At 64.9% G+C, this 114051-nt stretch carries 118 protein-coding genes and 2 pseudogenes (1 of these 120 only partly in view); 53 read left to right on the top strand and 67 right to left on the bottom strand.

Annotation, left to right across the window (positions count from 1 at the left end; translation table 11 throughout):
• Positions 1–1083: the 5' portion of a DUF2252 domain-containing protein gene (locus tag B7438_RS13715; protein ID WP_256922034.1), read on the bottom strand. Its footprint begins 261 nt before the window's first position; the window shows 1083 of its 1344 coding nt (coding positions 1–1083); the start codon lies at positions 1081–1083; the stop codon falls past the left edge of the window.
• Positions 1084–1803: 720 nt separating this feature from the next.
• On the opposite strand from B7438_RS13715, the gene B7438_RS20605 reads away from it, so the two are divergent.
• Positions 1804–1962 (top strand): hypothetical protein, encoded by a 159-nt coding sequence (locus tag B7438_RS20605; protein ID WP_179150813.1) that lies wholly within the window; start codon positions 1804–1806, stop codon positions 1960–1962.
• 61 nt (positions 1963–2023) lie between these two features.
• Here the strand turns inward: B7438_RS20605 and B7438_RS13710 are convergent, their stop codons facing one another.
• The 8 genes from B7438_RS13710 to B7438_RS13675 are packed head-to-tail and all read right to left on the bottom strand — an operon-like array spanning position 2024 to position 10506.
• Complete coding sequence (locus tag B7438_RS13710) at positions 2024–2455, bottom strand: DUF4913 domain-containing protein (RefSeq protein WP_256922033.1); 432 nt, start codon at positions 2453–2455, stop codon at positions 2024–2026.
• A complete protein-coding gene (locus B7438_RS13705) occupies positions 2452–4269 on the bottom strand; it encodes a type IV secretory system conjugative DNA transfer family protein (RefSeq protein WP_085370159.1) in 1818 nt (605 codons plus the stop codon). Before B7438_RS13705 ends, B7438_RS13710 begins: the two co-directional genes overlap by 4 nt.
• Positions 4266–5996 carry an ATP/GTP-binding protein gene (locus B7438_RS20870; protein WP_085370158.1) on the bottom strand — a complete coding sequence of 577 codons (1731 nt, stop codon included), beginning with the start codon at positions 5994–5996 and terminating at the stop codon, positions 4266–4268. The genes B7438_RS13705 and B7438_RS20870 overlap by 4 nt, the downstream gene beginning before the upstream one ends.
• Positions 5996–7498: an SCO6880 family protein gene (locus tag B7438_RS13695; RefSeq protein ID WP_179150825.1), complete on the bottom strand. Its 1503-nt coding sequence runs from the start codon at positions 7496–7498 to the stop codon at positions 5996–5998. The genes B7438_RS20870 and B7438_RS13695 overlap by 1 nt, the downstream gene beginning before the upstream one ends.
• 8 nt (positions 7499–7506) lie before the next feature.
• On the bottom strand, positions 7507–9006 hold the full coding sequence (locus B7438_RS13690) for a hypothetical protein (RefSeq protein ID WP_143465940.1): 1500 nt from the start codon (positions 9004–9006) through the stop codon (positions 7507–7509).
• A 2-nt stretch (positions 9007–9008) separates the two neighbouring features.
• Positions 9009–9740, bottom strand: coding sequence for a hypothetical protein (locus B7438_RS13685; protein ID WP_085370157.1), 732 nt, complete (start codon positions 9738–9740; stop codon positions 9009–9011).
• Between the two features lie 17 nt (positions 9741–9757).
• On the bottom strand, positions 9758–10054 hold the full coding sequence (locus B7438_RS13680; RefSeq protein WP_085370156.1) for a hypothetical protein: 297 nt from the start codon (positions 10052–10054) through the stop codon (positions 9758–9760).
• A gap of 23 nt (positions 10055–10077) precedes the next feature.
• A complete protein-coding gene (locus tag B7438_RS13675) occupies positions 10078–10506 on the bottom strand; it encodes a DUF6668 family protein (RefSeq protein ID WP_143465938.1) in 429 nt (142 codons plus the stop codon).
• A 383-nt stretch (positions 10507–10889) separates the two neighbouring features.
• Here B7438_RS13675 and B7438_RS13670 point away from each other — a divergent pair, with 383 nt between their 5' ends.
• From B7438_RS13670 to B7438_RS13625, 11 genes are all read left to right on the top strand, one after another.
• Positions 10890–11114: a helix-turn-helix domain-containing protein gene (locus B7438_RS13670; RefSeq protein ID WP_085370154.1), complete on the top strand. Its 225-nt coding sequence runs from the start codon at positions 10890–10892 to the stop codon at positions 11112–11114.
• A gap of 75 nt (positions 11115–11189) precedes the next feature.
• Positions 11190–12485 carry an ATPase gene (locus B7438_RS13665; RefSeq protein WP_256922032.1) on the top strand — a complete coding sequence of 432 codons (1296 nt, stop codon included), beginning with the start codon at positions 11190–11192 and terminating at the stop codon, positions 12483–12485.
• Complete coding sequence (locus B7438_RS13660) at positions 12482–12991, top strand: hypothetical protein (RefSeq protein ID WP_085370152.1); 510 nt, start codon at positions 12482–12484, stop codon at positions 12989–12991. The genes B7438_RS13665 and B7438_RS13660 overlap by 4 nt, the downstream gene beginning before the upstream one ends.
• Positions 12992–12995: 4 nt before the next feature.
• Entirely contained in the window at positions 12996–14066 is a 1071-nt protein-coding gene (locus tag B7438_RS13655; protein ID WP_085370151.1) for a M23 family metallopeptidase, read from the top strand.
• Positions 14066–14497 (top strand): hypothetical protein, encoded by a 432-nt coding sequence (locus tag B7438_RS13650; protein WP_085370150.1) that lies wholly within the window; start codon positions 14066–14068, stop codon positions 14495–14497. The genes B7438_RS13655 and B7438_RS13650 overlap by 1 nt, the downstream gene beginning before the upstream one ends.
• A gap of 78 nt (positions 14498–14575) precedes the next feature.
• Positions 14576–14809: a hypothetical protein gene (locus B7438_RS20345; RefSeq protein ID WP_143465936.1), complete on the top strand. Its 234-nt coding sequence runs from the start codon at positions 14576–14578 to the stop codon at positions 14807–14809.
• Between the two features lie 497 nt (positions 14810–15306).
• Entirely contained in the window at positions 15307–17289 is a 1983-nt protein-coding gene (locus tag B7438_RS13645) for a hypothetical protein (RefSeq protein WP_256922031.1), read from the top strand.
• A gap of 44 nt (positions 17290–17333) precedes the next feature.
• On the top strand, positions 17334–17528 hold the full coding sequence (locus B7438_RS13640; protein ID WP_085370148.1) for a hypothetical protein: 195 nt from the start codon (positions 17334–17336) through the stop codon (positions 17526–17528).
• Between the two features lie 254 nt (positions 17529–17782).
• Complete coding sequence (locus tag B7438_RS13635) at positions 17783–19180, top strand: ParB/RepB/Spo0J family partition protein (RefSeq protein WP_179150824.1); 1398 nt, start codon at positions 17783–17785, stop codon at positions 19178–19180.
• Positions 19181–19621: 441 nt separating this feature from the next.
• Positions 19622–20509: an ArdC-like ssDNA-binding domain-containing protein gene (locus B7438_RS13630; RefSeq protein ID WP_306293900.1), complete on the top strand. Its 888-nt coding sequence runs from the start codon at positions 19622–19624 to the stop codon at positions 20507–20509.
• Positions 20510–20565: 56 nt separating this feature from the next.
• Complete coding sequence (locus B7438_RS13625; RefSeq protein ID WP_085370145.1) at positions 20566–21021, top strand: hypothetical protein; 456 nt, start codon at positions 20566–20568, stop codon at positions 21019–21021.
• Between the two features lie 135 nt (positions 21022–21156).
• Here the strand turns inward: B7438_RS13625 and B7438_RS20340 are convergent, their stop codons facing one another.
• Both B7438_RS20340 and B7438_RS13620 read right to left on the bottom strand, forming a co-directional pair.
• Entirely contained in the window at positions 21157–21639 is a 483-nt protein-coding gene (locus B7438_RS20340; RefSeq protein ID WP_143465934.1) for a hypothetical protein, read from the bottom strand.
• The gene (locus tag B7438_RS13620; RefSeq protein ID WP_218775167.1) at positions 21636–22592 is read right to left on the bottom strand and encodes a ParA family protein; all 957 of its coding nucleotides are present in this window, start codon (positions 22590–22592) and stop codon (positions 21636–21638) included. Before B7438_RS13620 ends, B7438_RS20340 begins: the two co-directional genes overlap by 4 nt.
• 557 nt (positions 22593–23149) lie before the next feature.
• Between B7438_RS13620 and B7438_RS13615 the strand changes: the two genes are divergently transcribed.
• Entirely contained in the window at positions 23150–23431 is a 282-nt protein-coding gene (locus B7438_RS13615; protein ID WP_143465932.1) for a hypothetical protein, read from the top strand.
• A gap of 69 nt (positions 23432–23500) precedes the next feature.
• The gene (locus B7438_RS13610) at positions 23501–24031 is read left to right on the top strand and encodes a hypothetical protein (RefSeq protein WP_085370143.1); all 531 of its coding nucleotides are present in this window, start codon (positions 23501–23503) and stop codon (positions 24029–24031) included.
• Positions 24032–24128: 97 nt separating this feature from the next.
• Here B7438_RS13610 and B7438_RS13605 read toward each other — a convergent pair whose 3' ends face one another.
• Together B7438_RS13605 and B7438_RS13600 are read right to left on the bottom strand one after the other, a co-directional pair.
• Positions 24129–24443 carry a hypothetical protein gene (locus tag B7438_RS13605; protein ID WP_085370142.1) on the bottom strand — a complete coding sequence of 105 codons (315 nt, stop codon included), beginning with the start codon at positions 24441–24443 and terminating at the stop codon, positions 24129–24131.
• Between the two features lie 4 nt (positions 24444–24447).
• Positions 24448–24717 carry a hypothetical protein gene (locus B7438_RS13600; protein ID WP_143465930.1) on the bottom strand — a complete coding sequence of 90 codons (270 nt, stop codon included), beginning with the start codon at positions 24715–24717 and terminating at the stop codon, positions 24448–24450.
• A gap of 82 nt (positions 24718–24799) precedes the next feature.
• Here B7438_RS13600 and B7438_RS13595 point away from each other — a divergent pair, with 82 nt between their 5' ends.
• Genes B7438_RS13595 through B7438_RS13585 form a run of 3 tightly spaced genes read left to right on the top strand, consistent with a single transcriptional unit; the run spans position 24800 to position 27932 of the window.
• Positions 24800–25174, top strand: coding sequence for a hypothetical protein (locus B7438_RS13595; RefSeq protein WP_143465928.1), 375 nt, complete (start codon positions 24800–24802; stop codon positions 25172–25174).
• A gap of 57 nt (positions 25175–25231) precedes the next feature.
• Positions 25232–26890, top strand: a complete 1659-nt coding sequence (locus B7438_RS13590) for a class I SAM-dependent DNA methyltransferase (RefSeq protein ID WP_256922030.1) — start codon at positions 25232–25234, stop codon at positions 26888–26890.
• Entirely contained in the window at positions 26880–27932 is a 1053-nt protein-coding gene (locus tag B7438_RS13585) for a hypothetical protein (RefSeq protein WP_085370138.1), read from the top strand. The genes B7438_RS13590 and B7438_RS13585 overlap by 11 nt, the downstream gene beginning before the upstream one ends.
• A gap of 226 nt (positions 27933–28158) precedes the next feature.
• Here the strand turns inward: B7438_RS13585 and B7438_RS13580 are convergent, their stop codons facing one another.
• From B7438_RS13580 to B7438_RS13565, 4 genes are all read right to left on the bottom strand, one after another.
• Positions 28159–28521, bottom strand: a complete 363-nt coding sequence (locus B7438_RS13580) for a DsrE family protein (RefSeq protein WP_179150823.1) — start codon at positions 28519–28521, stop codon at positions 28159–28161.
• The gene (locus tag B7438_RS13575) at positions 28518–28787 is read right to left on the bottom strand and encodes a metal-sensitive transcriptional regulator (protein ID WP_085370136.1); all 270 of its coding nucleotides are present in this window, start codon (positions 28785–28787) and stop codon (positions 28518–28520) included. The genes B7438_RS13580 and B7438_RS13575 overlap by 4 nt, the downstream gene beginning before the upstream one ends.
• A 67-nt stretch (positions 28788–28854) precedes the next feature.
• Positions 28855–29211, bottom strand: a complete 357-nt coding sequence (trxA, locus tag B7438_RS13570; protein ID WP_085370135.1) for a thioredoxin — start codon at positions 29209–29211, stop codon at positions 28855–28857.
• Positions 29212–29213: 2 nt separating this feature from the next.
• Positions 29214–29396 (bottom strand): hypothetical protein, encoded by a 183-nt coding sequence (locus B7438_RS13565; RefSeq protein WP_085370134.1) that lies wholly within the window; start codon positions 29394–29396, stop codon positions 29214–29216.
• 110 nt (positions 29397–29506) lie between these two features.
• Here B7438_RS13565 and B7438_RS13560 point away from each other — a divergent pair, with 110 nt between their 5' ends.
• Together B7438_RS13560 and B7438_RS13555 are read left to right on the top strand one after the other, a co-directional pair.
• Positions 29507–31162 (top strand): FAD-dependent oxidoreductase, encoded by a 1656-nt coding sequence (locus tag B7438_RS13560; protein ID WP_085370133.1) that lies wholly within the window; start codon positions 29507–29509, stop codon positions 31160–31162.
• 83 nt (positions 31163–31245) lie between these two features.
• A complete protein-coding gene (locus B7438_RS13555; RefSeq protein ID WP_085370132.1) occupies positions 31246–32283 on the top strand; it encodes a YeiH family protein in 1038 nt (345 codons plus the stop codon).
• Between the two features lie 6 nt (positions 32284–32289).
• Here B7438_RS13555 and B7438_RS13550 read toward each other — a convergent pair whose 3' ends face one another.
• A complete protein-coding gene (locus tag B7438_RS13550; RefSeq protein ID WP_256922029.1) occupies positions 32290–33180 on the bottom strand; it encodes a LysR family transcriptional regulator in 891 nt (296 codons plus the stop codon).
• 109 nt (positions 33181–33289) lie between these two features.
• Positions 33290–34192, bottom strand: coding sequence for a prolipoprotein diacylglyceryl transferase (gene lgt, locus B7438_RS13545; RefSeq protein ID WP_085370130.1), 903 nt, complete (start codon positions 34190–34192; stop codon positions 33290–33292).
• Between the two features lie 635 nt (positions 34193–34827).
• On the opposite strand from lgt (B7438_RS13545), the gene B7438_RS13540 reads away from it, so the two are divergent.
• The 4 genes from B7438_RS13540 (at position 34828) to B7438_RS13525 (ending at position 38700) form a co-directional block, all read left to right on the top strand.
• Complete coding sequence (locus tag B7438_RS13540; protein ID WP_218775166.1) at positions 34828–35373, top strand: hypothetical protein; 546 nt, start codon at positions 34828–34830, stop codon at positions 35371–35373.
• Between the two features lie 96 nt (positions 35374–35469).
• Positions 35470–36192 carry a thioredoxin domain-containing protein gene (locus B7438_RS13535; RefSeq protein ID WP_085370129.1) on the top strand — a complete coding sequence of 241 codons (723 nt, stop codon included), beginning with the start codon at positions 35470–35472 and terminating at the stop codon, positions 36190–36192.
• Positions 36189–37061: a cytochrome c biogenesis CcdA family protein gene (locus tag B7438_RS13530; RefSeq protein WP_085370128.1), complete on the top strand. Its 873-nt coding sequence runs from the start codon at positions 36189–36191 to the stop codon at positions 37059–37061. The genes B7438_RS13535 and B7438_RS13530 overlap by 4 nt, the downstream gene beginning before the upstream one ends.
• Positions 37054–38700, top strand: coding sequence for a bifunctional UDP-sugar hydrolase/5'-nucleotidase (locus B7438_RS13525; protein WP_179150822.1), 1647 nt, complete (start codon positions 37054–37056; stop codon positions 38698–38700). Before B7438_RS13530 ends, B7438_RS13525 begins: the two co-directional genes overlap by 8 nt.
• On the opposite strand, the gene B7438_RS20600 is transcribed toward B7438_RS13525, so the two are convergent.
• Positions 38690–39046 carry a DsrE family protein gene (locus tag B7438_RS20600; RefSeq protein ID WP_085370126.1) on the bottom strand — a complete coding sequence of 119 codons (357 nt, stop codon included), beginning with the start codon at positions 39044–39046 and terminating at the stop codon, positions 38690–38692. The two genes, B7438_RS13525 and B7438_RS20600, sit on opposite strands and share 11 nt — an antisense overlap.
• 160 nt (positions 39047–39206) lie before the next feature.
• On the opposite strand from B7438_RS20600, the gene B7438_RS21040 reads away from it, so the two are divergent.
• The 3 genes from B7438_RS21040 to B7438_RS13505 all read left to right on the top strand — a co-directional run bounded on the left by B7438_RS21040 (position 39207) and on the right by B7438_RS13505 (position 41846).
• Positions 39207–39542: a rhodanese-like domain-containing protein gene (locus B7438_RS21040; RefSeq protein ID WP_085370125.1), complete on the top strand. Its 336-nt coding sequence runs from the start codon at positions 39207–39209 to the stop codon at positions 39540–39542.
• Positions 39543–39603: 61 nt separating this feature from the next.
• Entirely contained in the window at positions 39604–40977 is a 1374-nt protein-coding gene (locus B7438_RS13510; RefSeq protein WP_085370124.1) for an MBL fold metallo-hydrolase, read from the top strand.
• A gap of 59 nt (positions 40978–41036) precedes the next feature.
• Positions 41037–41846 carry a sulfite exporter TauE/SafE family protein gene (locus B7438_RS13505; RefSeq protein ID WP_256922028.1) on the top strand — a complete coding sequence of 270 codons (810 nt, stop codon included), beginning with the start codon at positions 41037–41039 and terminating at the stop codon, positions 41844–41846.
• A gap of 230 nt (positions 41847–42076) precedes the next feature.
• Here the strand turns inward: B7438_RS13505 and B7438_RS13500 are convergent, their stop codons facing one another.
• The 5 genes from B7438_RS13500 to trxA (B7438_RS13480) all read right to left on the bottom strand — a co-directional run bounded on the left by B7438_RS13500 (position 42077) and on the right by trxA (B7438_RS13480) (position 45502).
• Positions 42077–42478, bottom strand: a complete 402-nt coding sequence (locus B7438_RS13500) for a DUF302 domain-containing protein (protein ID WP_085370123.1) — start codon at positions 42476–42478, stop codon at positions 42077–42079.
• A gap of 15 nt (positions 42479–42493) precedes the next feature.
• A complete protein-coding gene (locus B7438_RS13495) occupies positions 42494–43969 on the bottom strand; it encodes a multicopper oxidase family protein (protein ID WP_085370122.1) in 1476 nt (491 codons plus the stop codon).
• 332 nt (positions 43970–44301) lie between these two features.
• On the bottom strand, positions 44302–44517 hold the full coding sequence (locus B7438_RS13490) for an SHOCT domain-containing protein (RefSeq protein ID WP_256922038.1): 216 nt from the start codon (positions 44515–44517) through the stop codon (positions 44302–44304).
• 14 nt (positions 44518–44531) lie between these two features.
• Complete coding sequence (locus B7438_RS13485; RefSeq protein WP_085370120.1) at positions 44532–45125, bottom strand: hypothetical protein; 594 nt, start codon at positions 45123–45125, stop codon at positions 44532–44534.
• Positions 45122–45502: a thioredoxin gene (gene trxA / locus B7438_RS13480; RefSeq protein WP_085370119.1), complete on the bottom strand. Its 381-nt coding sequence runs from the start codon at positions 45500–45502 to the stop codon at positions 45122–45124. The genes B7438_RS13485 and trxA (B7438_RS13480) overlap by 4 nt, the downstream gene beginning before the upstream one ends.
• 322 nt (positions 45503–45824) lie before the next feature.
• On the opposite strand from trxA (B7438_RS13480), the gene B7438_RS13470 reads away from it, so the two are divergent.
• The 9 genes and pseudogenes from B7438_RS13470 to B7438_RS13430 all read left to right on the top strand — a co-directional run bounded on the left by B7438_RS13470 (position 45825) and on the right by B7438_RS13430 (position 51933).
• Positions 45825–46121 carry a rhodanese-like domain-containing protein gene (locus tag B7438_RS13470; protein WP_085370117.1) on the top strand — a complete coding sequence of 99 codons (297 nt, stop codon included), beginning with the start codon at positions 45825–45827 and terminating at the stop codon, positions 46119–46121.
• A 65-nt stretch (positions 46122–46186) separates the two neighbouring features.
• Complete coding sequence (locus tag B7438_RS13465) at positions 46187–46477, top strand: metal-sensitive transcriptional regulator (RefSeq protein WP_085370116.1); 291 nt, start codon at positions 46187–46189, stop codon at positions 46475–46477.
• A 186-nt stretch (positions 46478–46663) separates the two neighbouring features.
• A pseudogene (locus B7438_RS21035) lies at positions 46664–47173 on the top strand (oxygenase MpaB family protein); the annotation flags it as partial.
• A 241-nt stretch (positions 47174–47414) separates the two neighbouring features.
• A complete protein-coding gene (locus B7438_RS13455; protein ID WP_045245692.1) occupies positions 47415–48011 on the top strand; it encodes a recombinase family protein in 597 nt (198 codons plus the stop codon).
• 7 nt (positions 48012–48018) lie between these two features.
• Positions 48019–49404: a Mu transposase C-terminal domain-containing protein gene (locus B7438_RS13450; protein WP_085370114.1), complete on the top strand. Its 1386-nt coding sequence runs from the start codon at positions 48019–48021 to the stop codon at positions 49402–49404.
• A complete protein-coding gene (locus B7438_RS13445; RefSeq protein WP_045245673.1) occupies positions 49404–50216 on the top strand; it encodes an AAA family ATPase in 813 nt (270 codons plus the stop codon). The genes B7438_RS13450 and B7438_RS13445 overlap by 1 nt, the downstream gene beginning before the upstream one ends.
• Positions 50217–50367: 151 nt before the next feature.
• Positions 50368–50571 carry an antitoxin VbhA family protein gene (locus B7438_RS13440; protein ID WP_085370113.1) on the top strand — a complete coding sequence of 68 codons (204 nt, stop codon included), beginning with the start codon at positions 50368–50370 and terminating at the stop codon, positions 50569–50571.
• Positions 50564–51322, top strand: coding sequence for a Fic family protein (locus tag B7438_RS13435; RefSeq protein WP_085370112.1), 759 nt, complete (start codon positions 50564–50566; stop codon positions 51320–51322). The genes B7438_RS13440 and B7438_RS13435 overlap by 8 nt, the downstream gene beginning before the upstream one ends.
• Positions 51319–51933: a recombinase family protein gene (locus tag B7438_RS13430; RefSeq protein WP_085370111.1), complete on the top strand. Its 615-nt coding sequence runs from the start codon at positions 51319–51321 to the stop codon at positions 51931–51933. Before B7438_RS13435 ends, B7438_RS13430 begins: the two co-directional genes overlap by 4 nt.
• Positions 51934–52662: 729 nt before the next feature.
• Here the strand turns inward: B7438_RS13430 and B7438_RS20595 are convergent.
• The 3 genes from B7438_RS20595 to B7438_RS13415 form a co-directional block, all read right to left on the bottom strand.
• Positions 52663–52938 (bottom strand): AlpA family transcriptional regulator, encoded by a 276-nt coding sequence (locus tag B7438_RS20595; protein WP_179150821.1) that lies wholly within the window; start codon positions 52936–52938, stop codon positions 52663–52665.
• Positions 52938–53234 (bottom strand): NrdH-redoxin, encoded by a 297-nt coding sequence (locus B7438_RS20590; RefSeq protein ID WP_179150820.1) that lies wholly within the window; start codon positions 53232–53234, stop codon positions 52938–52940. Before B7438_RS20590 ends, B7438_RS20595 begins: the two co-directional genes overlap by 1 nt.
• A 253-nt stretch (positions 53235–53487) precedes the next feature.
• The gene (locus tag B7438_RS13415; protein ID WP_085370108.1) at positions 53488–53796 is read right to left on the bottom strand and encodes a hypothetical protein; all 309 of its coding nucleotides are present in this window, start codon (positions 53794–53796) and stop codon (positions 53488–53490) included.
• A gap of 240 nt (positions 53797–54036) precedes the next feature.
• Between B7438_RS13415 and B7438_RS13410 the strand changes: the two genes are divergently transcribed.
• Genes B7438_RS13410 through B7438_RS13400 form a run of 3 tightly spaced genes read left to right on the top strand, consistent with a single transcriptional unit; the run spans position 54037 to position 56966 of the window.
• Entirely contained in the window at positions 54037–54435 is a 399-nt protein-coding gene (locus B7438_RS13410) for a plasmid mobilization relaxosome protein MobC (protein WP_085370107.1), read from the top strand.
• Positions 54432–56075 carry a relaxase/mobilization nuclease domain-containing protein gene (locus B7438_RS13405; RefSeq protein WP_085370106.1) on the top strand — a complete coding sequence of 548 codons (1644 nt, stop codon included), beginning with the start codon at positions 54432–54434 and terminating at the stop codon, positions 56073–56075. The genes B7438_RS13410 and B7438_RS13405 overlap by 4 nt, the downstream gene beginning before the upstream one ends.
• Before the next feature lie 15 nt (positions 56076–56090).
• Positions 56091–56966 (top strand): hypothetical protein, encoded by an 876-nt coding sequence (locus B7438_RS13400; protein WP_085370105.1) that lies wholly within the window; start codon positions 56091–56093, stop codon positions 56964–56966.
• A gap of 182 nt (positions 56967–57148) precedes the next feature.
• On the opposite strand, the gene B7438_RS13395 is transcribed toward B7438_RS13400, so the two are convergent.
• The 5 genes from B7438_RS13395 to B7438_RS13375 form a co-directional block, all read right to left on the bottom strand.
• The gene (locus tag B7438_RS13395) at positions 57149–58330 is read right to left on the bottom strand and encodes a serine hydrolase domain-containing protein (RefSeq protein WP_085370104.1); all 1182 of its coding nucleotides are present in this window, start codon (positions 58328–58330) and stop codon (positions 57149–57151) included.
• The gene (locus B7438_RS13390; RefSeq protein WP_085370103.1) at positions 58327–60429 is read right to left on the bottom strand and encodes a DUF5054 domain-containing protein; all 2103 of its coding nucleotides are present in this window, start codon (positions 60427–60429) and stop codon (positions 58327–58329) included. Before B7438_RS13390 ends, B7438_RS13395 begins: the two co-directional genes overlap by 4 nt.
• A 71-nt stretch (positions 60430–60500) precedes the next feature.
• A complete protein-coding gene (locus B7438_RS13385; RefSeq protein WP_085370102.1) occupies positions 60501–61322 on the bottom strand; it encodes a carbohydrate ABC transporter permease in 822 nt (273 codons plus the stop codon).
• Positions 61312–62196 (bottom strand): carbohydrate ABC transporter permease, encoded by an 885-nt coding sequence (locus B7438_RS13380; RefSeq protein WP_085370101.1) that lies wholly within the window; start codon positions 62194–62196, stop codon positions 61312–61314. Before B7438_RS13380 ends, B7438_RS13385 begins: the two co-directional genes overlap by 11 nt.
• Entirely contained in the window at positions 62193–63476 is a 1284-nt protein-coding gene (locus B7438_RS13375; protein WP_179150819.1) for an ABC transporter substrate-binding protein, read from the bottom strand. The genes B7438_RS13380 and B7438_RS13375 overlap by 4 nt, the downstream gene beginning before the upstream one ends.
• A gap of 237 nt (positions 63477–63713) precedes the next feature.
• Here B7438_RS13375 and B7438_RS13370 point away from each other — a divergent pair, with 237 nt between their 5' ends.
• Together B7438_RS13370 and B7438_RS13365 are read left to right on the top strand one after the other, a co-directional pair.
• Entirely contained in the window at positions 63714–64853 is a 1140-nt protein-coding gene (locus B7438_RS13370) for an ROK family protein (RefSeq protein WP_085370099.1), read from the top strand.
• Positions 64854–65006: 153 nt separating this feature from the next.
• Positions 65007–67490, top strand: a complete 2484-nt coding sequence (locus B7438_RS13365; protein ID WP_085370098.1) for a discoidin domain-containing protein — start codon at positions 65007–65009, stop codon at positions 67488–67490.
• Positions 67491–67568: 78 nt separating this feature from the next.
• Here B7438_RS13365 and B7438_RS13360 read toward each other — a convergent pair whose 3' ends face one another.
• The 5 genes and pseudogenes from B7438_RS13360 to B7438_RS13335 form a co-directional block, all read right to left on the bottom strand.
• A complete protein-coding gene (locus tag B7438_RS13360) occupies positions 67569–68243 on the bottom strand; it encodes an RES domain-containing protein (RefSeq protein ID WP_085370097.1) in 675 nt (224 codons plus the stop codon).
• Positions 68233–68619 carry a hypothetical protein gene (locus B7438_RS13355; RefSeq protein ID WP_143465917.1) on the bottom strand — a complete coding sequence of 129 codons (387 nt, stop codon included), beginning with the start codon at positions 68617–68619 and terminating at the stop codon, positions 68233–68235. The genes B7438_RS13360 and B7438_RS13355 overlap by 11 nt, the downstream gene beginning before the upstream one ends.
• A gap of 1028 nt (positions 68620–69647) precedes the next feature.
• Positions 69648–70400, bottom strand: a pseudogene (locus B7438_RS21030) (cation diffusion facilitator family transporter); the annotation flags it as partial.
• 188 nt (positions 70401–70588) lie between these two features.
• Entirely contained in the window at positions 70589–70963 is a 375-nt protein-coding gene (locus tag B7438_RS13340) for a metalloregulator ArsR/SmtB family transcription factor (RefSeq protein WP_085370094.1), read from the bottom strand.
• Between the two features lie 572 nt (positions 70964–71535).
• Positions 71536–71940, bottom strand: a complete 405-nt coding sequence (locus tag B7438_RS13335; protein WP_085370093.1) for a four-helix bundle copper-binding protein — start codon at positions 71938–71940, stop codon at positions 71536–71538.
• Positions 71941–72043: 103 nt separating this feature from the next.
• Between B7438_RS13335 and B7438_RS13330 the strand changes: the two genes are divergently transcribed.
• Entirely contained in the window at positions 72044–73495 is a 1452-nt protein-coding gene (locus B7438_RS13330; RefSeq protein ID WP_085370092.1) for a hypothetical protein, read from the top strand.
• 312 nt (positions 73496–73807) lie between these two features.
• Here the strand turns inward: B7438_RS13330 and B7438_RS13325 are convergent, their stop codons facing one another.
• The 8 genes from B7438_RS13325 to B7438_RS13290 all read right to left on the bottom strand — a co-directional run bounded on the left by B7438_RS13325 (position 73808) and on the right by B7438_RS13290 (position 82410).
• Positions 73808–74110 (bottom strand): metal-sensitive transcriptional regulator, encoded by a 303-nt coding sequence (locus B7438_RS13325; RefSeq protein ID WP_085370091.1) that lies wholly within the window; start codon positions 74108–74110, stop codon positions 73808–73810.
• A 29-nt stretch (positions 74111–74139) separates the two neighbouring features.
• Positions 74140–76344 (bottom strand): heavy metal translocating P-type ATPase, encoded by a 2205-nt coding sequence (locus tag B7438_RS13320; protein WP_085370090.1) that lies wholly within the window; start codon positions 76342–76344, stop codon positions 74140–74142.
• A gap of 91 nt (positions 76345–76435) precedes the next feature.
• Positions 76436–76717, bottom strand: a complete 282-nt coding sequence (locus B7438_RS20975) for a YHS domain-containing protein (protein ID WP_085370089.1) — start codon at positions 76715–76717, stop codon at positions 76436–76438.
• 36 nt (positions 76718–76753) lie between these two features.
• Positions 76754–79069, bottom strand: a complete 2316-nt coding sequence (locus B7438_RS13310) for a cation-translocating P-type ATPase (RefSeq protein WP_085370088.1) — start codon at positions 79067–79069, stop codon at positions 76754–76756.
• 215 nt (positions 79070–79284) lie between these two features.
• A complete protein-coding gene (locus tag B7438_RS13305) occupies positions 79285–79494 on the bottom strand; it encodes a heavy-metal-associated domain-containing protein (protein WP_085370087.1) in 210 nt (69 codons plus the stop codon).
• 137 nt (positions 79495–79631) lie between these two features.
• Positions 79632–81146 (bottom strand): multicopper oxidase family protein, encoded by a 1515-nt coding sequence (locus B7438_RS13300; RefSeq protein WP_085370086.1) that lies wholly within the window; start codon positions 81144–81146, stop codon positions 79632–79634.
• Positions 81147–81255: 109 nt separating this feature from the next.
• Positions 81256–81873 carry a DUF305 domain-containing protein gene (locus B7438_RS13295; RefSeq protein ID WP_085370085.1) on the bottom strand — a complete coding sequence of 206 codons (618 nt, stop codon included), beginning with the start codon at positions 81871–81873 and terminating at the stop codon, positions 81256–81258.
• An 81-nt stretch (positions 81874–81954) separates the two neighbouring features.
• Entirely contained in the window at positions 81955–82410 is a 456-nt protein-coding gene (locus B7438_RS13290; RefSeq protein WP_143465915.1) for a hypothetical protein, read from the bottom strand.
• A 169-nt stretch (positions 82411–82579) separates the two neighbouring features.
• On the opposite strand from B7438_RS13290, the gene B7438_RS13285 reads away from it, so the two are divergent.
• Entirely contained in the window at positions 82580–84433 is a 1854-nt protein-coding gene (locus B7438_RS13285; protein WP_085370083.1) for a DUF4396 domain-containing protein, read from the top strand.
• A 255-nt stretch (positions 84434–84688) separates the two neighbouring features.
• Here the strand turns inward: B7438_RS13285 and B7438_RS13280 are convergent, their stop codons facing one another.
• The 15 genes from B7438_RS13280 to B7438_RS13210 all read right to left on the bottom strand — a co-directional run bounded on the left by B7438_RS13280 (position 84689) and on the right by B7438_RS13210 (position 100849).
• On the bottom strand, positions 84689–85087 hold the full coding sequence (locus B7438_RS13280; RefSeq protein WP_085370082.1) for a DUF3566 domain-containing protein: 399 nt from the start codon (positions 85085–85087) through the stop codon (positions 84689–84691).
• A gap of 50 nt (positions 85088–85137) precedes the next feature.
• On the bottom strand, positions 85138–85881 hold the full coding sequence (locus B7438_RS13275; protein ID WP_085370081.1) for a cytochrome c biogenesis CcdA family protein: 744 nt from the start codon (positions 85879–85881) through the stop codon (positions 85138–85140).
• Positions 85882–85918: 37 nt separating this feature from the next.
• Positions 85919–86200 (bottom strand): hypothetical protein, encoded by a 282-nt coding sequence (locus tag B7438_RS13270; RefSeq protein WP_085370080.1) that lies wholly within the window; start codon positions 86198–86200, stop codon positions 85919–85921.
• A 46-nt stretch (positions 86201–86246) separates the two neighbouring features.
• Complete coding sequence (ccsB, locus tag B7438_RS13265) at positions 86247–87263, bottom strand: c-type cytochrome biogenesis protein CcsB (protein ID WP_085370079.1); 1017 nt, start codon at positions 87261–87263, stop codon at positions 86247–86249.
• Positions 87260–88954: a cytochrome c biogenesis protein ResB gene (locus B7438_RS13260; RefSeq protein ID WP_085370078.1), complete on the bottom strand. Its 1695-nt coding sequence runs from the start codon at positions 88952–88954 to the stop codon at positions 87260–87262. The genes ccsB (B7438_RS13265) and B7438_RS13260 overlap by 4 nt, the downstream gene beginning before the upstream one ends.
• Positions 88955–88983: 29 nt before the next feature.
• Positions 88984–89919 carry a prolipoprotein diacylglyceryl transferase gene (gene lgt / locus B7438_RS13255; protein ID WP_085370077.1) on the bottom strand — a complete coding sequence of 312 codons (936 nt, stop codon included), beginning with the start codon at positions 89917–89919 and terminating at the stop codon, positions 88984–88986.
• A gap of 66 nt (positions 89920–89985) precedes the next feature.
• Complete coding sequence (locus B7438_RS13250; protein WP_306293898.1) at positions 89986–90615, bottom strand: TlpA disulfide reductase family protein; 630 nt, start codon at positions 90613–90615, stop codon at positions 89986–89988.
• A complete protein-coding gene (locus B7438_RS13245) occupies positions 90608–91885 on the bottom strand; it encodes a M23 family metallopeptidase (RefSeq protein ID WP_143465913.1) in 1278 nt (425 codons plus the stop codon). The genes B7438_RS13250 and B7438_RS13245 overlap by 8 nt, the downstream gene beginning before the upstream one ends.
• Positions 91886–91904: 19 nt before the next feature.
• Positions 91905–92717, bottom strand: a complete 813-nt coding sequence (locus B7438_RS13240; protein ID WP_143465911.1) for a F510_1955 family glycosylhydrolase — start codon at positions 92715–92717, stop codon at positions 91905–91907.
• Between the two features lie 107 nt (positions 92718–92824).
• Positions 92825–93421: a M23 family metallopeptidase gene (locus B7438_RS13235; RefSeq protein WP_256922025.1), complete on the bottom strand. Its 597-nt coding sequence runs from the start codon at positions 93419–93421 to the stop codon at positions 92825–92827.
• A 513-nt stretch (positions 93422–93934) separates the two neighbouring features.
• The gene (locus B7438_RS13230; protein ID WP_085370073.1) at positions 93935–94411 is read right to left on the bottom strand and encodes a hypothetical protein; all 477 of its coding nucleotides are present in this window, start codon (positions 94409–94411) and stop codon (positions 93935–93937) included.
• A gap of 104 nt (positions 94412–94515) precedes the next feature.
• Positions 94516–95223: a hypothetical protein gene (locus B7438_RS13225; protein ID WP_143465909.1), complete on the bottom strand. Its 708-nt coding sequence runs from the start codon at positions 95221–95223 to the stop codon at positions 94516–94518.
• A 559-nt stretch (positions 95224–95782) separates the two neighbouring features.
• Positions 95783–97048: a hypothetical protein gene (locus tag B7438_RS20585; protein WP_179150818.1), complete on the bottom strand. Its 1266-nt coding sequence runs from the start codon at positions 97046–97048 to the stop codon at positions 95783–95785.
• Between the two features lie 748 nt (positions 97049–97796).
• Positions 97797–98966, bottom strand: a complete 1170-nt coding sequence (locus tag B7438_RS13215; RefSeq protein WP_085370070.1) for an ATP-binding protein — start codon at positions 98964–98966, stop codon at positions 97797–97799.
• A gap of 860 nt (positions 98967–99826) precedes the next feature.
• On the bottom strand, positions 99827–100849 hold the full coding sequence (locus B7438_RS13210) for a DedA family protein (protein WP_143465905.1): 1023 nt from the start codon (positions 100847–100849) through the stop codon (positions 99827–99829).
• 343 nt (positions 100850–101192) lie between these two features.
• Here B7438_RS13210 and B7438_RS13205 point away from each other — a divergent pair, with 343 nt between their 5' ends.
• Genes B7438_RS13205 through B7438_RS13195 form a run of 3 tightly spaced genes read left to right on the top strand, consistent with a single transcriptional unit; the run spans position 101193 to position 104246 of the window.
• The gene (locus tag B7438_RS13205) at positions 101193–101402 is read left to right on the top strand and encodes a hypothetical protein (protein WP_306293897.1); all 210 of its coding nucleotides are present in this window, start codon (positions 101193–101195) and stop codon (positions 101400–101402) included.
• Positions 101399–103306, top strand: a complete 1908-nt coding sequence (locus tag B7438_RS13200) for a bifunctional copper resistance protein CopD/cytochrome c oxidase assembly protein (RefSeq protein ID WP_085370067.1) — start codon at positions 101399–101401, stop codon at positions 103304–103306. The genes B7438_RS13205 and B7438_RS13200 overlap by 4 nt, the downstream gene beginning before the upstream one ends.
• 1 nt (position 103307) lies before the next feature.
• The gene (locus B7438_RS13195; RefSeq protein ID WP_085370066.1) at positions 103308–104246 is read left to right on the top strand and encodes a cytochrome c oxidase assembly protein; all 939 of its coding nucleotides are present in this window, start codon (positions 103308–103310) and stop codon (positions 104244–104246) included.
• Between the two features lie 4 nt (positions 104247–104250).
• Here B7438_RS13195 and B7438_RS13190 read toward each other — a convergent pair whose 3' ends face one another.
• Together B7438_RS13190 and B7438_RS13185 are read right to left on the bottom strand one after the other, a co-directional pair.
• On the bottom strand, positions 104251–104886 hold the full coding sequence (locus B7438_RS13190) for a copper resistance CopC family protein (RefSeq protein ID WP_179150817.1): 636 nt from the start codon (positions 104884–104886) through the stop codon (positions 104251–104253).
• A 13-nt stretch (positions 104887–104899) separates the two neighbouring features.
• A complete protein-coding gene (locus B7438_RS13185; RefSeq protein WP_085370064.1) occupies positions 104900–105835 on the bottom strand; it encodes a cation diffusion facilitator family transporter in 936 nt (311 codons plus the stop codon).
• A 121-nt stretch (positions 105836–105956) separates the two neighbouring features.
• Between B7438_RS13185 and B7438_RS13180 the strand changes: the two genes are divergently transcribed.
• On the top strand, positions 105957–106271 hold the full coding sequence (locus B7438_RS13180; RefSeq protein WP_256922024.1) for a helix-turn-helix transcriptional regulator: 315 nt from the start codon (positions 105957–105959) through the stop codon (positions 106269–106271).
• On the opposite strand, the gene B7438_RS13175 is transcribed toward B7438_RS13180, so the two are convergent.
• Positions 106268–106558, bottom strand: coding sequence for a zf-TFIIB domain-containing protein (locus tag B7438_RS13175; RefSeq protein ID WP_085370062.1), 291 nt, complete (start codon positions 106556–106558; stop codon positions 106268–106270). The genes B7438_RS13180 and B7438_RS13175 overlap by 4 nt on opposite strands.
• Positions 106559–106743: 185 nt before the next feature.
• On the opposite strand from B7438_RS13175, the gene B7438_RS13170 reads away from it, so the two are divergent.
• The 7 genes from B7438_RS13170 to ccsB (B7438_RS13140) all read left to right on the top strand — a co-directional run bounded on the left by B7438_RS13170 (position 106744) and on the right by ccsB (B7438_RS13140) (position 110960).
• A complete protein-coding gene (locus B7438_RS13170; RefSeq protein ID WP_143465903.1) occupies positions 106744–107115 on the top strand; it encodes a hypothetical protein in 372 nt (123 codons plus the stop codon).
• A 280-nt stretch (positions 107116–107395) separates the two neighbouring features.
• Positions 107396–108043, top strand: a complete 648-nt coding sequence (locus B7438_RS13165) for a M23 family metallopeptidase (RefSeq protein ID WP_179150816.1) — start codon at positions 107396–107398, stop codon at positions 108041–108043.
• Positions 108040–108738, top strand: a complete 699-nt coding sequence (locus tag B7438_RS13160) for a thioredoxin domain-containing protein (RefSeq protein ID WP_256922023.1) — start codon at positions 108040–108042, stop codon at positions 108736–108738. Before B7438_RS13165 ends, B7438_RS13160 begins: the two co-directional genes overlap by 4 nt.
• Complete coding sequence (locus B7438_RS13155; RefSeq protein WP_085370059.1) at positions 108726–108974, top strand: hypothetical protein; 249 nt, start codon at positions 108726–108728, stop codon at positions 108972–108974. Before B7438_RS13160 ends, B7438_RS13155 begins: the two co-directional genes overlap by 13 nt.
• An 11-nt stretch (positions 108975–108985) precedes the next feature.
• Positions 108986–109411: a hypothetical protein gene (locus tag B7438_RS13150; protein ID WP_085370058.1), complete on the top strand. Its 426-nt coding sequence runs from the start codon at positions 108986–108988 to the stop codon at positions 109409–109411.
• On the top strand, positions 109405–109971 hold the full coding sequence (locus B7438_RS13145; RefSeq protein WP_085370057.1) for a signal peptidase II: 567 nt from the start codon (positions 109405–109407) through the stop codon (positions 109969–109971). Before B7438_RS13150 ends, B7438_RS13145 begins: the two co-directional genes overlap by 7 nt.
• Positions 109968–110960, top strand: coding sequence for a c-type cytochrome biogenesis protein CcsB (ccsB, locus tag B7438_RS13140; protein WP_085370056.1), 993 nt, complete (start codon positions 109968–109970; stop codon positions 110958–110960). Before B7438_RS13145 ends, ccsB (B7438_RS13140) begins: the two co-directional genes overlap by 4 nt.
• Positions 110961–111049: 89 nt before the next feature.
• Here the strand turns inward: ccsB (B7438_RS13140) and B7438_RS13135 are convergent, their stop codons facing one another.
• The 3 genes from B7438_RS13135 to B7438_RS20580 form a co-directional block, all read right to left on the bottom strand.
• On the bottom strand, positions 111050–112777 hold the full coding sequence (locus B7438_RS13135; RefSeq protein WP_085370055.1) for a cytochrome c biogenesis protein ResB: 1728 nt from the start codon (positions 112775–112777) through the stop codon (positions 111050–111052).
• The gene (locus tag B7438_RS13130; protein WP_085370054.1) at positions 112758–113540 is read right to left on the bottom strand and encodes a cytochrome c biogenesis protein CcdA; all 783 of its coding nucleotides are present in this window, start codon (positions 113538–113540) and stop codon (positions 112758–112760) included. The genes B7438_RS13135 and B7438_RS13130 overlap by 20 nt, the downstream gene beginning before the upstream one ends.
• 195 nt (positions 113541–113735) lie before the next feature.
• On the bottom strand, positions 113736–114051 hold a 316-nt coding region (locus B7438_RS20580), incomplete at its 5' end, for a hypothetical protein (RefSeq protein WP_179150814.1).

The following is a 114051-nucleotide window of genomic DNA, read 5'->3' as shown; positions in this document are numbered from 1 at the left end:
GTTGCGGAACTGACGGATGAGGAACGGGTGCCCACCGATCGTGGTCCAGCCAAGCAGGGGGTCAGTCTCCGCCTGCACGAGTCTTGCCCCGTGCACGATCCGCTCACCCTCGTGCGAAGCCGGCGTCCGGCCGAGGGCAACGTTCACTGCGCTCCGCACGGCCTGCTTGGCCTGCAGGATGAGTGCCTCGTCCCCGTTGCCGCGCAACAATATTAGGTAACTGCGCAGTCCGACGCTACCGGTGCCTACCACCCGAAAAGCCACATCGGAGAAACTGTAGCGCGCGAGCAGATGCCCGCGGGACTCGTGCAGGCTTTTCAGATAGCCTGGCAATCCGCCGATCACCGCATCCGCGGCCGCGGAGCTCACCCGGCTGAGCACTGGTGGGTCGGCAACGAAGCGCCATTCCCGCCCGTCCAGGCGGGTCCATTTGGCCGCGACCTTCGCACTGGTGTTCTGCTTGGCCTTCCGTGCGGCCAGGGCGAAGTCGTCCAGCAGTTCGTCGGCCTTGACCCTGTTCAGCACCGACTCATCCCCCAGCGCGGTCCACGATTCCAGGAACCCCAACCTGGCCAGATGTCGGCTGGTGTGACGGTAGGCCCGCACCGCTTCCTGTGCCGCGTCCCGACACCCGCCTTCCGACACACCGCCCACACGGCCGGCCAGGACCAGGCTGACCGCCAGGCGTTTCAGATCCCACTCCCAAGGACCCGACGCCGTCTCGTCGAAATCGTTGATGTCCATGATGATCCGGCCACCATGCGTGCCGTACAACCCGAAGTTCCCCGCATGCGCGTCCCCGCATAGCTGGGCTTCCAGACCAGTGGCCGGACCAGCGGCCAGGTCCCCTGCCATCAGTCCGGCACTTCCCCGGAAAAAAGTGAATGGAGAGGCAAGCATCCGGCGCACCCGAAGCGGAATAAGCCCCGGCAGACGGCCTTCATTGCTTGACTGCACGAAGTCGGCCACGGCAGGCCTGCGGGCGGCCAGGTCAACGGACCGGTGAGTCTGGTGATCGACGCGCCCGCGCAGAGCCCGGCCGCGTTCGTAAACCTCTTCCGGGTCCATCCACTGCCCCAGCACCGCAACTCCTAGCCCTTAGAAATCACTCATGCAGCCTCACATCCGTCACGAACGCGAAAGATCACCCCTCCTTCAGATGCCTGAGTGGAACCCGACCGGGTCAGTGGTGCCGGCGTCGACGAATCAGCCGCATCAGCATCCTGATGAAACCATTCGGGCGATGCTCACCGTATCCGCCGTGCCGTCCGTGCTTGTAGTGATGCCCATGACATGACCGTTTTCCTGATCATAGTGAATCGCCCCGGGTGTAGTGGAGGGCGAGTTTCTCCCATCGCCGGCTGGAGTTGGGGCTTCACCTCACGGTCGTTCTCGTTCTCGATGCGCGTGAGGTATCCGATCGAGGAGTGCAACCGATTTTCGTTGAACCAATGTCACCCGGGATAGGTGGCGAGCTCAAGTTCGTCGGCGCTGCGGAACTGAAGCGCTGAGTTTTGTTGGAGGCTCCACACCATCCGGACCGCGGCCTCCTCCTCCGGCGAATACCGACCGTCGGCTTCTCAGAGCCCAAACTACCCAATAACCCTAATCCTCGTTCCCAAGGCCAGGAGCCTCCAACAAAACTCAGCGTGCTTCGCGCACCCATACTTCTCACACTTGGCTTTGGTCTCCTCGTCGGTGCAAACCGGAGGGCTCGCCTCAATCCGTGCAGCTAAGCCGACCGGCAGACAGCCTACGCGCCTGAGTCGTCAATAGCAGAGGTTCGCCTACAGACTTGTGGCGTTGCTCAAGGCCCTGAGCGGAGAAGCCGAGCCGCGCGGTGCACTGCCATTCGAGATTCCCTCAAGCATGGCCGCTGTTGAAGCCAGCCGTCCAGACGTCCCGTTCGACACGGCAACGCCACGTTATCAGTTCGGCTTCGGCCTGCGTTACATGAGCTAGTAACCGGAGGACACCAGCTGTGGGCGACCCGTCTCATTCACTGACGCAGGCGTAAACCGCGCTATTCGACAGTCCGACGCATCTCTGGGAATAGCCCCATCGGCGGTTGTTCGTACGGCAGAGGCTCGCCGCGCTTGTTTTGATCGTACGAGGCGGCAAACGGACCGTTCGAGCTGAGCAGCGCGGGCATGTGGTGGTCGGCGTGATCGCGCCACCAGACGCTCATCCCAGTAGCGGGGTCGAGTCGTAGGTGTTCCCAGGCGCGCCAGAGCGCGTCGAGCCGGCTGAGGGCTTCGGGGTATTCCCACCACCGGGCGGCCCATTTCATGCCTCCCTGAGCGCCCACAGGACGCCGATAAACCTTGATCAGGTACTCGCGCACGAACTCATCGACGGACCCGTAAAACAGGTCCGCCTCGGGGGTCTCGCCAGCGTCGACGGCCGTGCCCTGCTCGTCGAACTCATCGTCGCGCATGTCGTCTTCGTAGCTCACAGCCGGTCCTCTCGTGACGTGGCCGCGTCGAGCCACGCTTGTGCGACCGACCCATCAGACGGGCTCACAGTGGCGCCAGGAGCCACAGAGGGCGCATTGGCGGGGTCATGGGCGGCGATCGACGCCCGAATGGCGTCGGCCTGGTCGCCGCGCCTCCATGGCACGGTCTCGACGAGAGTGGCGGGGGCGCCGGAAGCGAACACGACTGCGCGGCCGCGCGGAAGCGCGGCCAGGTCGGCAACATCCATCGTGCGCTCACGACGAATCGAGTTCGACGTCGAGCGTCCGCCGCGGCCGACGCTGACCGAGGCGGTGCGCTTGTCGCGGTCACCGATCAGCTGCGACATTTCGGACAGGAACTCGGTCTCGGACACGCCACCGCCGTAGACCTTCACATTCGAGGCCGACCACAGCTTGCGCATACCGTTGCGGCCCCACACTTCCACGCCCTGAGACCAGGACTGCAGGATGGTCATCAGGACGATGCCGCGCGACCCGTAGTGCGAGTACAGATCCGGCAGGGCCTCCCACCGGCAGACGTTCGCGGCCTCATCGAGGACCCCGAGCATTGGGGTCGCCAGGCGGCCGCCCGCTTGCGTGGTGGCCAGCTGCTCCGCGGCCTCGATCGTTGCCGCGGTGAGCGCCGTGACGAGAGGGCCCGCAGTGCCCTTACCCTCCTTGGAGAGACTGTAGAGAGTGTCCGAGCTGCGCACGAACACGTGCGGGTCAAAATGCGGCCGCCGGTCGCCGCCGACGTTGCCACCGGTCGGGGTGACCCAGGCGGCGATCTTCCGACCCTTCAAGCAGGAAGCCATCTGCTGAGCCGTGCCGAACACACCGGAGCGCTGATCGGGCGCGGCGAACACGTAGCCGGCGACCGCATCGGCCACCTGGTCGTACCCGTGGTCGCGGAGAATGTCGATCGCCTTCTCGTCGCTAGGCCGGGTGGTCCAGGTGAACACCTGAGTGATCGGCAGATTGTCCAGCGCGGCCGCCAGCAGCAGCCCGGCGAGGAGATCCTGCCCGGCCGGGTCGAAGTACGCATCCGCGCGCGCGTCACCCGCGCGTGAGCCAGAGGCGAAGTGGTTGGCTAGCTTCGCCGCCTGTTCCTCGTCGGTGACGTAGGACAGCGGGTTCCACCACCACGACGGCGCTTCCAGAGCGATCCCCTGAGGATCGAACGCCCAGACCGTGCCCTTCTGGGCTCGCACGTCGCGGGTCGCGTCGAGCACGTCGCGCTTGTTCGAGGTGACGATGACAGCGCCCGGCGCGCTGAGGATCGCGGGGATCGCCCGCGAGGTCGTCTTACCGGTTCGCGGCCCCCAGACGTCGACGTGCATGTCTTCCGGGGAGCCGTAGAGCCACTGGCGCCCGGCGACGGTGATGCCGATCGGCACGCCGAGCCATCCGGATACACCGAGCCGCTGCGCGGTGCTCTTGGCACCCTTGGTGGAGAGCGCGGCCAGGTCGCGGCCGCGGCCCATGTGACCGGCAGCGTGGTCGACGCGGGACCGGCGCCGACCACGCTTCACGAGTGCGACCACGACCAGGATCGCGAGGGCAACGACAATCGCCGCGGCGACGATCAGGATCCAGGTGGCAGACGGCGGCCACACGTAGGTGCCCTTCAACGTGCCGAAGAACACCGTGAACGGGTTCAACGGCAGGCCCGGGTTCACCCCGTCAAGCTTGGAGCCGAGAGTGACGGCGACCCACAGGCCGCCGACGAGCACAACGACGATGCCGATGAACACCCAAACTAGAGCACCGTCGCCAGCAGCGGACGGTTCCTTGATGCGGTTGGTGGGGCTCATGCCAGAACCTCGGCGCGGCCAACCGTGCCGGTGCGGGACACAGCGTGCCACAGCTTGTTCGTGTCGTTGATGTGCAGCTCGGCGTCCGTGAGCTCCACGGTCAGCGGGATCCCGGGGCGACCGCCGACCTTGATCAGGAACTTGCCGCGGCCGGGAGGGTCGGCCTCCTGACCGGTGATCGGGTCCCACGCGGGCGGGTCCTGCCAGCCCTGCAGCATCTCTTGTTCGGCGCGGGACATGCTGATGGCGCTGTTCAGCAGCGGCATCTCCTTGGAGGGAAGGCCGCCGCAGATGACCATGCCGGAGCGCTCGACGAAGCCAGCCGCTTTCATCCGGTCCTCTTCGGTGGGCAGCGACATGAGGTCGCTCATCGTGTGGGAAATCATCGTCATGCCGACGCCGCGCTGCCGGTTCAGCCGAGTCAGCGCGTCCACCCGGTCGACCATGCCGCGGCCGGCGCGCAGCGCGCGCCACAGCTCGTCGAGGATCACGAAGTAGTGCCGACGCGGTTCGAGGCCGGCATCCGCCAGAGCGTTCGACACGTTGACGGTGCCGAACCCGGCCGACCAGCACGCGAGCAGGACGGCAGCCTGCAGGTCCGTCTCGGAATCGTCGATGGTGGAGACGTCGTAGACCACTGGCCGGTCGCGGCGCATCGGTGTGGTGGTCTGCCGTGAGAACAGCTCGCCCAGTCGGCCTCCGGTGGTGAGGCCGATGAGTGACGCTTCCAGATTTTCGGTGATCGCGTCGTAGCGGGCGCGGTCGCCGCGATCCAGCGCAACGGCGCGCAGCTCGGGCGGCGCCTCACGGATCAGGTCCAGCAGATCCTTCAACACCGGCACGCCGTCGTGCTGGTCGTCGAGCAGCTTCAACGCCCGGTCGACGATGGTCTCCTCCCGGTCGGTCGGAGGCGACTTACGCATGATCGTCAGAAGCGCCGACACCATCGTGAGCCGGCGGCCGTGCGCATCCTGCAGGACCTCCGCGGCCAGCTCGTCGTCGCGCTTCGCCCGCTCGGTGCGAGTGGTGACCGAACCGACGAGCGCAGCGATCCGCTCCCGGATCAGCTGTGCCCGTTCGGGATCCTCCGGTACCTCGAGCGCGTGCAACTGCACAAGCTCCGCTTCCTCCGCAGCAGCGGACTCACGCTCGGCGTGGGCGGCGTCGCGGAGCAGCTGCGCCGCTTCCTTTGCTTCGCCCGGGTCGAGGATGTTTAGGAACCCGCGGCCGCGGCCGAGACGGATCACCTGACCGCCGAGGGCTTCGATCAGATCCACGTAGTCCGGCTTCAAGTCACCCAGCACGAGCGGCTGGACACCGTACCCGGCAAGTCCCGTCGCCATCCGTCGGACGATGGTCGACTTCCCCAAGCCAGGCTTGCCGAGTACGAAGGCGGACGGGTTGGAGATCAGATTCGCCCGCTGGAACCACGAAATCGGGTCGCAGCAGACGGTCCCTCGATTGACCAGGTGCCGCCCAAGCGGCACACCGATCATCGGCGCACCCGTGCCCACACCGAACGGCCACAGGCCGCACACCTGAACGGTGGTGCCGCGCCACTCCGGGGCGGCGGAGAGCACCATCATCTCGCCGCGGCCGCGTCCCGGGTATCCACGCGCCGGGACACGCCTCGGGGTCGCGGTGGTCGTGGCAGGTGCCGCCGCTTGCGCGGCCGCACGCTCGGCCGGGCTGCCCGAACGGGAGAGCTTCTTGAACCAGGTAGCCATCAGAGTGCCCCCCGCAGCTCGGCAGGCAGTTTCAGGTGCTTAGGCACAACGATCCCCAGCGGGAGCGCCGCAGCAAACGCGGAGTCCTGAGCGCCGGTCACGACGCGCAGCCGAAGACGGGCCGTGGCCGACAGGTTCTCGATCGCCGCTTTGGCGTCGGCGGCGCGGGTCGGGTCGGTCACCGTGGCGGTGACGACCATGCCGAAGTTCACCAAGCCAGCGCCGTTCGCCTCTTCTTCCGCGGTTGCCATTGCGGCGCGGGTACCCACGACGTCGCGGGCGGTAGGTCGGTCGCTGGAGGTCATGTTGAAGCTCGCCGCGCGAAGGTCGGACTGGACGATCGCCGCGGCACGCGCAACGTCGATCGGCCGATACAACCAGGTCACGCGCTTGCGCGCGATATCCCGATGCGGGGCCAAGAACCGGGTGAGGATGTTCGCCTGCACGATGCCGCGCGGAGCCTCCGTCATCTGCCAGGTCACCGACACCGCCGAGTCGTGCCGGTAGCTGTCCCAATTCGCCTGAGCGCCAGACGGACCGACGTCCGACCAGCGCAGCTCGAACGGCTCGCCCGACTGGTGCGCGTCGTCGATCAGCTCCGCAATCTCCGGGTCATACGCGATCCGAATCACTTCACACAGCTGCTGCGCGCCCAGCGGACGCGCAGCACCGGCACCGGTAGCAGAAAGCGCCTGAGTCAGACCCGGGAGCCGTGCCGCGAGTTCACGGCCCATCTCATCGGCATCGCGACGTCGACCATTCGCGCGCGTGGCTGCTGCGAACGTAATCGACACGTACGCGCGCACCGTGGCCGACCCCGACGGGTAGCTAGCCACAACCTCGCGGAGCATCGCCTGAGCGAACGCCGGCGCCTCCGGGTCGATATTCAGATTGACCTCACCACGCAGACGCCGCCCGGTGTCGGGCGCGGTCTCGATGGTGAGAGCGGCCGCGACGATGCCGGCCTCATCGCCCAGGTTCGCCAGCCAGTGACCCCAGTCAGCTACCCAGCTGTCGATCTGCTCCTGATCAACCAGAGCGGCACCATCCGGTTCCGTGCCGATCACGACGGTGTAGTCACCGGCCGAGGGAACGTAGACCATCGCGAACGGCCGCCCGTAGGAGTCCGTGTACTCGCTGAGCCGGGACTGTGCCGCCAGCCCCGGCAGCTGGGCGGTGCCCCAGTCGGTCCGGCCGAGAGGGCCAGAGCGGTAGAGGTTCGAGCCCGACGAGCGGGCGCGCATCCAGTTCAGTCGGTTCGTGGTGCGGGTGAGCGCGCTCTGGCCGTGCTTGTCCTTCACCGCGACGGTGAGCAGGAAGCCGGCCATGATCGCGAACACGATCACGCCGTTGATGAGGCCGCCGAACATGACGGTAATGACCGTCGCGACCAGACCCGCCAGAAGCACGATCGTTCCGACCATCCCCAGCCCCAGGAGGCCGGGCGTCGTCGGCCGACGCCAGTTCCCATACGTACGGACCTGCGCTTGCGTGTTCGTCATGCTCGCTCCTAGTTACTTCCCGACGCGCCGTCACCGGCCGCGTCTGCCGCAGCGGTGCGCACAGCACCGACCGCCTTCTGTCCGGCCTCGAGGCCCTTCTGCGCAGCCATAACGCCGACGCCCACGGGACCGGCCGCCGCAGCACCGGCACCAGCCCCAGCGCCAGCGGCCTTACCCGCGGTCGCAGCCGTCCCAGTGGACGCCGTACCGGTCGGTGCGGGCGCGGGCTTTGTGGCAGGCGTATTGGACGCGCCTGTCGCCTTCGGATTCGGGGTAGAACCGCCCCCGCCTCCGGAGCCTCCGCCCGTATTGGCTTTGCGGATCGCCCCGGTGGCCAGCTCAGCGGCTCCTGCTCCCGCTCCTGCGGCGAGGGCCATGCCCGCGCCACCGCCCCCGCCGACCTGCGACACCATCGGCGCAACGAACCGCATCAGCGCCGGAAGGGCAACAAGCGCCATCGCCATCAGCGCGAGGCCAGTGAGGATCTTGATCAGCCCAGAGCCGTCATCCTTGAAAAGGTCCGCTCCGGTCAGCTTGAACGCGGCGGCGTAGACGATCGCCGCAGCGGGCTTGTAGAGAATGAACGCGATCAGCCAGCCGGAGCACTTCTTGAACCAGGACCGACCCGTCTCCGTGTTCGTGAACGCGGCGGAAATGGGGAAGATCCCGGCCAGGAGCACCAGCATTCCCCCGCGGATCACCATCAAGATCACCTGGATATACGCGAAGAAGGTCGCGATGATCCCAACGATGAGCAGGGCAATGAGGCCGATCCCGCTCGTCGAAGCGATGCCGATCATGGCGGTGATGTTCTGCCCGAAGTCCTTGCCGGTTGCTCCGTCCAGAATCCAGGTCGAGAAGCCATCAGCGGCCGCGACGGCGAGACCGATGCCGGTCAGACCGGCAGCCGAGACCACGACCAGAGTAAAGAGCGACTGCAGCAGGTCCTTACCGGCCTGAGCCCGCTGCGTCCAAGCCATCCGAGCGCCGGCGATGATCACCGAGAGCACCGCAAGGCCGCCCGTGTACCACCACAGGGAGTCTTGGATGTAGCCGACCGCATCCGAGGCGTTCGAGGATCCCATGCCGGGGAGCAGTGCCCCGACGATCGCGGAGGCTCCCGAAATGAGAATGACCGCGCCGATGATGACACCTAGACGGCCGAGATGCCGCTCACCGTCGCCGCGGCGACGGTTGACCGCCAGTAGTGCGCCCCCTGCGATCAGCGAAAGAACACAGATCGCGAGCGAGATCCACACCGACCACTGCAGGATCGTCAAGAACCCCGACGCACCTGCAGCGCCCTCCGCAGAGTGATTCGCCGCGGTCGATCTTCCCCCGGTGAGGTTCGGCGTCGGCACGAGAACCCAAATCGATCCGAGAGCAGCGAAGGCCTTCCCAACGCCTTCCACGACGTTGTTGACCAGCTGCTGCAGGCTGTCGTTCGTCGCTTTCGAGACGATCGCCCCTCCGGCACAGACCAGATCAAGCGGTGCACATCCGGCCATCGTTACGCTCCAGACCAGGGCGTGTAGCCGCCGAGACTCTGCAAGGCCGCGGGCGGGATCGGCAGATTCCCGCTGTTGTCAGTGACTAGCTTCCAGTCGCCCTCAACCCACGTCAGCTTCAGTACGAGGCTCACCATTTGACCCGTCGAATAATTGAGCGCCAGGTCGACCGTTGCGTTCTTTCCGTCGTACGAGTCGACCTTGAATCCGGCAACTTGTGCGCGGTATCCCGCCGAGTCTGAGCTCTGGGTGCTCTGAGCCTTTGCAGCCTCGCGACCGGGGCCGGGCGCGATAAGGCTCGGTAGCTTTGTTCGAGTCGTGGCGTCACTGCCCAGGGCAATGAAGTTCGCCGCAGAATAAAGCGCTCCGGTAGCCGTGTGGGCATAGCAGCTGCGGAAGCCGTCTGACTCGATTTTTCCGGGACCCGCGCCCTTTGGATCGGTCGGAGCGGCGATGGTTCCGACAAGCTCCCAGTTCGACTTGGGAGCGTCGTCCAGCGACGACTTGGCCTCAAATCCCTTCAGCCCGCAAACGCTTGGGTCGGCATCCGCGGCCGCGGAATGAGTGGGTGTGCTCGAGGACGTCGGTCCGGCGGTCGGCTTCGCCTGGCCACCAAGCACAGAGCTGACCACCAGGACGACTGCGCACAGCAGCACAACCGCGACAATGACCGCTGCGAGGATGAATCGGCGGCTGGTGAACGGGTTCGCGTCGTTGGGCTGGTTGTCGGACATGCGTCTGTTCCCTTCGTTCAGCTGACGAGGAAGCCGACGAGGCTTGCGGCCCCGGCGATGACGATCACGCCGGCCATGGCCATGCCGAGCGCTCCGAGGTGCGCTCCGCCCTCACCGCGGCGGCTCTCGATCGCGAGCTTCGCGCCGATGATCATCAGACCGATGATCACGACGCCGAGGGCGAGCCACTTCACCCAGCCCATGACGGCGATGAACTTCTCCGATCCAGGAGGGGCCGAGCCGTTCCCGGGGTCGGGAACGTCCAGCGGAACAAAGGAATTCACGGTGTCGAGAACGGTGTGCAGATGGTGCATGGTGCTTCCTTTCGGTCAGGCCGTTAGGCGCTGGTCGTGTTGGCCAGGTCGCTCACCGAGGCGATGAGCGTCCGAACGTCTTTTGGTGCGTGCTCGAGGTCGGGCGTCTCCCCGAGCCTCCAAGCCTCGATCCAGGGCACGTGCCAGGCGTGGGGCACTCCCCCGGAGACCAGGTGCGCCAATTCGCGCAGAGGCTTCGGGAGCTTGCCGGGCGCGTCGGCCACGATCACCAGCCCCAAGAGGTTGACGGAGGGGAGCGCGCCGGAGGCCCACTCGATCGCTGCCCGCTGCGCCGCGGCTAGGCCCGCTGCGTTCGACCGGGCAACGAGGACGACGTTCGTTGTCGCTCCGTCGTGCCCGATAGGCCAGGCATGCCCGGTAGTACGGGATCCGGCGACCAGGTTCGCCAGTGTGGTCTCCCCCGCACCACCGTGAACACCCAGCCACCACAACGGCGCGGGACGATTGACGTCCCTCCGTGGAAGCCGGTCGGCGTGGTCGGGCGCGGGAACGCCCGGCTGAGGAGCGGCCGGGCGTGGGAGCTCGCGGCGAGCCCGGAGGGGTGGCGGTGCCTGCTGCGGTACGGCCGGTCCTGCTAGCCACGGGTGTTGAGAGTCCGTCACCGAAATCCCCCTTCTCGGAGTCGACTATCTTGTCTACCGCCAAGTATCACCCGAACGGGGGGCGACTATCGACATACTGTCAACATGGTTACTTCAGCCCCCGGAAGGAAGCTTACTCCGAATGAATGCAAATAGAGCTAAACAATGGCAAACAGTGGCATCTAACTTAAACAATGGCATCATTACACAGCATGGAATGGTTTGCGGTTGACATGGGCGCACTCGACGATCTCTTCGAGGGTCTCCCGACGACCCTCAGCGTGAGCGAGGCCGCGAAGGTGTTCAACGTGAGTGAGCACATCATTCGCGCAGCGATCGGCTCTGCCGACCCCGACGAAAAGCTCCCAGCCCTAAATCTTGGTCGCGGGTACACGATCCTTACCGCCGACTTCAAGAAATGGGCGTTGCGGCGCTACACCGGCCACAGCGACAACTAGGAAGGCAGCGACATGGCTCAGCAGGAAACCTCTCACCCCACCATCCGGGCGATCGTGAACCCGGATGCAACCGGGGTGCTGGTGATCGAGGGGACTCACCACGAGGTCGCCGGCCACAACGACACCCACGTCCGCGAACAGATCCTCACCCAAGTCACCGGCCGAGCGCGCATGTACGGCCGTCCGGTGATGCTCATCACGCAAGACGCGATGGGGCAAGGGCAGCTGATCGTGTCCCCGGACGGCAGCGTCGAGGCGGTCGGAGAATTCATCCCTGCTGAGCCAGCACCGATCGCAGAAGAAGCCGTGCAGCGGGTGGAGGTGTCGTCGGCCTACGACGTCGAGCGTGTACCTCCGCCCCCTGCCGTGAACCCGACGCCGCCGACTGCAGCGGAGCCGGCCACGGTGCCACAGCAGGCGGCCCCGCCGCAGGCGACGATCAGCGAACGGCGCGCAGCGCGCGCCTCCTTCCTCGAGAAGGAAGCACCGGAGCAGCCCGCCACGCAAGGATGGCGCGGCGTGCTCGCTCGCGTCGGCGTCCAGGTCGCGCCTTCCGAGTCGGTGCTGGCCGAACGCCGCGACGTCCACGCAGTGAGCCAGCACTGGCCCGGCCCGCGGACGATCGCGATTGTGAACGGCAAGGGCGGGGCGAACAAGACCCCGACGACGGCACTCCTGTCGGCCGTGTTCGCCCGCTACGGCGGTTCAGGCGTGCTCGCCTGGGACAACAACGAGACTCGCGGCACGCTGGGATGGCGCACCGAGCAAGGCCCGCACGAGGCCACCGTGCACAACCTCCTGCCCGAGACCGAGCGGCTGCTCTCCCCCGCCGCCCAGTCCTCCGACCTGGCACACTTCGTGCACCACCAGACCGGCGACAAGTACGACGTGCTGCGCTCGAACCCGCAGGCTCTCTCCGCTGACCAGCGGATCAGCCGCGTCGAGTTCGACGCGCTGCACCAGGTCGCCAGCAAATACTTCCGGCTGATCTTCATCGATTCTGGCAACGACGAGTCCGCCGAGCGGTGGCAGCAGATGATCGATCGCAGTGACCAGCTCGTGATCGCCACCACGGCGCTCGGAGAGCACGCGGAGGCCGGCGCTCTCCTGCTCGATGGCCTCGCCCAGCGCGATGAACGCTCCGCAGCTCTGGCCGATAACGCCGTGGTGATCGTTTCCCAGTCGGAAAAGAGCGCCGACAAGGGCGACGCGCAGCAGATCGCCAACGGATTCGCGTCGATCGCGCGCCGCGTGGTCACCATCCCGTTCGACGAGGCGCTGCACAGCGGGAAGATCCGCTATGACGCGCTGAACCCCATCACGCGGCGCGCGTGGCTCGCCGCGGCCGCCGCGGTGGCGGAGGGCCTGTGAAGCGCACCATCGGAGTTGCCGGTGTCGCCCTCGCCGCGCTCGTGCTGACCGGCTGCGCCCCGCAAATGTCGCCGGTCTCAACACCCGTCGCGACCTTCCCGGACGGGACCACCAAAACCCCGCGCTCCACCCCGACTGACGGACTCGACGATGGGCCGAGCGCTCCGACGCCGCCCGCAGCTGACTCGACCAGCCAGGCGGCGGCCGTGAAGCTCGCGGAGAAGTTCATGACGGCCTTCGCGCGCCCGCAGCTGGACGCCACGTCGTGGATGAACGCCCTGTACCCGATGCTCACGCAGCAGGGCGCGGCCGCCTACGAGGGCACCGACCCATCGAACGTCCCGGTCCACCGCGTCACCGGCAGCGGGACCGTCGTAGACGGGGCAACCGACTACGCCCTGGTCGTGACCGTGCCGACCGATATCGGCACTTACGCCGTCTCGCTCACCCGGAAGGCTCCGTCCGACCCTTGGCTCGTCGACCGAATCACGCCACCGGGGAGGTAGACACATGCAGCAAGGCGGCAAGGGGGTGCTCGCGTTACTGCTCGTCCCCGTCCTCTTCGTCGGACTCCTGTTCGGCTTCATCCTGCTCCTCGGCGGCAGCAACGCCGCCGCAGCCGCGTGCGGCCCGGCCGGCGCCGGCGTCAAGGTCGACGAGAACACCGTGCCCACCGCAGCCGTGGCCGGCTACGGGCACGACCAGCTCGTGAACGCCGCCTACATCATGAACGCCGCCGAAGCGCTCGGACTCAGCGCCCAAGCACAGCAGATCGGTGTCATGACCGCGATGGGCGAATCCGGCCTCCGAGTGCTCAACTACGGCGACCAGGCCGGCCCCGACTCCCGCGGCCTGTTCCAGCAGCGCGACAGCTGGGGCAGCCTCGCAGACCGGATGGACCCCTTCAAGTCCGCGACCCTCTTCTTCGAGCGATTGAAGAACGTCCCCAACTGGGAGACACTCGAGCCCACGCTCGCCGCCCACAAGGTGCAGGTCAACGCCGACCCGTACTACTACGCCAAATACTGGGACGCGGCCGGGCAGGTCACCGCCGCCCTCAGCGGCGTCACCGCCTCCCCGTCTACCGGATGCGGCAGCGGTGCCCTAGGAATGCCGCTCGATACGCCGTTCAACATGACCGACAAGTTCGGCCCGCGCAGCTCGCCCACCGAAGGAGCAAGCAGCTACCACCCGGCCGACGACCTCCAGAACTGGCCGAACCCGTGCGGCAAGCCCATCTACGCCATCCAGCCCGGCACCGTCGTTCTCTCCGACCGGCTCTACCTCTCGATCAAGAGCCCCGACGGCTACACGATCTCCTACCTGCACAGCCACCAATCCGACCGACTCGTGAAGGTCGGAGACACGGTGCAGACCGGCGAGAAGATCTCCCTCGTTGGCGACGAGGCACCGGCCACCGGATGCCACCTCGACCTCCGCATCAACGTCGTCGGCAACATCAACCCGCAAGTAGCGACGCTCCCCCTCGACCCCGCCGTGCCCGGCTGGGTCGACCCCGAGAAGTTCTACGAACTCTTCGGCATGACCCTCTGCAACGACACCTGCCACAGGAACTACTGATGCCGACCTTCATTCCCGCCCAACCCCGTCTGAGCGCCATCGTGCGCGCCGACGCATCCGGCGAACTCACCATCAGCGGAACCTCCCGTCCGCTGATCGCAGCCGACCCTGCACGGCTACGCGCCGGCATCATCGCCCGCTGCGCAGCGATCGGGCGCCAGGTCGGCCGCCCAGTAAGGCTGACCGTCGTCGACGTCGACGGCACCTACCAGCTCGGCATCCACCCCGACGCCTTCGTGCAGATCCTCAACCCGGACGGCACCGTCGACGACGCTCCCGAGAGCGCACAGCGCATCATCGGAGACTCTCCCTGCCGGCACTGCAGCAAGCCGCAGTCCCTCCGCAACAACTACTGCACCTTCTGCGGCGTCAAGTCTCCACACGACGTCGAAGCAGGCCCTGCATCGCTGCGGGAGCGCAACTACCAATGACCCGACATGTCAACTTCGGATCGCGCCATACCGGCGCGCCTCACTGTTTCAGTTACAGAAACTGGATTGAATCGGCACATGAACAAGCGCACTGCTACCGGCGGTCGTCCAAGCAAGGGACAGCGCAAGGCTCTTATGTCCCGAGTTGCAGTCCCCGTCGGCGAAAAGATCGAAGAGCAGGCCGCCGCGGCCGGCTATCAGTACGTCGGAGATTACATCGCGTCGATCCTTGCCCGCGAAGCGGGCATGCCGGAGCTGGCGCCTGTTCAAGCCGATCGAACGCGACTGGAGCTGCCTATCCCAGCCGCTTAAATCAAATGGCCCGCCACCTAGGTGACGGGCCGAAGCTTGATGCCGCTCATCTGACTAGTTTGGCGACCGGGACGATGAGGGGCTGTTTGAAAGATCCGGGACAAGCCCGGGGCTTTGTTTTACCTAGAACCGGGAAGAACTAGGAGTGACGACATGGTAACCCCTCATGCCTCGACGGCGACACATTGTGGTGTCACTTCGGCGTGTCGGCACCTGTCGCTCGCGCCCCTTTCCGGGCTCTCCTCCACGGTCGCCCCCAGACTCCCTCTGTCATCCCGCAGAGGTTCACGGCCGCGCAACCAGCGCGCCTATCTCCTCAGGAGCCGCCCCATAGCAACCGGTTAAACAAAGGTGGCCCGCCATCGAGATGGCGGGCCAAAGCCGATGCCTTTGCGTCTGAGAACTTTGGCCAGGGACCAGACGCAAGGTGATGTTCAGAAGACCCGGAAGGACCGGGGGATTTGTTACGCCCAGATCCAGGACCTGGAGGTGAGACCATGATAGGCACAAATAGTCCCAAATACGACGATTTGGCCGGCTTCAACGTGCGCCAGTCTGCTGGCGATGTTGATGCAGCTTGGGAGCTGACCCGCCGAATCAGCCCGCGCGATCGCGTGCGCGTGATGAAGCGAGACGCCTACGGCCGCCTCGACGAGAACAGCTATCCCAGCTTCTACCGCGTCGGACCGAGCGCACCCGCAACGCCGTGGTGCATCCGCCTGGCCGACGATGCTGGCCTGTTCCGGCTGCTCTGTTTCGACTTCGACGGCAAGGACAAGCACGGCGTCGACGCCGAGCTCATGGAGCGCGCCGTGGACGAAGCCGACGCCCTCGCCGTTATCCTCGACGAACTCTCCATCGCCTATGTGCTGTGTCAGTCCTCCGGCACCGGGGGCCGCCACATCTGGATCGCCGTACCGGGCGGCGCTCCGGCCGGCGTCGTGGCGTCACTCGCCCGCGCCGCCCGCGCGAACTATCGCACCCTCGACCACGGCATGCTCCTGAACGTGCGCGAGGGCGCCGCCCGGCCGCCGCTTTCACCCCACCGCGACGGCTCCTCGTCGACCATCATCCGAGGCAGCCTCGACGCGCTCACGGCCAGCAGGATCGTTCCTGACGAACTGGTCGGCCTCGCAGCGGTCCTCGACGAGCGGAAACCCGCTCTGAGAGCCGCTGAGAGCGCACCATCCGGCCCCGTCGACCGCTCACACCGCGCGCACCGACAGCTCACCGCCGCCGGCGCCGCCCACATGGCCACGATCGACGGCGGCAGCAACCCGTCCTGGACCGGGTTCATGTGCCTCCTGGCAGCCGCTAACGCCGGGTGGTCCCTGGCCGACGTCGAACACGCCGCCAAGACCGCCCCCGGGATGGAGCACTACCGCACCAAGAACACCGGCCGCGGCACGCGCCGGCGCCGCTCCCCCGGTGAGGCACGCGAACGGCTCGAACGGCAATGGGCCAAGGCGCAGCAGTACGCGGCCGTACAACGGCCGCTCCCGGCCGCACGCGAGCCCCGCGACCTGACAGAGCTCGACGCCATCGTGCGCGACGTCGACGACCTCCTGACGCGATTCCGCGTCGCCCCCGGACGCTGGGGACGGACAGAAGCCGCGCTCTCCGAGCGCTCCATCCTGACCGCCCTGGCCTACCTCACCCTGCAGACCGGAAAACGGGTTGTAGCGGCCTCCATCCGTGACCTCGCCCTGATGGTCGGGCTCGGCCGCACCACGGCCGCAGACGCCCTCCAGCGGCTCGCACGCGACGGATACGTGCAGAAGGTCACCACCACCGACGGCGGCAACGCCGCCGAATGGCGCTTGACCCTCACACTTTCCACAACCTCCGGCACAGTCCGGTCACAACCTCTAGATAACCCCCGCCCCCCGGCTGATCTCTTCAACGCTCGCGCTGTGCAAGTAGCCCAGCTCGAGGACGAACTAACAGACAGCCGACACGACCTCTTCACCCGCGCCGGCCTCGGTCATCTCGCCGGAAAGCTCTACGCCGCCCTCCGTCAACACCCGGCACTCACCATTGAGACCGCATCACGCATCCTCGGTACTGGCACCCGCCACACCACGAGGATCCTCAGCCGTCTCCGCCGTCATCGCCTCATCGTCAAACACCGGGAAGGATGGGCGAGAGCCAAGCGAGATCTCCGAGACCAGGCAGCTCGCATGCTTGGTCTCGACGGAACGCTTCTCGATCGAGCCGAACGATATCGAGCCGAACGCGAAGTATGGGCATGGTGGCAAGCCGAGCTGACCACCATGAATGCCTCCCCCAGGATGCGTCCAAAACGCCGAAATGCATCGAGCCGGCCACTGTTCGAGGCCGACGCGCCAGGCGAGAGGATCTGGCCTCGCTACCCGCGATCCGCTGACCGTCGAGCTGACCACCGAAGCGCCCGAGAACTCGTCACAGTCGGCGCCCTCAGCCCCGAAAGCCGCTGGCAATACCTCGGAGACGCCGCCTAGCGCCGATCGCGAATTGCCCGAGCCGGCGTGGCTATGGTGGACGCGTGGATACAAAGGCTTTCGGTGCTCTCGGGGCGTGTGTTGCCGTTCTCGCTGTCGTCCTCTGCAGCTTGGCGGTCGCCATGAAATTGCCGACGCCCGTCGAGGTCGGCATGATCGCAGGAGCCTTACTGCTGTTGGTGTCTGCCGGTGGGCTGATCGGTGCCGGTATCGCCGCGCAGAAGAAGTCTGCGCGCTAGATCCATTCGTCCGGCATGCCCGGCCGGCGGGAGCGTGACGAGCTCAATTCGAGCCGCTGCGCGGCACTGTTCTTGCTGCGCTTTTTCGTCTGTCTGGCCGTTCATCGTAGTTCGCTCCGCGCCTACGTTCCGGGCTTTCGCGGCATATCCTCGCTGCGCTCCGGTATTCCACGACCCGGTACTGCGGCGCTCCCGCTCTCTATCGATTTCTCTCGCCAGACAGGCAAAAAAATCAGTTGATCGGGAGAGAGACCGTGAACACCACTACCGCAAGCCAGGGAACCATCGAGCACATCGACCCCAACGCGATCATCATCGAAGCCAACGTGCGCCCCAGCGCCCCGCTGACCAAGGAGTTCGTGGCCAGCATCCGCGAGAACGGCGTTCTGACGCCGGTTCTTGCCAGGCGCGACGCCCAGGGCAACATCCTGGTCCGGGCAGGCCAGCGCCGCACTGTGGCCGCGCGTGAGGCCGGACTGGACAGCATCCCCGCCTACATCGTTGAGGCGGACGAGGCCACCGTGGAGCGCATCGTGCAGCAGATGGTCGAGAACGACCAGCGCGAAGCCCTCACAGACGGCGACCGGGCTGCAGCGTTCCAGCAGCTCGCCTTCGAAGGACTCAGCGCGACGGCGATCGCCAAGCGCACCGGGACCAAGCAGGCCGTGGTCAAGAACGGGCTGGCCGTCGCAGAGAACGCCGTCGCCGCATCCGCGATCCAGGAACACCAGCTCACCCTCGACCAGGCCGCAACCCTGATCGAGTTTGAGGACGACGAGGCCACTCGCGCCGAGCTGATCAAGATCGCAATCGACGACCCCGGCCAGTTCGCCCACGCGGCCCAGCGTGCTCGCGACGACCGCGCCCGGGGACAGGTCAAGGCGCAGGCCGAGGACGAACTGCGCGGCCGCGGCTACGAAATCCTCGACCACGACCGCGGGTACTACGACACCGACTACATCAACATCCGCGAGCTGACCACCGCCGAAGGCGAGCGGGTCACCCCGGATCACATCGAGAACGCCGAAGGCCGTGCTGTCTTCGTCCGCGTCTACTTCGATGGCGAACCGAACGTCAGCTACTTCCTCAGCGACCCGAAGGCCGCAGGCTTCAATAGGGCCAGCAGCCAGGGATCCACCAGCGGCCCAATGTCCGACGAGCAGAAAGCCGAACGGCGCACGCTGATCGCCAACAACAAGGCGTGGGCATCCGTGGAAACTGTGCGCCGCGAATGGCTCACGGAGCTCCTGACCCGCAAGTCGCTGCCGAAGGACGCCGCGAAGGTGATCGCCCAGGGCCTCACAACCCACCGCCGCGACGTGGGGGCCGCTGCCGCATCGGGAAACGAGCTGGCCCACCTGCTGCTCGGCATCGAGCGCGGAGGCTACTACGACGACAAGCTCGCCGCTCACGTCGAGCAGTCCCCCACCAAGGCGCAGCATGTCAGCCTCGCCGTGGTGCTCGGCGGCATCGAATCCGCAACCAGCAAGAACACATGGCGATACCCCGAAGCGACCAAAGCCGCGTACCTTTCCCAGCTCGCCGCCTGGGGATACGCTCTCTCAGAAGTCGAGCAGATCGTCATCGACCACGCAGGGACGAATAACGCGCCCCTCGCTGACAGCGAGGACGACCCTGACCTCGACGGCTAGTGAGTGAACGAGCGGCGGGTGTCCCCCACACCCGCCGCTCACACGGCCCGGGTCGCTCCCCCGGCTGCTGCCCGGGGCCGCTCCCTCCCGGCCCGGCACGGAGGCCGGCCCTGCACCTGAAGTGATATCACTCTGGTATCGGACTGAAAGTGATGTGGGGCAGCGCCCGAGGGGCACAAAATTGCGCGGCGACGCAGCCGCCGCCCTGACTGGTCGCAGCGGAGCCGCTACGCGGCACTCCTCTATTTGGACGTCTTTTGTGACCTTTCCGGCTGGTCATCGTAGTTCGCTCCGCGCCTGCGCCCCGGGCTTTCGCGGCATATCCTCGCTCGCTGCGCTCGCCTGCGGTATTCCACGACCCGGGGCTCCGGCACTCCCGCTCTCTATCGATTTCTCTCGCCGGAAGGCACAAAAAACAGTTGTCCACGCAGGGAGAGAATCGTGACCAAGACCCGTCGACCCGGCAAGACCAGTGAAGAGAAGAAGGCTCAGGCAGAAGCCCTACACAACTCGATCAGCGACCAGGTGAAGCAGCTGCGCGACTCCGACCAGTGGCGGGCGTTCCTCGACTTCGCGAAAGCGTTCCATGCCTATTCGCTGAACAACCTCCTGCTGATCCTCTCCCAGATGCCCGAGGCATCCCAGGTCGCAGGCTTCCGGAAATGGCAGTCGCTCGGCCGCCAGGTGCGCAAGGGCGAGAAGGCTATCCGGATCTTCGGCTACAGCACGAAGAAGATCACCGCGGAGGACGAGAACGGCGACGAGGTAGAAATGCGGGTCGCCCGCTTCCCCATCCTCTCCGTGTTCGATATCGGACAGACCGACCTGGTGGACGGCGCCCAGGACGCGGGAACCCTCACGGCACAGCTCACCGGAGGGGATGATTTCGGCATCGTCGACGCCCTTTCCGCCTACCTCGTCGAGGAAGGTTGGACCGTCGAGCTCCGACCGATCCAGGGCCCCAGGAACGGCTACACCGACCCTGAGGAAATGGTCGTCGTTGTCCACGCCGACCTCAGCCCCGAGCACATGGCTAAGACCCTGATTCACGAGACCGCGCACGTCATCCTGGGCCACACCGAGGACTTGGCCGAGTACGTCGAGCACCGCGGACTGATGGAGACCGAGGCCGAGAGCGTCGCCTACGTCGTCGCCGGCCTGATCGGATTCGACACCAGCGCCTACAGCGTCGGTTACATCGCCGGATGGTCGGGCGCGGATACCGACCTGATCAAGTCCACCGCTGCCCGCGTCCTCCGCGCCGCTCACCAAATCGCCGGAATCCTCGACCCCGCCGATGAGGGCGACGACACCGAAGACGCCGCCTGACACCTGGGAGGGCCGCTCTCGAGCGGCCCTCCCCCACCAACCCAGAAGGAAACCCCATGATCATCACGTACGAGCGGCCCGCCGCTCTCAACTCACAGCAGCTCGACCCCGCCGCGCCCGACGCGGGCCTCAGCCCCACCGGCCAGCAATGCGGAAACACCACCTACGACGTCGGCGGCCTCGAATGGCACTGCACGCGCGCTCCGCACCCGGGAGACGACGAGCACCGCGCCGCATTCGAGCGCAACGGTGAGGGCCCCGAGGGTGCAGTCGGATTCGCGTGGACCTACCAATACGCCGACGACGAGCCGAGCGACGGAATCGACCACGCCGCGCCGACACATTCCCTCACCGTCACACTGCGCTATCCCGAGCGAGCGGGACGGGGCATCGATACCGAAAGTGTCGCGGCCAGCATGATCCGCGCCGCCCTGGATCACTTCTGGGAAGGCGACCACGACGACGTGACAGCCACCACAACCTCCAGCCGAATGGTGCGCCGCCGGTCGTGAGGGAGCCGGCGCCCCTCACACTCCCCCGCACCCGCACCCGCACCCGCAGTCGGCGCGGAGGCTAACCCGACAGGATCCTCTTCGCCGGTCTTTTCGAGCGAGCCGCCGGCTGAACTTCGTCGCTGCCTGAAGGTGCTACGCCAACGGCCGGCCGGCAGGCAGGTTTTTGCCTGAATCCTCGAAACGCTCACCCGCGTTGTACTCCGACTCACGGCGATTCACTTCAGACTCCAGCGCTCGCACGAGGAATGCTGACCATGTGCGATCGCCTGCCTGGAATGCGGTCGCGCGGAAGGCGGCTTTAGCTCGTCGACTCAACTCATCAGGAACATAGAACGAGATCCGGGCCGTATCCTTCGAGCTCGCCTGAGCAGCCGCCTCTAAGGATGTTGACGTGCGGCCTTGAGCGCTATGACGGGTGGCACGAGGACGGGATTTCGAGCTGCTCACTCCCGAATCCGAGCTCCCCTCCTGCCCTTTGGTCGTTTGCTTCGACACCTCGACCGCGGGCTCGTCCACCGCGGGCTGTTCGCGATTCTTCCGCTGGAGCAGGCTGAGATCCAACTGACGTCGAGGAGTAAGGCCCTCAATTCGGCGTGGGCTGTCAACGTCGCTCATGCGGACTGCGCCTCCTCCTGTTCGGCCGCGGTGATCCGCGAAACGATCTCTTGGCTCAAGTTGAAGTAGTCGTCAGCGACTGAGCCTGCTGTGCGCGGTGCGAGCTGCGACGCTGTCGCTTCGCCGCGAAGCACCTGGTACCACTTCGGTGCCCGCTTGACACTCTCATCGAGTTCATAGACCAGAAGTCCGCGCTCGCGCGTTGCCTGGGCGACGGCCTCAGAATGACGAATCGTGCTGCTGAAAAGAACGTCAGGATCGCTGTTGAAGAGGTTGCTCACATGGGTGCGGGCCTCAGCCTGAATCGCTGTGGCGCCCTTACCCGTGGCAACAAGCACAACCCCAAGGAGATCAATGCTGGGGTTCAACGTCAGAACGCCCTCAAGGCGAGCGGCGACACCAGCCATACCCTTCCGGCTAGACGCATCCGACTTGATCGGCACCAGCGCGTACCGCGCGGCCGCAACGGCAGCGGACTGGAGCGTCTCATCCCCTGGCGGACAGTCCAACAAGATGATGTCGTAGTTCGGCGCGATAGGAGCCAAGAGGCGAGCCAGTGAGAGCTTTGCACCATCGGGGTCTTTGCTCGCTTTTACCCCGAGAACCGCGACTGCCTCGTCCAGGCGAGGTCCCCCGACAAGCACATCAAGGTTCTGCCTGACGGCGGTCACGGGACCAACCTGCTCGCCAAGCATGAGCGCTCGAGCGAACGACTCCCCCTCATCGTCGGTTTCCTGGCCCGTGTATCCCAGGTCTTCGGCCAAGTTCCCCTGAGGGTCAAGATCGACAAGAAGCACACGGAAGCCGCTGGAAGCCAGATAGCCGGCGACGTTCGCAGAGATCGACGTTTTCAATACGCCACCTTTGCTGTTGATTACTGCGATGGTGCGGTTAAGCGCAGCGCGCTCGTTGGCGCTTAGAGGTCCTGCAGGCATCTTCACTCTCCCGTTCACATGACAAGTCTCGGGCAAAATAGCTCCATTGGCGGCAATGACACGCCTGGAGCCAATAGAACGATTGGCTCCAATAGCACTAATAGAGCGGATGGCCCTAATGGTGCGATTGCCACTATTAGAAGCATTGGCGCTAATGGCGGCAATAGTGCTATTTATGCACTGTATGCGATCCGTGCCTTGGCGGGGCGGCCCCATGCCGAAGACGTCACCCGGGCACTGCGGTGTAGGCCGCGTCGCGGATCCGTTTTGCATATAGTGACCGTTCGGGGGACTGTATGCACGGGGGAGCGGTCTACAGCGGGGCGCGACGGCACGGAGGCCGCCCGCCGACGGAGCCGCTGCGCGGCGCTGAAAGTGCTCTGTTTTCTTTGACCTTTCCGGCCGATCATCGTAGCTCGCTCCGCGCCTGCCGTTCCGGGCTTTCGCGGCATATCCTCACTCGCTGCGCTCCCTCCGGTATTCCACGACCCGGCACTCTCGGTGCTCCCGCTCACTATCGATTTCTCTCGCCGGAAGGCAAAGAAAAACGGTTGGTTGAGAGAGAGAAGAGGACGATGAGCACACTCATCACGGACACCGATGACGTCACCCGGTTCTGTGGGGTCTTTTCCGACGTGACCCTCGCACACGACGTCGCCACGATGCTGGGATGCCGAGAGGCCGAAGCGCTGGCCGGGATCCTCCGGGCGTTGGGAGAGCCTGCAGCAGCCGATATGTGGCTGGACGCACACGCACACGGTGACGAGCCGGGGGACCAGCACTACCAGGCTGCACCCGAGCCCTGCATCGTCCCGATCGACCCGATGGAGGACCTTCAATGCGACTCCTGCCAGTGACGGCAGACAAGACGCAGGGACGCACGCGTTGCGTGCGCCCCCTTCGATGTGCCTGAGCGGGGCATCCCCATGACCGCGTTCACGCCGGCAGAAATCATCGCCGGAGGTATCCAGGACACACGCGAGAGCTTCGCGAACCTGTACGTCGAGCTGCACGAGCTCCGCCAAGAAGCGGCGTACTACTACCACCGCGCCTTCGTCGACGACGGGCCCGAACCACAGCAGGAGGGTGTGATGGACTTCCATCCCGCACCACCGGAGTTCGGTGGCAAGGATCTCGAACGGCCAGCACGGCGAGTCCGAATGGACCGCCTCACCCAGAAGGGCCTTGCGCTGTACGTGCACGGCGTTCGCGCTGCACTGCGGGAACGAGACGAGCTCCTGCGCCAGATTGAAGACGCCGAGCACGACATGGAGCGCATGCTGATCGCGATGGACGGCACAATCGTCCACATTGTCGACCGCCACCTGCACTACATGGCCGTGCTCGAGCACCGCACGAAGAACGAACACCAGCCGGCGTCGCTCGCCCCATGGGACGTGCCGATCCGGCAACCCGGCACCGGCGACTACCTGCCGCCGCTGCAGGACCGCGAATAGGGGCAATCGACGCCGACTCTCCCGACGCCACGTCCCACAAGAACCAAGCCCCGGCCGCTCTCTCTCCCGGCCGGGGCTTTCTTGTCTCCCAGGTGGGTCACTTCCGGTGAACGAAGTTCCCCGCTACCCAGACATAGACGGGAGTGCGAGCGCCTTCGGGGACGTAACGGATCAGCACCAGCCCGCCAGTGGTCCAGGCGATCGCTTCCGCGTCGACGAGCTGCACATCGGTGTAGGCAACTTGGACCGGCACGTGAGCCTTGACCGGGACCGGCTGGGGTTCGTCTCGCCGGCGGCCGCTCGCGCGCACCATCTCGTCTGGAAGGCTGATTGGCCGCGGCTGCCGCTCCGCGGCCTTGGCAATCTCCGCCAGCGGCGCCGAATAGACGTCGTGGCGTTTGTTCGTGCCCACGAGTTCAGGCCGGGTCGACGTCAACCAGGATCCAGCCGGCGCCCTGGCGCTGCAGCTGGAACAGGCGCACGTCCGCGGGATCCCGCTCGCTCCGACCGATCACGGACCAGCCGACCAGGCGCTCCGCGGGGTGAGTGAGCGCGTCGTGGTCAACCCTCGAGCGGATAGTTTCAGCGCTGACAGCTCGGTACCGGTGGCCGGCCCACACCAGGCGGACCGGGGCTCCCTGCTCCATCCAGAGGTGAACAATGTCTGCCGCGGGCGCGATGCTCATGACCAGAACCTCCAGATGCTCGGTGTCACCCCATTGCATCATAATTCGAAGATATGTTCGAATGTTGTGGGAGGTTGGAAACGTGAAAACGCTGCACGCGGGGGAGAAGGTCTGGCTTGTCCTCGACGACGCTGTGAACCGTATCGAGTTCCAGATCGAGTACGCGCCGGCAACCCGCTCCGCCACCCACGAGACGCTGATGATGTACCGCGTCGACCACTGGGTTCTCAAGCGCAGCGACCGGTGGCCGCTGGGCTACTACGACGAGCTGCGTAAGGCGCTCGATGCGTGTGCGCTGGCGCTTGGCATGCCTAACTTCCTCGCGCCTGCGACGGCCCCGGATGGCACGATCATCACTCCTGAAGAGCAGCGCGAACGATGGCGGGCCGGTCTCGACCCGCGAACCGGCCGCAGCCGTAGTGCAATGGTCGCCGATACCGCCCGCGGGGCGGGTTAACCAGTTGACTTGGGAGAGTCGTCGGCGGTTGTCATTGGGATGCTAAAGAATGGCAGGGTGAGTTCCGTGTCCCTGCTTGATGCCTCTGACACGTCGGAGCTGCGCAAAGCGCGGGGCGCATTCTTCACCCCGCAGCCGTTAACCCGGTTCATCGCCGAGTGGGCGATCCGCACGCCTGCCGATCAGGTGATGGAGCCCTCGGCGGGTGATGCTGCATTCCTCGTCGAGGCGGTACGTCGGCTGGTCGAACTGGGTGTGGCGGGTCCCACCGTTGCCGGTGTCGAGATCCATGAGCACAGCGCTCGCGTCGCGCGCGAACGCATCACCGACGCTGGCGGTGCTCCCAACATCACCCACAGCGACTTTTTCTTGGTCGATCCTGCTCCTCGGTACGACGCGGTAATCGGGAACCCTCCCTATATCCGGTACCAAGACTTCACCGGTGAAGCCCGCAGCCGTTCACGCGCAGCAGCGCTCAAAGCCGGGGTGGCTCTGAGCGGGCTCGCGTCGAGCTGGGCCGCATTCACCATTCAGTCGGCCCTGTTTCTGCGCCCCGGGGGCCGCATGGGGTTGGTGCTACCTGCAGAGCTATTGAGCGTGAACTACGCAGCCCCAGTCCGGCAGTTCCTCTTCGACCGGTTCAGAAGTGTCGAGTTGGTGCTGTTCACTGAGCGCGTCTTTCCCGAAGCTGAGGCGGACGTCGTCCTCCTTCTCGCGGACGGCTTCGATGAGGGCCCCACGGATCACGCCACCATCCACGAAGCCCGCGACGCTGAAGCCCTCGAAACGCTTGGTGTGCCCCTCACCTGGTCGCCTAAGACACCGGCGGACAAATGGACTGGCCTCCTGATCGGTGCGGAAGCACTTCGACCTCTGCGGGAGCTGCGTGAGTCGGGGGCATTCAATGTGCTCGAAGAATGGGGCGACACGACCTTGGGGATGGTGACGGGTAACAACGGATACTTCGCCCTGTCACCTGCCCGCGTGAAAGAACTCGGCCTGAGCCGAGCAGATCTTTTGCGGTTGTCTCCTCCGGGCAGCTCACATCTTCGTGGGCTTTCCCTCACTCGGCACAACATGACCGACCTGGGCAACGCAGGCAAGGCGACCTGGCTGTTCCGCCCCGGGGATACCCCCTCTGCGGCTGCTGAGGAGTACATCAAGGCTGGCCACACCGCTGGCGTCGACCAGGCGTACAAGTGCCGCGTCCGACGCACTTGGTACCAAGTGCCACTCCTTCCGCCGGCTGACTTGCTCCTGACGTGCATGAACGCCGACACGCCTCGACTGACGACCAATGAGGCGGGCGCGCTGCACCTCAATTCAGTACACGGTGTCTACCTCTCGGCCGAGCACAGGGAGCTCGGCCGAGAGTTACTGCCGCTCGCCAGCCTGAACTCGGTGACTCTGCTGAACGCGGAAATGGTGGGCCGCTCCTACGGCGGCGGCATTCTGAAGATCGAGCCCCGGGAAGCAGACGCCTGGGCCATGCCCTCGCCCAGCCTTGTGACAGCACGCGCGGACGCGCTTCGCGCCATCAAGCCGCGTGTGGCCCGACTTCTACGCACGGGTGAACTGCTCGAAGCCGTCCAAGTTGTCGACCAGGCCCTCCTATTGGACTCCGCAGAGCTGACGGATCATGACGTCGACGTCGTGCGCCGGGCACACCAGACGATGACCTCACGACGAGTAGCAAGGGCAGAAAGTGGCCGCTGAACAATCCGCCCGGTCCAAGGCATGGGCGGTCTTTGACCGGATCTGCTCCGACGCGGCTCCTGGCGGCATCCACACCAATCCTTGGGCTCAAGGGGCCGACGGTGAAGTCCGCTACGACCCCGACTATGACGTCCTTGAAAAGCTTCTCGGGGTCCCTCTGTACTTGGAGGCACCGACAACCTCCGGTGTCCCTGCTCTGGCTCTGGACGTGTGGGTCTCTTACGAGCTGCGCCGTGCCGGTTTCGATCGGAATGCAACGTGGCCACGCGCCGAACATCCTCGAATCCTGCCGACGGCGATCGCGAACCTGCTTCAAAGTCTGAAAGGTAAGGAACGCGCGCAGCTCGTCGCCCGCCTCGCAAAGCCCACACCGATGAAGGGTGTTGTCTCGGCTTCAGCGAACATCCTGGGGAAGAACTACCTCAAGCAGGTCGACGTCGTGATGTCGGACTGGGACACCGGGCCCGAGCTGCTGATCAGTACTAAGCGCATGGACTCCAGCTTCGGCAAGAACGCTGCGAACCGGGTAGAGGAAAGCTACGGCGACGCGAAGAACCTCCGGCTCAGGCACCCCCTCGCTGCTCTCGGCTTCGTCTACGGTCTGCGTTCAACAATCCTGACTGAGGAAGCGAAAAAGGCGAGGTGGCTGATCGACCTCCTTCAAAAGCTCGGTCGGGAAGACGACGCCTATCACGCAGTCGCTCTCATCATGATCGAGTACGGCTCTGAAGTGCCCGCCGAGAGCGACGTGGATCAGGACGATACCGAGAACCCTCTCGCGGCCGCCGGCCTCGAACCGGACGAGAACGAAGTCGAGAACGAAGACGAGGTGGAGGAAGTTCCCGCCTCGGCTATTGACGAAGCGCTCGATAACCTGCCGCGCGTGACCATCCGTCACGACGAGGTGCCGCCGGCACTCCAACCGTCGCGATTTCTAGAGCTCATGGTGCGGAGAGTCATTGACGCCACTCCAGTCGATCGTCACGAGGAAGCCCGAAAACGACTGGATAACCCCCGAAAGGCTGAGCGCGCATCTAATTAAGATCGAGCTTGCTGCCGAGCCGGCTTTCGCACTGGCTGCTGTTGACATGGGCCACTAGCCCAAACCGGCCGTGCTCGACGAGGGGCGCCCACGGTGCGGAAAACGATCGTTTTCGGAAGGCTTCACTCGGTGGTCAGCGCTACTACCCGGGCATCGCCGCAGCGCCAAGCGAGTCGTGCCACCTGAATAGCCTGCGAAACGCTCGTGAGGAATGGACGCGACGGCATTACGGCCGCAAGTACGCCCAGCCATTTCGCTGTCGGATCACGAGATGAGCGATTCCCGACGGAACGATAACGGAGTCCGGCACGAGTTGTTCAGGGCCGATTTCCATACTTCGAAGGGTGTTCTGGCAGGCGTCGACGATGAGCCCGCCGTGTTGGAGGGCGCGGAGGGTCTCGCGGTGCGGGCTATCCGGTAGGACGATGCTGATTCCCGGCCCGTGGACGACGAGTTCAAGATCGGTTCCCGCTCCGAGCGCGTCCATGAGGTTGCGGATGTTCCGCAGGACAGCGCCGTGCTTGATCGGATCGGCCTCGTTTAGGTGGATGACCACACCAGCCGTCGGTGCCTCGTTCACTGTCTTCATGCCAAAGTCAGAAAGAGTTTTTGCAGCTCTTCGACCGTCATCGGGTCGGAGGTGTCGTCGGGGTCGGTCAGGCATTTCTGCATGGCGGTGGAGATGATCTGGAAGCCGGCCTTGTCGAGCGCACTCGATACTGCGGCGAGTTGGATTACGACGTCGCGGCATTTGCCGCCGTTCTCGACGGCCGCGATGACGGCGCTGAGCTGACCCTGCGCGCGGCGGAGCCGATTGAGCACGGGCTTGATGTCAGAGGCGGTGGTGGTGGCCACGGTATGTTCTACTTTCTCGATGGCGCCGAAGGGGGCGTTGCGGTACCCGCCAGGGTATCTCTTCGGCTCAGGTGCGGGCCTTGGCGGCGGTGAGCTCCGCCCGATCGATGGCGCGGATCTGACCGATCAGATCCTCGAGGTCCCGAGCGGCGAGGGCTCCGGGCTGTGAGAACACGAGGATCCCGTCGCGGAAAGCCATGAGGGTGGGGATCGAGGTGATCCCGGCGGCCGCGGCGAGCTCCTGCTCGGTCTCGGTGTCGACTTTGCCGAACACGATGTCCGGGTGCTGTTCGGATGCGGTCTCGAAGACGGGGGCGAACATGCGGCAGGGGCCGCACCAGGCCGCCCAGAAGTCGATCAGGACGATGTCGTTCTGCTCGATCTGACCCTTGAGCGTGTCGGCGGTGAGGGTGACGGTGCTCACGGTCAGCCGCGTCCGAAGAGCCGGCCGAAGAACCCGCCACCGGAGGCGGCAGCCTTCTCGGCGTCGGTGTGGTTGCCGTTGCACCACTGGTTTGCGGGCACGCGCCGGCGCACGTCGGCGACGTGCTGACCGCAGCCGCTCCAGGTCGTCTTGCCGCAGACTTTGCAGGTGGCGGGGTAGCACATGGGCTGGAACTCTCTTTCTCGGGTCCGGTAGGGGTGGTTCTGTATACCCCCCTCCGTATAGTACGATACCGGGGAGGGTATAACCAAACCGCCCTCGGGAGGTGCACAGGATGAAGACCGTGATCGTCGGCGGAGTCGCCGGAGGAATGTCTGCCGCGACACGATTGCGCCGGCTCGACGAGACAGCGGAGATCGTGGTGTTCGAGCGCGGCCCGTACGTCTCGTATGCGAACTGCGGGCTGCCCTATTACGTCGGCGGCGTGATCACCGATCGGTCATCACTCCTTCTGCAGACCCCGCAGTCGTTGGCGGCCAGGTTCCGGCTCGATGTGCGCACCGGCCACGAGGTCCTTGGGATCAATCCGGTTGCGCGCACTGTCTCGGTGTTCGACCTCGCCGCGGGCGAGACCATGACCGAGAGTTATGACGAGCTGATCCTCGCGGTCGGTGCTACCGCGAGGGAGGCCGCGGGGCATCCCGGCATCCCGACGCACACCCTCCGCACGGTGGAGGACGTGGACGCGATCAGCGTGCTGGTGGACGCGGCAGCGGACAACCCTTCCGCCCTCGTCCTCGGCGCCGGCTTCATCGGCCTCGAGGCCGTCGAGAACCTGGTGCGGCGCGGCATCCACGTGACCCTCATCCAACGGTCGGCGCAGATCCTCACTCCACTGGATCCGGAGATGGTGGCTCCGTTGGCGGCGCAGCTGCGCAGTCACGGCGTCGACGTGCGCACCTCCGTCACTGTCGACACGGTCGAGGCGGGGGCGGTGCTGCTCAGCGACGGCGCGACGGTTCGGCCGGACTTCATCATCGACGCGTCGGGTGTCGTGCCGAGCGTGGACCTCGCGCGCTCGGCCGGGCTCCGGCTGGGGCCGACCGGCGGGATCGCGGTCGATGCCCGCAACCGCACCAGCGACGCGCACATCTTCGCCGTCGGCGATGGCGTCGAGAAAGTGGATGCGCTCAGCGGCGCAGAGACGCTCGTCACCATGGCCGGGCTCGCAAACAGGCACGGCCGCTCCGTCGCCGACGTCATCGCCGGCAGCAAGGAGCAGAACACGCCCGCCCTCGGCACCGCGATCGTGAAGGTCTTCGACACCGTCGCGGCGAAGGTCGGCTGGGGGGAACGGCAGCTCACCGCTGCCGGGCGGGCGCACCGGGTCATCCACACGCACCCTGCCTCGCACGCCACCTACTACCCGGGCGCCCAGTCCATGTCGATGAAGCTGCTCGTGGACCCGGAGACGGATGCGATCCTGGGCGCGCAGATCGTCGGCGGCGAGGGTGTCGACAAGCGTATCGACGCGATCGCGGTCGCCATGGCGGGCGGGATCACCGCCTCCGGTCTGATGCGTCTCGAGTTGGCGTATGCCCCTCAGTTCGGGTCGGCGAAGGACCCGATCAACCAGCTCGGTTACGTCGCCGACAACCTCCGCAGCGGTACCACCCGCTCCCTGCAGTGGCACGAGCTCGGCGCCGCGCTGGACGCGGGCGCCACCCTGGTCGATGTGCGCACGGCCGGTGAGCACGCGGCCGGCTCGATCCCCGGCGCTGTGAACATCCCGGTCGACGAGCTGCGCAACCGGTTCGCCGAGCTGCCGGCCGGCCCGATCGTGGTGCACTGCCAGGTGGGCCAGCGCGGTCACACCGCCGCGCGCATCCTCGACCAGCATGGGTTCGACGTCGTCAACCTCGACGGGGGCTACCGCACCTGGGTGGCCGGCACGTCGCAGGCTGCGCCCGTACCGGTCAGATCGGCTTGATGGTGTGGCGTCACAAGCGCTACTTGTGACGCCACAACCGGCTCGATCTAGCCGGATTCGGGCAGATCCGTCACGGTCGAAGCATGGAATTCTCTCCCGTCCGGACTCTGCCGAGAAGGATCGCTGCGCGGGGAGCCGAGGTCGCGCCCGGCGTTGGCCTGACCGTTCTGATCGCGCTGGTCGCTACCGGTGTCTCGCGCGTCGTGCCAGCGGTCGGCAGCGCCCTCCCGGCCCTCGTCATCGGAATCGCGGTGAGTCTGATTCGCCGGCCAGGCGCCCGGTTCGTGCCGGGCATCGGCTTCTCCGGGAAGTTCGTGCTCCAGCTCGCGGTCGTCCTGCTCGGTGTCCAGCTCTCGTTGTCGAGCGTGCTCGTCGTGGGTGTGCAGTCCCTTCCCGTGATGCTCTCCACGCTGGCGGTGTGCCTCCTCGCCGCATGGGGCGTCGGCCGGGCTCTACGCATTCCGCGCCGGGAACGCGCCCTGATCGGTGTTGGGACCGGGATCTGCGGCGCGTCGGCGATCGCGGCGATCTCCCCCATCATCGGCGCCGCGAGTTCGGAGATCGCCTACGCGGTCTCGACGATCTTCCTGTTCAATGCGGTCGCCGTGCTGGTGTTCCCGCTCATCGGGCATGCGCTGGGGATGAGCACCCATGCGTTCGGTCTGTTCGCGGGAACTGCGGTGAACGACACGAGCTCGGTGGTCGCCGCCGCGAGTCTGTTCGCGACCTCGGCGCTCGGCTTCGCCGTCGTCGTGAAGCTCGTGCGCACGCTCATGATCGTCCCGATCAGCATCACGCTCGCCGTGGTCGAGCATCGGCGGGCGAACGCCGGTGCTCCGCTGACCGTGCGGCGGTTGATCGGTCTCGTCCCGTGGTTCCTCGTCGGATTCCTCGTCGTCGCCACGGCCAATACGCTCATCGCGGTTCCCACCGACCTGCACGAGGGGCTCGTGACGGCGAGCGTGTTCCTGGTAGCGGTGGCGCTCGGGGGTATCGGCCTGTCCACCGATGTGGGGGCGATCCGTCGCGCCGGCTGGCGGCCGCTGCTGCTGGGCGCCGTGCTGTCGACTCTCGTCACCGTCACCAGCTTGGGAGTGCTCGCCATCAGCGGGCAGCTCTGACCGCCGTCACGAGATCGCGTGCACGACCTCCAGCAGCGGACGTGCGCTCGCGGGCACGCCCGACCCGCTGCGTCGCCACACCGCGGTCAGCGGCCGGGTGATGCGCAACTGCCGGATCGGGACCTTGACGAGGGTCCCGGCGGCGATCTGCTCGCGCACAGCGAGGATGCTCAGCACGGCTGGGTGGTCGCCTGCCGCAGCGGTCGCGCGGATCGCACTGGTGGAGGAGAGCTCCAGCGCCGGCCGAACCGGCGGATGACCGGCGCCCGTCAGGGCGCGCTCCACTGCGAGACGGGTGCCGGAGCCGCGTTCGCGGGAGACCAGGGGAGCGCGGGCGAGCTCCTCCGCTGAGATGCCGCGGGCCCTCCGCGCCCACGGATGGGTGCGTCCGACGACCACGACCAGCTCATCCGACGCGAACTCCATAGTCGCCAGATCGGTGGGCACATCCGGCGTCTCGATGAACCCGATCGTCGTCGCCGAGCTGCGGACGGCCAGGAGGACCGCTTCGCTGTTCGCGGCCGTCAGCTCGATGCGCGGCCCACGCACACCGGTACTCAGCGCCGTGAGCCAGCGCGGCGCGAGATGCTCCGCGATCGTCATGCTGGCGGCGATATGCAGCGTGTCGTCCGTCGTCTGGCGCAGGGAGGCGACGGAGGCGTCGAACCGTTCCGTGGCGTCCAGGAGGTCGGCGGCCCACTCCACGATGAGGGCGCCGGTCTCGGTCGGATGCGCGCCCCGAGTGCTGCGAACGAGCAGAGCAGCGCCCAGATCCAGTTCCAGCGCCGCGAGCCGCATCGAGGCCGCCTGTTGCGTGACGCCGGCTTCGCGGGCTGCGGAGGAGATGCTACCCGTCCGGGCGACCGCCACCAACAGCCTCAGGCCTGCAATGTCCACGAGCACCTCAGTCTTCGCACTCGCCCACGCTATCCCTCCTCGACGCCCGAGCTTCTCGCGGCGGCGCCGAAGTCAGCAGTTGCACCGATCCCTTGGCGGCGGCTGCCGGTCAGCTCCGCTGAGCTTCGACGGTCGTCCGTTCGGCCGCTTGGGGTTTCAGGTCGGTGAGTGCCGGCCGCAGATAGGGGGAGGGTTCGGCGCCCGGGTGTCGACGGGCCTGGACGATGAACAGCGTGATTCCGACGGCGACGGCGGCGAAGGAGGCCCACACGTTCGCGGGGATTCCCAGCCACCCGTCGCTGGTCGGGTCGATGCGGATCGCTTCGAGCCAGCTGCGGCCGAGTCCGTACCAGATGAGGTAGAGCGCGAGCACGCGACCCCACTGCAGGCGGAATCGCCGCTCGAGGAGCAGGATCAGGGCGACACCGACGAGGTTCCAGATGATCTCGTAGAGGAAGAGCGGGTGGAAGAGCGTGTCGGGCGGCATGCCGGCGGGGAACTTGGGATTGGTGGCCTCGATCTGCAGACCCCACGGGAGTGTAGTGGGGAGGCCGAAGAGTTCGTGGTTGAAGTAGTTGCCGAACCGCCCGAGTGACTGGGCGACGAGCAGCGCTGGGGCGAGCGCGTCGGCGAACGCCCAGAACCGAAGACCTGCGCGTCGGCAAGCGATGTAGACGCCCAGTGCTCCGCCGAGGAGCGACCCGTAGAGCGCGTTGCCGCCGTCCCAGATGGCGAAGACATTCCAGAGGTTCGCGCCGGGGTAGAAGTAGTCGCCGACGTGGGTGAACACGTGGTAAAAGCGGGCGCAGACGATGCCGAGCGGCACGGCCCAGAGGACGACATCGAGCACGATTCCGCGGTCGACGCCGCGGCGACCGAGCCGGCGCGCGGTGATCAGGGCCGCGGCGATGATGCCGCTGAGAATGCACAGCGCATAGGCGTGCACAGTCAGTGGACCTATCTGGAACTGTGCAAATTGCGGGGGCGGGCTGGGGATGCTCAGGGCGAGCACGGATCTCCTCGTATTCAACCGACGGTGAGCTAGTGCATGTTCTGCCGAAGAGCGGAAGCGCAAAGCGGGAGCCGGACAGCGGGCAGTAAGTGTGTGTGCCGAGATGTTCGTGCCTTCTCGCTCGTTCCGACCGCGGGGCGTCCCAGCTCACGCTCCGACCCTAAAGCACAGGCCCTGACCAGCGCGGGGTAAGTAGTGCGCCGAGGCTAGCAGCGGCTGCGAATGTTCACACGGTCGGCCCTTCTCTTCCACTTCGGGGTTTCTGAGCTGTGAACGAGATCGCGGGCCCGCTTGCATGGGTGTGCGAAAACGATCGTTTGCGAGCAGCTCCTCGACCGGCGAGGCGTGCCGCGAAACTTCGCGGATCGCGTATTTGTCGACTTGATCAGTAAATGACGCTGTTTTGTGGTCGCTCCGTGGCGCGGTTAGACGCGTACCGTCTTGGATCGCATGAGTTACGAGACACAAAAGTTACGAGACAGTTCCCAGCAGCGATTGCCGGCCCGCAAGCGGGATCCGCACGGAACCGGATGCCCAGCCATAGGTGCTGGTGTGCAGCGCAAGCAGGGTCGTCGCGTGTATACCCCCAGGGTATAGTTGCGCGGACTATGCTAAAGCAACTCAAAGGAGATGTGGTGGACGCCAGCGAGCATCCTGGGGTGAACGAGCTTGCTCCGACCGCACGGCGATCGGTGGGGGCAGGCGTGAGTGTGAATGCTGCGCAGCTGCGTCGGAACCTGCAGGGGTGGCCGGCCCGGCGGTGGCTGACGGCCGCGGCGGTGGCTGTTGCCACCTTCCTCGTCGTGGGGATCCCGACCGATCTGATCGACACGCCGCTGTTCTCCCGCGCGGTACCGCTGACCCCGTGGTCGGTTCCTGTCCTCGTGTTGACTGCGGCACTGACAGGGACGCTGACGGCGACCTATGTCGGCCGCCCGTCCGGTGCCCGGCGCAGCACCGGCCGGCTCGGAGCCGTCGGCTCGCTGGCGTCGTTCTTCGCCGTCGGCTGCCCGGTTTGCAACAAGCTGGTGTTGATCGCGCTCGGCGCCAGCGGCGCGATTCGGTACTTTGCCCCCATGGAGCCCTATCTCGCCGCGGCCTCGATCCTGCTCCTGGTTGTGGCTCTTGTACGTCGCCTGATTTTCGAAGACTCCTGCCCCGTGCGGCCCGGGCGCGGGTGAAGCCTCGCGCCGCCCGGACCACCTACCGGCCCGATGCATCCTGATGCCAGCCAGTGTGATTGAATACCCCCGGTGGTATTTTTTGGAGGATGGGACATGGCGTTGAGCGATACGAAGTTTCGGATTGCTGTAGTGGCGTCGACGGTGGTGATAGGGCTCGCCATCACGGGCGGCGCATTATGGCTGACCGTCGGGCAGGCACCCGGCGCTTCTACGGGGCCTGGCTCTGCGGTTAGTTCGGCGGCAGCGAGTGCACCTGCCGTCCCAGATCTGGCGCGGCGCATCCCCGGGGACCCGCTGGCTCTGGGTTCGGTACACGCTCCGGTGGTGATGGTGGAGTATGCGGACTACCGGTGCCCGTTCTGTGCCGCGTTCGACAAGGAGACGCTGCCGGCGTTGATGAAGCGGTACGTCGATACCGGGGTGCTCCGGATCGAGTGGCGCGAGTTCCCCGTTTTCGGCCAGCAGTCCATCGATGCGGCGGTCGCGGGGCGCGCCGCCGCGCAGCAGGGCCTGTTCTGGCAGTACCATCACGCACTCTTCGCGCTCGCTCCTCGGATGGGTCACGCGGATCTCTCCCGGCAGGTTCTGATTGACACTGCCCGCACGGTGGGGGTGCCGAACCTGACCGCTTTCACCGCGGCGCTCGACTCGGCGAAGCTGCGCAGTCAGGTCATGTCCGATGCGGCTGAGGCGCAGGGGCTCGGCGCATCCGGAACTCCGACGTTCCTTGTGGGGTCCGAGCCGTTGGTCGGTGCCCAACCGTTGAGCGTGTTCTCGGAGGTTATCGACCAGCAGCGAAGGGCCGCCGGGCGGTGACGATCGGTTTCGCTGCCGCTTTCTTCGGCGGGGTGCTGACGCTCCTCAGTCCGTGCTCGGCGATGCTGCTGCCGGGCTTTTTCGCGTATGCGTTCGCGTCCAAACGCCGCCTCCTCGGCCGCACGGGTGTGTTTTACCTTGGGCTGGTGTCCACACTGTTGCCGCTAGGTGTGGCCGCCGCCTCGGTCGGGGTGTTCTTCAACGCCCACCGGTCCCTGGTGACGGCGGTAGGCGGGGGCCTGTTGATCCTATTCGGGATCCTCTATCTCGCCGGGGTTTCCTTCCCGCAGCGGCATGCGCGGCGCGAGGCGGGCACGAGCGTCCTCGGCGTCTATTTGTTGGGCGGCGCGAACGGATTGGCCGGCGGCTGCACCGGCCCGATACTCGGCTCGATTCTGACGATCGCCGCCATGGGCGGAAGCCCCGTGTATGGAGGTGCGCTCCTGGCCGTCTACGCCGCCGGCATGGCGTTGCCGGCTGCGCTGCTGGCGCTGCTCTGGGATCGGCTGCGGCTGGGACAGCGCCGCTTGCTGCGGACACGTCCATTGCGCATCGGCGGTTGGAGCGTCACGGTCGGGCAGGCTGTGGCCGGGGTGCTTTTCGTCGTGATCGGCTTGCTCATGATCGTCACCGACGGGACCAGTGATCTAGGCGGGCTGCTCTCGGCACAGCAGGACATCGGAGTCGAATCGTGGGTGCGCTCGATGAGTGGACCGGTCCTCGACGCCGCGGTGCTCGGCGCTCTTGCCGCCGCCGGTACCCTCATCCTCGTCGCCGCTCTGCTCCGGCCCCGACTCACTCGCAGCACAGCCGAGGCACGAGAGGCTCAGTCGGTGCGCGACGAACAGACGGAAGGTCATCGTGAGTAGAGAAGTGACGTTGATCCAGATCGGCGACATCCACGGGCACCTGTTGCCGCGTCCGAACCTGCGCTCTGACGGAACGGGCGGTAGCGAGGGCGGGCTGGCCCGCATGTTCACGCTGATCGACCGGGTCCGGGCCGAACATCCGGCAAACCTGCTCGCGAACACCGGCGACACCATCCAAGGCAGCGCTGAAGCTCTGTACACGCGCGGGCAGGCACTGGTGGAGGTGATCGACCGGTTCGGTGTGGATGCGTACGCTCCAGGGAACTGGGACTATCTCTACGGCAAAGAACGTTTTCTCCAGCTGTTCGGACCGGGCACCGGGGGTTCGGGTAACCGTTGGGGTGCGGTCGCGGCGAACGCCTACGATGCTGCGTCGGGCGACCTGCTGCTGCCGCCCCGGCGCATGGTCAGCGTAGGCGGCGTGCGCGTGGGGATTATCGGGCTGACCACGGAGCGGACTCTCGTCGCCCTCGGAGCGTGGGCAACCAAAGGAATCCGGTTCACCGGCGACGGAGCGGAGGTGCCCGGTCACGTCGCGGCTCTCCGGCAGGACGGCGCCGATCTCGTCGTACTGGTGTCGGAGTTCGGGCTGGCGAAGAACGTCCTGATCGCCGAACACCATCCCGGCATCGACGTGATCCTCTCGTCCGACATGCACGAGGAGACCCACGAGCCGGTGCTGACGACGACCGGGACTCTCGTGTCCGAGGTGGGTCAAGACGGTACCCGGCTCGCGCAACTAGACCTGACCGTCGGCTCCAACGGCGGGGTACGCGAGTGGCGATACCGACTGCATCGCATCGACGCGCAACTGCCACCTGACCCCGAGATCGAACGGCTGATCACCCGGTTGCGGTCCCCATTCGTGGACGGGGAAGGTCGGGAACCGCACCGGAACCCGATAAGCGAGGCGGTCCTTGACAGGCCGATCGACGAGACGGTCGGCCGTACCCTGATTGGGCTGCACCGGTCGAACTTCTCTCACCAGCCGGTCCCGGCCGTTGTCGCGGGGACCTCGTCCGACTTTCTGTCCACGGCGATCCGAGAGGTCGCAGCTACCGATGTCGCCCAGTTCCGGGGCTTCCGTTACGGCACCCACGTCGCGCCTGGCCCGATCCGTCTGGAGGACCTGTACCACTTCCTCGCCGTCGGTGCACAGATCGCCTGGACCACAGTCCGAGGCGAAGACCTCCTGAGCAACATTGAGGCATCGATCAATGGCAGCCTGAACCCTGACCCGTTTGCCTGGACCGGCGGGTGGATCCACGCCTACGCCGGCGTCCGCTTCACCCTGGACCCCTATCGCGAGAAGGGGGCACGCGCCCTCGGTGTCCAAGTGCAGAGATACCCGTCATCCGGCTGGGAGGACCTCCTCGAGCAGGCTGAGTACCGCTACGCGGGCTACTGGTTCCCGGCCGAGCCTGACCGGGTGGGCGGCATCACCGCAACGGGGCCGGTGAAGGTCCTACGAGAACCGGACGGCGCGCCACGGGACGTCACTGATGTGGTTGCCGAGTACTTGGCGCTGCAGGTGGTTCACGCCGAAGCTGGGCGGATCACCCTGCTGCGACCGTTGCCGGAACGGGTCGGCCGGGACCCGGAGATCCAACCGCTTGCAGGAGCGCACCTTAGAAGTTGAGGACGACGGCGCCTTCCCGGGCGTACTGGACCATTTGGTTGCGCGGCGACTCCAGCGCGATTCCCCGTTTCGTCATCTCCTCGATCATTCCGGCTGACTCTGCCGCGCTCCGGCAGGTGGAAACACGCACGCCTGCGGCGGCGAGCCGATCGATCCGCTCCCGGTATTCGACGCGCTCGGCCGTCTCGCCGGGGGTAGCGGCCAGCGCACTTTGGGCTGGCCCGAAGCAGAACACCTCGAGCTCCACGTCCTCCTCTTCAGCCGAGGCGATCCCCTCTGCCAGGCGGGAACCCCACCGCAGCGACGCATCATCGTCATGGAAGAGAAACACGACCGTTTTCGACATCAGGACCCTTTCGACAGCACGCCGACGCGGACAGCCCACGCCAGCAACCTGCCAATAATACCCGGGGTCGTATTTGCGGACCCTGAGGTTCCTATCTAGATTCGGCCGATGCGCCCCGCCGCCACTTTCGCGGCTGCGTTTCAGTGATACCCTAGGGGGTATGCAAGCGCGTGTTGAAGAGATCCCCATTGGCGCGGCCGCCGCTGCCATCCGAAATGGTGCGTTGGTCATCGATGTGCGGGAACCTGACGAGTACGAGTCGGGACATGTTCCCAGCGCCAGATCGATACCGGCGGCGACCGTTTCGAGCCAGTCTCGGCAGTTACCGAAGCGCGAGCCCGTCTATGTCATTTGCGCCGCCGGGAACCGCAGCCGAGCCGTCGCCGAGCACCTGGCCGGTCAAGGCTTCAACGCACTGACGGTCGTGGGGGGAACGCAAGGGTGGATCGCTGCCGGACACCCAGTGATCACCGGGCCTCACGCCGACCGCTCCTGACTTCTTCTAACCACTGGCCGCCCTACGGCAAGCCTCTCCAGATCAAGCGAATGGAATTCTGATGCCCGCCTCCATCCTCACCATCGAGACGCCCTCCCTCGGCGACCGCAGCTATCTCGTCCACGACGGAACGGTCGCCTTCGTCATCGACCCCCAGCGGGACATCGACCGGATGCTCAATGCTGCCGCGGACGCGGGGGTGCGGATCACTCACGTGTTCGAGACCCATGTGCACAACGACTACGTCACCGGCGGGTATGCGCTGGCGCGGAAGGTTGGGGCGCAGTATCTGGTGAACGCCGACGACGAGGTGTCTTTCCAGCGGACCCCGATCCGGGACGGCGACCTCGTGGAGGTCTCACCCGAGTTGCGGGTGCGGGCCATGCTGACCCCGGGCCATACTTTCACCCACCTCTCCTACGTGCTAGAGGGGGCCGAGCCTGTTGTGTTCTCCGGGGGGTCGCTGCTGTACGGGTCGACCGGGCGCCCGGACCTGCTCGGTGAAGCGCACACCGACGCGCTGGCGCACGACCAGTACCATTCGGCGCAGAAGCTGGCGACGGAACTGCCGCCGGAGACGAAGCTCATGCCAACACACGGGTTCGGCTCGTTCTGCTCCGTCACACCCAGCGGAGGCAACGCGACCGCCTCCACGATCGGCCAGGAGCGGATCGGTAACCCGGCGCTCAGCCAGGGTGAGGAAGAGTACGTCTCCGACGTCCTCGCCGGACTCGACGCTTACCCGGCGTACTACGTGCGGATGTCGCCGGAGAACGCGGCGGGGCCGTCGGCGGCGGACCTGAGCGAGCCGGAGCGTGCGGACAAGCAGGAACTCAAGCAACGCCTCGAGGCCGGCGAGTGGCTGGTCGACCTGCGCACCCGCACCGCCTTCGCGGCCGGGCACGTCCCCGGCACGTTCAACTTCGGTCTGGACGGTCAGTTCGTCACCTACCTGGCATGGCTCATCCCGGCCGGCACTCCGATCACCCTCCTCGGCGAGACGACGCAGGAGGTGGCGGATGCGCAACGAGACCTTGCCCGCGTCGGCATCGACCGGCCCGCTGCCGCTGCGACCGGTTCACCCTCCGAGTGGACGGATGGACCGCTGGCGAGGCTGGAGCAGGCGAGCTTCGCTGACCTGGCGCAGGTGCAGCACCACCGCCGGGTGACCGTTCTGGATGTGAGACGGAACGGCGAGTGGGCTCAGGGGCACCTCGCCGGCGCCGTCCACATCCCACTCAACGACCTCCTCACCCGCATGGACGAGGTGCCGGCAGGCGAGGTCTGGGTGCACTGCGCAAGCGGCTACCGGGCTTCCATTGCCGCATCCCTGCTCACGCGTGCAGGGCGCCGGGTCGTCTCGGTCGATGACTCCTTCGACCGGTCCGCCGCCGCAGCCGGCCTGGCTCTGGAAGCCGAGCACACCGCCGCCTGAGCTCACTCCTGGTGGGCGCTCATACCGGCGCCCACCAGCCGCTCCTCGGAAGGAACCCTGTGCTCGTTTTAGCCATCCCGCTCGGCCTGCTGGTCGGTATGAGTCTCGGTGCTCTCGGCGGCGGCGGCTCGATCCTTACCGTCCCGGCCCTGGTCTACCTGCTGGGCCAGAACCCCGCGGCGGCGAGCACGAGCTCTTTGCTGATCGTCGGTGGTACCACGCTGATCGGCATGCTGCCCCACCTGAGGGCGGGCCGTGTCCGGCTCGGCCAAGGCATCGTGTTCGGGTTGCTCGGCGTAGTCGGCACCTCCGTCGGCTCGTTCCTTGCCGCTGGTATCCCGGGGAACGTGCTGCTGCTGGCGTTCGCAGGTCTCATGCTGGTCGTCGCCGGCCTGATGACCCGCCGTCGGCGGGCCGAGACGCGTCGTACCGGCGGGCCCGCCACGGCACCCGAAGCTCCCCTCCTAGGGTTCTCGCCGTTTCGCTGCGATTGCCCTCGGGTGGTGATCCTGCTGCTAACCGCCACCGGCGTGGGCCTTCTCACCGGTTTCTTCGGCGTCGGCGGAGGCTTCGCTGTCGTCCCGGCGCTCGTGCTGGCATTGCGGTTGCCGATGCCGGTGGCTGTGGGCACGTCGCTGGTCGTGATCACCGTGAACAGCGCCACCGCCCTGGTTTCCCGGCTTGGCCACGGCGTGCAATTGAACTGGCCGCTGATCGCCACCTTCGCCGCCGCCGCGATCATCGGTAGCCTGCTCGGCAGTCGGATCACCGCCCGGGTCAGCCCGGCCCGGCTGAACCTGTGGTTCACCTTCCTGCTGATCGCCGTGGCGATCGCCACCGCAGTCAGCACGATTCTGCAACTGCACTGACGCTGCCCGTGAAGCGCCTCCCCAGGACCGGGGTCCGATCTTCACCTCACCCGCCCCGTTCTGGGACGCATCACTCCAGCCGCAGTGGCTTACGCCAGGGACACTGTCCGGCTGCGCACCATCGGCCCGGGGCGCTGGGAGCATCCGGTGCGCCTGAGCCTGCGAGCCGGAACATCGGCCGACGAACAAGGCCAAACTGCTTAAGCCGGCCTTTGCGTGCACGACTTGCACTACAGCGAGTCGAGGGCCGCCCGGAGTAGGGTGCCGGCCTCATCGGCGACCTTTTGCACCTCCGGTGACCCAGTCAGCTGAACCATCGTCTGCGGGTCGATCGCCTCCACGATGCTGGTTCCCACCGTGCCGGCGCCCCGGATGACGACATTGCAAGGCAGCAGGGCGCCGATCTGCGGGTCGGCCTTGAGCGCCCGCTGCGCGAGCTTGGGGTTGCAGGCACCCAGGATGAGGTAGTCGCCGACGGCGTCGGCGGCCTCAGCGCCGAGCTTGTTCTCGAACGTGCGACGCACGTCGATTTCGGTGAGGACACCGAAGCCTTGCTCGCTGAGAGCGGCCCGGACACGGTTGACCGCCTCAGGGAACGGCAGCGGGAGGGTGGTAGTGATTGTGTAGCCCATCAGGGTTCCTTTCGGTCAGGCCGCGCTGACGATGGCCATCATGCCAGCGTCTTCGTGGTCCAGGATGTGGCAGTGGTAGACGGTGCGGCCGGAGAAGTCCTCGAATGGGATCCGGACGCGGACGCTGCTGCGTGCGGGGACGTTCACCACGTCACGCCACACCGGCTGCGCCGACCCGTCCATCACCTGCATCGGCCACACGTGCAGGTGGATCGGGTGGTCCATCGGGCTCGTGTTGGTCAAGATCCATTCCTCCACGGTGCCCGCCGTGACGTTGGTGTCGATGCGGGCGGGATCGAAGGGGCGCCCATCGATCGTGAATGACATGCCGCCCATACCGCCCATGCCGCCGCGCATGCCGCCGGCCGTGCCGCCCATCCCCATCGCAAAGGTGAGCTGCCGGCGGGCGGCGATCGTTGCTGTGCTGAGGTCGCGAGGTTTCGGGTGGGGCGGTAGTGCGGGAAGGCCGGCAACCGTCGCGCCGGCGACGATGAAGGTGCCAAGCGTGACCGCCTGCTGATTGGGTTGCCCCGCACCGCTCATCATCCCGGACATGCCGCCCCGGTTCACGGGCAGAGTGCGAAGCGTGGAGGTACCGGTCGTGGCGGTCACCAGCAGGTCCGCGCGGTTGCCGGGTGCGAGTACGACCTCGCTCACCTCGGCCGGGTGCGCGGATCGGCCGGAGTCGATGCCGAGCAGCTGCAGCTGCTGACCGTCCAGTCGCAGCCGGAGATACCGGGCGGTGCAGGCGTTGACGATCCGCCACCGTTCGCGCTCTCCCGGCCGCACCACCATTCGTGGTGCGAGCTGCCCGTTCACTAGCACCGTGTCGCCCTCCCGGCCGATCATCCTCTCCATGGCCGTCGCGGCAGCGGGCTGCCCTGCGGCGTCCAGCGTGATGTCCGAGAGCACAAGCACGCGCTCTCGGGCGACGGGGATCGGTTTCGGGTACTCCACGATGATCGCACCATACAGTCCGGCGAAGACCTGGTGGGCGACCATGCCGTGGTGGTGCGGGTGGTACCAGTAGACGCCCGGCGGATGGTCGGCGGGCAGCCGGTACTCGTACTGGAAGCTGGAGCCGGGCTGGATGGTGACGAACATGTTGTCGGAGTTGCCTTCGGGCGAGACGTGCAGGCCGTGCACGTGCAGGTTCGTCGGCTGCGGCAGCCGATTACGCAGCAGCACTCGCACCAGATCCCCCGGCCGGATCCGCCAGGTGGGGCCCGGCAAACCGCCGTCATACATCCACATGGCCGCCCTGCGGCCGCCGATCTGCGCCATCGCAGGTGCGGCAGTCACAGTCATGTTCAAAACACCGCCGCTGCTGGCTTGCACCGGCGGCTGCGCAAAAGCGCCTCCACCGCCTCGTCGCGGAACGGACAGGTCCGGGATGCCGCCGGATCCAAGCAGGCCGGCGGTGCCGCCGATGATACTCGCCGCGCCCAGACCGCCGAGGAGGAGGGCCTCGCGTCTAGTGATCGGCTTCATCCGTCGTCCCCGTCGGGGCCGGTGAACTCTCCCCGGTCCCGCTTCACGCTCAGCTCAGCCGGTCTGTACTGCTCACGCAACACCGGACGCCCGGGAGCCACCGATCCGCGGCGTCCGCGATCGCGCCGACGCGGTCCAGCCAGCATCCAGTAGAGGAGCACGAGCAGCAGCACAGCGCCAATGGCGATCAGGCTCCCTGAAAGCCACCCACCGTTCACGATCAACCCTGGAATCATCCGCGCTCTCCTCGCTGTCCGTTACCGACGCGCTGAAGCAGCGGCGTCATCGACGCGGCGGTCACCCGTGGCGCCAATCCTGTCTTTCGATGGCTCTCACCGGTCGGCTCTCCCCAGGTTGGAAACCCGCTCCTGATACTCCTCGCTGGTCAACTCGCCGCGTGCATACCGCTCATCGAGCAGGCGACGAGCGTCGCTACGTGCCGGTAGATTCCCCGGGCTCCCTCCGGAGTGTCTGGCGGACAGCAGCCGCACAACTAACACGACCAGAAGCACAACACCGACCACAATGACCAGCCACCAGCCGCCCATCCCGAAACCCATCATCAATGCGCCTCCTCCTCACTCATTAGCTCCGGCTCCGGGTGGCCACCGGCAGCACAGCAACCCGGAGCGGACTCCGCCACTGAACGCCCGGGTGAGGCCTCAGCGCCGACAGCACTGGCTTTCCCGGTGGCATCGCGGCGGGCTGTGCTGGCGAACAGCGGACGGCAGGTGACGCATACCTCACCGGTTCCGTCCTGCAGCGCCGCTCGCTCTTGATCCAATCGCTGCACGAGCGCCCACACCATCAACGTGAGCGCAGCGATGCCCAACAACGCGACGAGTCCTAACGAGGGTTCCGCGCCCTGACCCGCGTAGACGGTGCCGGCTGCGGCTAGTACCGGCCAGCGCAGATCGCACAACGTCATCTCCGCCCCGACCGGAGGGTGCACCGCGGCCGCCCCATACAAGCCGATGGCCGCCGCGAGCAGGACCAGCAGCGGGTAGCGCCATCCGGCACCCGGCGCAGCCCCGAACGGCGGCAACCCGGACACGCCCGCCGCCACCACGGTGAACACGATGGTCACGGCGAGGGTGATGCCGAACCGGCGGCGTGGCCAGGCCGCGATGTCACGCGCCCCCGCGGAAAGCGTCACGCCCGCTCACGGACTTCCTCGACCCTGCTGGCCAGTTGGGCTCGGACAGCGTTCATGTCCAGGGCCCCCACCTGGGCGATCAGCTCGTCCAGCGCGTTCGCCGCCATCGCACCCGGCTGCGAAAAGACCAGGACCCCGTCGCGGAAGATCATCAACGTGGGAATAGAGGTGATGCCCACAGCGGTCGCGAGTTCCTGCTCGGCCTCGGTGTCGACTTTTTCGAACACCATCTCGGGGTGCTGTTCCGAGGCGGCAGCGTAGACAGGCGCGAACATGCGGCACGGCCCGCACCATGCCGCCCAGAAATCGACCAGCACGATGCCGGCCTGGCTCACGATTGAGCCGAACTCGGCGGTGGTCAGATCCTTCGTTCCCATGCTTCTTCTCCTTCGTCGACCGTTGTCCCATCCTATCGCAATACCGGAGGGGGTATACTGGTGATCACCTCTTGTGAAAGGAAGACGACCAAATGTGCCGTGCGGTGACGTGTAAGAAGTGCGGGAAGACGACCTGGGCGGGTTGCGGCCAGCACGTGAATGAGGTCATGCGAGGTGTGCCAAGCGCGCAGCGTTGCCGCGGCCACGAGCACGACACGTCGAGCAAGACCACCACAGGCGGTGGGTTCTTCTCCCGTCTCTTTTCCCGCTGACGACCGGGCGCGGGGGAACGCTCGGATCAAACGAATCGAAAGGGGTACCAATGACGCACATCACCATTGACCAGCTCGCTGCACGCTCGGACGGCGTCCTCATCGACGTCCGCGAGCCTGACGAGTTCGCCACCGGGCGCGTCCCAGGGGCGCGAAACATTCCCCTGCAGCAGCTCCGGACCCGCCTGGCCGAGATCCCCGCGGACCAACCTGTCGCGGTCATCTGCCAGTCTGGTCGCCGCAGCATTCAGGGGGCGGAGGTGCTCCTCGCCGCAGGCCGTGACGCTGTTACTGTGGACGGCGGCACCGCTGCCTGGGCACAGGCCGGGCTCCGCCTCGAGCGCTGATCGATCGAGTTGGCCGGCCCCGCCGGTCGCCCGCCGGACTCCCCACAGGGGAAAGGATTACTCCCATGAACACACCAACGCCGCTAGACGAGGCCATCACCCCGGCCGCCGACCGGAAGATTGTCAATCGGCTGCGCCGCGCGCAGGGGCAGCTGGCTGCAGTGATCGACGCTGTCGAGTCGGGCGCCGAGTGCCGCGACGTTGTGATCCAGCTCGCTGCCGTGTCCAAGGCACTTGACCGGGCCGGTTTCGCGATCGTCTCCTCCGCCCTGCGCGACTGCTTGACCCAGCCCGGCGACGGCGATGGGGCACTGACGGTGGAGGAATTGGAGAAGCTGTTCCTCACTCTCGCCTAAGCGCGCCATGACAAGGGCTGGGTCCCCTACGCTCGGGCTCCGTGAAAACCTCGCCCAGTTCGCCCTGCTGGTAGCTGTCAACGCCTTTGTCGGTGCGACCACCACCTTTGGCGACACACGCGCCGCCGAAGCAGCCGCGCACAACATCCACCGCACCCACGGCCGAGTCAACGGCTCCTACACCGACACGGCCGGGATGGGTCACCCCTATCGGCCCGCGATCCAGAGCTACTGCGATGGGTCCACATCACATTCACCGAAGCACTCCTCGGTGCACACCTGATCTGGGGCGGCCCAATCCCCGGCGGCCCCGACGCATTCGTGCGCGAGTGGGCTCAGACCGGCACCATAATGGGCGTCACCGATCCGCCAACTACCGCCGAGGAACTCCAGAAACAGCTCGCCGGTTTCAACGCAATGCTCTGCTACGACGACCGCGTACGCGAAGCTATGCACTTCCTCCGCCACCCCCCGCTCCCCCGTTTGATCGGCGCTGCGTACCCCGTCCTCTACGCCGCAGCCCTAGCCTCCATGCCCAGCTTCTACCTCGACCTGCTCAGACTCCGCACGCCGCGATGGCCCGCAATCACCACCACCCGAACACTCTTTGGCGCGGTACGCGTCATACTGCGTCCGACAGCCCCAGGTGCTGCTGCAGCCCAAGCTCGAATCAAACGACTCAACCAAGAAGCCTGAGGTACGTGCCCGCCTCCGGGATTGTCTGAGTAACAATGTGTCAGCCATGGCCATCAGCCGCTTCGTAGCGCATACGTTTGCATGTCTCAACTATCTAAAGCTTTCCGAGGCACGCAAACCCTCTCCCGGACCGCGGGAAGGAGTGGCGGATTTCCGGGGCGCGATGCGTCTCGGAAACATGTCTTACCGCAAAGTGTCTTTTCTCCGCCGCTGCTAGCAGTTGTTGAGGCAGAATGGCCCGGTGAGACATCTCGGGTACACACGGGTCAGCACCAGAAGCCAAGACGCGAAACTGCAAGTCGATGCGCTCGTCAAGTCCGGCGTCCAAGAGCGGGACATTTTTGCCGACGTCACCTCGGGCAGCCGGACCGCGATCTCGCGCCCAGGGATGAAGAAGCTCCTCGAGTACACCAAGCCCGGCGACACCGTCGTCGTCTGGCGGGTCGATCGGCTTGGACGGTCCCTGATCGATGTGCTCAACACGGTGAAGCTGCTCCGAGAGCAGGACGTGCAGGTGAAAAGCATCTCGGATGGGATCGACCCCTCGACGACCTCGGGCCGGTTGATGTTGAACATGCTCGCCACTTTGGCCGAGTACGAACGCGAACTGATCACAGAACGCGTCAACGCCGGGATCACCGCAGCCCGGCAAGGCGGAACCAAGTTCGGCCGGCCCCTGTCAGATCCCGTCGTCGTTGCTGACAAGCTCAAGCTCGTCGCCGAGGCCAGGGCGAAAGGCCGCACGGCGAAGGAGGCGGCGAAACTCGTTGGGTGGAGCCGGGCGACTCTGTACCGTCACCAACAGGCCCTCGCGGCTCGCGAGAGCGCCACCGTGTAGGTGGCTCGTGGATGCGGCGGAGCGGTGGCGTGTTCTTCGGCTGCATGTCGAAGACCAGATCCCGCTCGTCGTCCTCGCTCGAGAGACCGGGATCTCTGTCCGAACTCTGCAACGCTGGCTCCAGCTCTACCGCGCGGGCGGCGTCGCAGCCCTCGACCCTCACCCTCGCACCGACAAGGGTGTCCGCCGAACCTCATCGGAGACGGTCGCGTTCATCGAACGTTTGGCGCTGACCCGGCCACGCCCAAGCATCGCCACCCTGCACCGGCTCGCCTCCGCGGAGGCGAAAGCTCACGCACTGCCGGTGCCGAGTTACGCGACCGTTCGCCAGATCGTTCAGGCACTCGATCCGGCCCTTGTCACCCTGGCACTTGAGGGGCCGGTCTCGTACCGGGACAAGCACGAGCTCGTGTTCCGCCGCCGCGCAGAACACCCCAACCAGACATGGCAGTCCGATCACACCGAACTCGACATCCTCATCGTCGGCGCCAACGGGAAACCCGACCGGCCCTGGCTCACCACGGTCATGGACGACTACTCCCGCGCCATCTGCGGATACATGGTCTTCACCGGCGCACCCTCAGCGATCAACACCGCCCTGGCTCTCCGGCAGGCGATCTGGCGGAAGACTGACCCGGCGTGGGCGATGTGCGGCATCCCCGACATCCTGCACGTGGACCACGGCTCCGACTTCATCAGCCACCACCTCGAGCAGACCGCACTCGCCCTGCACTTCAGGATTATTCACTCGACCGTCGGCCGGCCCCAGGGCCGAGGGAAGATCGAACGGTTCTTCGGAACCATCAACACCGAACTCCTGGCCACGCTCCCTGGCCACCTCGGACCGGGCAGCCGAACACCAACGCCCCTGCTGGACCTCGCTGGTCTCGACCGCGCGATCAGCGAATTCATCGGCACCTACAACGACCGGACCCACAGCGAGCTGGGGATCTCACCGCGAGACGCGTGGGTCGCGGACGGCTGGATGCCTCGTATGCCCGACAGCCTTCAAGAACTCGACGGGCTCCTCCTTACTGTTCCAAAGAACCGGGTCGTTCAACGCGACGGCATCCACTTCCAAGGCCAGCGCTACCTCGCCCCAACCCTCGCCCAGTTCGTCGGTCACACCGTCACAATCCGGTACGACCCCCGCGACATCTCCGAGATCCGCGTTTACGACCGCGACACGTTTCTCTGCACCGCCATCGACGAAGCTCACCCCAACCTTCGCCTCAGCCTCCGCGACATCGAAACCGCCCGCCGCGCCCGCCGCAAGCAGCTGCGGCGAGCCATCAACGACCGCATCCCGATCGTTGCCACCCGCGAGGAACTTCGCACCCCCGAACCCAGCAAACGGCGGCCGAAGTTGCGCACCTACGAAGAGGATGAGTGATGAACCAAGCATTCATCGTCACCAAAGAACACCGACGCTTCACCGAGTTCGCCAACGCCGTCCGAAAGGAGAAGACCATCGGGATTTGCCACGGCGCCGCCGGCGTCGGGAAGACCAACTCCGCCCGCCGCTACGCGAACTGGGACGCACTCGAGCCGTATATCAACGCATGGGGACCGAGAGGTGATCACGACGCCAAGCACTACGCCCTGGCGAACCGATCCCGCACCGTCTTCTACACACCCGAAGTCCTCTGCCGGCCCAAGGACCTCATGCACGACATCGACCACTGGCAGATCAAAGTCGGGATCTGCGCCGACGAGCACCTCCGCTCCCTCATGCCCGACGGGGAAGTGGTCAGGCAGAACGACGTCACTCGCCTCGTCGAGCTGCTCATCATCGACGAAGCCGAACGGCTCACCCCCACCGCCCTGGAGCTTCTTCGGGACCGGCACGACCGCACCCACCTCGCGATGATCCTGATCGGCATGCCCGGCGTCGACGAACGCTTCCGCCACTACCCCCAGCTCTACAGCCGCCTCGGCTTCTCACACCACTACCGTGCCCTCGGCCGTGAAGAGCTCCTCTTCGTTCTCGATCGCCACTGGAAGCGACTCGGCAGGACTCTCGACCCTGACGACTTCACCGACGCGCAAGCCATCGCCGCGATCGAACGCATCACCCGAGGCAACTTTCGCCTCCTCGAACGGCTCTTCCCTCAGATCAACCGGGTACTCAAGATCAACCAGCTCGACACCATCACCGACGACGTCATCGAAGCCGCCGCCAGCATCCTCGTCATCGGCAATTAGCGACACAAAGCGATCACAGAACACCGCCAAAGAGCGGCAAACTCCACACGCGTATTGATCAAAACCCTTGCCGAAACCCTCTTCTGTTCAGAACGCTATCTGGGGGTTTTTGAGCAGGTCTGGTAGAATGAAGAGGTCGAAAGGGGCAGCGATGAGCGTCAAGACCGCGAGCACTATCTCCGCCGCTGAGCGCGAGCTCCGCGAGCGTGTGGTGGCTGACGCCGCGCACAGCTCCGAGATGGAGGGTCTGTCTTCCACGGCCGAGTACCGTGCGGACGCTGCAGCGTTCGTCGAGGGGGAGTTCGACGCCGACGAGCTGGTGCGCCGCACCCGCGCCCGCTACGGCCTTGCCTGAGTTCGTCGACCCGTACCTCGAGCCCGCCTCGGGCATCCTCCGCAATAACTTCGGCATCACCGATCAGCGTGCCCTCGACGCAGCTGAGGCGGACCTGGTTGAGGCGCGCCGCGTCCAAATGATCATCCGACCGGTGAAGGTCACCGGGGATCTCCGACAGCTGCAGGCGATCCACGGTCAGTTGTTCCAGGACGTCTACGACTGGGCCGGCCAGCTGCGCACCGTCGATATCCGCAAGGGCACGGATGCGGAGGCGGAATTCTTCATGCCGGTGTCCCGGCTCGAGTCGGGGGCAGGGTTCGCGTTCGCGGAGCTCGCGGATGACAATCAGCTGCACGGGCTGGACCGTGACCGGTTCGTCGACCGCCTGGCGCACCACTACGACCAGGTGAACTACCTCCACCCGTTCCGGGAGGGCAACGGGCGCACCCAACGGATCTTCTGGACGCAGGTCGCCGCAGGCGCCGGTTATGACCTGGACTGGAGCCAGGTCACCGGCGCCGAGAACGACAGGGCGTCGCGGGACGCGATGGAGCGGCGAGACTTCTCCGGGCTGCACATGATGTTCGACCGGATCGTGCGGCCGGCGACGCCGGGCGGCCGGCTCACACCGGAACGGCTGGAACAGCTGCGGACGTTCGCAAGCATGGGCGGCCCCGCCACGCCGTCGCGTGGCATCTCGTCGGCCTCGGCGCGGCCGACGCGATCGCAGACGCAGGGATATGAGACCGATCTTGGGAGGGGACGATGACCGTCGTCGGATACGCGCGAGTGTCGAAGCGGGAGCAGAACCCACGAGCGCAGGAAGCTGAGCTGAAAGCGGCTGGTGCCGAGCGCGTCTTCATCGACCACGGCGACTCCAGCCGGATCAAAGACCGCCCGCAATGGGTCGCCTGCATGGACTACATGCGGGCCGGTGACGTTCTGCTGGTGCGGCGCCTGGATCGCCTCGGCGGCACCGAGCGGATCCTGATCGAAACGTTGCACGAGCTCGAGGATAAGGGTGTCGATATCAAGAGCCTGACTGAACCCGTCATCGACACCACAAGCCCGATGGGCCGCGCGCTGTTCGGCATCGTCGCCGTGTTCGCGCAGCTGCGCGTGGACACCATCAGAGAGAACACGCGACTGGGGCTCGAGTATGCACGCGCCCAGGGGCGGGTTGGCGGCCGCCCAACTGTCATGACGCCGGAGCGCATCGAGGTCGCGAGGCAGATGCGCGCGCAGACACCGCCGGCGACGTGGGACGCGATCGCCAAGACCCTCCGCGTTGGCTCCGCCACCGTTCGACGTGCTTTGGCGCAGGCGACCGAAGATGAGAACGCTGCTCGCGAGCCCAAAGTGCGCGCGGGCGCGAAGTAGTGTCCGGTTTCCGGAGGGACGAGCTCTACGCAGTCGGCGTCGTGGAGCATGTGTTGGGTGCGAGCGTGGTGCAACTCGATGTGCCTGGCGCACCGCGGAAAACGATCGACGGTGAGATCCGCTACGAGGACGGCAGGAGAGCCGGCCTTGAAGTGACAAGTGTCGAGGACAGTTCCGAGCACCACCTCAGAGCGAAGCTCAAGACTCGGCCTAGTGCGCCGGCACCTGGACGCCTGACGTGGACGATCCACGCGCCTAGCGTGCGTGACCTTGCTCGGCTGGAGAAGCTCTATGAGCTGGCGATCGCGTTGGCTGAGCGACACAACGTAACCCGCCCGGAGGACTTGCCGCTAGACGTAATCCACGGTGATCCTGAGCTGGAGTGGCTCGCTTGGGAAGCGGGCCCGGTGATGTGGGGATACCTACCCAGCGGAGAGCCGAAGGTCCATTGGATGCCGCCTGTTACCTCCGCCATATTCAGCAGCGAGGGCGAGGCGATCGCCGAGGGTGTCGACGCCGCTCTCCAGGTCGATCCCACCCGCGACCACATTGCGAAGCTGTTGGCCGCTCCGTACGACGAGCGGCACCTGTTCCTCATCGTCGGGACGACGGGTCTCAGCAATGCGGCCGCCTATGCGCTTATCGAACCCAGCGAGGTACCGTCCGAGGATCCCGCCCTCCCGATCGGGATTGATCACCTGTGGCTGGCGCCTGGCTGGGGGCAGACGGTCACGGTGTGGAGCCGTCCGACTGGATGGCGGCACGAGCGGCTGCCAGATCCGCCCCGATCGGCTGAGCGGAGCACAGCCACTCGTTGACGTCGACGCGGATATATCGCACCGTTCGTTTGCCGATCGTGACGTACGCCGGCCCCTCGCCGCGCTCGCGCATCCGGCGCAGCTCGTCGAGTGTCAGCCCGGTCTCGGCGGCTGCCTCGTCGGGTGTGTAGGAGCGCAGCTGTGCGGGCACGGTGACGCCGTGCCGGCGGAGGTATGCGGCGCTCATCACTGGCAGCTTTCGCAGTAGAGGGCGTCCATCGGATCGGCGGGGACCTCGTACACCTCGAGCGCCTGGTCGGATGCGAGCCGCGCGATCAGATCCGGCCGGTACCCGTCCCAACTGCTCCCGTCGACGACCGTGACCGGTGCCGTCGCGTACGAGGTTCCCACCGCCTGCAGCGGGTAGTCGTTGGCCGTGACTGACACCAGCTCGTATGCGATGCCGGCTGTGCCCATTGCTGCTTTGGTTTTGTCGCTTGTTGTGGATCCGGATTCCACGTACAAGGTGACGTTCGTGCTCATGACTCGCTCCCTCTCTCATCTCAACCCATTTGCCTTTCGGCGCTTTTGCCGAAACAGCGCCGGGGGTGAATGAGCAAGAGACCGTGGAATACCGGAGGGAGCGCAGCGAGTGAGGATATGCCGCGAAAGCTCTTGCTCGGAGAGGAACGGTGCGTACCATCACCTAGCCGAAAGGCAACGGAGTTGCCCCACGAACAGGCCCCACCGAGCGACGCTCGGCGGGGCCTGTTCTACAAGCAGAGGAGCCGTAGGCTCACCCTTCAATGCTCTCGGGCTGCGGTGCAGCTGCAGCACGGCGCTTGCGAGAGCGGGGCGCGGACTGGCCGGGCGCACGGGCGCCAATCTCGCGCAGGTTCTTCTCTGTCCAACCGGCGGCAAGTGCAGCACTCCAGGCTTTGTCGTGCGCGGCGGCGGCATCCTTGACCGCCTGCTCCGCGGCGTCGAACGCGTTAGTGGCAGACACGAGCTCTTCCACGGAGCGCACGCGCGCGTTCTGCTCCGCCTCGATGATGGCCCGCGCCTTCCGGGCGGCTTCCTGTGGGTCCAGTTGTATGTCGCTCATAGCCTCAGATTAACAGGACCCCAACCGCTCCACTAGGCGTAATGTTGCACCCTCCAGGTGCTGCCTCACCGATGCTTACGCACCGTTCGGGCGGAGCTCCAGTCGGAGCAAGCTATACAGTTACCCGGGGTAACTGGCTTGCGGTGCTGGACTGTCGCGTCCGGCACCGGCATACTGGTCGTATGGTCCCCGCCGGGAGGCGGGTTCGCTGCGCTGGGCCAGAAGGGCGGGGGAGGGGCGATGTCGGAGCAGAACGAGAGCCGACTATTCGGCCGTTCTCGACGTGCCAACGCCCGCGGTGAAGCGAAGCGCGCGAAGCGCTACGAGGTTTCGGTCACTCCGGAGGAGGACACGCAGCTGCGCGCCCGTGCCGTTGTTCGTGGGGTGACCGTTCCGCGTCTGTTGTTCGAGTCCGCGATGAGCGGTCACGTGCAGACGGACACGGATCGTAAGGATGCGATCGTGGAGATTTTCGCGGTTCGCCGTCTTCTTGCCAGCTTGGCGAACAATGCGAACCAGCTCGCGAAGTACGCGAACAGTGAGGGCACGTTCCCGGCTGAGGCGGAGGCGATCGTCACCGAGTACCGGTCGCTTGTGCCGCGCCTGTCCGCAGCGATTGAAACGCTGGCCGACTCATGATGCCGAACATCACCCGGGGGAGCCGGATGGGTGGGCTCATGGTCTACCTGGCCGGTCCGGGACGTTCGAACGAACACGAGGAGCAGCATCTCGTCGCCGGGAACTCCGCCATCGTTGCGATGCACGGTTACGGTGTGCTGGATCGTGAGACGGCTCTGGCGATCGCGAAGGACCTCGACGAGCCGCGCGTCGCGCTCGGCGTCGAGGTGACGCGCACGCAGAGCATCACCGACCCGGAGACGGGCGCGGTTCACTCGACCACGACGCCCGCGGATGTGTGGCACTGCTCCCTGTCCCTACGAGCCGATGAGGGCCAGCTATCCGATGAGAAGTGGGGCGCGATCGCGCAAGACTTCGTGGACCGGATGGGATTCACCGAGGCCAGCGGCAAGGCCGAGTGCCGGTGGGTCGCCGTCCGTCACGGTCTGTCGACCAACGGCAACGACCACGTCCACATCGCGGTCGCTTTGGTGCGCGAGGACGGCACTAAAGCGAGCACCCACAACGACTTCAAGAAGGCGCAGGACACGTGCCGCGACCTCGAGCGCGAGTACGGGCTGCAGCAGCTCAGCAGCCGGGAGCACGGGCTGGGGGAGCGGGGCATCAAGCCCGCCGAACAGGAACGCGCCCGCCGCACCGGCGCGGTCGAAGTCGACGCGCACCGGCTCGAGCGGGCCGTCCGTGCGGCGGCGGCCGCGTCGGTCGACGAGGGCGAATTTGTGCGTCGCGTGCGCCGGGCCGGCGTCCTCATCCGGCCCCGATTCGCCGCGGGCCGTGACGACGTTGTGGCTGGTTACTCGGTTGCGCTGCGCACCGAGCACGGCACACCCCCGGTTTGGTACGGCGGCGGCCGGCTCGCCCGCGACTTGACCCTCCCGCGGTTGCGCGAGGGATGGCCAGACAGCCCACAGGCGGCGCAGAGTGCGGTCGACGAGTGGAAGGCCACGAGCCGCAACCCGTGGCAGTACCGGCCGGTCTCGCCGGGCCGTGAAGAGAACGAGCCGGCACCGGAGCTGTGGCAGAAATACTCCGACGACATGCGGCGGATGCGCGATGAGCTGCGCACCGTGCCACCGGGCGATCGGGCCGCGTGGGCACACGTCGCGCGCGACACCGCCGGAGCGTTCGCCGCATGGTCGCAGCGGGTCGAGACGACGCCAGGGCCGCTTGCTGCAACCTCCCGTGAGCTTGCCCGATCCGCGCAGATCAAAGCGCACACGTCGAAGCCGAAGAAGGTCAGCATGGGCAGCGCCGGCGGCGCCGCCATGCTCCTGATGCAGGCCGCGAGCCAGGGCCAAGGGACGATGGCCGAGGCGATCCTGATGCGCCAACTGGCGCGGCTCACCGTGGCGATCATCGACATGCACAAGGCCATCGGGGACGAGGTTCGCGCGGCGGAGATCTCCCGCACTCTGAACTCGCAGATGGCCACGGTGGCCTCGCGGCTCCCGGAGGTCCCACGGAAGGGTGAGAGCACCCCGGCCGCTGACGTCGACGAGCGCACCGCCGAAGCGGTGCGGATCGCGCAGACCGGACTTAGCGCCCCGCGGCCCGGGTCGCCGGTGCCGACGAAGATCGAGCCCGCCAAACCCTACCAGCCCGCGACCGGACCCGAGCAAGACCGCGGCATCGGACGATAACGGAAGGTGGCAATCATGGCCGAAGAGAATGACGGCATCGCGGACGCACTGGACGGTCAGCTGCGCATCGCACTTACTGTGGCGGCACAGCTGGGCGCACGGTTCGCACGCATCCGGGAAGCGCTCGCCCGCACCCGCCAAGCGCAGACCGAGCAGCAGAACCGTGAGCTGCAAGCACGTTTCGACGCCGAACGAGCGGCGGCACGCGCCGAGCTCGCACCGGTCTACCAGCGCAGTTGGTGGGACTCCGCCAGCGTCGAGCGGATCGCCAACGCGCACAAGACCGCTACCGCCTGGCACAGTATCGACCCCGAGGCCGACCGTGCCGGCGAACGCATCGCAGAGGAGGTCCGAGACCGTTACGGGCTGGACGTCCAGGACCTCGACGCGGACCCTGCGGCTGCGCGTGAGGCGCTGGCCAGGGCAGAGCGCACTCGCTTGGCGGCGGCCACCTCGCGCGGGGAAAGTGTCGTCGACGTTGCAGAAGCCGGCGCGTTCCTCACCGCGGCGGAGAGGCTCGATCGAGTGGCAGAGGAATGCCAGCGACAGGCGGACGAACGGGTCGCCGAGACGGATGGGGCGTTGGACGTCGATCAGCTGCGATCAGAGGCGGAGAACGACCGGGACGTGAGCGTCGAGCTGCGTGGCGACGCGAACGCGAACCGCGCGGGCGCAGCCGAGGCGTTCGACAGCGCCGAGCGGCGGGAGTACTTCGCCTCCTCGCTCGAGGGCAAGGCCGACCGTGAGGTCATAGATGCCCGCATGACGGTCGCGGCCGACCAAGCCAGACATCCTCGTGAAGCCGTGACCACGGCCCCGAAGCGTGCATCAATTGCGCGCAAGACGCCGACGGACCAGGGGCAGCAACGCCAGCGTCACCTGGACCGGTAGAGGCGCAGGAGCGGTGTCAGGCCTGTGGTGATGCGCCTGCCGGGGTCACCGTTGTTGACGGGGTCTCCGCCGGCGAAGGCGTACCGGTTCGCGTTAGCGGTTGCATCAGACAGGATCCCCCGTGGACGGCATCGCGCCGAGGCCGTCCACGGAAGTTGAAAACCCGCGACGTCATGTGGTGATCATCCGGGCAAGGTTTTCAGGAGGGCGCGCAGCGTGTCAATGATGTGGGTTGCGCGCGTGTCTTCCCGTCCTTCCATCTGGTTTGTGAGGAAGGCGAAGCCGATGCCGGTGTCTGGGTCTGCGAACGCGACCTGCCCACCTGCCCCGTCGTGTCCGAAACCGGAGGCCGTGAGGTATCTCCTGGTTTGCGAATCCAATTGGAAGCCGCGTCCCCACCGGGGCCATGGGCCTGGGCTACCGAAGATCGGCGCCCCTTCCGTCTGAATTTGTGTTGCTTCTTGCATGGTGGCTGCGCTGAGCAGGCACACGCCGTCGGTGGTCGTGATTGCGGAAGACCAGATCGACGCCAGCGCTCTGGCGGTTGCGATACCGCCCGCTCCGGGTACCTCTGCGGCTTGGATTCGCGGATCGTTGAAGCCCGACTCCTCGCCGACTAGTTCGGGTGGGAGCGCTCCGCCGAGCGTCATCGACTTCTCGCTCCAGTCGGGCACATTGATATCCCGGTGCGCGGCTTCGTCCGCGATGAGATCCTGAAGAGTAGCATCGGCCGACACGTAGGCCACTCTGCTGCGGGCATAGTCAGGCAAGCCGATCCACGCGTCCTGGTGGAGCGGCGTGGCGATGGCCCGCTGAAAATGCGTTCCGGCGCTTTCGCCGGTGACGCGTCTGATGAGTTCTCCGGCGAGCCAGCCGTAGGTGATGGCGTGATACGCGTGGCCGGAGCCCGGCTGCCAGAGCGGTGTTTGTCTGGCTAGCGTCGCGGTCATTCGGGACCAGTTGACGATGTCGTTCACCGTTAGAGGCTCCCGGGGGGCGGATAGCCCCGCGCGGTGTGCAAGCAGTTCTGTGACGGTGATGGTGTGCTTGCCGGCGGCGCCGAATTCGGGCCAGTAGTCAGTGACCGGTGCGTCGTAGTCCAGTCGTCCTTCTTGTACCAGTCTGGCGGCGAGAAGCGCCAGGAGGCCTTTGGTACAGGAGAAGATGACGGTTGCGGTGTTCTCGTTCCACGGGGACCGGTCCCGGGGGTCCGCAAGGCCGGCCCACAGGTCGACGACGATCTCGCCATGGTGGCGGATGGCTAGGGCCGCTCCCATCGAGGGACGGCCCGCGAACGCATCGGCGAAGGCTTTTTCGATGGCGCCGAAGCGCGGAGCAACGGCGCCGTGCACGTCGATGGTCATGCTTCGATCCCTTGGGGAGCGGTGTCGAGGGACAGGTGGAACTCGTAGCTGGCGTCTTCGTCGAACCACATTCGGAAGTTGGTCCCCCAGACGTTGTTGTGGAGGTTGAAGTAGAAGCCGTCGTCGAGGTTGTTGAAGGTGTTGTCGAACTCGAGCAGTCGCGGTCGTCCGAGGGCGACGAGGGGAGCATCCACGGAGACGAGCCGGGCCTGTCTGGAGCCGTTGGTGTACTCGATCGCGTCGACCGCGTGCATTGTGCGATTCCCGTTACGGACGACTCGGCGAGGGTCGACCAGGTTCCCGAGCTTGCGCAGATTCCATCTGTTGGGGTTGTCGACCAGTGGGGCGATGCGGAACCAGCTCGCTTCCGGCAAACGATACCCATCCTTGTTCGTCAGTCTGAGCTGCACGGAGATGGTGGGTGCGGACCGGTCGAACGTATACGTGATCTCAACCTCGCGCGGTGCGCCTCGCAGTTCTGAGGCATCGTCCGGCATGATCGCTGCGACGCGTGCGATATCGAAGCCGTCCTCCGTCCACTGCCAGAGGCTAACAAGGTGCGGGGTGAAAGAGCGCGCAGGGGGCATGTCATCGAGAAGGTCGAGACCGAGCTTTTCATGATCGGCCATTGCCCAGGACGCGTTGACTGCGAGGTCGCGGCAATAGTCACGAATCCATCGTTGGTAGTCGTGGGCGGAGAAAGTCTGGTAGACGTATTGACCGATCGGATGGTCCTTATCGGCGTGCACTGTTCGACCTGTGCCCGTGACCGATGCGAGAGAGCCATCCAGCCCGAATTCGACCGCAAACTGTCCTAGCCGGCGCACCCCGCCGATGTGTGTGTGCGCTGAAGCCGGGACAGAACGCGTCCGCGCGGCGGCGCCTAATTCAGCCTTGGCTTCGGCCCGCAGGAGTTCGGGCAGACTGTCGATCGCGGTCTGCGCGTAGTCGCGCTGTTCCTGCCACGATCGCTCGAGACCCGAATAGGTGTATGAACGATCCGTCGTCTTCGATGCCCACTGCAGCGCGTATGAATACAGTTCGGGCGTGAGCTGTTCGTCGACGATGTCCCGGTCGCGTGCGCGCGCGAAATCCCGTTTGGTGTAGTTGACATAGTCGGGCAGCCACGATTTCACATCGCGTCCCCAGGTGTGCTCCGCAATGAGGAGAAGGGAGTCAGAGAAATCCTCGGACTGCGGACTGTCGCGCTTGAGCTTCCCTTCCCCGATCCAGCGCTCGTGGAGCGCTTGGAGACGCCTGAACCGCGAAACGAGGACGGGATCGCCGGCAGGACCATGGATCCACGTGTCGCCGATCTCTTCGTCGACGACAGGCAATGCCGGGGCGTGTGGGAGCAGCGTGGCGGCGAAAGCGTCGAGGGTGGATGCTTGGATGCGCGCGTGCGGATACCGCTTCTGAAGCCGAGCGAATAAAGCGACGACCTCGCCAGCGGTGGGCGGTCCGAGGTTGTCATTCGTGAAAGCCATGTAGAGGGCGTCGGTTTGGCCGGGGAAAGCCGCCGGAATGCTGTCATCGCCGTTGCCGTAGTTAGCGTCGTAGGTGGTGATGATTTCGGACCCGTCCGGGCTTCGCCAGCGGAAGTGCGGGGGGACATCTGGGAGTGCGGATGCCGGGTTGATGCCGATGTGCAGGTATCTGATCCCTGCCTGGTGCAGGAAAGGGACCATCGCAATGGTGTGCCCGGGTACGTCTGTCATTTTCGAACTGATAGTGCGGCGACCGTAGCGCTTATCGAGGTTCGTCGAGAGCGAGAGGCCGTGTTCAAAAAGGCCGGAGGTCATGAGTTCGGTGTGTGTGGTGAACGGTAACCCGTGCCAGGTGAGTTTGCCTTCGCGGATTGCGCGGTCTACGGCTGATCGCTGTTCAGGGCTTCCGTGGCGGAGAGCGTGGGTAATGAGCCAGGAACCGGTCGTCCAGATGAATCTCTCCGAGCCGCCAGCGTTCTCTAGCGCGTCCGCGAGGCGGATTGCAGCGGGAATGAACACGTCGACGTAGTGCTGGACGACGTCGGCGGCGTAGTCGGTGAAACCGACGTCGAGGTGCGTCTTGTGGACGACATGGATCGTGGTGATAGACATGCGTTCTCCATGGGAAATGACGGCGTCGACGGGGGACGCGGTGGTCGGGTCGGGGTCGGTGCCAGGCGCGGTCACTCTTTGACCGCGCCCTGCAGAAACCCTCGTAGTAGCTGCCGTTGGAAGACGAGATAGACGATGACGACCGGGATGATCACGATGATGGTCGAGGCGGAGAGCAGGGGCAGGTTCTTGCTGAACTGTGTGATGAACAGGCTCAAGCCGGCCGGGGCTGTTCGATGCGCTGGGTCCTGGATGAGGATCAGTGCGAACAGGAATTGGTTCCAGCTCCACACAAAGTAGAGCAAGGCCAGAGTGGAGATGGCTGGTCGTGCCGTCGGAAGGAGGATCCGCCAGAAGGTTGTCCAGCTGTTTGCGCCGTCGACAGCGGCAGCCTCGGTCAGAGATGCCGGGATGGTCTCGAAGTGGGAGCGCATCCATATGATGCCGAACGGCATGAACGCCCCGGTCAGCGGAAGGATGAGTGCCCAGTAGGTATCAAGCAGGTTGACGTCGCGCAGACCGTAGTAGAGGGCGACCACGATGGCCTCGTACGGCAGGGTGAGGCCGATGAGGAAGAGGGCGAGGATGAACGACTTTCCCCGGAATTGCATGGTACCCATTGCGTATCCGGCGAGGGTCGCGCAGATGACTCCGATTGGCATGACGACAATGGCGACGATTGCGCTTGATTGGATGAGCGTGGCGAAGCCGCCAGCTGTCCAAGCGGTGGCGAAGTTGCTGAAGTCGAGTCTGCTGGGCAGTGTGAATCCGCCGGTGGCGCTGTCAGCGGGCTGGAGCGACGTCAGGGCGATCGCGACGAACGGGACGAACGAGGTGAGGGCGGCGATCCACAGGAGCACTCCTGTCGTGATGCTTCGTCGCTTAGTGAGCACTGGGTCTCTCCCTGAAAATCGCGTTGATACCGAGCACGAGAATGTAGACGAGCAAGCTCAGGACGATGCCGAGGGCGGCGCCCAGACCGATCTGGTTATAGCTAAAGGCGAGTCGGTAGATCGTGACGCCGGGGACGGTGGTGGAGGAGCCTGGGCCGCCGCCGGTCATGATGAAGATGACGTCGAAGCTGGCGAGGGCGGAGATCACCGTGAGGGTGAGTGCGACGGAGATCTCTCCCCGTAGCTGCCGGATGGTGATGGTGAAGAACTCCCGGATACGGCCGCCTCCATCGAGACGGACCGCCTCGTAGAGGCCGTGATCGATCTTCTGGATGCCCGAGATGAAGAGCACCATGCACAAGCCGATGCCCACCCATGTTCCGACGATGCCCACGGCGGGATACGCCCAGGTGAAGTCGCCGAGCCATGCTCGGGCGTAGTCGCCGAGCCCTACCGCGCGCAGCACTTGGTTGATGAGACCGTCTTGGCTGTAGATGAACGTCCATGCGATGCCGGAGGCGACGAGGGGGACGATCTGGGGCAGGAAGATGATCGCGCGCGGGATCGTCCAGTTCCGGCGGGTGTCGCCAGCGACGATCGCTGCAAGGACGAGGCCGATCGCGATGGGGAGGAAAGAGAAGAAGACGATGTAACCGAAGGCGTGTTGGATCGCGCTGATCAGCGCCGGCTGGGTGAACACGCTGGCGTAGTTTCCGAGGCCGACCCAGACAGCCTCGCCGACGCCGTCCCATTCATACAGCGAATACCAGATGGTCTGGAGGTAGGGAAGGATGACGAAGGTCAGATAGACGAGGAGAGCGGGGGCGAGATAGAGGTATGCCCTACCCCGCCCCCGCCGCTGTGGTGATGTCATGAACCGTGCGCGGCCGTCCAGTCGGCCTGGACGGCGGTGAGCAAGCCCTCGAGGTCCGTCTTACCCGCAAGCAGTTCCTGTGTCTGCTGCGTGAATGTCGTGTTCATACTCGGCGACGCGTTCGCGTACGCGTTTGAGAGGCCATCAGCGTCGATGACCCTGCGGAACGCCGCGATCAGATCAGCGTTGAGTGTCCCCTTAGTCGGGTGCAGTGACGACACATCATTCGGCAGCACCCCGTTGTCGTAGATCGCCTGGGCTGACGCGGAGGACGCGAAGAAGTCCAGGAACGCTGCTGCCTCGTTCGGGTGCTTCGCCTTGGCGGAGATCGCGTATGACGTCGAGCCTCCCGCTGCCACCGGGTGCGGGCCGGGGAAGACGAAGAATCCGGCGTTGTCTCCCATTCCCTTCGCGATGGTTGTGGAGTCCCAGTTGCCGTCGATGAAGAACACGCCCTGTCCGGCGACGAAGTTCGAGACAGCGCCGGCGAGGTTTGTTCCGTTCACCTGCGTCACGGGCGGGAAGTAGCCCTTCGCGTTCCAGTCGATCATCGTCTGCACGCCGGTCCGGTTGGCAGCGGTGTCGAACGTCTGGCCCTTCTTCCCGAAGATCCAATCGTCGGCCACCTTCGCCCCGGAGATCGCCTGCGCCACTTCCTGGATGGTGAACGACCCGTGCCCTTGCTGGTTGCCGAACTGGATCGGAAGCTCACCCGCAGCCTTCGCCTTCGCGAGATCGGCGTTGAACTCCTCCAACGTTGTGGGCGGCTTCGTGATCCCAGCCGCGGCGGCGAGCTTCTTGTTGTAATACACGCCCACTTCGTAGTACGTCAGTGGCAGGGCGACCAGCTTGTCTCCGCCGAGCGTGACCAGGTCGCTTTCCACCGAGTTCGGAGCGAGCGAGATCTTAGAAATGCTCTTGTCCCAGCCATACAGCTTCGCGTAGTCGTTAAGCGGACGAAGCAGATGGTCCTTCGCCATGTTCGCGACGCCGTTGACCAGAGCCAAGTCCGGGGAGTGGTTGGATGCTAGGAGGAGGGGCTCGCCTGCCACGAAGCTCTCGTACCCGGTCGCATCGACCTTCACGGTGATGTTGGGATGGGCCTTCTCGAAGAGTTTGGCCACCGCCATCGTCACTTCAGCCGGCGTGTCGGTCGCTACCGTGAGGGTGATCTTGTCCGAGGTGATCGTCTTCGTGGGCTTGTTCTGTGTTCCCTCACCACTCGCCGCGCCGGGAGCGCAGCCAGCCAATAGCAATGCGGTTGTCGCAGCCAGCGCCACAGCGCCCAGACTTCGCGACCGGTATGTGGACATCATTGTCTCTCTCTTCTGCTGTAACCCGGCGACGACATCGCCGCGGTCTTTTCGGGATTATGGATTGCGGTTTCAATATAGCATTGCCCCCGCAACTTCCCGCAACACCCGGTTGAGCCCTATTTCAGGAAGCCTCGCTATCAGGTGATCTGTTGCCGCTTGTAATATTGTTTTCGCTGAACCATAAGCGAGGAGGCTGCAGGGATGTTGTCAACGGGATTCGTCGCGCCGGTCGTCGACCCCTTCTCCGTCGCTGTGTTCGTGGCGCTGCGGAACGCACAGCCACGAACTCTCACGCAGCTGGCCGACGCGACCCGGTTGTCTCGGCCAACAGTGCTGGAGGGCGTCAAAGGACTAGAGGACAGGGGATGGATCGAGCGGCTGGATCCAGACGGCAAGGAGCGAAAAGCAGGGCGACCCGCCATCAGATTCCGCCTGCGCGGCGAGGATGGAATCGTTGCCGGCGTGGACGTTGGTGTGCACAAGCTTCTCGTAATTCTCCTCAACCTCCACAACGAGATCGTGGGCGAACACCGGGTACAGCTCGAGGGCTCGATGACGGGCGCAGGCCGAGTTGAGGTCGTCGGTTCCGCGATCGACGAGGCGATGCGGTTATTCGCGCCGAGTTCGCGGCTCCTCGCGGTGGGTGCCGGGGTGCCAGGAATCGTGGATCGGTTGGGTCGCATCAGCGTCGCCCGCGCCATCCCTGAATTGGACGGGATAGAACTGGCCGCTCGGCTTCAGCAACGGCTCGGATGCCCAGTCTTCATCGAGAACGACGCGCACGCGGCGACACTGGGAGAGTTCAGCTACGGAGTGGGCCGCGGAACGAGCGATTTGATCTACCTTGTCGCCGGCTACCGAACGGCCGCCGGCATGATCATCGGAGGCACGCTGCACCGAGGGCGAACGGGTGCCGCCGGAATGGTCGGCGAAATGAATATCCTCCGCTGGCTTGGGGCCGCGGAGCGCCTGATGGCCACCGGCGCCAGTGACGATATCGCGCCCGCGACAGCGGCGGACGTGTTTCGGGCGGCAGAAAAGGGGGACCAATCGGCGGCCGCTGCAATAGCGCAGTACGCCGACGACCTGGCCACGGGGCTCTCCGCCCTCGCGCTCGCCGTCGACCCTGAGCTCGTCGTCATCGGTGGAGGGATCTCTCTCGCAGGGCCCCCCTTCGCTCAGCAGCTCCGCGAGCGACTAAGCATTCACGCCAGACTCATTCGCCCGCGTGTCGAGATCTCCGAACTCGGTGATCGGGCCGCCGCGCTCGGCGGTGTCCGCCTGGCGCTCGATCACGTCGAAACAGCTGTCTTCGACCTTACGAATCTGCCCGAATTTTAAACGAGGATTTTGTATTCCGAAAGTTTCCTTTGACACCACTGCTCTCACGGGATAGTAATTAAGTAATTCCGTTCCTTAATTACGTCCTTTCGATGGGGGCGGCCATTGCTGGGCAGGCGGAAGCGTCAACGTCGATGCATCAGAGGAGAATCAATGAAGAAGTCTTCGCGATCGGGCGTCATCTCCCGATTCGTCACGGCGAGTGCCGCGGCCGCAGCTGTGTTCGCATCGCTACTCGTGGCTGCGCCAGCCTTCGCGGTCGGCACCACTTATTTCGTCGATTCTGCCGCGGGAAGCGACTCAAACCCCGGCACATCATCCACCGCGCCCTGGCGGTCTCTTTCGAAAGTTAGCGCGACCACTTTTGCCCCAGGCGACACAGTGAACTTCAAGGCAGGAAGTTCCTGGCACGGATCACTGACAATCGAATCATCCGGCTCCTCCGGGTCCCCGCTAACGTTCGGCGCTTATGGTTCAGGTGCGGCCCCGCTCATTGCCGGAGACGGCGTGAACAGTAATGCCGTCTACATTCACAACGCGCACGACGTCGTGTTCCAAGGGTTCGAAGTTACCAACTCCGCGGGCAGCCTGACGACCGCTGGGAACCTCTCCGTCGGCATCAGGATTGAAGCAGCCAACATGGGGGCGGTGTCCGGCATCACGGTGCGCAACAACAACGTTCACAACATCGATGGAAACGGTGGAGACTACGGGGGATGGGGCGGAATTATCGCGGACATTCGAGGCGGCGGAATCCCCACCTGGTTCAGCAATCTGCTCATCACCGGCAACGAAGTGGGGTGGACTAACGACTGGGGGATCATTACGTTCTCCGCCTGGGCCTCTCGAAACGGTCAATCGAACAGCTACGGCGGAGCGACGGGTATCCCGGACTCCGAAGTCGGACCGTGGACCCCGAGCACCAACCTGGTGATCTCCAACAACTACGTGCACGACGTGACGGGAGGTGGGATCACGGCGATCGTCGCGACCAGCCCCCACATCGAAGGCAACACCGTCATGCGTGCAGCGACACACAAGCTCAACAACGGAGGCAATGGCGGGATCTGGTGGCAAGCGACCGACGATGCGGTCGTTCAGAAAAACGTCATCGGGCAAACAGGCTGGCTCGGAGGTTCACTCGACGGACAAGCCCTCGATGCTGACATCGACTCCCACAACAGCATCGTCCAGTACAACTACACATTCGACAATGGCGCAGGCTTCTTCATGGCCATGCCGGGGTCTGTTGGAACAATCATCCGATACAACGTCAGTCGAGGCGACACAGCGCAACTCATTGAATTTCAGAGCGCCTCCGACACGCGGATCTACAACAACACGTTCCACATAACCAGTCGGAAGCAGTCCGACGCTATCGACGGGACCACTGTGCAAGTCGCACAGTTGCTCGCAGCGGGCAAGGGATCGGCGTGGGGAGCTGACCTGCAGAACGAAGCTGACAACAACATCTTCTACAGCCAAGCCGACACCACCACGAGCCCGGCTGACGTAACGTCACAGGGAATCTCGCTGAAAGGCAACCTCTACTATTCGACGGCCGGCGCCACCCTGTCGGTGCCGGGAACGGAGACAAGCCCCATAGTCGCCGATCCGCTTTTCGCTGCCGTACCGTCCGCGTCGCCCAGTGTGACCGGTCTGGTGCCATGGTCAACGGTGCTCACGTGGATGAACGGCTACACGCCCGGAGCATCCTCGCCGGCACTCAGCGGTGGCGCCAACCAGTACGATGCGCCCAGCGCCGACGTACTGGGGACGACGATCCCGCAGGGTGCGCCCGACATCGGAGCCATCAGCCAGGCCGTCGCGGTACCGACCGTCGCGATCAGCAGCGCACTCGGGACGAGCATCGGAAGCGGAAGCGGATTGCTGGACGGAAGTCTCACGACTGGCTGGGCGAGTTCAAACAGCCCGACCTTTCCCGGGGACATCACCATCACATTCCCGAAGACCCGGCGCTTCGACGCCCTCACCATCGCCTCGGCTTACGCCCAGGGCCAAGCTCCCACCAACGTGACCGTGGCCACGCAGAGCGGGGGAGTCTGGACCACTGCGGTAGCGTCGAAGCCGCTCACCTGGCGTTCAAGCAGCTCCGCCATCGAATATCAGCAGGTGGCATTCCCAACCAACGTGTCCGCTACCGCCATCCGAATCACTGTCAACTCAGCGAACCTGGCGTGGTCACACCTTGCGATCAACGAGCTCTATCTCACGGCCGGTGGAACCGCAGCAACATCGATGGGCAACCAGGGAAACGACATCAACGCAATCAACGATCGCTCACTGACAACAGGCTGGGCATCCAGCGGAGGCGGAAACAACCCGGTCGTGGTAGAAGACTTCAGTCCCGCCCGCACAGTAACGACCGTATCCCTCGCAGTGAGCTACGCCCAAGGTCAGGCGCCCACCTCAGTAGATGTGCAGATATTTGCCGGGGGCGCCTGGGTGACAGTAGTCAGCTCGGCGACTCTAACCTGGTCAACAAACAGCGCAACGCCCGAGGTCAAAGTGATCACCCTACCCTCCGCCCAAACGACAAGCAGACTGCGGCTCGTCGTGCACTCCTTCAACAACACATGGGGCCACACCGCGATCAATGAAATGACCGCTGCATAGCGATAGCGCGATTTGGTCCAGGGTCCTTCGACCAGCCGGTCGAGGGACCCTGCCTGTATATAACGCAACGGCGGGTGATCAGGTGAGGCGGATCCCGTGGCGATTCGCGACGGCGACGAGGTCAAGGTCGTCGAGGGTGATGCGGCGCTCGTCGACGGGCTCGACAAGGCTGCCTTCGAAGATCGCCCAGCACTCGTAGTCACCGAGCCTGGACATGTAGCGGATGCCGCCGTAGAGCGGTGCCCCCGCGTCGTCGGTGCGTGTGTAGAGCCAGTTGGCGATCGCTCGTGTGAGCCGACGGTTCGGGCCGCGCACGGCGGGCACGTCGAGGACGCTCACGCCGGCACCGGTGAGAGCGGTGGGTGCGGCGCGGGTGAGGAAGGTGTGGGTGACGGGGTCTTCGATGTCCACGAACGGAAGCGCGTCCTGAATGCTCAGCGTGCGCAGGATGCGGGAAGCGCGCCAACTGGCGTCGACACTGGGGCCGACCTGCTCCTCCGGGGCGCCGCCGGCGCGGACGATGCGGGCGATGATCGATGCGCTGGGGCGGAACTGGGCCGTCGTCTCGGCGAAGGCACCTTGGGCATCGGTGGAAGCGTAGAGGACGCCTCCGCCGAGGACGTCGAACCGGTTTCCGGCGTTCTCGGACGCGGCCAGCTCCGCGGTGATGTGAGAGAAACGCAGCGGCGGTTCCGGGCGCTCGACCCGCACCAGGCGGCCGGGGACGTCGACGAGGGCGGGACTAGCTGGCATTCGCGTAGGCGCGGGCAGCAGCCATCACGTCGCGCGATCGTCCCTCCGCAAGGACCTCCGCCGGGTTCTCGTCATTCAACTGCGGGTTCATGCCCATGAACCAGGAACGCACCACCGATGGGGCATCCCCGCTGAGAAGGAGCTCGCAGATCTGCAGCGTGTCGATGACGCGTCGCTGCTCCTCGTCACGGGGAATGGCACCGGCCATCCACCGGGTGACGGTCTTGACATCGCGATCGACAATGACAGCGACCAGGCCCTTGCCCAGCGTCTCCACAAGTGACTTCACCGCCGGGGTGAAGTCAATCTCGATCGCGCGCACATGTGCCTGATCCCGACGCCGGCTGCGCGGAGTCGGAGCTTCCAAAATCGCCATGGTGCTCACCTCCGCCACTTAGCATACACGCGTACGGTGAGTTTATGTCCGAGTTGTGTCCGAATTGTGAGCATACAATATCAACACCTTGGCGCCGCCATAGGGCTACTTTCATCCCGGCGTTCGGGCGGGGAATGCATCACCGCGGGATGTATATAAGGTGTAAATGCCGCATCTTTTTTTAGCTGATAAGCGTGATTATGACAGTCTGAGTGTATGCCGTACGCGTGCTAAGAGCATTCACTTCGCCGCCGTAGTCGATTTGGCGTCTGCCCGTGGCGCGCTAGATGGCGGCTCCCCATGCTCGCGCTTTTCTCTCTTACCCTTAGCGTGCATCCTGCCGAATTTGGAGGACGCACTCCAGGCCATGACATGACGCGCATTTTCAGCGTAATTTTAAGGGTGGTTTTTCGCTCAGAATTTGACCTCACGGTGTCAATCCCACGTAAACTCAAGGTATGGCAACTTTGACGCCGCTGGGCCTGCACCGCAGCACGAACATGACTGACGAGCATGAGATCGTTCGGCAGCTGAATGATGCCCTGGGGGCGACGCTCGTGGCGGCGCTGGCTGGGGTGAAGAGTCGGCAGCAGCCGAACGAGTGGGCGCGGCCTGGCGGCGGCATGCCGCGGCCGGCGGCATGGAACCGGATTCAGTTCGCGCACCAGGTTTGGACGGCGTTGCGGGAAGAAGAAGGGCGAGACGTTGCGCGCCGGTGGTTCATCGGTGGGAATCCTTTGCTCGGTGAGAGCACGCCGATCATGGCGATCCGCGAGGACCGCCACGCCGAGGTTCGGCGGGCGGCGCAGGCGTTCATCGACGGCGACGTCGACGAATGACGGCGGCGGAACCGCGCATCTGTAGTGCCACGGGCTTGCGCCTGGTCCCCGTCGACCAGGCTGCCGGCTTCCACGTCGCCAAGTCGCGTTACGCGCAACCATCCGCACCCTGGCGGACGCCGGATGTGCACCGCCAGGAGTGGGGGCGCTTTGACACCCTCGGACGCACCTACTACGTGGCCGAAACCGCCATCGCAGTTGGATGGTTCGCACGCCGGTGACTCCGGTGGCGTTTTCCAGTGCGTGCTCGGCCTTGTCGAGCAGGTGTGGGTCTATGCCGTCCATGAGGCGGCGTCCGATCTGCTTCACCGTGCCCCAGAGCAGGAGCAGGATCGACACCGCAATGAGCAGGCCGATGATCGGGTCCGCGATCGGCAGCCCGAAGAGGACGAAGATCGCGCCGAGCACCACCGACAGGGAGGTGAAGCCGTCCAAGCGTGCGTGTACGCCATCGGCCATCAGAGCGGCGGAGCCGATGCGGCGTCCCACCCGGATCCGGTAGATCGCGACGATTTCGTTGCCGGCGAAGCCGATCAGGCCGGCCAGGATCAGCAGCCACGCGTTGCGGATGTCGACCGGGTGGAAGAACCGACTGATCGCTTCCCAGCCCGCCACGACGGCGGAGAGCGCGACGACGAAGACGATGAACATGCCGGCGAGGTCTTCGGCGCGCCCATACCCGTAGGTGTAGCGGCGTGAAACGACGCGGCGCGCGAGGACGAAGGCAATCCACAACGGCACCGCTGTCAGGGCATCGGCGAAGTTGTGGATCGTGTCGGCCAGCAACGCGACCGAGGCGGTGAAGACCACCACGAGGGCTTGCAACACGGTTGTGCCCAGCAGCACGAACATCGAGATCTTCAGGGCCCGAACACCGGCTGTGCTGGCCTCCATCGCGTCGTCGATCGAGTCGGCCGAGTCGTGCGTGTGCGGCACGAACATGTCGTAGAGGAACCCGCGGACGCCACCGTGCGGGTGGTCATGTCCATGCTCATGCTCATGCTCATGCTTATGCCCGTGCCCGTGCTCGTGCTGATGGTCGTGACCGTGGTCGTGGTCGTCGGCTTGGTCGTGCCCGTGCTGATGGTCGTGGTCGTGGTCTTGGTCTTGGCTTGTCGGGTGCGGGGTGGTCACGCGGTCGCCTCGTCGCTCTCGGGTTGCGCGTGGTGGTGGCGGGGGCTTCCGCCGAGGGCGTGTTCGGCTTGGAAGATGGCGTCTGAGACGAGTTGGCGCGCGTGCTCGTTGGCGAGCTGGTAGAAGACTCGGGTGCCTTCCTGGCGGGTCGAGACGATCCGGGCGAGGCGGAGCTTCGCCAGGTGCTGGGAGACGGATGCGGGGGTTTTGTCCAGAATGTCGGCGAGATGGTTGACCGAGAGTTCCTGGTCGCGCAGGGCGAGGATGATTCGCACCCGGGTGGCGTCAGCGAGCATTCCGAACACTTCGACGGCTAACTCGACGTATTGACTGTCAGGCAAGCGCCCGCAAATCGCGTTATCTGCATCCATACGCAAATTATTGCATTAAGTCTGGCCGGAGTAGATTGCTGCCACGAAAACAGAGGGCCCGAGCATCGCTCGGGCCCTCTGGGAGTCAAGGAAATGCGCGGTGTTCGGGTCACCAGCGCTGAGCCCCCTGTCCGCTTCGGGTGCGGACACACATTCTTATCATGTCCCCCTTAATGAGGACAAGGAAGCGGCCGATGTTCCTACCGAACGATGGGCTCGGTCGCGGTGACCGCGTCAGCTTGCCGTGGCAATGCAGGTGTGAGGGTGCGGTGTCCTTTGAAGCTGCGCAGTCGGAGGCTGTTGCTGACCACGAATACACTGAAGGGTGCCAAAGGCACCGCCAGCTAGCAGTGGTTCACTGCACTCAGCATGGCGTGCATGGCGTGCATGGCGTGCATGGCGTGTTGTGAAGTCATCTCCGGTCCGGTGATGAGTTCGTTATCAACGCTCGTGAGCGTACCCGCGCGGTCACGGGCTCGTTGGGCGGACGCTCACGGGCGCATGTGTTTTGGCTGGTTTGAGCCCGCCATTCACCTGGCGGCCGCCAAGACGCTGAAGCCCGTAGCGGGTCTTCAGAGAATGCTGATGAGGTCGGCGCATGCCTGCTCGCAGCGCCGGCACACCTCGGCGCAAATTTGGCAGTGCTCGTGCATGTCGGCGTGCTTTTCGCACTCGTCCGCGCACGCGCCGCACACGGTACGGCAGGCTTCGAGCGCCGCTCGGGTGACGTTCGCGTCATAGCCGGTGTGACGGGAAAGCACGGCTTCGGTGGAGGCGCAGATGTCAGCGCAGTCGAGGTCCGTGCGGATGCATTTGACGAGTTCGGCGACCATTTCTTCGCTGAGGCATGCATCGGCGCAGGCGGTACACGCTTGCCCGCATTCGCCGCACGCTTGGATGCAGGCGACGAGTTTCTCCTGGTCGACGCCGCTGAGATCGGCTGGGTAGCTCTCGAGCATTTGCTGAACGGTGGACATCGGTTTCTCCTCATGGATTGGCAGTCCCCCTACGGAAGTGACGGTACGCCGATCGGAACCCAAAGACTAGAAGAATACCCCCTGGGGGTAGTAGCATTCGTATATGAGTCCTTCGGTCCGGGTTCGCGGCATCGGCCAGTGGAGTGCGTGGATCGTCGTAATTGCCAGCATCGCGGGTCTAGGTTCCGCCTACTGGGATGACTCCTGGCACACCACTCTTGGTCGTGACAGTGTCTTCATCCCGCCTCATTCGTTGCTGTACCTCTCGTTCGCGTCCGTCGGAACTGTGTTGGGGTTCTGGGGAATACGGCTACTCAGCCGGAGCGGGTCGATTCGAGCCCTCGCCAGGGAGCCCGGCTTCCTGCTTGCGGCCGCAAGTGCGGCCGCAACTGTCGCCGCCGCACCGGTGGACGCGTATTGGCACACCGCGTTTGGCCGTGACGCCGTCCTGTGGTCTCCCCCGCACTTGCTATCGGTGATTGCGACAACCGTTCTGCTGGCCGCGATACTGGTGAGCATTGCGGATCGGCCGTGGCCGCGACTTCACATCGGCGTGTCTGCGGTGCTTCTAGCTGCGTCGCAAATCGTCGTTATGGAATACGAAACCGATGTTCCACAGTTCACGGAACTGGTGTATCTACCGATTATGTTGTTCGCGGCGGTGGCCGCCGCATGGGTGATAACCCGAACAACAGAATTCCGGTTTGCACTGACCGCAGCCGTGATCGTTTTCCTCGCGTTCCGCGCTGCGCTTACTGTGGGTTTGACTGCTGCGGGGTGGTTGCCGCCGGATCTTCCCCTTGCGCTGCTGGGTTTGGTCGCGGTCGATGTTCTTCCCCAGCTGCCACGATTGCGATGGGCGGTCGCGGCCGCGGCGGTCGCGATTCTTCAGACACTGCTGGCTGCTACGGGCTTCAGCAGCGTCGCAATCTCGAACACGATTCCAGCAGCAATCGCCATTGCGGGTCTCGCCCTCATGGTGGTCGTCACCGCACGATTTCGGAGTCGAATATCCATGGCAGTTGTTGTCGTCCTGGTTTGCTCAATCGGCTTTGCGCTGACTACTCCGTCGCCCGCATCAGCTCACGACCCGGGCCAGGGAGCCCCGTTCGGAACCGTCACGTTGTCGATTCTGGGGAATGGGACCGGTGGGCTCGAGGTCCAGGTCACTGATATCCGGATGGCTCCGGCCCTGTCGGAGCCGGCGCATCTGATTGCGCGCAGAGCCGGCGTGACCATCACCGCACCTTTGCGCTTCGTTGGGACGAATGACGCTACCGACCTTGCGGGATCGATTAGGGTGCCGAGTTCTGGTCGATGGTTCGTTTACGCGGAGATCTCGTCGTCCTATGGGACGCTCGAAGCGTGGATGCCTGTTGAAAATGACCTCTCGGGATCCCTAACAGAGGCCCGGACGCTCTACCAACCGGCGGGATCAAAGCCGTGGATCTTCGGGCAGTTTCTCCTCGCCGGACTGCTTCTAGGTACAGCCGCCGGACTCGTTGCATGGCTAGCAACGGCTCTCGTTCGCTTGCCTCGGTCGCGCAGGAGATGACGGTTTCGAACAACTCATGACACCTCCCGGCTCCCTCACTGAATAAGGTGGGGCGGCCAGACGGAGGCAATCGGTCCGCCGAGACGCGGGCGACGGCCAGACCCATTTCAAACTTCGGGAGGACGTTACTCAACACCTCTCGTGCCGCACGAACTGGGGGGTTTGCGTTGTCCATAGCTGGTGCGCCACCAGCTGCGCCCGGGCGGCTCTTAGGTGGACATGGCGATGGCGAGCAGTGGTACGAGCAGGGCCGCCACAGACTCGACCACGGGCTCGCCTCGCACCGATCGCAATCCGCTGTTGCGGCGGTATTTAGGAGCGAACGAGCCTGGCGATAGCGTCGGAGGCTTCTTTGATCTTGGCGTCGGCCTCGCCGCCGCCAAGTTTAACCGCGTCGGTGACGCAGTGTTTGAGGTGATCGTCCATGAGCCCGAGTGCGACCGATTGTAAGGCTGAGGTGAGCGCGGAGATCTGGGTCAGGATGTCGATGCAGTACTTCTCCTCATCGACCATCCGGTAAACGCCGCGAGCCTGCCCTTCGATCCGCTTCAGCCGGTTCAGGTACTTATCCTTGTCGGTGATGTAGCCATGCGCCGAGTCAGTTGCGGTGTCCATCGTTTGTTCTACTTTCTATTGAGTCTCGACTATGCCTGGCGTGCTGGCTCTGGCACCGAGGTGTGGCCTGCAGGATCGAGCATGGCACGAGTGCTGATCTCAGGGCGCAAGTCAAGTCGGCGCAACAGTTGCGCGTTCAGGGCGACGACGATTGTTGAGAGTGACATCAGGATTGCGCCGACCGACATCGGCAGCACGAATCCTATGGGAGCCAGCACACCCGCTGCCAATGGGACGGAGATCAGGTTGTAGCCGGCTGCCCACCAGAGGTTTTGCTTCATCTTTCGGTAGCTGGCGCGGGACAGCTGGATCACCGAAAGGACGGAGCGTGGGTCGTCGCTGGCGAGGATGACCCCGGCGGAGGCGATTGCCACGTCGGTGCCGGCGCCGATGGCGATGCCGACATCGGCCTGGGCGAGCGCGGGGGCGTCGTTAACGCCGTCGCCGACCATGGCGACCTTGCGGCCCTCGGCCTGCAACTCCTTGACCTTCGCCGACTTGTCTTCCGGTCGCACGCCGGCGAAGTAGCGGTCGATGCCGAGTTCGGTGGCGACCGACTTGGCGACGGCTTCGGCGTCGCCAGTGATCATGACGACGTGGACGCCTTGAGCATGGAGAGCTTCGATGGCTTGCCGGGATTCCTCACGCACCTCGTCGGCGAGTTTGAGCGCGCCGATGACCTGCCCGTCGACGAGCACGTGCAGGATGATCGCGCCTTCTTCGCGCCAGTCATAGGCGATGTCGAGTTCGTAGCCGTTTTCCTGTTCGAGGAGGTGCGGGCCGCCGACCTGGACTCGGGTGCCGTCCACTGTCGCGGTGACGCCGACTGCCGGCGACGAATCGAACCCGGTCGCCTTCGGCACCGTGAGCTGCCGTTCCTTCGCGGCGGTGACGATCGCGCGGGCAAGCGGGTGCTCGGAGTCGGTTTCCGCGGCGGCGGCGAGGGCGAGCACGCGGTCCTCGTCGTGGTTGGGGGTCGCCTCGATGGCGGATACGGTCGGTTCGCCCTTGGTGAGGGTGCCGGTCTTGTCGAACAGGACAGTGTTGACGGTGCGCATGCTTTCCAGCGCCAGTCTGTCTTTGATCAGAACCCCGCCACGGGCTGCTCTTTCGGTCGCGATCGACACAACGAGCGGAATCGCGAGGCCGAGGGCGTGGGGGCAGGCGATCACCAAGACGGTGATCGTGCGGACGACAGCGTCATCCGGTAGCCCGATCAAGGTCCACACGATTGCGGTGATCACACCGGATCCCAGCGCGAACCAGAACAACCAGCCGGCAGCGGTATCGGCGATCCTTTGAGCGCGGGAGGAGGAGTTCTGCGCTTCGGTGACGAGTCGTTGAATGCCGGCCAGGGCAGTGTCGTCGCCGACGGCGGTGATCTCGACGCGAAGGCCGGAGTCGGTTGCGACCGTTCCGGCGATAACCTTGTCGTCTGACCCGCGACGGACGGTGCGGGATTCGCCGGTGATCATGGACTCGTCCATGCTGGCCGAGCCGTCGACGACCCTTCCGTCAGCCGGCACGCGACCACCAGGCCGAACAACGACGACGTCGCCGACCCGCAGTTCGGACGGCGGCACCGAGATGGTCTGGTCGCCTTCGACTCGTTCGGCTTCGTCCGGGAGGAGGGCGGCCAGGGAGTCGAGTGCGGAGGTGGTCTGGGCGAGGGAGCGCATCTCGATCCAGTGTCCGAGCAACATGATCACGATCAGAAGGGCAAGCTCCCACCAGAAGTCGAGCTGGTGATCGAGGATGCCGAGGCTTGCCCCCCAGGATGCGAGGAATGCGACCGTGATCGCGAGAGCGATCAGGAGCATCATCCCTGGTTTCCGGGAGCGGAGTTCGCTGACGGCGCCGGTGAGGAACGGCTTGCCGCCCCAGACGTACATGATCGTGCCGAGGACCGGCGAGATCCAGGCGACCCAGGCGGCATCGGGCAGGTGATAACCCAGGATCATCGCGAACATCGACGAGAAGACGACGACCGGAACGGCGATCACCAGCATGATCCAGAAAAGTCGGCGGAACTGCCCGACGTGATCGCCGTGTCTACCGTGCCCGGACATGTCATGACCGGCGTGACCGGGCATCTCGTGACCGGCGTGCGCGGACTTGTCGTGCTCGCCCGGGCCGGCCATGTCGTGTCCCGCGGGCGTTTCCGAAGCCGTTGACCCTGCCTGCATGGTGTCGGTGGGGACACGGTGGTCCTCGTGTCCGGAGTGGTTGGTCATGGTTCCTACCTTGTAACGGTTGGAGGTTTCTGTCGAGATCGGTTCTGGATGGTGGCACGGGTGGCCGAGCGGGTCACCCGTCTTGAGTCGGTCAAGCGGTTGCGTATTGGGCCGGGGCGGCGTCGAACTTGGGTCCACATCCGGCGCAACAGAGGTAGTACCTGTTGCCCTCGTAGTCGCGGAAGAGACCGGCGGCTTCTGCGTCCGCCTTGACGACGATGCTGCCCTTCATGACCGGGCATTCTGCCAGGTCGGCAGCGGTCGGGCCGAGGAGATTCTGGGCGCCGGCAGGTGCCCCATCGTGGTGTTCGTGTACGTCGGTCGTGCCATGGTGGTGCTCGTGTGCCATGCTGTGGTCGTGGCTGTCGGTCATGGTTGTGATCCTTTCGGTGCGGTGGGTTGCTTGTGCTCAGATGTTCTGAGGGGCCAGCGAAGCGGTTGTGCTCTGCGGGAGACGTCCGACGTCGTTTGCGTCGGATCGGAACGATCGCAGACGCAGGCTGTTGCTGACGACGAAGACACTGGAGAACGCCATGGCGGCGCCGGCCAGCATGGGGTTGAGTAGGCCGAGAGCGGCCAGCGGGATCGCAGCCACGTTGTAGGCGAAAGCCCAGAACAGGTTGACCTTGATCGTGCCGAGCGTTCTGCGTGCCAGACGGATCGCGTCGGCGGCCGAGCGCAGATCGCCACGCACCAGGGTGAGGTCGGCGGCTTCGATCGCGACATCGGTGCCGGTTCCCATCGCCAGCCCAAGGTCGGCCTGCGCGAGCGCTGCGGCGTCGTTGACACCGTCGCCGACCATCGCGACGACCTTGCCTTCAGCCTGCAGGCGCGTGATGACGTCCACCTTGTCTTTCGGGAGAACCTCGGCGATGACCTGGTCGATTCCGACCTGAGCGGCGACCCGACGGGCCACGGTCGCGTTGTCGCCGGTGAGCAGCACCGGGGTGAGCCCGAGTTTCTTGAACTGGGTGATCGCTTCGGCGCTCGTGTCTTTGACCGCATCCGCCACGACGAGCACGCCGCGAGCGACTCCATCCCAGGCGACCATCACCGCACTCTGCCCAGCGGCCTCGGCCTGCTTCTTGGCCGCAACGAGCGCCGGGTCGCTCGGCACCGACCAATCGGCGAGGAGCGAGTCCCGGCCAACAAGGACGAGGTGCCCGTCGATGACGCCCTGGACACCCTTACCTTCGATGTTGACGAACGACTCAGCGGTCGGCAGGTCGCCGACGCGTTGCGTGGCGCCCTTCGCGATCGCTTGCGCGATGGGGTGCTCGGAGGCGTCCTCGACCGCTCCAGCGAGACGGAGCAAGTCAGCTTCGTCGACGGCGGACGCCGTGTGGATGCCGAGGAGGGTCATCTTCCCGGTGGTGACGGTTCCGGTCTTGTCGAGCACGATGGTGTCCACTTTCCGAGTCGACTCGAGGACCTCGGGACCCTTGATGAGGATGCCGAGCTGGGCTCCCCGGCCGGTACCGACCAGCAGGGCGGTCGGTGTTGCGAGGCCCAGCGCGCACGGGCAGGCGATGATCAGCACAGCGACCGCGGCGGTGAACGCCGCCTCGACGGGGAATCCGCCGCCCAGCCACACGCCAAGCGTTGCGACAGCGATCACGATCACAATCGGCACGAACACCCCAGAGATCTTGTCCGCCAATCGTTGCACTTCCGCTTTGCCGGATTGGGCGTCCTCGACCAGCTTGGCCATCTGCGCCAACTGGGTGTCTGTCCCGACCCGGGTCGCACGGATGATGAGGCGTCCGCCGGCGTTGACGGTGGCTCCGACAACGGCGTCCCCTTCGGCAACTTCGACGGGCACCGACTCGCCGGTAAGCATGGAGGCGTCCACCGCACTCGTGCCGTCGACGATCGTGCCATCGGTGGCGATCTTCTCACCGGGACGGACCACGAACTGGTCGCCGACAGCGAGCTGGTCGGTGGGGATTCGGGTCTCGACGCCGCCGCGGAGTACGGCGACCTCTTTCGCGCCGAGCTCCAACAGGGCGCGCAGGGCCGCACCGGCCTGCCGCTTCGAGCGCTTCTCGAAGTAGCGACCGGCGAGGACGAACATCGTCACCCCGGCGGCGACTTCGAGGTAGATGTCCCCGGCCCCGCTGCTGGGGGCGATCGAGAACTCGAACCCGTGTGTCATTCCCGGCATCCCGGCGGTCCCGAAGAAGAGCGCGTACAGCGACCACAACAGGGCCGCGAGCGTGCCGACCGAGACGAGGGTGTCCATCGTCGCCGCACCGTGCCGAAGGTTGGTGAGTGCTGCCTTGTGAAACGGCCAACCAGCCCATACGATCACCGGGACCGCGAGCGTCAGCGACAACCATTGCCAGTAGGTGAACTGGAACGCCGGAACCATGGCGAGCACGATCACCGGAACGGAGAGCACGATGCTGCCGATCAGTCGTTGTTTCAGTGACGTGAGTTCGGCATCCGGTGCGCCGTCGTCGGAGTTCGCTCTCGGTTCCTTCGTGACGGGGATCATGGCGGTGTAGCCCGTCTTCTCCACCTCCGCGATCAACGATTGCGGATCGAACCCGGCCGGAGCGGTCACTCGCGCCTTCTCGGTGGCGTAGTTCACCGTGGCGCTGACTCCGTCGAGCTTGTTCAGTTTCTTCTCGATCCGCATCGCGCACGAGGCGCAGGTCATCCCGCCGATTTCGAGCTCGATGTTCGCGGCGGAGAGCGGAGTGAGCGCTTCGGGTGTGGTCATCTGGTCCTCCCGGATCCGGGGGCGCCGACAGGCGCGGTTGACTGATTTAGTGTCCGGCCGGACTGCTGCTGCGGGTCGTGATCGATTGCTCGCCAGCGTGCGACATGGCAGCGGATACATCCGCCGGAATCAGCAATCGGCCGAGGGTGAAGCTGGCTACAAAGACGGCCGCCAGCCCCACCCCGTACAAGCCCAACTTGGTCGGAGCGTTCACCTCAAGCCCGCACGGCTGAGTAGCCAGCCTCCTTGACAGCTGCAAACACCTGTCCGTCGTCGAGGGCGTCGGCGCTCGTGACCAAAAGCTTTCCGCTTGCCGCCGACACGTCGATGTTCTCCACCCCGGCGATCTGTTCCACTTCTTCACGCACGGACATCTCGCAGTGTCCGCAGGTCATCCCGGATACTTGGTATTCAGTCGTCGACATTCGTTCTTCCTCCGAAAATACGGGCAAGGGGTATCTCGCCACCAACAACATGATACCCCCTGCCGGTATTCCCACAAAGGCGTGGGCCATCCCGACCAAAAATCTTGTGACTCGTGCCGTCCGGGCAGAGGCTGTCGCTATTTCTGGTAGGCGAGAACAGTCATCATGCCGGATTCGCCGTGATAGATGTTGTGGCAGTGGCTCAGCCACTGTCCCGGGTTATTCGCGTCGAAGTCGACCTCCAGGCTCTTGCCCGGGAGGATGATCGAGGTGTCTTTGCGTGGCCCCGCGTTCGGGTGCTGGTACGTGTGGCCGTGGAGATGCATCGGGTGCCACATGGTGGTGGAATTCACGAATTTCAGTCTCACCCGCTCCCCTTCGCGGACAATGAGTGAGTCCTGCAATGGCCGGTTCGGGTCGAATCGGCGGCCGTTGATAGCCCACCTGTAGGAGTTCATGTCGCCGGATAGCTTCATCGTGACCGTTCGGTCGATGCCGCGGGTTTTCAGCTGTACGGCATCGGCTGCGGTCAGGTCGCTGGCGACGCCTATTCGGGTGGAGTTGAGTTCGGGTAGCGTCTTCAACGCAGCCGGTGCGGTCCCGCCGCCAGAGCGGAGGACGGCGTACGCGGCCGCGTCCTTGCCCTCGGCGGCGGCGACAAGCGGGAAAACCCCGTCTGCGGCGGTGACGATCACGTCGTACCGCTCCCCCATCCCGATCAGGACACTGTCGACTTCTTTGGGCTGGACCGGGTAGCCGTCGGTGTGCGTGATGGTGAGGGTGTGGCCGCTGAGGGCGACCCGGAAGGCAGTGTCAGCACCGGCGTTGATGAACCGGATGCGCACCCGGGAGCCAGGTTTTGTGGTGAACGTCTCCGGATCGGCCGCCGACCGGCCGTTGATCAGATACAGCGGGTAGTAGACGTCGCCGGTGTCGCCGCCGAGCAGCGCCGAATTGGTGCCCATAAGCATGTTCCCCATCCGCATGAGCATGCCGTCCATCCCCATCGATCCCATCCCTTTGGAGAGATCGGCCAGGACTTGGTCGGGCGTGGCGGTGACTCCGTCGAGCCAATCATCAAGAATGACAACCCACTCTTCGTCATACGCCAGGGGTTCCCGCGGGTCATCGACGATCAATGCCCCGTAGAGGCCACGGTCGATCTGGACGCCCACATGCGGGTGGAACCAGTAGGTGCCGGGGTGCTCGGCGGTGAAGTTGTAAGTGAATGCGTCACCGGCGGCGATCGCGGATTGGGTCAGTGGGGGCACACCGTCCATGTCGTTGCGCAGGGCGATGCCGTGCCAATGCACCGAGGTCGGCTGCGCTAGCCCATTGGATACCCGAGCGTGAACGGTGTCGCCGGCACGGATCCGGATGGTTGGCGCCGGTGTCGAGCCAAACGTCCAGGTGTTCGCGACCCGACCGGCGAGGTCGAGCTGGGCTGGTTTCGCGTCCAACCCGACGGTGGCGACGCGTCCCGTGCGGCGGCGCGCTTTCTCGGCCGCAACGACAGCAGCGGACGTCGGTGAGATCAAAGTCGGGGTCGCCGGCGTGCAGGCGGCCAATGCCGCAAGAGTGGCCGCGCCGAGGCTCGCACCAAGAAGGGCGCGTCGAGACAGCGGGCCCGAAGGGATCGGAGAAGTGGGCATGAAGGAACCTCGCAGAGTGAAGCAAGCAGAAGAAGGGGCCCGGTGAGGTGGCGCAGGGGGAATGCGTGGTCCACCCCACCGGGGTCGAATCAGACCGAGGCCGAAACGCCTAGCCGAGCGCGGCCAGCATGGCCTTCATGTCGGCGATCTCCTGAGTCTGCGCTTTGACGATGTTGTCGGCGAGTTTCTTCGCGGCGCTATCTTTGCCGCCGGACTGCTCTTGTTCAGCCATGGTGATCGCGCCCTGGTGGTGCTGGATCATCAGGGTAAGGAACTGCTTGTCGAACGCGGCACCGGTTGCTGCTTTCAGACCAGCCATATCTTGCGCTGTCATTCCCGGCATCGAGCCCATACTGGACGTGTCGGTCGGCATCGGAGTGGACATCTCCATGCCGGCCATGGTGGTCGGTTCTCCCCACGACTTCAGCCACGATTTCATCAGGTCGATTTCGGGCTGCTGGGCGGCCTTGATCTTCGCGGCCAGGTCCTTCACCTGGGTGGAAGTCGCCCGTGTGGGAGCGAGGTCAGCCATCTGGATTGCGCCTTCGTGATGCACGATCATCATCTGGGCGAAGGTGACGTCTTGGGTGTTGTGGGACGCGGCGGCCGTCGAGGACGAATGGGACATGCCGGACATGTCGCCCATGCCGGAACTGGTGCAGCCGGCGAGGAGCCCGCCGGCGGCAATGACGACGCCGGCGAGGGCGAGACGGGTTGCGATTTTCATGGGTACTCCAAAGAATGGTGGGTGAATTGTTGAGGTTGCGTTCATGGAAAGGAACTCAGCGCAGAGTTCTCCCACGAGCCTCTAAATCCGTAGTACCTGGAGAGCCAGAGTCCGGTCGGTTCCGCGCATCGCAGTGCCCGGCCGCCGGTGGAGCGTGAGACGCGGGTGGCTGACTGGAAGTTTGTCGCCCACGGAGGGAAAGCAAAGAAGAAGCAGAGCCGCCGCGATCACGAGGAACAGGCAGGCGTGCATGGCGTCATGGGTCATCGAGCCCATCAGTTTCTCGACCGCTGAGAGGTTGGCTGTGCCGACCGTCGGCATCGAGGTGAGCGGCATCGTGTGGGCAACCAACTCCGTCCCCGACGAAGGCAGCTCAGCCTGCTCGGCTGTTACCGGAGCGGTCGGGCGTAGGGACGCCATCGGCATATCGATCGCCGAGTGCATGGCCGCGATTCCGGCGATCAACGCGAACACGATAGAGAGCCGGGCGAGAAGTCTCGTCATCCCGGTCTGTACTCGCGACTTGCTCGTTGCCACCCTTCGAAGATACCCGCCAGCGGTATACGGAGAGAAACGCACCCGGCGCATTCTCAGTTCTGCGCACTCTTACCGGCGAATCTGACAGCTCTCGTTGCAGCGAGGTTGTCTGTGGCGTAATTTCTACCCCGCGGGGGTATGCGCGTCCATGCCCTGGAAAGGGTGCGCTGTGCTTATCCAACCGATCGACTATTTCCTGGTCGTCTGGTTCCTGCTGGCCGGGATTTCCACGTTGTACGTCGCCGTCGATCAGTTCCGGAAGAACCCGGAGCCGACAGTGATGAAATGGGGTTTCATCCTCGTCACGCTCTACCTCGGTCCGATTGGATTGCTGCTCTACGTGCTGGTCGACAAGGAACCGCATCCCGGCGAGCATGAAGAGTTCACCAAACCGTTGTGGAAGCAGGGCGTTGGTTCAACGATCCACTGCGTGGCCGGTGACGCCACCGGCATCATCGCAGCGGCGGCAATCACCGCCGTCCTCGGCCTTCCGATGTGGTTGGACCTGATCATTGAGTACCTGGCTGGGTTCGCGTTTGGGCTGCTGATCTTCCAGTCCCTTTTCATGAAGAGCCTGATGGGTGGGACGTATCTGCAGAACGTGCGGAGCACGTTCCTGCCGGAATTCATCAGCATGAACTTCATGATGGCGGGGATGGCGCCCGTGATGACGCTGCTGATGATGGGTACGGATATGCGGGCGATGGAACCAACCGAGCTTCTGTTCTGGGGAGTGATGTCGGTGGGCGTCGCCGCAGGTTTTGCGTTCGCGTATCCGGCAAACGTGTGGCTGGTCTACAAGGGGTTGAAGCACGGTCTGATGACCACACGCCACGCCGGCACGCACAATGATGGGGACCGTAGTCACGACCAGAAGGCCATGCCGGGTATGGCGGGTAGAGGCGAGCGCGGGGCGCGCCAACCAACTCGGCCACAGGTGGCGGCAGTCGCCTTCGTTGGCGTGATCGCCTTGGTTGCGGGGATCTCCGCACCGTCGAACGCGGTGAACATGTCGCTGAGCGCTCAGGACGTCGGTGGGGCGATCATGCCGCCCGGGATGATCATGACCCGCGACACTCCGGGCGCGGCAATGCGCGACATGGCAGCAGTCGACCCCCGGGACGTGACCGAGACAGCAACGGCTGACGCGCGCGGTGACCGACCGCTCGAGGCGCACATGGTCGGCGGGGTGAAAGAGTTCGACCTCACTGCATCGCTCATTAAGTGGCAGATCCTCCCAGGCCTCTGGGTGGACGCGTACGCCTACAACGGGCAGGTTCCCGGCCCGCGGCTGAACATGGTGCAAGGCGATCGCGTGCGCATCAATGTCACCAACAAGCTGCCAGAATCGACAACGGTGCATTGGCACGGCCTCGACATCCCCAACAACATGGACGGACCTGCCCAGATCACCCAGCATCCCATCGATCCCGGCACAGCCTTCACTTACGAATTCACGGTCAAGCAGGCTGGCACGTTCTTCTACCACTCGCACGACCACGCCGACCGACAGGAGTCGCTGGGGCTCTATGGGGCATTGATCATCGCGCCAGCGAATTCGTCCGACGCGGTTCGCGCGGATGTGGACTACACCATCCAGCTTGGCGAATGGCTGAGCCGGAATGGGCTGACCTGGCCGGCCATGCCGATGGAGGGCGTTCTGGCGAACTACTTCACGATTAACGGGAAGGCCTATCCGGCGACGGAGACGATTCGGATGAACGTTGGACAGACGCTCAAAGTTCGGTTCATCGGAACGAACTCGGTCGATATCCACCCAATGCACATCCACGGTGGACCGTTCGAAGTGGTCGCCCGGGACGGGGTCACGCTCGCCCCGTCGGCCCGGTTCCAGGCCGATACCGTCAACGTTGGCCCCGGGCAACGCTACGACGTACTGTGGAAGGCCCGTGCGCCCGGCAAATGGCTGATCCATTGCCACATCAATCACCACACGACGAACAACAACGTCGAGCAGGACGGCGCCGGCGGCCTCACCATGGTCATCGACGTCACCCCATAGAAGACCGAAGCAGGCAAAGAAGTGCAGGACGAAGAACGCGACCAGCCCTGGTGGGAGACGGGAGCCCCATCAGAGCCGGCCCTCTCCCCCAACTTCCGCAAACACCGGACACTCCTCATCACCGCAGCGTGCGGGGTCTTCCTCGCGTTGGTGGGGTCCTTTGTCAGGGTTTTCGCAATGCACATGTGACGATCGAAACCCCGCCGTGCCTAACCAACCGGTGCGCCGTCTAGTGGTGATTGGGAGAGGCTCCGGTCAATCGCGTTGGAAACCGACGAAGAGACCACCGGTGAATCGTGCGCTGACGTTGTACAGGAGCGCAACGATTGCGCCGACAACCATGGTGAAGATGGCTCCGAGAAGACCGAGCGCGGATGACATGAGTATGACGGTGCCAGGGTTGACGATCTTCTTCACACTGGCTGTGCTCGCGGCGTCGGCTGGGGCGGGGCCGGACAGGATGGAATCCAGCTGATTAAGCACGCCACTCTGGTCCAATACTGTCCACAGAATGAGGCCGGACACGGCTGTCACGACCGCCAAGATCAGCCCGGCGAGGAGGGACACTTTCGCGACCGACCAGACGCTCGTGTAGACCAGGTGGAGGCGGACCGGCCGGTGGTCTGAGGGTTTCCGCGCGGTATGGGGTTCCATAGGTTCCTCGTGTGTTTGACGCTTCCTTTGGTTGGCTGATGGATTTGTGGCTAGATCGGCAGGGTGACGCCGCCGATCAGCGCCTGAAGGCTGTAGATCCAGGCGGACCAGACGCCGGTGACCATCAGGACACCGATCAGGATTAGGAGTGTTCCGCCGGCGATGTTGATCGTGCGAATGTGGCGTCGGAGGAAGCCGATGGTTCCGGCCATCCATGCGAATCCGAGCGCGAGCAGTATGAAGGGGATGCCCAGCCCGAGTGCGTAGAAGCCGGTCAAAACCGCACCGCGCAGCGCGGATTGGCTGGAGAGGCTGAGGGAGAGAACCGCGGCGAGGGTCGGGCCCATGCAGGGTGTCCAGCCCAACCCGAAGACCAGTCCGAGGAGGGGTGCGCCGGTGAGGCCGGTTGCTGGCCGGATCGGCAATTTGAGGGTGCGTTGGAAGATCGAGAACGTGCCGATGAAGGCGAGACCCATCACGATCACCAGGAGGCCGAGGATGCGGGTGATGAGGTCCTGCCAGCGGATCATCCACGATCCGAACGCACCGAAGAGGGCTCCGTAGGCGATGAAGACGATTGCGAAGCCGAGCACGAATAGTGCCACACCGGTAACCGTCCGTCGGCGGCCTTTGCGGGCATCTGGCCCAGAGACGCCGCCAACGTAGGCCAGGTAGCCGGGGACGAGCGGTAGAACGCAGGGAGAGGCGAAGGATACCAATCCGGCAAGCACGGCCACTGGAATGGCCAGCAGTAGGCCGCCGTTAGCAGCGATCGCAGCGAAACCGTTTCCCATTACCGTTCCGCCCGCATTGGTGTCCGCGCCGGGAGGTTCACTTTTGGCCGGCCGTGATGGCGCCGCCGACGAGCAGAACGGCGGCCAGCGGGTAGCCGGCGGCGAGGTCGACCCAGCCAGGCGGCTGGGCGCCAAAAACGCCGAGGTGGGCGAGCCAATGCTGCAGACCGACGATCAGACCGATTGCCATGAGGCCTTGGCCGATGCGCAGGAATCGGCGTTTGCGGAGGTAGCGGGCGCGGAGTTGTTCCGGGGTGGGTTTGACGTCTTCGTGGGTGGAGCGCCGGCGGGGCGGCTCCTCCTTGTTCTTTCGTACCATGATGTGCCTTTCGGGTGGGGAGTGTCGTTGGGAAATGGGACTGGGGTCAAAGACCGCTGTAGGAGTGCAGGCCCTTGAAGAAGACATTCACGATGCCGAAGTTGAACATCACGGCGCAGAAGCCGATGATGGCTAACCAGGCCGACCGCGAGCCGCGCCAGCCGCGGGTGGCTCGGGCGTGGATGTAGCCGGCGTAGGTCACCCAGATGATGAAGGTCCACACTTCTTTGGTGTCCCAGCCCCAGTACCGACCCCAGGCTTTTTCCGCCCAGATCGATCCGGCGATGAGAGTGAAGGTCCAGAGGAGAAAGCCGACGATGTTGACTCGGTAAGCGAGGTTCTCGAGCGTTGACGCGTTCGGCAGAGTGCTGAGGAAGTGCATTGGCGCTGGTGCGCCCTCGGCGATTTGGTGTTCCCTTCGCGATTGCACGAGCTGCACCCCTGACAGGGCGAATCCCAGAGCGAAAAATCCGGTAGCGATGATGGCCACCATCACGTGGATGACGAGCCAGTACGACTGCAGGGCCGGCGGGAGCGGGGCAACCTCGACGTAGTAGCGCATGCTTGAAATGCCCAGCAGCACGAGCACCAGCCCGGTGACGAACGAGCCGAGAAAGCGGAGGTCATATCGGAGGGTCACCAACAGGAACACACCGACGATGATCAGGGTGCCGGTCATCGAAAATTCGTACATGTTCGCCCAGGGCACCCGGCTGGCGGCGATCCCACGGAGGATGTCAGCGCCGAGATGGAGTACGAACCCGTTGATCGTGAGGATATAGCCGACCTGGAGACTTCTTGGGGTGGAACCCCTCTGCGTCGGTCCGTTCTCGAGGCGGCCGCTGAGCCGGGTGAGGGTCGCGGTCACGCCGCCGATGGGACGGCTGTCACTGGTGGTAGCCGCAGCTGTCTGGGTTCGTCGTGCGACTGCGCTTGGCACGGTGGCGGTTACCTGAGCTCCACGGCGTGCCAGATCGATCGCGAACGCGATGAACGCGGCAGCATAAACGGCCATCGCACAGATGAGGAGCAGGACAGAGAGTTGCGACAGGGATTGAGTCATGAGGGTTCCTTCGGATCGGTGTTCTCCGGTGACCCGCTCGCCACGTCACGGAGCGTGGCGGAGTGGGCCGCAGTGAGGGCAGCGACGGTTGCCTCCAATTGGGGGTCGTCACCACGGGCAAGGCCGGCATACTCGACGCGGAGTGGGTCGCCGGCGCGTCCGATGACCTTCACCCACAACCGTCGTCGCGGGACGAAGAGGGAAGTGAAGAGGCCGCCGAGCGCGCCGATGGCGAACAGCAGCACCCAGCCTTGGGCGGGGTCGTGGTGAACTTCGAAGGAGGCGAACCGGGAGACGCCGTCGAAGGTCACCGAGCCCAGCCCGCCGGGTAGCTGCTGTGTTTGGTCGGGTTTGAGCTCCAGGGATTGGACCCCGGTTTTCCCGCCAGTGAGTTGGGTAAGGGTGGACGTGTTGAGCGCATACACCGATTTGGGTTGCCCGGTATTGAGGCCGAGGTCCCCGGCGTAGGCATTCAGGGTGAGGACTGGATCTTTCAGGTCCGGGTAAGCGGAGAAGAACGCGCCAGTGCTCGAGGTCGCCTTGGTGGGGTAAAAGAACCCGATCAGTCCGACCTGCTTTCCCAACCCGTCGGGGACTTTCACCACACCGAGCGAGGTGAGATTGGCATCCTGTGGGAGGAAGGGCACGAGGTCGCTGAACACGGCGCGGCCAGCCGGGTCGCGGACGGTGATCCGGGGTGCGTAACCGTTGCCGAGCAGGTAGACGTCGGTGCCGCCGATGTTGAGTGGTTCGTTTACTTTGATCGTCGCCTTGTCCTTGACCGGTGACCCTTGCTGTTGCGTGGTGACCGTCGCGGTGTAGTCGGTTGGCAATCCGCGGGCGCTCTTGTTTTCGGTTTCGTAGGTGACGGCGAGTTTGTCGAGAGTGAGGGAATACGGGGTGAGCCTGTTGCTGTTGAAGAACCGGCCCGGGTTGAAGGAGTCGTAGGCGGCGAGAGTGTTGATCATCGACTGGCCCTCCACGACGACTCGGTTGCCATTGAACCCGAACCCGCCACCGACACCGACGGCCACCAGGACTCCCACCAGCGCAATGTGAAAGAGAAGGTTTCCGGCCTCCCGGAGGTAGCCGCGCTCGGCGCTGACCGACATCTCGAACCCGTCCGGTGTTCGTCTTCCTTCGTAAAGCGCGACCCGGTAGCCGCGTTTGCGCAGCAGGTCCTTTGCGGTCTCAACGGCTGCCGGAACGGTGACCGGTACACCCGTCGCATCACGCAGGTCGGTGGGGATCTGAACGGCACGGTAGCCGCTCATCCGGGACAGCCGGGCGGGCGTTTTCGGTGGGGCGGCGCGCAAGGCTCGAAGGTGATGAACCGTGCGTGGCAGGACGCAGCCGATCAGCGAGATGAACAGCAGCAGGTAGATGCTGGAGAACCAGAATGAGGTGTATGCGTCGAATGCTTGCAGCTTGTCGAGGATTGGTGCCAGTGACGGGTTGTCCTTGAAGTATTGGACGACTCCGTTGGGATCCGAGCTGCGTTGTGGCACCAGCGACCCCGGGACGGCCGCGAGAGCGAGAAGCAGCAACAGGAACAGGGCGACGCGCATGCTGGTCAGCTGCCGCCACATCCAACGCAGCCAACCGGTCAGAGTCAGTCGCGGCTGGTTGTAGTCGGATCCGCCAGGGGTGCGCTGGGGTGGCGTGTCGATGTGGTCAAGCGGTCGCGACATGACTGACCCTTCGACACGACGATTTGCGGCTAGTTGTGGTTGTCATCGCGGCCACCCCGAGAGGAGGTTGTGCTTTCGGTTTGAATCCGTTCGCCCTCGTCGGACCCCTGCGTTGGTTCGCGGCCGTCGCGATATGGTGACGATTCTGGTTCCGGATGACGTTTGGTTTGGACGACGAAGAGCACGATGCCGAGTGCGACGGCGGCGAAGGACGCCCAGACGTTGGCCGGGATGCTCAAGAACCCATCACTGGTGGGGTCGATCCGGATGGCTTCCAACCAGCTGCGGCCGAGTCCGTACCAGATCAGGTAGAGGGCGAACGCTTTCCCCCAGCGCAGGGCGACGCGACGCTCTAGGAGCAGGATGATTCCGACGCCGATCAGGTTCCAGATGATCTCGTACAGAAACAGTGGGTGAAAGAGGGTGGCGGCGGGCAGGCCGGCCGGGAACTTCGGATTGCTGGCTTCGATTTGCAACCCCCATGGCAAGGTGGTGGGAAGGCCAAAGAGTTCGTGGTTGAAATAGTTCCCGAACCGTCCCAACGCTTGCGCGACAAGCAGGGCGGGAGCGAGGGCATCGGCGAATGACCAGAACCGGATCCCGGTGCGGCGGCAGCCGATGTAGGCGCCGACCGCGCCGCCGAGTAGCGACCCGTAGAGGGCGTTGCCGCCATCCCAGATGGCGAATATGTTCCACAGGTTCGCGCCTGGATAGAAGTAGTCGCCGGTGTGGGTGAACACGTGGTAGAACCGTGCGCCGACGATTCCGAGCGGGACCGCCCAGAGAATGATGTCGAGGACAACGCCACGTTCGGCGCCGCGGGTGGACAGCCGGTTGGAGGTGATGAGTGTTGCTGCGACGATCCCGGCGAGGATGCAGAGGGCGTAGGTGTGGATCGTGAGCGGGCCGATCTGGAATTGCGCGAACGCGGGGTCGGGGCTGGGGATACTGAACCGGTGGAGCATGATCTGTCTTTCACTCAAGAGGGAATTGTGGGCTCATCCGGCCGTCGATGACGGCGGGGTTCGCTGTTAAGGTCCTTGCTCGCTGAGGACCCTGCTGATCAGTGCGGTGAGTACGGACGCGTCGGGAAGCTGCCCGAGTACACGGGCTGCGACCCGCCCTTGCCTGTCGACGACCAACGTGGTGGGTACCGCGTTCGGGGCCACCACCCCGCTGAACGCGAGCTGCATGGCACCGTCCGAAGCGTCCAGGACGGACGGATAGGTGATGCCGTAGGTGCGTGCGAAAGCGAGCGCCGTGTCGGCCTGATCGCGCACATTCACACCCAGGAACTCGACTCCGCGACCGCTGAACTTGCTGTTATTCTTTTCCAGATCAGGCGCCTCCGCCCGGCAAGGGGCACAGCCGGCGTACCAGAAGTTGAGGACCAGCACTTTGCCGGCGTAGGCGGCGGAGGAGACCACGTTTCCGTCTTCCAGCTTTCCGGCGAACCGGACCGCTGCGGTCCGGTTCTTGGGTTGGATTTCGGTGATGGTGCCGTCGCCGGCCACAAAGTTCTTGCCGGAGCCGTCTTTGAATTGCTGCGCGAGAGCATCGTTGCTGCTGCATCCGGAAATGGTCACGGCGAGCGTGACGGCGGCTGCCGCAGCGAGGATCGCAGTCCGGATCCTTCTGGCTCGAGCGCTGATCCTAGCCAAGGGTGACTCCTCTCGCGCCCATGAAGGGTTGCGGGTCGACGCGGTTGCCACCGACACGCACCTCGAAGTGCAGGTGGCAGCCAGAGGATGCGCCGGTGGTTCCGACCTGGGCGATGTTCTGTCCGGCCTGCACGGTCTGGCCGACGTTGACCAGGACGCCGCCCTCTCGAATGTGGGCGTATCCGGTCATCACATCGGATCCGTGGTCGAGGAGAACCCAGTTTCCGTACGTTCCCAGCCAGCCTGCGTAGACGACACGGCCCGCGGTGGCGGCGTAGATCGGGGTGCCGCAGCCGGCTGCGAGGTCGGTGCCATAGTGGAATGCACCTGAGCTAGCCGTCGGTCTGTTCGGGCGCGGTCCGAACCGGTCGCTGATCCAGCCGGTGACAGGTTTTGTCCACCCTTGTCCGCTGAGTTGTCCACCGTCGGCAGATGATCCTGCCCCGCCTGCTGCTGCTGCCGCTGCCGCTGCTGCGGCGGCGGCGGCGGCGGCGGCGGCCTGCTGCTGCCGCCGTATTGCTTCGCCCTTGCTGAAGTCGGCTTCGGTCGCTTTCCGGTTTTCAACCAGCACCGAGAGTTGGGCTTGGAGGGTTCCTTGCACCTGTTGCTGTTCAACCAACTGGGTTTGGGCGGCGGTCGCATCCGCGACTGCGTTCTGGAGCGCCTTCTCGGCTTCCCGGTTGAGGTCGGCAAGCGCTGCTTGGGCGACGGTCGCCTGGTCGGTCAGTGCCTTGGCCGTGTTCGCGTCGGTGCTGGCGGCGGCGAAAGCCTTGTTGGAGTTCTGGCTGAGTTTGCTCATTGTGCCGAGCTGGAAGAGCAACGCGTCTGCCCGTTCCCCGTTTACAAGCAGCTGGGTGGTGGGGTCTGCGTTGCCGAACCGTGCCAGTTGGGCAACCAGCCTGCCGACCCGCGCACGTGACACATCGGCTCGGCCTCGGGCTTCCCCCGCCTGACCGCGCAATGTGTTCGCCCGGTAGGTTGCGAAATCGAGTTTCGATTGCGCTTTCTCGTACTCCACTCCGCGTTGGACGGCGGCCTCCCGCGACCTGCGCACGCTCGTATCGAGAGTGCTCAGCAGTCCGTTGATCCGGTCGATTTCTGCCTTCTTCGACGCTTCACTCGAGCGTGCCGCTTCAACGTCTGGCCAGGAAGGATAGCTGACCGCCTGCGCCGGGCCGGCGGTGATGAGCGCACTGGTGACGACCGACGCCACCAGCAGCCCCAGCAGCGGACGCCGCCACAGCCGTCCTCGCCGAGCTGAGCCGTTCACAAGTGATCCCGCGTTCTAGTCAAGGGGTGCCTCCGACGAGTACCGTCCAAGTGATGCCGTCATCCGGTGTTGCCACGATCCCGCGGCTATCGGTGCCGAGAATCCACAGCTTGGAGGAGCCCTTCACCGTTGCCAGTGACCCGGGAAGTGACTGGAAGGTCCCCTTCGGGGTCCACGTCGCAGCGTCGTCGACGGAGGTCCAGATCTTCTTGTCCGTGTCGACGCCGACGAAGCTTCCCGCCGTGGAGTCGATCGGCGAAAGCAGAAAGAGCGCAGGGGTGCCAGGTAGGGGCGCGAACGTTGCACCGGCGTCGCGACTGATCTGCACGCCTGTCTGCGTGGTGGCAAGGACGGTGTCCGGCGCATTCTGGTTGACCGAAAGCTTGCGGAGGGCGACGGTGGCACCGTCGTGCCAGTTCCGGCCGCTGTCATCGCTAATCCGGACAATTTGGCGGGCCGCATCGTATCCGTAGACACGCACCTGGGCATCACCGGTGGTGGCGGTGGTGATGTCGTGGAAGTCGGTTTGACCGGCGAGCGAAACGGTCGACCAAGTTCGAGCGGCGTCGGTGCTTTCGATCAGTCCGAGATTGGCTGGGTCCTGGTGCGCGTTATTGGCAGGGTCCGGATGCCCCGAGGCGAACATGACCCCGGAACGGGCAACAGTGAATCCCATTGTGTCCTGGGTTCCGTCTCCGACCCGGGCGGTCTTTTCCGATGCGAAGCCATCATTGAGTTGCGCAGCATCGAGCGCCCACACACCCTGGTGGGTGGCGGCGAAGATGCGGCCTCCGGTGGAGTCCAGCCCGTGTACGTGGCCGAGGTCGTTCATCGTTGCGGTGGCCGCGCCGGCTGCGGTGCACCCACTGAGCGCCACGGCGGCGAGGGCGGCGGTGGCAGCGACGGTCCATGAGCGTGTTATCCGGTGTGTTCGCATGGTTACTTCACTCTCTGCGTGAGCCACGCGTATGGATCGACAGGGGTTCCGTTGACGGAGATGCCGAGGTGGAGGTGGGCGCCGGTGCTTGCGCCGGTGCTTCCGACGAGGCCGACTAGTTGGCGGACTTTGACCGTTTCTCCGACGCTGAGGTTCAGGGAGCCGTAGGCCATGTGCGCGTAGAGGCTGCTGACGGTCTGCCCATCGATTTGATGGTCAATGATCGCGTAGACGCCGAGGCTGCCCGCTGGGTTCCCGACCTCCCTGACGACCCCGTCTGCGATCGCCTGGATCGGCGTTGCGGCCCCGGGGTTCATGTCAATTCCCTCGTGGTAGGAGGAGCAGCCTGAGCACGGAGAGACTCGATATCCGAACCCGTCACTGATCGGTACGCCGACATCGAACGGCCATTGAATTGGCGACGCCGGATTGTTCGTGAAGGTGTTGGCGGTCGACGTGAACCCGGCGGCTTTCAGTTTCGTGACAGGCACCGGCTTTGGTGGGGGCGCGCTAACCGACACGACATCGCGCGTGACAACAGCCGACTGCGCGGACACCGTGGTCATCGTCTGCAGGTCACCGGGCCGGGCGGTCGCCACTTGCTGTGTCTCGCCGGGCACGATCGCGTAGGCCGGAAGCGCGTACGTTCCGAACAGGGTCCCCGCTAGCGATAGGGCCGCCAATGGCGCCCACCTCTTGCGAGGTGTCACTTGCCGGCGAGAGGTCGCTGAAGTTGCGGTGGGCGGTCGTCGCTCGGCATTGTGTCGGGCGCGACGGGATCCGTACTGGGCTGCCGACGAAACATTAGCGCTCGAAGTCAGAGAGGAAGTATGTGTGTGCATCGTGAATGGGGCTCCGACGGGTCAACACGCGAGGACGAGAGACGGGTCGGCTCGGTGTTTAGGACGGTCTGGAATACAGGTGAAAAGCTGCGCTTATGAGACCAGATAAGGGATCGGTTCGGTGACGGATGCGGTAGGCATCGGTCGATGGGCGGTCATCACAGGCGGCCAGAAACCAAGAGGGCGCAGATGTCTGCGAATGGTCGCTGTTCGCTGCGCGAGGCGCTGCGCGATTAGCGCCGAGGCGCTGTTGCGCTGTTGGGAGCCGGTTTAGGTACGGCTGATCGAAAGCGCGAGCAGGGAGGGGGCCTGAACCAAGGTACGGGCGGCTGAGAACAGCACAACAGGCGCGCCCCGTTGGGCTACGTCGAGCAACGCCAGCCCTCGATGGATCGCCAATAGCGAGACCGCCACCGCAATCACCACAAGGACACAGGCAGCGCCGGCAAGTGCGCAGCCGAGTTCGCAAACGCTGTCGCACTGCTGTGCCGGTGTGCTCGACAAGGCGGCCTGCTCAGACCCCACGCCCGCAAGCGGCCCCGCCACAGGGTGGACTTCAAACTGGTGGCCGCCCGAATGCGTGCCTGCCGAAGAAGCTGCCACGGAATCGTGTGCGTGGGCCGTGCTCATCGATGTCATCACGAACATACCGAGCGCCAATGCCAGCAACGACAACATTGTCACGACAACCCGGCGCGCACGCGCACGAGCCGCCCGGCTCGGGTCGTGATCGTACGTGGTCGTCATGTCGGCAGTGTCCTAGAGGTGGCGGGTATTAGCACCGCATCTTAGCGAATGGGGTTGAGGGCGAGGCAGGCAAATAGGCCTCGCCTCGCCTCGTACGGTCGGGTCTAAATCGTGAGAGTGGTTCCTTGCGCTTGGCGGAAGTCAATGTGCAGGTGATCGCACGTATCGTCGAACGGGAGGAAGTTGGTCACGCTAATGGCGCTGCGGCATCCCACCTGACCGAGGTTCGGGGTTGGTGGCATTACGGGGTCGAGCGCGCGGATGAGCTTCAACGATTCCGGGTCGCCACCGGTAAGTGGGTGACCGTTCAGGAGATAGAAGTCAACCGCGTGGCCTCCCCCGTTGGCATAGTGTGATGACGCACTACCGGCACCCTCGATTTGGCCGGTGCACTGCCTGTTGATGTCACTGACGCCAACCGTGGCGAAGTTCGCCAACGCCACCTCGATCGTTTGCAGTACCCGGTAGTCGACGCCGCAACCGGGAACGGCGCGACCCTCCGCAAGGTTTCGGATCTCCGGAATGTGGTCCGGGGCGTAGCCGGTCAAGCGGCCCTGGCCGACAGCAACCATAAGAGATTGCGCCAACCGCTGCACCGTTGGCGACACTGTCGACTCGACCGTTGAATCGAGTTTCGCGCTGTTCTCGGTAATCGAGAAGCCCTCTCGGCTCGCCGTTGACACCGCTTCCCCGCTACCAGTGAGGGTCTGTACTGCAACGCTGGCGCGGGACGGTCCGGACGAGCCATCCGCCATCGAGGCATACGCCGGCAGCGCAGTGGTACCAACAAGGCCACTCGCGGCCAGGATCACGATGGCCTTCGCCGACCATCCCCTCCGGGTTCTGCTAGCGCTGGACCGGTCGGCTTCCGATCTATGATCGGCCGCTTTGGTCTGTAGGAGTGGTGGCCTTCTCAGTTCCCGGAAGTGTTGGGCGGAAAGGGCATCAAGGGCAGCCAGCGCCTTCTCTCGGTCAGGCGGGTCTCCCCCGAATGTGTCGTTCGTTGGCGCGGGCCTCTGGAGCCCGTCAGACCTATCCCCACCCGTGAGAGCTGTCTGCGAAATGGAAGCGACACGGGCTCCAGGCCCGGATGAGCGCTCGAAAGTATGCCTCTCGCGGCGGGACGAGAACGCCTGCCCTGGACTTCCCCGGTCGGCTCCGCGCTCTCGCCGATGCGGTGGACCGCCATTGTGTGCCGGCGCGAGGTGGGGGGTCGATGATGAACCAGCAAGTGTGCTCGAGCGTGTCACACAGTGCCTTTCGCCGGGGGAGCAGATCGGAATACCCCGTAATGGTATGTGTTCGTTACCGAATTGTCACATTCCGGCGTCCGAGCTGGTGCTGGTCGTCCTGGCAGCGGGTTGCGCGGAGCTACATCGGATCGTTGATGTGGAGGTGGTTGCAGGTGTCGTCGAAGTCTTGGAAGTTGTGCAGGGAGGGCTCGTTTCCTGCGTTTCGTCGGCAGGTGCTCTGACCTAGGCCCGAACCGTATGGCATCCTCGGGTCGAGGACCCGGATCAGGGCCAAGGAGTTGCCGTCGGCGCCGGTCGCGGAGCGGCCACCCAGGCTGTAGAAGTCCACCGCATGGCCGCCACCTCCGGCGTAGTGCTGTGAATTGATTCCGGCGCCTTCGATTTGGCCTGTACAGCGACGGTTGATGTCGCTGACGCCGACGCTTGAAAAGGTGTGCAGAGCAATCACCATTACTTGGAGAATCTGGGTGTCGATCCCGCAGTTTGGCACCGAGCGGCCGTCCGCGATCCACTGGATCTCCATAATGTGGTCGGGGTAGGAACCGGATAGCTGTCCGGCAGAGACGTATCCCATTAGCTCTTGGGCGAGCGCGCGCGCATCGGTGGCTACTGGCGCGCTGGGACCCGCGGCACGAGCGGCTGCGGCGGCGGCGGCTGCTGCTGCGGCTGCGGCAGCCGCGCGCGCCGCAACTCCGGCTTGATACTGCTGTTCCGTCACCGCTGTCGCGCTCGTGAGCGACGCCAGCTGGGCCTGGAGTTCATTCTCGTGGGCAGTCTGTGCCGACAGGGCGGCGATCATCTCTCTTTGCGCCTGCACGGCCTTTGCAAGCGCTGCCTTCGCCGCGGTAGCAAGGGCAGCAAGGGCATCCTTTGCCGCGGCAGCCTGGTCGCTGGCTGCTTTGGCATTGTTGCTGTCCTGAGCCGCTTGCGAGTACAGGCCGTTGATCGTTGAAGTGAGTTTTCCCAGGCTGCTCAGTCGATATAGCAGTCCGGCTGCGTCGGTCGACTTGCTGAGCAGCAGGGTCCCGGTGAGGTTCTGGTTTCCCGTGCGGGCCAACTTTGCCATCACCGCTGCCGACTGCCGGTGTGAGGTCTCGGACTTCTCTTTCAGTCGCGCAGCCTCGGCGGCTAGCAAGTCCGACTTGTTCTGGCCGGCGGTCAGGGCGAACTGGGCCGCCTCGTTGTCCTTTTCCCGGGCGGCGGCGGCATCCTCGGCCGCTTTCGCTTGTGTTTTGAGCCCTGCAATCAGCGCGGAGATCGCAGTGACCTGGGCCTGCTTGGCAGCCTCACCGGACCGAGCGGCCTGTACGTCGCCCCACGATGGATAGTTGTCAGCGAACGCTTGAGGGACTGCGACCCCATTCCAGGCGGTGAGAACCGCCACGACCACAAGGATCACCCCCACCCGTGACCAAGAGGGCCTGCGGGTAGGCGTTGAGCCGAGAGGAGGTCGCATTTCGCTTCCGAACAGTTGGAATCTGATTTTGGGCGTCGAACGTGCTCGATCGCTGGCTCCCGACGCTAACCCCCGGCTGGCGGCAGTGGTCCAACAACACGCCGTTGGTGAGCTCGGCCGTCGAGGAGGGTCCTGCGGCAGGGAGCGTGCCCCGGAATGTGAGTTGTTACATCTTCCATTTGCTGATCTCGCGACGCGGTTGCGCGACATCCTCGGTGTGCGCCTCGTGGCGTATATCGGTGGGGTGAAGTCCGCCCGCCCGCTCGGTGACCGCCTGGGCCGATGCCTTGGGTGAGCCCTGGGAAGCCGATCGTGATCGGCTGCGGCACCCCTACCATGCGGCTGCGCTGTTGCGTGAGCGGTACGACGCGACCACCGTGCAGTCCTGGTTTAAGGGAATGAACCCCTCGCTGGGTGATCAGGCGCCGGCGCGACCGCTTCGCGAACGTGAGCCGCTGGCTGTTGCTGGCGATGTTTATCGCTGCTGCGAAGTCATTCGCATACGTCGGATGAGCGTGCCGGATCTTGAAATCACGGGCCACCCCCGGGCTGGTGTGGCGGGTTGGGTTCGAGCCAGACATGTGGGCGTGGACGCTGTGGTATACGCCACGGACTCCGGCCTTTTCGACGGGCGCTAGGATGACCTGCTCGGCCAATTCCGCACCCTCTACGCGCCCTAGGCTTTCTGTTGGCGCAGGACGAATGCAGCCATACCCGGCACTGTGAACGCGACCACGCCGTGCTCGGGAGCGTATACAAGGCCCTTGTTGATCAGGTTCGCGCGGACAGGGCCGAGACTGGCTCCAGAACGGCCCAGTCGCGCTGCGACTTCTCCCGACTGGCTGCCTTCGTCTCCGTCCTCAGCCATCGCCCGGAGATAGTCTTGCTCGCCGCGAGTAGCACGATCCCAGCGCACGCGGAAGAACCCGGTATCGAGCTGCAAATTGCCTCGGGCGACGCCCAGGAGCGCGTCCTGAGCGGAGATAACAGGTCCGGATGCCGCATTCCATGAGTCCTGGCCGAACTGCTGAAGGAAATACGGATATCGGCCAGACGCTTCAATCACAACATCGATAGCATCGTCATCCCATCGGGCGTGCTCGGAAGCCGCCGGAATCGTCAAAGCCTCCGCGGCTGAACCCTCAGTGAGCTCGCGCACGTTTACGTACCGAAATCGTTCGGCGTATGAGCGCGCCTCGGCCAGAATCCGCGGAAGGCTAGGAAGCCCTGCGAATGCGAAAGCAACAGGCCAATCGTCCTGAGCGGCCGCGTGCGCTATCACGCAGAGTGTGGTGAGTTCCTGCTGGTCGAGGTCCTGAGCCTCGTCAATCAGGATCGCCAGACCAACATTCTCTTCCTGAGCTGCGCCGGCAAGGTCAGAAATTAGCTTGCGTAGGTCCGTCTCGAGAACGCCCGTGTTGGCACCACCACCGCTGACCTCCGTGAGATCCAACCCGAACGTCCAAACTCCGTTCGTGTCATACGAAGCCTTGAAGCTGATTGCCGTCTTGAGCGCTTTTAGGAGTCGTCGACCGGCGCTCGGACGGGCAAGGTCCGCCAGCGGCGCGTAGAGCGCTTCGCCGATGAGTTCACGCACGCCTTTGTCTCCGCCTCCCTCAACCTGCGCGACGATCCATTCGCGTCGGCTCGCGTTGCGTCGGAGTTCTGAGAGCAGCACGGTCTTTCCAACGCCCCGAAGTCCATACAGAACTGTGGGCTGGATGGAACGGCCGCCTTCAGCGCGCTGTAGGTCGTTGTGCCAGTCCTGCAAAGTATCGTCGCGACCGACAAGCGCTGCAGGCTTACGTCCTGCGCCGGGTTGGTAGGGATTTCGAACTGGATCCATGACTCCAAGCCTAGCGAAGTATGTTGAAGTATAGGAAAGGCCTATACTTTGCTAGACATACCTACATTCACCTTCCGATAATGAACGTTATGTCAAATAGAAGATTTTTCGTAGTGATAAACGCAGGGGCCTCAGTAGTCAGCGCCTCCGCGTTGAACCGTCCGAACATACCTGCGGCTCGCGACCTGCAGTGTTGGTGGCGTGGCGAGCCCTCCGGGAGAATGTGCATGTGGTCGACACCGGGAAGACGTACTCGGATCTCACGGAGCTGCTGCCCGAGGTCGCCGAGATCCGCATTCGATGGAAGCTCGACGAGAACGGTTCGCCTTGCTACATCGAGAGCTTCCCGGCGCAGCGAAGAAGGGCCGCCGGTCCCCCAGCGGGTGGCCCTTCTGCCTACCACTCCCCGTCGGATTGACAACGTAGGTGTCGACCGCGCGGGGTGGTTGAAAGGCGTCGCTCCGGTGCATTGCCCGCGGGTAGGAGAAGCTCGCGGCTCGCGCCCTGGCTTCGTCAGAGTTGCGGCTAAGTCCTCGTGGATGTTGAGTTCTTGCCGCACGTCCTCCCGGTATCGTGAACGATTGTGAGAAAGTCTTTGGTCACCGTTGGAGTTGTCGTGGGCGGCATTCTGCTTTGTATCGTTCCTGCCGGGATTGTGCTCGTGCTCCTCGTGTTGACGTTGGAATATGCGTGGGGGTGGGTGTTTGTGGTCGTTCCCGTCGGCCTGCTCGCCGTCGGACTGTGTCTCCGTTTAGGCGCGCGCTTGATTTCCCGTTAAGGACACGCGGTGGCCGGTGGCGGGAGCAGGGAGGGCCACATCTGTGGGCGCGATTCCGAGATCGAGTCCTCGAGGGATGCGCCTAGGAGGCGCTACGCGATCGGCGGCGAAGGTTTAGCATTCGGATTGCTACCGGCGTCACGGAGACGACGACGATTCCGATTAGCACCAGATCAAGGTAGTCGGCAACAAAATCGGCGACGCCCGGGATGTGACCTAATCCGTAGCCCAGGAGGATGAGAGAGGCCACCCATAATGCGCCTCCCACGATGTTGAAGGCGGTGAACAAGCGCCAGCGCATTACCCCGATACCGGCCGCGACCGGGGCGAAGGTTCGAACGACTGGAATGAACCGGGCGATGATGACGGTGGCGGTACCGAACCGGTCAAAGAATTTCTTGGTCCGGTCCACGCTCGAGCGGCTGAAGAAGCCCGAGTCGCGCCGCTGGAACACGGTGGGACCCGTTCGCTTCCCTATGGCATATCCAACCTGGTCGCCTAACACTGCGGCCACTGCCACCGCCACCATGATTACCCAGAGGGGCTGGTCGAAGCGATCCGAGACGGCGAGCACTCCGGTGAAAAACAACAGGGTGTCCCCGGGGAGGAAGAAACCCACCAGCAGCCCGGTCTCGATAAAGACGACTGCGCAAACGCCCAAGAGCGCCCACGGTCCCGCCTCCTGGATGAGGAATTGAGGGTCGACGAGGCCGATCGAGTACATGATTCCCTTACAAGGTCGCGCGGAGCGCTGTGCCCCGGGCTGGATTTCGTTTCGCGTGATCCTACTGAGCGGGTCTGTGAACGGGGCCTCGATCAGGCCTGAGAATCTGTCGTGAAGCATTGGGGCATCGAGCCCGTAATGCAGGATCATCCACCCGGCCGCGTGCGGAGATGAATAACCCGTTGTGCGGAACCGCTGGCGTCGGAGGCAGCGAGAATCCCGGCGCAGGCCGGTGAGCGTTTGACACATTTGCGTTGGATACCCTTGTGTCAATACGAGGAGGAGGAGGGCATGGGATTCGCTGTGCGACTGGCGCGAGCCGCGCCCGCCATTCTCCTCCTGATCGCTGCTGCGATTGTTCTTAGCACCGGCTTCGGACACGCCACGGATGGTTCCGACCTGACCGGGGCTGCGGAATCATCCGTCGCGCAAGCACCGTCTATCCAGGACCCTGACGGGCCGACAGCTGTTGAGTTCTGTGCAGCTTTGTGTGCCACCGCTGGATCCGCGACACCGGCTCTTGAGGCGGCTCCCCTGACCGATCAGCACGTGAACGTTGTTCGGCCCGAACCTTCCCGGCTGCCGCGCTCAGGAGCTGCGCGACGAGCAGCTTCTCCCGCGCCCGGTCTTCTCGGCGTTCTTCGACTCTGATCACCTCCCGCTTCCGGGTTTTTCGCACGTGCGCGTCGTAGCGGCGATGCCGTGCGCTCCGTGACAAGTAGAGGTGAACGTGAACGACTTTTGGTCCAATGCATTGTGGTCCCTGACACCGACGGTGTTAGTGGGGCTGATTTTCTGGTTCGTCCTTCGCTCGATCTTGAAGGCCGACCAGCGCGAGCGCGACGCATACGCGCGCGAAGAAGTTCGCGAACGCGCGCGGCGGCGGAAAGCGTGCGAAGCGGTCAGCGAGCCCAAGCAGGAGCCGCAGTCGTGACCGCGGCCACTTCCACGACGGCAACGCGCACCCGGCGTTTCCTCCTCGTCGTGGTCGTACTGATCAGTTTTGCGTTCGGCGCGGCACTCCTGCTCGGTCTGACAACCATCCAGGCGGACGGGACCGTGTTCGACCCCGGCCCGATCGTGACGTTCGGGCTTCCCGTAGCCAAAGCAGCCGTCGACGTCAGCGCCACACTCACCATCGGCATCCTGCTTGTGGCGGGCTTCTGCGTCCCAGTCGGGTCGAAGCCGTGGAACCGACTACTCGACGCAGCCCCGTGGTGTTCTGCCATGTGGATGGCCAGTAACTGCGTGACCGCTGTGATGACCTCGCTCAGTCTCACCGGCCCGGTCCAGGCCGACGCGCTGGGAGCAAGCCTGGCCCAGTTCTTCGAGCAGATCGCCGTAGGCCAGGCATGGATCGCCACAATCTTGATGACGGCAGCCCTGACGGTACTCACCTTCGCGGCCCGCCATCCTGCCGGAATCGCCGCGTCCGTATGTCTGGGTCTTTCTGCTCTGGTTCCGCTCGCTCTGCAGGGACACGCTGCCGGCGCCGGCAATCATGTCACTGCGACCGTCGCCTTATGGTTGCACATCGTCGGTGCCGCGATGTGGGTGGGGGGACTTGTCGCCGCGGTCTATGCGGCAGCCTTAGACGAAAGCGGCGTGGTGCCGCTGCTGCGCCGCTACTCGGGTTTGGCGCTGGTCGGCCTTGTCACGGTAACCGTCTCCGGCTCTGCCGGAGCCCTCGTACGGTTGAACGATCCGACGCAGCTCGTGACCACGGTCTATGGGCGCGTGCTGGGTTTGAAGATCATCCTGCTGCTTCTTCTCGCCGCGCTCGGATGGGCACAACGGAAGTGGGTCATCCGCCGCTTCGGTGATCCCGAGGCCACGAACATCCGCCGCCGAATCGCGTTCGTATGGCTGGCTGTGTGGGAACTGGTGATCATGGGTGTGGCGATGGGGGCAGGGGCATCGTTGTCGAGGACGGAGACCCCTGGCGGCCAGATCCTGCTTGCAACAAAGGCTGAGCAACTGACCGGCGACCTTCTCCCCCCGGCCCCGGCGGTCGGGCGCATTGTAGACACGTGGGTATTCGATTCCGCCGCCGTCCTCACTGTCGGTCTAGTCCTCGGCGCTTATCTGACCGGTGTCGCAACGCTTCGCCGCCAGAGTCGCTGGCCGCATGGGCGCACGGTCGCGGCGATCATGGCGGCCATCGTCATGCTGTTCGCAGCGTGCTCGCTCCCAGGCGCGTACGCCACCTTCTCATTCACTGCCTACACGGCCAACCTCCTACTCGGCGGGATGCTGGGGGCGGCGCTGGCAGTGACAGCTCGGCCGATCACACTGCTCAACAGGGTGATCCCCGCTCGTGAAGATGGCAGCCTCGGTCCTCGAGAATGGATGAGGTGGGCGATTGACAACCGAGGAATGCGATACGTGCTGGGAACCCCCTGGCTGGCGGGCTCGATCCAGATAATCCTCCTCGGGCTGGTGTTTCTTACCCCCTGGCTGGGCTGGGCGGTCCAGGATCCGGTCGGCCGCACAGTCACAACAGTTTTCGTGTTCGGCGCGACCGCGATCTTCGCCGTCTCAATCGGCCGGACAGCCCGAAGCGGCACACAGTCCATCGCGCAAGCTGTCGGGATCGCGCTGGGTGTGGTTTTGCTCGCCGGAATGGTCGCCGTCTTCGTCGCCTTCGCTCCCGGCGGGGTCCTGCCCAACTGGTACGGCATCACCCTTCCCGCCTTAGGCGTGGATCCCGCGGTCGATCAGCTGGTGGGGGCGCTTCTGGTGTGGGGTGTGATGGCGTGCTCGGTGCTTGCGATGTTAGTGTCCTTAGGCCGTCGCGTCACCGAGCAGAAGACCGGAACAATGGAGCAGGGAGACTGACGTGGACGGGCCCGCGCGCATCCCTGAGGCGCCGCCGAGTCTGGATACCTTTCTCCAGTGGGCCCCGCAACCGGTTCCCGTCCTGCCCGTGCTTGGGGCTGTTGCTGCAGCCCTCTATCTGACGGCCGTCCTCGCTGCGCGGCACCGCGGGATCAGCTGGCCATGGTGGCGAACGGGCCTGTTCCTGACCGGGGCGGCGCTGATTGTCGCCCTGACGGGGAGCGCGTTGGAGGGGTATGGCTATCGGATGTTCTCGGTGTTCATGTTCCAGCAACTCACCTTGATGATGACGGTGCCCCCACTGCTCATCCTGGGCGCACCAGGAACGTTGCTCTTGCGGGCAACCGCGACCACAGGCTGGACTCGACCGCTGCGACGCCTTGCCATTGTGGGGCTGCGATCCCGTACCGCGCGGATGCTCCTGCACCCCGGGTTCATGGTCCCGTTGTTCTTGTTCGTGTTCTACGGTCTCTACTTCAGCGGTCTCGCGACGACCCTGCTGGCGACGGTCGCCGGCCACCAGATACTCGAGACGGTGTTTCTGGCGGCGGGCGTCCTATTCACCCTGCCGCTGATCTCACCCGATCCGCTCCCGCGGCGTCAATCACATCTGGGCCGGCTCTTCGACATGTTCGTCGAGATGCCATTGCATGCGTTCTTCGGGGTGATCGCGATGATGGCGACGGTTCCGCTCGTGACCTTCTTCTCTCATGCCCCCGCCGGCTGGGGCATCGACCCGATCGAGGACCAGCGGGTGGCCGGAGCGCTTGCCTGGTCGTACGGCGAGCTGCCGTCGTTGATCATTGTGCTCATCCTGCTCTTCGGCTGGGCGTCCGACGACACCCGGCGTGCGAAGGCAGCGGATAGGCGGAAGGATCGTGACGGCGATCCCGAGCTCGACGCCTACAACGCCTGGTTGGCCCGATTGGGGCGACGCTGAGGCGTTACCGGTTCCCGGATCGTCGACGGCTTGAGGCGATGACCGCCCACAGAACCACACCGGCCACCACCAGTACCGCGATGACGATGGTGGCGATCAGCCCAGTTGGCGCCGACGCCGTTGACGCTTCTGCGAACGGTTTCGCCGACGTGACACTCGGTGAGGGCGTCGCCGTCGGGGCGACGGCCGTTGGCGTTGCCGTCGGTGTCGGAGAGGGGGGCACGGGGCCGGCGTAAGTGAACGTGTACGCCCCATCGATGGGGTGGCCATCGGCAGACACCGTGCGCCAGGTCACGGTGTAGTCGCCCTGCGCGGTGATCGTCAGCGATCGGGCGAGGGTGCGGTCGCTGATTCGGAGATCCCCGGTGGAGACTTCCTTGCCGCTCGCGTCCGTCACCTGGATAATGATGCCGCTCTGCAGGCCGCTCAATGGTGCTTCATTGAAGGTCAGGGTGACCTCCTCAAGACGGGTGGACACGGTAGCGGATTGTCCGGGATTCGCCGAAGCAAGTGCATCGTGGGCCTCCGCAGCCGCTGCGGTGACGATGTTGGCGATGAAGGCAGCGCCGACCACTGCGAGGAAAGCGAGCAGGCGCCATCTCACTCGGGGGGTACGGCGGGCATCGGGTGGTGTCGTCACCGGTTGTGTCCTTCTAATCGTGTGCGGAGTGCTCGTGTTTGCTGTGCTGAGGCGGCTCGAACTGGAACGTGGAGTGTTCGATGCTGATGTCGAAGTGGGTGGCCACGCAGTCTTGCAGCTTGTCCAACAATTCCGGCAGCTTGCCATTCTCGAACGTATCGGGTTGAACGATCACGTGCGCGGTCAACACGGGAAGACCCGTTGCGATCTGGGTGGCGTGCAGGTCGTGCACCTCGATCACCTCGGGCACCTCGAGCATGTGGGTGCGGACGGAGTCGAGGTCCAGTCCCGGTGGGGTGGACTCCAGTAGCACACTGGTGGTCTCCCGCAGCAGCTTGAATGCACGCGGGAGGATCAGGACGCCGATGAACATGCCGGCCAGTGCGTCTGCTGCGCCCCAACCGGTGAAGGCGATCAATAGTGCGGCGACAATGACGGCGACGGAACCGAGGGCGTCGTTCATGACCTCGAGGAATGCTGCGCGGAGGTTGAAGTTCGCGCTTCTGCTGGAGGCGAGTACCGTCAGCGACGCGACATTGCCGAGAAGACCGATGATGCCGAAGATCAGCAGCTCCGTGGAGGGGATCTCCGGAGGTTCGAACAGTCGCCGGATGCCTTCGACAATGACGAAGACGCCGACGGCGAGGAGCACGGCGGCCTGCGCGGTCGCGGCGAGGACCTCGGCGCGGCGGTAACCCCAGGTGCGTTTATTGGTGGTCGGCCGGGTGCTCAGATACGAGGCGACGAGCGCCATCGCAAGTCCGGCGGTGTCGGTGAGCATGTGCCCGGCATCGACGAGCAGTGCCAGTGAGCCGGTGAGGATCGTTCCGACGACCTCGGCGATAAGAATAACGAAGGTGATGCTGAACGCGATCGACAGCCGAACGCGGTGACGTTTGGCGGCTTCTCCAAAAACCTGCATCGTGGTTCCGTGGTCGTGGCCATCCATACGGCCTCCCTTCCTCGCGACTATCCTAGACGAACATATGTGCATATGTAAATCTATTATAGGCATTGATAATCGTAATCAGAACCGTTCTCGGTACGATGGGGAGTTGAGGAGTGGTGTGGTGAGCGAAGTGGTCTTTGACGCGCAAAGCGCAGTCGAGCTGGCCGAGGTGTTCCAGGGGCTGGCGTCGCCGAACCGGTTGCGGGTTCTGATGCGGTTGCGGCAAGCGCCCTCCACGGTGACCGCGTTGGCGGAGGAGCTCGAGATCGGGCAGGCCAGCCTGTCCAACCACTTGCGCATCCTCCGCCACGCGAAACTCGTCACCGGAGACCGGGACGGCCGGTCGGTCACGTACCGGCTGTTCGATGATCACGTCATCGAGTTCTTCGACCAGGCGTTGCTTCATCTCGGGCACGCCCAGCCGGGCGGCGATTAGTCGCCGAACAGGTCGCCCAGCCACCCACCGCGGCGCTTGTTGCCGTTGCCGTAACCATTGCCGTGGCCACTATTGCCGTAACCGCGGTTACCGTGATGTCCCGACCGGTTCTCGGGCGGTGGGCCTTGGAGGTTGGGGGACGCGGGGTTCGGCACCAAGGATCGTTCGATGATCTTGTCGAGCTCTCCCCGGTCCAGCCACACCCCACGGCAGGTGGGGCAGTAATCGATCTCGATTCCGGAGCGTTCCGAGAGCACGAGCGTCTCGCCGTCGACGGGGCATTTCATGTGCGGTCACCTTTCTGGTCGGTATGGGAGCCGGAGCGTAGAGGGGCAGTCTGGGAGTCACCTGACGAGACGCTGCGGCGTTCAGGTTGGGTTTGCTACGCTTCCGAGCATCGCGACCGTTATCGACCTGTGATCCTGGAGGTGAAATGCGAACCATGAATAGCCGAACCATTCGGCGTTGGATCGTGTTCACCATCGCCTCGCTGGCCGTCGTTTTCGCGTTGCTCCTGGCGCACATGTTCGAATCGGCGCACGCAGCCGGCCCGGCCGCCGCGACAGCACCATCCATTGCCTCCGTCATGACCGATCCGGGACTCAGCGACGCGGAGTCAACCGTCGCCGCGTCAGCCGAAGACGGCGTGCCGCCCGACCAGATGCTCGTTCTGGACTGTGTTCTGGCCGTGGCGGCGGCACTTGCCGGCGCGCTTCTGGTCGTACTGCTGAGACGGGACTTTTTCGTCGCCATGATTCGGGTGATCAGTGTTTGCGTCGCCATCCCGGCGTTCCCGCGCAGCATGAAGCCCTCCCTGGAAGCTTTGGCGATTAGCCGGACCTGACGTCGCGGCACCGGTTACGTGCTCAGCCGTCCCTCGTCCGCACGCCCCGCACCTCTGGGGCTGACTCCAGAAACCCCGAATGCTCTTCACCCGCACTCCGCGGCCCTCTCGTCGCGCAACCTTCACCCCTGCTCGCCCGGAACCCCAATCCCGGCGGGAGGCTCTCGACACGGAACGCCGCCGACGCTCCCCCGTCCGACGACGGCCGCTGCGATCACCCGCCAGCGGGCAAAACCCCCGTAAGCGGCTCCTGCTGACCACAACCGCAGCCATCTTCACAATGACACTCGCGGTCGCAACCTCCGTGCCAGCCAACGCGGTCGAGCCCGAACGCTATCTCACGGCAGCCACCAGCAGAGCCACGACCGGTGTACCGCAGGCCATGGCTAACCCCAGCGGCATGGCCTTGCCTGTCGCGCGCGACGCGATCAAGGCCACGTCCGAAACCGAACTCGCCGCGTTGGCTGAAACCGACCCGGCCGGGCTGCTCGTGGGGAACACGCTCGGGCCGATTCAGTGGCCATTCCCTGGTGATGTATCGATCAGTGACGGCTTCGGCTCGCGCTCTTCCCCGTGCTCGGGCTGCTCGAGCAATCACAAAGGACTGGACATGACTCCCGGCGGTGGCACCCCGATCGCCGCGATTGCCGATGGAATCGTGCGATCGGCAGAGGAGTCCGATGTCGGGTTCGGCGTCAACGTGATCATTGACCACCGCGTCAACGGCGAACGATTCGCCAGCCTGTACGCCCACATGCAGTTCGGCTCCCTCCAAGTTCGCACGGGCCAACGCATCGCGGCCGGGCAGATCATCGGTCGTGTCGGAACAACCGGCGCCAGCACCGGAAACCACTTGCACTTGGAGATCTGGAGAGACGGCGAAACCCCCACCGACCCGTACGCCTGGCTCCGCAGCAGGGCGAGATGAGCAGCGACATGCCACCACAACGAACACCACAACCAGCCAGACGTCCGCGCCGCCCCTCAGCGCGGTTCTGGGCCAACGCGACGGTCATCGGGCTCGCCCTCATCGTGCTCGTCGTCATCGTGGTCGTCGGCCGGGCGCAATCCATTTCCAAGCAAGCTGCGGCACCGGCAGTTACCCGCGCGGACAGTCGAATTCTGCAGAAGGCGGCGACGGACAAGGTGACGGTTGTCGAGTTCCTCGACTTCGAGTGCGAAGCCTGCGCCGCTGCATACCCCGTCGTAGAACAGCTCCGCAAACAGTTCGCTGGCAGAGTCACCTTTGTCGCCCGATACTTCCCGATCCCCAGCCACAAGAACGCGATGAACGCAGCACTGGCGGCCGAGGCGGCAGGGCGGCAGGGCAAGTTCAACCAGATGTACGCCACGCTCTTCGAAACGCAGACGCAGTGGGCCGAGAAGCAAGACGACCAGTCACCGGCGTTGCGGTCACTGGCCCAAGCAATCGGTCTGGACATGACACGGTACGACGCCGACCTCACCGACCCCACCCTCAAAATCCGAGTCACCAAAGACCAGACCGACGGCGTCCAACTCGGCGTGGCGGGCACCCCGGCGTTCTTCCTCAACGGCGAGAAGGTATCCGTGACCTCCCAGGACCAATTCGCCGCCGAGCTCGAGAAGGCGTGGCGACGATGAACTGGATAGATCGCCGACTCCGCCGCATCGTCCTTGGCAGGTGGGGCTCGCAGGCCCGGTCAGCGAAGATCCCACCCGGCGTCTACCGCGAGCTGATTGACGCCGCAACCAGCGCATCCGTCCAACTGCAACTCATCCGGCGAGACCCACAGCACAACGCGGACGCATTGGACACCCTCGACGGCGACCTCGACGCGTTGATCCGAACCCTCAAACGACACAGACCCACGCAGTGAAAGGCGCAACCATGTCAACTCTCAACCGTCCCGTCATCGTCGCCGCTGCGGCGGTGTCGCTGGCGGCACCCCTGCTCCTCTCCGGCTGCTCCATCGGGGAGACCGTCTCACAACAGGCGCAGAACGCCGCGTGCACGCTCGTGACGCCGGTGATCGATAGTGTCGCGTCCGATATCGACGCTGCGCTCAAGTCGTCAACGTTGGACCCCACTACGGCTGCCGATCAGCTGGGCGCTGCGCGCACGATCCTTGCTCCGATCGCAAAACAGATGCCCGACGGCCCACAAGCCACAGCGGCTCAAAAGGTTGTCGACACCATCGATCAGCTGATCACCGTTCTCAAAGCCGAGGCTAAGGGTCAGGCAACCGGGACCAGCTCCGACAAGCTCACCAAGCAGCTGTCCGAGCAGATAAAGGCTCTCACAACACTATGCTGACCGACCAACCCGCCACCTCTCCAAAACCGGCAATGAGCCGCAAACGCCTCGCACAATGGGCGCTCAACCTCAGCCTCCTCGCGATCATCCTCGACCAGACCGTCAAGGGAATCGCCATCATCACCCTGCCGTACGGAAAAACAGAACCAACGATCATCCCCTGGCTCGACCTGAGACTCGTCCTCAATCCCGGTGCCGCATTCGGGCTCGGCGCCCGATTCGGTCCGCTCCTCGCCGCCGGGATTTTCATCATCCTTGTCGTCCTCACGGCCTGGACCATTCGCCGTATCGTCCACCGCGACAGCCCCCTCATCACCATCGCCTTGGCAGTCGCCGCCGCTGGCGGCTGGGGCAACATGATCGACCGAATCCTGCGGGCCGAACGCGGCCTCCTCAGCGGCGCCGTCGTCGACTATCTCTCCATCAGCTGGTTCGCAATCTTCAACCTCGCCGACGTGTTCGCCGTCGGCGGGATCGCCGCCGCCGCGCTGCTCTGGACGCTCGACAACCGTCGACAGCAGCAAGCGAAACTCCACGATCACGGAGCCACACAGTCATGACCGACGTCCTCTCCTCGCTCTCCACGCTTCTGATCTACATCGCGATGGGCTTCTACACAGCCGCCTTCCTCGTCTTCGCCGCCGACCTCGCGCGTCGTAGCACCCAGGCAACAACACCGGTGCCAAGCGCCGTCGCCCGCCGTGCAGCTACGGCCGCCGGCCCCTCCCCCGTGATCGTCGGCGAACGACCAGACCGAACCACGCCACAACGCGTTGACCCAACGAAGAACGCTCGACTGGTCCTTGGCTGGGCCTTCGCCCTCACCCTGAGCGGATTCGTCTTCCACCTTGCCGCGACCGTCCTCCGCGGCATCGCCGCCGCCCGCGTCCCGTGGGCGAACATGTGGGAGTTCTCGATGACCGGCACCCTCGTCATCATCGGGGTGTTCTTGCTGGTGAACATCAAATGGGACATCGACTACGTCGGTACCTTCGTGCTCGGGCTCGTCCTCGTCCTGCAGGGCATCGCGCTCGTGCGGTACTACGTGCCCGTCGTTCCATTGCAACCGGCGCTGCAGTCGTACTGGCTGGTCATCCACATCATCGTGGCCATTCTTGGCACCGCCCTCTTCGCTCTCGGCTTTGCTCTCTCCTGCCTGCAGCTGCTGCAGACTCGACGTGAACGCCAGGTCACGGAATCGCAGCCGCAGCAGCTCCGGTTCCTCGCGACCCTCCCCGCATCGACCGCACTGGAGAACCTCGCCTACCGGATCAACATCGTCGGCTTCATCGCCTGGACCTTCACCTTGATCGCCGGAGCGATCTGGGCAGAGAAGGCGTGGGGCCGCTACTGGGGGTGGGACACGAAGGAAGTCTGGACGTTCATCATCTGGGTGATCTACGCCGGCTACATCCACGCCCGCGCCACCCGAGGATGGCGCGGGTCCCGTTCCGCGTGGCTGGCGATCATCGGCTTCGCCGCCGTCCTGTTCAACTTCGGCATCGTCAACGTCTTCTTCAAAGGCCTCCACACCTACTCTGGCCTATAGGCCGTGCACGCCGGAGCCAAAACGATCTCCAGCTAACGTTCGGGTCCGTCCCGCCACAAACGCGGGGTGGCAAGGCCACCCCGCTGCGGCTACCGCCCACTCGACCGCACAGGCGGCCCCTTGGCTTCGCGCGAGTCTCGCGTGTGCGCTTCGGTGAGGGCGCTTTGGTGCGCGGTGGCGATCTCGATGACGCCGCGGGCAAGGGTGGGGTCTTCGCCGCGGGCAAGGCCCGCGTATTCTATGCGCACCCCCGTGGTGGTGGTGTGTGCTTTGATCCACACGCGGCGCCGGGGGAAGAACAGTCCGGCAAACAGGCCGAGTGTGGCCAGGACGGAAAAGACGAGGACGGGCAGACCGCTGGGATCGCGTTGGATCTGCAGCGACGCGAACCGTTTCAGGGGTTGACCGATGTTTGCGGTTTCGTCCTCCCAGGTGATGGTGCCCCACCCGTTGGGAAGGTTGACGGTCTGCCCGGGCGCGAGCTGTAAGGACTCTGTTCCGGATTTACCGCCGGTGCGCTGGGTTAGCCCTTCGACATTGAGTGAGTAGACAGATCGGGGAGTGCCGTCGTTGATGCCCAGGTCGCCGCTGAACACGTTGAGCGTGATGACCGGGTTGTTCGTGTCTGGGTAGGTGGACGTGAACGCCCCCGAGCGGAGCGCTCCTTGGGTGGGGTAGAAAAAACCGATCAGCCCGACCTGTTCGGGGAGCCCATCGGGAACCTTGATGATGCCAAGCGATGTCATCGCGGAGTCCTGCGGCAGGAACGGTTGAGACTCGTGATAGACCACTTGGCCGTCCGCGCTGCGGATGGTGAGGGTGGGGGCGTAGCCGTTGCCGAGGAGGTAGATGCGGTCGCCGGCGACTTCAATCGGGTCGTTGACCCGTACCGTTTCTTTTTGAGTTCCGCCGGTCGGTGTGCGGATGCTGACATCGGCGGTGTAATCGCTGGCTTGACCAGCCCCTGGGGTGCCCGGGGGCTGGTAGGTGACAGCGAATCGGTCAAGGGTCATCGCGTACGGGGTGAGTCCGGTGCCGTCGACGAACCGGCCGGGCTTGAACGAGGAGTAGTCGCTGAGTGCATTCACGAAGGTGGTGCCCTCGACGACCACTCGCTGCCCGGTGTAGGAAAAGCCACCGCCGACCCCGACGGAGATCAGTACCCCGACCAGCGCCACGTGGAAGAGGAGGTTCCCGGTTTCGCGAAGATAGCCGCGCTCAGCCGACACCGAGCTCCACGCGGCCGTGTCGTATCGCTGCACCCGGTACCCGGCCCGCCGTAGCTGCCGCTCGCCCAGAGTCGCGGCCTGGTCGGCGCCCGCGGCCCGGTAAACGTCCCGGGTCTGGTACCCAGCGAGCCGAGAGAGACGGAACGGGGTTCGTGGAGGGCGGGACCGGAGCGCTTTCCAGTGGTGCTTGACCCGGGGAATGACGCAGCCGATCAAGGACGTGAACAGCAGCAGATAAATCGCCGAGAACCAGGGCGACTGGTACACGTCAAAGAGGCCCAGATTGTCGACGAACCCGAACACGTCCGGGTTGTCCTTCTCCCACTGGGCGACCCCATTGGGGTCGGCCGTGCGTTGTGGGAACAGGGAACCCGGAACCGCGGCGACCGCGAGCAGCAGCAGCAGGAGCAGCGCAGTGCGCATGCTGGTGAGTTGCCGCCACCCCCACCGCGCCCAGCCGACGACACTCAGCCGCGGTTCGGCGACCCCTGGCGAGTCGGGGACGATGTTGGCGTGGTCGGCAGGACGCAGCGGATCGTTGTCCAGCAGTTCAGGCAGCCGGGAGGTGTCAGAGCGGGAGCGGGACATTGATCACCACCTGCTGGAGGGCGGACATCAGCATGCTCCAAACCCCGGTCACCATGAGCAGGCCGAGAGCGATCAGGATGCCGCCGCCGATGATGTTCAGGGTGCGGATATGACGGCGCAGGAACGTCACGGTGCGGGTGGCCCAACCGTACCCGATCGCGAGCAGGAAGAAGGGGATGCCCAAGCCGAGAGAGTATGCCAGGCCGAGCAGGCCGGCGCGTCCCGGGTCGCCGAGGTTCCAGGACACGGAGATTATCGCGGCGAGAGTGGGCCCAATGCACGGGGTCCAGCCGACACCGAGCGCGAATCCGAGAATGGGCGCGCCGACCAACCCCATGTTGTTGCCCACGCGTGGGCGGATGCTGCGTTGCGCAATCCCTAGCACGCCGATGAACGCCAGACCGAGAACGATTACCACGACCCCGAGCACCCGAGTCAGGAGGCTGGCGTATTGCAGGAGCAGCAGCCCGAACGCCCCGCCAAGGATCGTGACCGCGACGAACACCACCGTGAACCCGGCGATGAACAGTCCCACACCCACAAGCAGCCGGGCCCGGCCCGCAGTTATTACGGTAGAGGCCGTGCCCGGTGGGGCACCGGTCTCCGTTCGGGAGGCGGGTTCCGCGGCGGCGCCGATGTATCCGAGATATCCGGGAACCAGGGGCAGCACGCAGGGGGACACGAAAGAGATCAGCCCGGCCAGCATCGACAACGGAATTGCGACCCAGAGCGCGCCCCCAACGACCGACATCACTGGGTTCACACGCTCACCGCCCTCTCATGCTCAGCGGGCGCGACAGCGGAAGCGCGCGCCGGAGACGCGGTTCCGCTGTTCTCGCCTCGTTCTTGTGCCGGTCGAGTATTCTCATCAGTCTCTTTCCCTGATTCTTGTGCGGTCGTTCCCGCGCCAGAGGCGGCGCGGACGTACCACCCCTCTCAGCGAGGGCGAGAAAGAGAATCAGGTTCGAGAGATCCCGAGCTGGGACAGCGCCGGCGCCGATGCTAATGTCGACACTGCCGATGGATCCAGGATCGGCAGCTTGCGCACGTTCAAATAACAAGGGACCGGCGCCGGTGGAAGGCGAAACCGACGCACTGCGGTGATGATCGGGAATCCGCAGAGGATCCCGGTGACACAGGACACTCCACTGGCCGACATGTCATCGACCGTTTCGGTCGCGTCGGCGTCCGCAGTGTCGAGCGCGGCAACGAACGTCAACGGAATGGGAGCAGACTCGCCCCAGCGCTCCCCCGCCTCGGCACCCGACCAGATG

It is taken from the genome of Leifsonia sp. NCR5 (assembly GCF_002105485.1).
In the GTDB taxonomy this organism is placed as follows: Bacteria; Actinomycetota; Actinomycetes; order Actinomycetales; family Microbacteriaceae; genus Leifsonia.
This window is presented reverse-complemented; position numbering and strand designations above follow the sequence as displayed.

Coding starts and splice junctions, on each gene's coding strand:
- B7438_RS20595 (WP_179150821.1), bottom strand. CDS start 52,938: ATGAGCGCCGCATACCTCCGCCGGCACGGCGTCACCGTGCCCGCACAG.
- B7438_RS13400 (WP_085370105.1), top strand. CDS start 56,091: ATGGCCGAAGAGAATGACGGCATCGCGGACGCACTGGACGGTCAGCTG.
- B7438_RS13380 (WP_085370101.1), bottom strand. CDS start 62,196: ATGACATCACCACAGCGGCGGGGGCGGGGTAGGGCATACCTCTATCTC.
- B7438_RS20600 (WP_085370126.1), bottom strand. CDS start 39,046: ATGTCGAAAACGGTCGTGTTTCTCTTCCATGACGATGATGCGTCGCTG.
- lgt (WP_085370077.1), bottom strand. CDS start 89,919: ATGCTCCACCGGTTCAGTATCCCCAGCCCCGACCCCGCGTTCGCGCAA.
- B7438_RS13240 (WP_143465911.1), bottom strand. CDS start 92,717: ATGAACGACCTCGGCCACGTACACGGGCTGGACTCCACCGGAGGCCGC.
- B7438_RS13465 (WP_085370116.1), top strand. CDS start 46,187: ATGAACACACCAACGCCGCTAGACGAGGCCATCACCCCGGCCGCCGAC.
- B7438_RS13270 (WP_085370080.1), bottom strand. CDS start 86,200: ATGGTACGAAAGAACAAGGAGGAGCCGCCCCGCCGGCGCTCCACCCAC.
- B7438_RS13295 (WP_085370085.1), bottom strand. CDS start 81,873: ATGAAAATCGCAACCCGTCTCGCCCTCGCCGGCGTCGTCATTGCCGCC.
- B7438_RS13470 (WP_085370117.1), top strand. CDS start 45,825: ATGACGCACATCACCATTGACCAGCTCGCTGCACGCTCGGACGGCGTC.
- B7438_RS13395 (WP_085370104.1), bottom strand. CDS start 58,330: ATGACCATCGACGTGCACGGCGCCGTTGCTCCGCGCTTCGGCGCCATC.
- B7438_RS13440 (WP_085370113.1), top strand. CDS start 50,368: ATGAGCGTCAAGACCGCGAGCACTATCTCCGCCGCTGAGCGCGAGCTC.
- B7438_RS13445 (WP_045245673.1), top strand. CDS start 49,404: ATGAACCAAGCATTCATCGTCACCAAAGAACACCGACGCTTCACCGAG.
- B7438_RS13275 (WP_085370081.1), bottom strand. CDS start 85,881: ATGGGAAACGGTTTCGCTGCGATCGCTGCTAACGGCGGCCTACTGCTG.
- B7438_RS20870 (WP_085370158.1), bottom strand. CDS start 5,996: ATGGCTACCTGGTTCAAGAAGCTCTCCCGTTCGGGCAGCCCGGCCGAG.
- B7438_RS13415 (WP_085370108.1), bottom strand. CDS start 53,796: ATGAGCGACATACAACTGGACCCACAGGAAGCCGCCCGGAAGGCGCGG.
- B7438_RS13310 (WP_085370088.1), bottom strand. CDS start 79,069: ATGACCACACCCGAAGCGCTCACTCCGCTCTCCGCCGCGAACATCGAG.
- trxA (WP_085370119.1), bottom strand. CDS start 45,502: ATGGGAACGAAGGATCTGACCACCGCCGAGTTCGGCTCAATCGTGAGC.
- B7438_RS13645 (WP_256922031.1), top strand. CDS start 15,307: ATGATAGGCACAAATAGTCCCAAATACGACGATTTGGCCGGCTTCAAC.
- B7438_RS13510 (WP_085370124.1), top strand. CDS start 39,604: ATGCCCGCCTCCATCCTCACCATCGAGACGCCCTCCCTCGGCGACCGC.
- B7438_RS13680 (WP_085370156.1), bottom strand. CDS start 10,054: ATGCACCATCTGCACACCGTTCTCGACACCGTGAATTCCTTTGTTCCG.
- B7438_RS13185 (WP_085370064.1), bottom strand. CDS start 105,835: ATGGATGGCCACGACCACGGAACCACGATGCAGGTTTTTGGAGAAGCC.
- B7438_RS13150 (WP_085370058.1), top strand. CDS start 108,986: ATGTCAACTCTCAACCGTCCCGTCATCGTCGCCGCTGCGGCGGTGTCG.
- B7438_RS13215 (WP_085370070.1), bottom strand. CDS start 98,966: ATGGATCCAGTTCGAAATCCCTACCAACCCGGCGCAGGACGTAAGCCT.
- B7438_RS13175 (WP_085370062.1), bottom strand. CDS start 106,558: ATGAAATGCCCCGTCGACGGCGAGACGCTCGTGCTCTCGGAACGCTCC.
- B7438_RS13565 (WP_085370134.1), bottom strand. CDS start 29,396: ATGTGCTACCCCGCCACCTGCAAAGTCTGCGGCAAGACGACCTGGAGC.
- B7438_RS13320 (WP_085370090.1), bottom strand. CDS start 76,344: ATGACCAACCACTCCGGACACGAGGACCACCGTGTCCCCACCGACACC.
- B7438_RS13370 (WP_085370099.1), top strand. CDS start 63,714: ATGTTGTCAACGGGATTCGTCGCGCCGGTCGTCGACCCCTTCTCCGTC.
- B7438_RS13330 (WP_085370092.1), top strand. CDS start 72,044: ATGAGTCCTTCGGTCCGGGTTCGCGGCATCGGCCAGTGGAGTGCGTGG.
- B7438_RS13625 (WP_085370145.1), top strand. CDS start 20,566: ATGATCATCACGTACGAGCGGCCCGCCGCTCTCAACTCACAGCAGCTC.
- B7438_RS13690 (WP_143465940.1), bottom strand. CDS start 9,006: ATGGCCGGATGTGCACCGCTTGATCTGGTCTGTGCCGGAGGGGCGATC.
- B7438_RS13390 (WP_085370103.1), bottom strand. CDS start 60,429: ATGTCTATCACCACGATCCATGTCGTCCACAAGACGCACCTCGACGTC.
- B7438_RS13650 (WP_085370150.1), top strand. CDS start 14,066: ATGCCGACCTTCATTCCCGCCCAACCCCGTCTGAGCGCCATCGTGCGC.
- B7438_RS13615 (WP_143465932.1), top strand. CDS start 23,150: ATGAGCACACTCATCACGGACACCGATGACGTCACCCGGTTCTGTGGG.
- B7438_RS13535 (WP_085370129.1), top strand. CDS start 35,470: ATGGCGTTGAGCGATACGAAGTTTCGGATTGCTGTAGTGGCGTCGACG.
- B7438_RS13500 (WP_085370123.1), bottom strand. CDS start 42,478: ATGGGCTACACAATCACTACCACCCTCCCGCTGCCGTTCCCTGAGGCG.
- B7438_RS13410 (WP_085370107.1), top strand. CDS start 54,037: ATGTCGGAGCAGAACGAGAGCCGACTATTCGGCCGTTCTCGACGTGCC.
- B7438_RS13280 (WP_085370082.1), bottom strand. CDS start 85,087: ATGGAACCCCATACCGCGCGGAAACCCTCAGACCACCGGCCGGTCCGC.
- ccsB (WP_085370079.1), bottom strand. CDS start 87,263: ATGACTCAATCCCTGTCGCAACTCTCTGTCCTGCTCCTCATCTGTGCG.
- B7438_RS20345 (WP_143465936.1), top strand. CDS start 14,576: ATGAACAAGCGCACTGCTACCGGCGGTCGTCCAAGCAAGGGACAGCGC.
- B7438_RS13260 (WP_085370078.1), bottom strand. CDS start 88,954: ATGTCGCGACCGCTTGACCACATCGACACGCCACCCCAGCGCACCCCT.
- B7438_RS13610 (WP_085370143.1), top strand. CDS start 23,501: ATGACCGCGTTCACGCCGGCAGAAATCATCGCCGGAGGTATCCAGGAC.
- B7438_RS13355 (WP_143465917.1), bottom strand. CDS start 68,619: ATGGCGATTTTGGAAGCTCCGACTCCGCGCAGCCGGCGTCGGGATCAG.
- B7438_RS13230 (WP_085370073.1), bottom strand. CDS start 94,411: ATGACGACCACGTACGATCACGACCCGAGCCGGGCGGCTCGTGCGCGT.
- B7438_RS13300 (WP_085370086.1), bottom strand. CDS start 81,146: ATGCCCACTTCTCCGATCCCTTCGGGCCCGCTGTCTCGACGCGCCCTT.
- B7438_RS13340 (WP_085370094.1), bottom strand. CDS start 70,963: ATGGATGCAGATAACGCGATTTGCGGGCGCTTGCCTGACAGTCAATAC.
- B7438_RS13495 (WP_085370122.1), bottom strand. CDS start 43,969: ATGAAGCCGATCACTAGACGCGAGGCCCTCCTCCTCGGCGGTCTGGGC.
- B7438_RS13685 (WP_085370157.1), bottom strand. CDS start 9,740: ATGTCCGACAACCAGCCCAACGACGCGAACCCGTTCACCAGCCGCCGA.
- B7438_RS13335 (WP_085370093.1), bottom strand. CDS start 71,940: ATGTCCACCGTTCAGCAAATGCTCGAGAGCTACCCAGCCGATCTCAGC.
- ccsB (WP_085370056.1), top strand. CDS start 109,968: ATGACCGACGTCCTCTCCTCGCTCTCCACGCTTCTGATCTACATCGCG.
- B7438_RS13135 (WP_085370055.1), bottom strand. CDS start 112,777: ATGTCCCGCTCCCGCTCTGACACCTCCCGGCTGCCTGAACTGCTGGAC.
- B7438_RS13165 (WP_179150816.1), top strand. CDS start 107,396: ATGACACTCGCGGTCGCAACCTCCGTGCCAGCCAACGCGGTCGAGCCC.
- B7438_RS13405 (WP_085370106.1), top strand. CDS start 54,432: ATGATGCCGAACATCACCCGGGGGAGCCGGATGGGTGGGCTCATGGTC.
- B7438_RS13580 (WP_179150823.1), bottom strand. CDS start 28,521: ATGAAGACAGTGAACGAGGCACCGACGGCTGGTGTGGTCATCCACCTA.
- B7438_RS13305 (WP_085370087.1), bottom strand. CDS start 79,494: ATGTCGACGACTGAATACCAAGTATCCGGGATGACCTGCGGACACTGC.
- B7438_RS20975 (WP_085370089.1), bottom strand. CDS start 76,717: ATGACCGACAGCCACGACCACAGCATGGCACACGAGCACCACCATGGC.
- B7438_RS13325 (WP_085370091.1), bottom strand. CDS start 74,110: ATGGACACCGCAACTGACTCGGCGCATGGCTACATCACCGACAAGGAT.
- B7438_RS21040 (WP_085370125.1), top strand. CDS start 39,207: ATGCAAGCGCGTGTTGAAGAGATCCCCATTGGCGCGGCCGCCGCTGCC.
- B7438_RS13360 (WP_085370097.1), bottom strand. CDS start 68,243: ATGCCAGCTAGTCCCGCCCTCGTCGACGTCCCCGGCCGCCTGGTGCGG.
- B7438_RS13695 (WP_179150825.1), bottom strand. CDS start 7,498: ATGACGAACACGCAAGCGCAGGTCCGTACGTATGGGAACTGGCGTCGG.
- B7438_RS13365 (WP_085370098.1), top strand. CDS start 65,007: ATGAAGAAGTCTTCGCGATCGGGCGTCATCTCCCGATTCGTCACGGCG.
- B7438_RS13555 (WP_085370132.1), top strand. CDS start 31,246: ATGGAATTCTCTCCCGTCCGGACTCTGCCGAGAAGGATCGCTGCGCGG.
- B7438_RS20590 (WP_179150820.1), bottom strand. CDS start 53,234: ATGAGCACGAACGTCACCTTGTACGTGGAATCCGGATCCACAACAAGC.
- B7438_RS13430 (WP_085370111.1), top strand. CDS start 51,319: ATGACCGTCGTCGGATACGCGCGAGTGTCGAAGCGGGAGCAGAACCCA.
- B7438_RS13160 (WP_256922023.1), top strand. CDS start 108,040: ATGAGCAGCGACATGCCACCACAACGAACACCACAACCAGCCAGACGT.
- B7438_RS13145 (WP_085370057.1), top strand. CDS start 109,405: ATGCTGACCGACCAACCCGCCACCTCTCCAAAACCGGCAATGAGCCGC.
- B7438_RS13705 (WP_085370159.1), bottom strand. CDS start 4,269: ATGAGCCCCACCAACCGCATCAAGGAACCGTCCGCTGCTGGCGACGGT.
- B7438_RS13655 (WP_085370151.1), top strand. CDS start 12,996: ATGCAGCAAGGCGGCAAGGGGGTGCTCGCGTTACTGCTCGTCCCCGTC.
- B7438_RS13560 (WP_085370133.1), top strand. CDS start 29,507: ATGAAGACCGTGATCGTCGGCGGAGTCGCCGGAGGAATGTCTGCCGCG.
- B7438_RS13600 (WP_143465930.1), bottom strand. CDS start 24,717: ATGAGCATCGCGCCCGCGGCAGACATTGTTCACCTCTGGATGGAGCAG.
- B7438_RS13670 (WP_085370154.1), top strand. CDS start 10,890: ATGGGCGCACTCGACGATCTCTTCGAGGGTCTCCCGACGACCCTCAGC.
- B7438_RS20340 (WP_143465934.1), bottom strand. CDS start 21,639: ATGAGCGACGTTGACAGCCCACGCCGAATTGAGGGCCTTACTCCTCGA.
- B7438_RS13490 (WP_256922038.1), bottom strand. CDS start 44,517: ATGGGCGGCTGGTGGCTGGTCATTGTGGTCGGTGTTGTGCTTCTGGTC.